This is a genomic window from Phycicoccus sp. Root101, from assembly GCF_001426245.1.
GTDB lineage: Bacteria > Actinomycetota > Actinomycetes > Actinomycetales > Dermatophilaceae > Pedococcus.
The window spans coordinates 169667-280797 of sequence record NZ_LMCM01000007.1 but is presented as its reverse complement, the minus strand read 5'-3'; the positions used below and the strand labels follow the sequence as shown (position 1 = coordinate 280797).

At 71.9% G+C, this 111131-nt stretch carries 109 protein-coding genes and 1 pseudogene (2 of these 110 running past the window's edge); 57 read left to right on the top strand and 53 right to left on the bottom strand.

What is annotated here, in order from left to right; genetic code table 11:
• Together ASC58_RS12025 and ASC58_RS12020 are read right to left on the bottom strand one after the other, a co-directional pair.
• On the bottom strand, positions 1-775 hold the 5' portion of the coding sequence (locus ASC58_RS12025) for an inositol-3-phosphate synthase (RefSeq protein ID WP_056916125.1). The gene continues 305 nt to the left of window position 1, outside the view; the window shows 775 of its 1080 coding nt (coding positions 1-775); the start codon lies at positions 773-775; the stop codon falls past the left edge of the window.
• 3 nt (positions 776-778) lie between these two features.
• Positions 779-1441 (bottom strand): PadR family transcriptional regulator, encoded by a 663-nt coding sequence (locus ASC58_RS12020; protein WP_056919443.1) that lies wholly within the window; start codon positions 1439-1441, stop codon positions 779-781.
• 299 nt (positions 1442-1740) lie between these two features.
• Between ASC58_RS12020 and ASC58_RS12015 the strand changes: the two genes are divergently transcribed.
• The 7 genes from ASC58_RS12015 (at position 1741) to ASC58_RS11985 (ending at position 9309) form a co-directional block, all read left to right on the top strand.
• A complete protein-coding gene (locus ASC58_RS12015; RefSeq protein WP_056916127.1) occupies positions 1741-3975 on the top strand; it encodes a transglycosylase domain-containing protein in 2235 nt (744 codons plus the stop codon).
• Positions 3972-5432, top strand: coding sequence for a glycosyltransferase 87 family protein (locus ASC58_RS12010; protein ID WP_082553236.1), 1461 nt, complete (start codon positions 3972-3974; stop codon positions 5430-5432). Before ASC58_RS12015 ends, ASC58_RS12010 begins: the two co-directional genes overlap by 4 nt.
• 276 nt (positions 5433-5708) lie before the next feature.
• On the top strand, positions 5709-5996 hold the full coding sequence (gene rpsF, locus ASC58_RS12005) for a 30S ribosomal protein S6 (protein ID WP_056884208.1): 288 nt from the start codon (positions 5709-5711) through the stop codon (positions 5994-5996).
• Between the two features lie 69 nt (positions 5997-6065).
• Positions 6066-6620, top strand: coding sequence for a single-stranded DNA-binding protein (locus ASC58_RS12000; protein ID WP_056916128.1), 555 nt, complete (start codon positions 6066-6068; stop codon positions 6618-6620).
• Positions 6621-6816: 196 nt separating this feature from the next.
• Entirely contained in the window at positions 6817-7053 is a 237-nt protein-coding gene (rpsR, locus tag ASC58_RS11995) for a 30S ribosomal protein S18 (RefSeq protein ID WP_056884210.1), read from the top strand.
• Between the two features lie 28 nt (positions 7054-7081).
• The gene (gene rplI, locus ASC58_RS11990) at positions 7082-7528 is read left to right on the top strand and encodes a 50S ribosomal protein L9 (RefSeq protein ID WP_056916129.1); all 447 of its coding nucleotides are present in this window, start codon (positions 7082-7084) and stop codon (positions 7526-7528) included.
• Positions 7529-7725: 197 nt separating this feature from the next.
• Positions 7726-9309 carry a DUF3352 domain-containing protein gene (locus tag ASC58_RS11985; RefSeq protein WP_157598470.1) on the top strand — a complete coding sequence of 528 codons (1584 nt, stop codon included), beginning with the start codon at positions 7726-7728 and terminating at the stop codon, positions 9307-9309.
• Between the two features lie 34 nt (positions 9310-9343).
• Here the strand turns inward: ASC58_RS11985 and ASC58_RS11980 are convergent, their stop codons facing one another.
• Entirely contained in the window at positions 9344-10081 is a 738-nt protein-coding gene (locus ASC58_RS11980) for a GntR family transcriptional regulator (protein ID WP_056919441.1), read from the bottom strand.
• A 132-nt stretch (positions 10082-10213) separates the two neighbouring features.
• Between ASC58_RS11980 and ASC58_RS11975 the strand changes: the two genes are divergently transcribed.
• From ASC58_RS11975 to iolD, 6 genes are read left to right on the top strand one after another with little or no spacing between them, the layout of a single operon-like run.
• Positions 10214-11218, top strand: a complete 1005-nt coding sequence (locus ASC58_RS11975) for a Gfo/Idh/MocA family oxidoreductase (protein WP_056919440.1) — start codon at positions 10214-10216, stop codon at positions 11216-11218.
• Positions 11215-12147: a TIM barrel protein gene (locus ASC58_RS11970; protein ID WP_235529207.1), complete on the top strand. Its 933-nt coding sequence runs from the start codon at positions 11215-11217 to the stop codon at positions 12145-12147. Before ASC58_RS11975 ends, ASC58_RS11970 begins: the two co-directional genes overlap by 4 nt.
• A gap of 1 nt (position 12148) precedes the next feature.
• Positions 12149-13204, top strand: a complete 1056-nt coding sequence (gene iolC, locus ASC58_RS11965) for a 5-dehydro-2-deoxygluconokinase (RefSeq protein WP_056919439.1) — start codon at positions 12149-12151, stop codon at positions 13202-13204.
• Positions 13201-14094, top strand: a complete 894-nt coding sequence (locus ASC58_RS11960; RefSeq protein WP_056916134.1) for a class I fructose-bisphosphate aldolase — start codon at positions 13201-13203, stop codon at positions 14092-14094. Before iolC ends, ASC58_RS11960 begins: the two co-directional genes overlap by 4 nt.
• Complete coding sequence (gene iolB / locus ASC58_RS11955; RefSeq protein WP_056919438.1) at positions 14091-14996, top strand: 5-deoxy-glucuronate isomerase; 906 nt, start codon at positions 14091-14093, stop codon at positions 14994-14996. Before ASC58_RS11960 ends, iolB begins: the two co-directional genes overlap by 4 nt.
• The gene (gene iolD / locus ASC58_RS11950; protein WP_056919437.1) at positions 14993-16933 is read left to right on the top strand and encodes a 3D-(3,5/4)-trihydroxycyclohexane-1,2-dione acylhydrolase (decyclizing); all 1941 of its coding nucleotides are present in this window, start codon (positions 14993-14995) and stop codon (positions 16931-16933) included. Before iolB ends, iolD begins: the two co-directional genes overlap by 4 nt.
• A 3-nt stretch (positions 16934-16936) precedes the next feature.
• Here iolD and ASC58_RS11945 read toward each other — a convergent pair whose 3' ends face one another.
• Positions 16937-17665: a sulfite exporter TauE/SafE family protein gene (locus tag ASC58_RS11945; RefSeq protein WP_056919436.1), complete on the bottom strand. Its 729-nt coding sequence runs from the start codon at positions 17663-17665 to the stop codon at positions 16937-16939.
• A gap of 111 nt (positions 17666-17776) precedes the next feature.
• Between ASC58_RS11945 and ASC58_RS11940 the strand changes: the two genes are divergently transcribed.
• On the top strand, positions 17777-19300 hold the full coding sequence (locus ASC58_RS11940; protein ID WP_056919435.1) for a gamma-glutamyltransferase: 1524 nt from the start codon (positions 17777-17779) through the stop codon (positions 19298-19300).
• A 116-nt stretch (positions 19301-19416) separates the two neighbouring features.
• Here the strand turns inward: ASC58_RS11940 and ASC58_RS11935 are convergent, their stop codons facing one another.
• Genes ASC58_RS11935 through ASC58_RS11920 form a run of 4 tightly spaced genes read right to left on the bottom strand, consistent with a single transcriptional unit; the run spans position 19417 to position 23822 of the window.
• Complete coding sequence (locus ASC58_RS11935; RefSeq protein WP_235529206.1) at positions 19417-20787, bottom strand: MATE family efflux transporter; 1371 nt, start codon at positions 20785-20787, stop codon at positions 19417-19419.
• Between the two features lie 5 nt (positions 20788-20792).
• Positions 20793-21215 (bottom strand): SgcJ/EcaC family oxidoreductase, encoded by a 423-nt coding sequence (locus ASC58_RS11930; RefSeq protein ID WP_056916139.1) that lies wholly within the window; start codon positions 21213-21215, stop codon positions 20793-20795.
• The gene (gene speB / locus ASC58_RS11925; protein ID WP_056916140.1) at positions 21212-22234 is read right to left on the bottom strand and encodes an agmatinase; all 1023 of its coding nucleotides are present in this window, start codon (positions 22232-22234) and stop codon (positions 21212-21214) included. The genes ASC58_RS11930 and speB overlap by 4 nt, the downstream gene beginning before the upstream one ends.
• On the bottom strand, positions 22227-23822 hold the full coding sequence (locus tag ASC58_RS11920; protein WP_082553235.1) for a cytosine permease: 1596 nt from the start codon (positions 23820-23822) through the stop codon (positions 22227-22229). The genes speB and ASC58_RS11920 overlap by 8 nt, the downstream gene beginning before the upstream one ends.
• Before the next feature lie 98 nt (positions 23823-23920).
• Here ASC58_RS11920 and ASC58_RS11915 point away from each other — a divergent pair, with 98 nt between their 5' ends.
• Both ASC58_RS11915 and ASC58_RS11910 read left to right on the top strand, forming a co-directional pair.
• Positions 23921-24589 (top strand): cyclase family protein, encoded by a 669-nt coding sequence (locus ASC58_RS11915; protein ID WP_056919434.1) that lies wholly within the window; start codon positions 23921-23923, stop codon positions 24587-24589.
• Positions 24586-25176, top strand: a complete 591-nt coding sequence (locus tag ASC58_RS11910; protein ID WP_056919433.1) for a helix-turn-helix domain-containing protein — start codon at positions 24586-24588, stop codon at positions 25174-25176. Before ASC58_RS11915 ends, ASC58_RS11910 begins: the two co-directional genes overlap by 4 nt.
• On the opposite strand, the gene ASC58_RS11905 is transcribed toward ASC58_RS11910, so the two are convergent.
• Both ASC58_RS11905 and ASC58_RS11900 read right to left on the bottom strand, forming a co-directional pair.
• Positions 25173-25814 carry a TetR/AcrR family transcriptional regulator gene (locus tag ASC58_RS11905; protein WP_056919432.1) on the bottom strand — a complete coding sequence of 214 codons (642 nt, stop codon included), beginning with the start codon at positions 25812-25814 and terminating at the stop codon, positions 25173-25175. The genes ASC58_RS11910 and ASC58_RS11905 overlap by 4 nt on opposite strands.
• 140 nt (positions 25815-25954) lie before the next feature.
• The gene (locus ASC58_RS11900) at positions 25955-28489 is read right to left on the bottom strand and encodes a beta-glucosidase (protein ID WP_056919431.1); all 2535 of its coding nucleotides are present in this window, start codon (positions 28487-28489) and stop codon (positions 25955-25957) included.
• A gap of 126 nt (positions 28490-28615) precedes the next feature.
• On the opposite strand from ASC58_RS11900, the gene ASC58_RS11895 reads away from it, so the two are divergent.
• Positions 28616-29416 (top strand): PIG-L family deacetylase, encoded by an 801-nt coding sequence (locus ASC58_RS11895; RefSeq protein WP_056916145.1) that lies wholly within the window; start codon positions 28616-28618, stop codon positions 29414-29416.
• The gene (locus ASC58_RS11890; protein WP_056919430.1) at positions 29409-30638 is read left to right on the top strand and encodes an MFS transporter; all 1230 of its coding nucleotides are present in this window, start codon (positions 29409-29411) and stop codon (positions 30636-30638) included. The genes ASC58_RS11895 and ASC58_RS11890 overlap by 8 nt, the downstream gene beginning before the upstream one ends.
• On the opposite strand, the gene ASC58_RS11885 is transcribed toward ASC58_RS11890, so the two are convergent.
• From ASC58_RS11885 to ASC58_RS11875, 3 genes are all read right to left on the bottom strand, one after another.
• Positions 30607-31299 carry a DNA alkylation repair protein gene (locus ASC58_RS11885; RefSeq protein ID WP_056919429.1) on the bottom strand — a complete coding sequence of 231 codons (693 nt, stop codon included), beginning with the start codon at positions 31297-31299 and terminating at the stop codon, positions 30607-30609. The genes ASC58_RS11890 and ASC58_RS11885 overlap by 32 nt on opposite strands.
• The gene (locus ASC58_RS11880; protein ID WP_082553234.1) at positions 31296-32813 is read right to left on the bottom strand and encodes a DHA2 family efflux MFS transporter permease subunit; all 1518 of its coding nucleotides are present in this window, start codon (positions 32811-32813) and stop codon (positions 31296-31298) included. Before ASC58_RS11880 ends, ASC58_RS11885 begins: the two co-directional genes overlap by 4 nt.
• Positions 32814-33006: 193 nt before the next feature.
• Positions 33007-33279, bottom strand: a complete 273-nt coding sequence (locus ASC58_RS11875; RefSeq protein WP_056916148.1) for a DUF2277 domain-containing protein — start codon at positions 33277-33279, stop codon at positions 33007-33009.
• 430 nt (positions 33280-33709) lie between these two features.
• Here ASC58_RS11875 and dnaB point away from each other — a divergent pair, with 430 nt between their 5' ends.
• Both dnaB and ASC58_RS11865 read left to right on the top strand, forming a co-directional pair.
• Positions 33710-35074, top strand: a complete 1365-nt coding sequence (gene dnaB / locus ASC58_RS11870) for a replicative DNA helicase (RefSeq protein WP_056917350.1) — start codon at positions 33710-33712, stop codon at positions 35072-35074.
• Between the two features lie 93 nt (positions 35075-35167).
• A complete protein-coding gene (locus tag ASC58_RS11865; protein WP_056919428.1) occupies positions 35168-35776 on the top strand; it encodes a YceI family protein in 609 nt (202 codons plus the stop codon).
• Positions 35777-35926: 150 nt separating this feature from the next.
• Here the strand turns inward: ASC58_RS11865 and ASC58_RS11860 are convergent, their stop codons facing one another.
• From ASC58_RS11860 to ASC58_RS11845, 3 genes are all read right to left on the bottom strand, one after another.
• Positions 35927-36403, bottom strand: coding sequence for a hypothetical protein (locus ASC58_RS11860; RefSeq protein ID WP_157598469.1), 477 nt, complete (start codon positions 36401-36403; stop codon positions 35927-35929).
• Positions 36404-36500: 97 nt separating this feature from the next.
• Positions 36501-38006: a von Willebrand factor type A domain-containing protein gene (locus ASC58_RS11850; protein ID WP_056919425.1), complete on the bottom strand. Its 1506-nt coding sequence runs from the start codon at positions 38004-38006 to the stop codon at positions 36501-36503.
• Positions 38007-38204: 198 nt separating this feature from the next.
• Entirely contained in the window at positions 38205-38684 is a 480-nt protein-coding gene (locus tag ASC58_RS11845) for a hypothetical protein (protein WP_157598468.1), read from the bottom strand.
• A gap of 248 nt (positions 38685-38932) precedes the next feature.
• Between ASC58_RS11845 and ASC58_RS11840 the strand changes: the two genes are divergently transcribed.
• Positions 38933-39352: a DUF805 domain-containing protein gene (locus ASC58_RS11840; RefSeq protein ID WP_056919423.1), complete on the top strand. Its 420-nt coding sequence runs from the start codon at positions 38933-38935 to the stop codon at positions 39350-39352.
• A gap of 76 nt (positions 39353-39428) precedes the next feature.
• Here ASC58_RS11840 and ASC58_RS11835 read toward each other — a convergent pair whose 3' ends face one another.
• From ASC58_RS11835 to ASC58_RS11780, 12 genes are all read right to left on the bottom strand, one after another.
• Positions 39429-40193: a MerR family transcriptional regulator gene (locus ASC58_RS11835; protein ID WP_056919422.1), complete on the bottom strand. Its 765-nt coding sequence runs from the start codon at positions 40191-40193 to the stop codon at positions 39429-39431.
• Positions 40194-40254: 61 nt separating this feature from the next.
• Positions 40255-41013 (bottom strand): ABC transporter permease, encoded by a 759-nt coding sequence (locus tag ASC58_RS11830; protein ID WP_056916155.1) that lies wholly within the window; start codon positions 41011-41013, stop codon positions 40255-40257.
• Positions 41010-41792 (bottom strand): ABC transporter ATP-binding protein, encoded by a 783-nt coding sequence (locus tag ASC58_RS11825; protein ID WP_056919421.1) that lies wholly within the window; start codon positions 41790-41792, stop codon positions 41010-41012. Before ASC58_RS11825 ends, ASC58_RS11830 begins: the two co-directional genes overlap by 4 nt.
• A gap of 84 nt (positions 41793-41876) precedes the next feature.
• Positions 41877-42803, bottom strand: a complete 927-nt coding sequence (locus tag ASC58_RS11820) for a DUF429 domain-containing protein (protein ID WP_056919420.1) — start codon at positions 42801-42803, stop codon at positions 41877-41879.
• Positions 42800-43891, bottom strand: a complete 1092-nt coding sequence (locus ASC58_RS11815; protein ID WP_235529205.1) for a DNA glycosylase AlkZ-like family protein — start codon at positions 43889-43891, stop codon at positions 42800-42802. The genes ASC58_RS11820 and ASC58_RS11815 overlap by 4 nt, the downstream gene beginning before the upstream one ends.
• Positions 43892-43937: 46 nt before the next feature.
• On the bottom strand, positions 43938-44585 hold the full coding sequence (locus ASC58_RS11810; RefSeq protein ID WP_200947813.1) for a DedA family protein: 648 nt from the start codon (positions 44583-44585) through the stop codon (positions 43938-43940).
• Complete coding sequence (gene egtD, locus ASC58_RS11805; RefSeq protein WP_056919419.1) at positions 44582-45592, bottom strand: L-histidine N(alpha)-methyltransferase; 1011 nt, start codon at positions 45590-45592, stop codon at positions 44582-44584. The genes ASC58_RS11810 and egtD overlap by 4 nt, the downstream gene beginning before the upstream one ends.
• A 266-nt stretch (positions 45593-45858) precedes the next feature.
• A complete protein-coding gene (locus ASC58_RS11800) occupies positions 45859-46773 on the bottom strand; it encodes an oxidoreductase (protein WP_056916159.1) in 915 nt (304 codons plus the stop codon).
• A 97-nt stretch (positions 46774-46870) separates the two neighbouring features.
• Positions 46871-48850, bottom strand: coding sequence for a VWA domain-containing protein (locus ASC58_RS11795; protein WP_056919418.1), 1980 nt, complete (start codon positions 48848-48850; stop codon positions 46871-46873).
• A gap of 2 nt (positions 48851-48852) precedes the next feature.
• On the bottom strand, positions 48853-50244 hold the full coding sequence (locus ASC58_RS11790; RefSeq protein ID WP_056916161.1) for a sigma 54-interacting transcriptional regulator: 1392 nt from the start codon (positions 50242-50244) through the stop codon (positions 48853-48855).
• A gap of 53 nt (positions 50245-50297) precedes the next feature.
• Positions 50298-51026 (bottom strand): VOC family protein, encoded by a 729-nt coding sequence (locus ASC58_RS11785; protein ID WP_056919417.1) that lies wholly within the window; start codon positions 51024-51026, stop codon positions 50298-50300.
• A gap of 141 nt (positions 51027-51167) precedes the next feature.
• Complete coding sequence (locus tag ASC58_RS11780; RefSeq protein WP_056919416.1) at positions 51168-52235, bottom strand: alkene reductase; 1068 nt, start codon at positions 52233-52235, stop codon at positions 51168-51170.
• 153 nt (positions 52236-52388) lie between these two features.
• Here ASC58_RS11780 and ASC58_RS11775 point away from each other — a divergent pair, with 153 nt between their 5' ends.
• Together ASC58_RS11775 and ASC58_RS11770 are read left to right on the top strand one after the other, a co-directional pair.
• Positions 52389-52910, top strand: a complete 522-nt coding sequence (locus tag ASC58_RS11775; protein WP_056919415.1) for a 2'-5' RNA ligase family protein — start codon at positions 52389-52391, stop codon at positions 52908-52910.
• A 38-nt stretch (positions 52911-52948) separates the two neighbouring features.
• Positions 52949-54193 (top strand): cysteine desulfurase-like protein, encoded by a 1245-nt coding sequence (locus tag ASC58_RS11770; RefSeq protein ID WP_056919414.1) that lies wholly within the window; start codon positions 52949-52951, stop codon positions 54191-54193.
• Between the two features lie 36 nt (positions 54194-54229).
• Here ASC58_RS11770 and ASC58_RS11765 read toward each other — a convergent pair whose 3' ends face one another.
• Together ASC58_RS11765 and ASC58_RS11760 are read right to left on the bottom strand one after the other, a co-directional pair.
• Positions 54230-55210 (bottom strand): hypothetical protein, encoded by a 981-nt coding sequence (locus tag ASC58_RS11765; protein WP_157598467.1) that lies wholly within the window; start codon positions 55208-55210, stop codon positions 54230-54232.
• A gap of 40 nt (positions 55211-55250) precedes the next feature.
• Positions 55251-55970 (bottom strand): annotated as a pseudogene (locus ASC58_RS11760) (NADPH-dependent F420 reductase); the annotation flags it as partial.
• A gap of 26 nt (positions 55971-55996) precedes the next feature.
• Between ASC58_RS11760 and ASC58_RS11755 the strand changes: the two are divergent.
• The 3 genes from ASC58_RS11755 (at position 55997) to ASC58_RS11745 (ending at position 58154) form a co-directional block, all read left to right on the top strand.
• Complete coding sequence (locus ASC58_RS11755) at positions 55997-56515, top strand: DinB family protein (protein ID WP_082553258.1); 519 nt, start codon at positions 55997-55999, stop codon at positions 56513-56515.
• Positions 56516-56551: 36 nt separating this feature from the next.
• The gene (locus tag ASC58_RS11750) at positions 56552-57553 is read left to right on the top strand and encodes a GTP pyrophosphokinase family protein (RefSeq protein WP_056919410.1); all 1002 of its coding nucleotides are present in this window, start codon (positions 56552-56554) and stop codon (positions 57551-57553) included.
• 145 nt (positions 57554-57698) lie between these two features.
• A complete protein-coding gene (locus ASC58_RS11745; RefSeq protein ID WP_056919409.1) occupies positions 57699-58154 on the top strand; it encodes a VOC family protein in 456 nt (151 codons plus the stop codon).
• Here ASC58_RS11745 and ASC58_RS11740 read toward each other — a convergent pair.
• Positions 58143-58667, bottom strand: coding sequence for a MarR family winged helix-turn-helix transcriptional regulator (locus ASC58_RS11740; protein ID WP_056919408.1), 525 nt, complete (start codon positions 58665-58667; stop codon positions 58143-58145). The genes ASC58_RS11745 and ASC58_RS11740 overlap by 12 nt on opposite strands.
• 56 nt (positions 58668-58723) lie before the next feature.
• On the opposite strand from ASC58_RS11740, the gene ASC58_RS11735 reads away from it, so the two are divergent.
• Entirely contained in the window at positions 58724-59935 is a 1212-nt protein-coding gene (locus ASC58_RS11735) for an NAD(P)/FAD-dependent oxidoreductase (protein WP_056919407.1), read from the top strand.
• Here the strand turns inward: ASC58_RS11735 and ASC58_RS11730 are convergent.
• Positions 59898-60266 (bottom strand): iron chaperone, encoded by a 369-nt coding sequence (locus ASC58_RS11730; protein ID WP_056916173.1) that lies wholly within the window; start codon positions 60264-60266, stop codon positions 59898-59900. The two genes, ASC58_RS11735 and ASC58_RS11730, sit on opposite strands and share 38 nt — an antisense overlap.
• 38 nt (positions 60267-60304) lie before the next feature.
• Between ASC58_RS11730 and ASC58_RS21970 the strand changes: the two genes are divergently transcribed.
• Both ASC58_RS21970 and ASC58_RS11720 read left to right on the top strand, forming a co-directional pair.
• A complete protein-coding gene (locus ASC58_RS21970) occupies positions 60305-61783 on the top strand; it encodes an ABC transporter substrate-binding protein/permease (protein WP_369796223.1) in 1479 nt (492 codons plus the stop codon).
• Positions 61780-62577: an amino acid ABC transporter ATP-binding protein gene (locus tag ASC58_RS11720; RefSeq protein WP_056916174.1), complete on the top strand. Its 798-nt coding sequence runs from the start codon at positions 61780-61782 to the stop codon at positions 62575-62577. Before ASC58_RS21970 ends, ASC58_RS11720 begins: the two co-directional genes overlap by 4 nt.
• 10 nt (positions 62578-62587) lie before the next feature.
• Here ASC58_RS11720 and ASC58_RS11715 read toward each other — a convergent pair whose 3' ends face one another.
• A complete protein-coding gene (locus tag ASC58_RS11715) occupies positions 62588-63448 on the bottom strand; it encodes a UbiA family prenyltransferase (RefSeq protein WP_082553232.1) in 861 nt (286 codons plus the stop codon).
• A 76-nt stretch (positions 63449-63524) separates the two neighbouring features.
• Here ASC58_RS11715 and ASC58_RS11710 point away from each other — a divergent pair, with 76 nt between their 5' ends.
• Genes ASC58_RS11710 through ASC58_RS11690 form a run of 5 tightly spaced genes read left to right on the top strand, consistent with a single transcriptional unit; the run spans position 63525 to position 67715 of the window.
• Positions 63525-64589, top strand: a complete 1065-nt coding sequence (locus ASC58_RS11710) for a type III polyketide synthase (RefSeq protein ID WP_056917355.1) — start codon at positions 63525-63527, stop codon at positions 64587-64589.
• Between the two features lie 3 nt (positions 64590-64592).
• Positions 64593-65126, top strand: a complete 534-nt coding sequence (locus ASC58_RS11705) for an isoprenylcysteine carboxyl methyltransferase family protein (protein ID WP_056916175.1) — start codon at positions 64593-64595, stop codon at positions 65124-65126.
• Positions 65123-66187: an NAD(P)/FAD-dependent oxidoreductase gene (locus ASC58_RS11700; RefSeq protein WP_056916176.1), complete on the top strand. Its 1065-nt coding sequence runs from the start codon at positions 65123-65125 to the stop codon at positions 66185-66187. Before ASC58_RS11705 ends, ASC58_RS11700 begins: the two co-directional genes overlap by 4 nt.
• A complete protein-coding gene (gene idi, locus ASC58_RS11695) occupies positions 66184-66819 on the top strand; it encodes an isopentenyl-diphosphate Delta-isomerase (RefSeq protein ID WP_235529204.1) in 636 nt (211 codons plus the stop codon). Before ASC58_RS11700 ends, idi begins: the two co-directional genes overlap by 4 nt.
• Entirely contained in the window at positions 66816-67715 is a 900-nt protein-coding gene (locus ASC58_RS11690; RefSeq protein ID WP_056916177.1) for an amidohydrolase family protein, read from the top strand. Before idi ends, ASC58_RS11690 begins: the two co-directional genes overlap by 4 nt.
• A gap of 34 nt (positions 67716-67749) precedes the next feature.
• Here ASC58_RS11690 and ASC58_RS11685 read toward each other — a convergent pair whose 3' ends face one another.
• Positions 67750-68781, bottom strand: a complete 1032-nt coding sequence (locus ASC58_RS11685) for a GNAT family N-acetyltransferase (RefSeq protein ID WP_056916178.1) — start codon at positions 68779-68781, stop codon at positions 67750-67752.
• Between the two features lie 61 nt (positions 68782-68842).
• A complete protein-coding gene (locus ASC58_RS11680) occupies positions 68843-69883 on the bottom strand; it encodes a phosphotransferase (RefSeq protein WP_056919406.1) in 1041 nt (346 codons plus the stop codon).
• A 65-nt stretch (positions 69884-69948) separates the two neighbouring features.
• Here ASC58_RS11680 and ASC58_RS11675 point away from each other — a divergent pair, with 65 nt between their 5' ends.
• Positions 69949-70389 (top strand): SRPBCC family protein, encoded by a 441-nt coding sequence (locus ASC58_RS11675; protein ID WP_056916180.1) that lies wholly within the window; start codon positions 69949-69951, stop codon positions 70387-70389.
• Positions 70390-70433: 44 nt separating this feature from the next.
• Here the strand turns inward: ASC58_RS11675 and ASC58_RS11670 are convergent, their stop codons facing one another.
• On the bottom strand, positions 70434-71051 hold the full coding sequence (locus ASC58_RS11670; protein WP_056916181.1) for an NADPH-dependent F420 reductase: 618 nt from the start codon (positions 71049-71051) through the stop codon (positions 70434-70436).
• Positions 71052-71173: 122 nt separating this feature from the next.
• Between ASC58_RS11670 and ASC58_RS11665 the strand changes: the two genes are divergently transcribed.
• Positions 71174-71836: a TetR/AcrR family transcriptional regulator gene (locus ASC58_RS11665; protein ID WP_056916182.1), complete on the top strand. Its 663-nt coding sequence runs from the start codon at positions 71174-71176 to the stop codon at positions 71834-71836.
• An 80-nt stretch (positions 71837-71916) separates the two neighbouring features.
• On the opposite strand, the gene ASC58_RS11660 is transcribed toward ASC58_RS11665, so the two are convergent.
• On the bottom strand, positions 71917-72387 hold the full coding sequence (locus tag ASC58_RS11660; protein WP_056916183.1) for a VOC family protein: 471 nt from the start codon (positions 72385-72387) through the stop codon (positions 71917-71919).
• Positions 72388-72492: 105 nt separating this feature from the next.
• Between ASC58_RS11660 and ASC58_RS11655 the strand changes: the two genes are divergently transcribed.
• Complete coding sequence (locus ASC58_RS11655) at positions 72493-73545, top strand: hypothetical protein (protein ID WP_056916184.1); 1053 nt, start codon at positions 72493-72495, stop codon at positions 73543-73545.
• Positions 73546-73570: 25 nt separating this feature from the next.
• Here the strand turns inward: ASC58_RS11655 and ASC58_RS11650 are convergent, their stop codons facing one another.
• Positions 73571-74080, bottom strand: a complete 510-nt coding sequence (locus ASC58_RS11650) for a DUF427 domain-containing protein (RefSeq protein ID WP_056916185.1) — start codon at positions 74078-74080, stop codon at positions 73571-73573.
• Between the two features lie 114 nt (positions 74081-74194).
• On the opposite strand from ASC58_RS11650, the gene ASC58_RS11645 reads away from it, so the two are divergent.
• From ASC58_RS11645 to ASC58_RS11635, 3 genes are all read left to right on the top strand, one after another.
• The gene (locus tag ASC58_RS11645) at positions 74195-74575 is read left to right on the top strand and encodes a UBP-type zinc finger domain-containing protein (protein WP_056916186.1); all 381 of its coding nucleotides are present in this window, start codon (positions 74195-74197) and stop codon (positions 74573-74575) included.
• Between the two features lie 116 nt (positions 74576-74691).
• Complete coding sequence (locus ASC58_RS11640) at positions 74692-75801, top strand: lysylphosphatidylglycerol synthase transmembrane domain-containing protein (RefSeq protein WP_056919405.1); 1110 nt, start codon at positions 74692-74694, stop codon at positions 75799-75801.
• Between the two features lie 107 nt (positions 75802-75908).
• A complete protein-coding gene (locus ASC58_RS11635; RefSeq protein WP_056916188.1) occupies positions 75909-76268 on the top strand; it encodes a TraR/DksA C4-type zinc finger protein in 360 nt (119 codons plus the stop codon).
• A 4-nt stretch (positions 76269-76272) separates the two neighbouring features.
• Here ASC58_RS11635 and ASC58_RS11630 read toward each other — a convergent pair whose 3' ends face one another.
• The 5 genes from ASC58_RS11630 to ASC58_RS11610 all read right to left on the bottom strand — a co-directional run bounded on the left by ASC58_RS11630 (position 76273) and on the right by ASC58_RS11610 (position 81469).
• Positions 76273-78489: a cation-translocating P-type ATPase gene (locus ASC58_RS11630; RefSeq protein WP_157598488.1), complete on the bottom strand. Its 2217-nt coding sequence runs from the start codon at positions 78487-78489 to the stop codon at positions 76273-76275.
• A 50-nt stretch (positions 78490-78539) separates the two neighbouring features.
• Positions 78540-79451, bottom strand: coding sequence for a hypothetical protein (locus tag ASC58_RS11625; RefSeq protein ID WP_056919403.1), 912 nt, complete (start codon positions 79449-79451; stop codon positions 78540-78542).
• A complete protein-coding gene (locus ASC58_RS11620; protein WP_056916191.1) occupies positions 79448-79666 on the bottom strand; it encodes a heavy-metal-associated domain-containing protein in 219 nt (72 codons plus the stop codon). The genes ASC58_RS11625 and ASC58_RS11620 overlap by 4 nt, the downstream gene beginning before the upstream one ends.
• A 58-nt stretch (positions 79667-79724) precedes the next feature.
• On the bottom strand, positions 79725-80018 hold the full coding sequence (locus tag ASC58_RS11615; RefSeq protein ID WP_304438306.1) for a metal-sensitive transcriptional regulator: 294 nt from the start codon (positions 80016-80018) through the stop codon (positions 79725-79727).
• A 173-nt stretch (positions 80019-80191) separates the two neighbouring features.
• The gene (locus tag ASC58_RS11610) at positions 80192-81469 is read right to left on the bottom strand and encodes an FAD-binding oxidoreductase (RefSeq protein ID WP_056916193.1); all 1278 of its coding nucleotides are present in this window, start codon (positions 81467-81469) and stop codon (positions 80192-80194) included.
• Positions 81470-81572: 103 nt separating this feature from the next.
• Between ASC58_RS11610 and ASC58_RS11605 the strand changes: the two genes are divergently transcribed.
• Positions 81573-83123, top strand: a complete 1551-nt coding sequence (locus tag ASC58_RS11605) for a CdaR family transcriptional regulator (protein ID WP_056919402.1) — start codon at positions 81573-81575, stop codon at positions 83121-83123.
• A gap of 9 nt (positions 83124-83132) precedes the next feature.
• Here ASC58_RS11605 and ASC58_RS11600 read toward each other — a convergent pair whose 3' ends face one another.
• Together ASC58_RS11600 and ASC58_RS11595 are read right to left on the bottom strand one after the other, a co-directional pair.
• A complete protein-coding gene (locus ASC58_RS11600; RefSeq protein WP_056919401.1) occupies positions 83133-83627 on the bottom strand; it encodes a cupin domain-containing protein in 495 nt (164 codons plus the stop codon).
• A gap of 50 nt (positions 83628-83677) precedes the next feature.
• On the bottom strand, positions 83678-84133 hold the full coding sequence (locus tag ASC58_RS11595) for a MarR family winged helix-turn-helix transcriptional regulator (protein ID WP_056916196.1): 456 nt from the start codon (positions 84131-84133) through the stop codon (positions 83678-83680).
• Positions 84134-84277: 144 nt separating this feature from the next.
• On the opposite strand from ASC58_RS11595, the gene ASC58_RS11590 reads away from it, so the two are divergent.
• A complete protein-coding gene (locus ASC58_RS11590; RefSeq protein ID WP_082553229.1) occupies positions 84278-85513 on the top strand; it encodes an MFS transporter in 1236 nt (411 codons plus the stop codon).
• Here ASC58_RS11590 and ASC58_RS11585 read toward each other — a convergent pair.
• Genes ASC58_RS11585 through ASC58_RS11560 form a run of 6 tightly spaced genes read right to left on the bottom strand, consistent with a single transcriptional unit; the run spans position 85477 to position 92717 of the window.
• The gene (locus ASC58_RS11585; protein ID WP_056919400.1) at positions 85477-86895 is read right to left on the bottom strand and encodes a xylulokinase; all 1419 of its coding nucleotides are present in this window, start codon (positions 86893-86895) and stop codon (positions 85477-85479) included. The two genes, ASC58_RS11590 and ASC58_RS11585, sit on opposite strands and share 37 nt — an antisense overlap.
• The gene (locus ASC58_RS11580) at positions 86888-87961 is read right to left on the bottom strand and encodes an NAD(P)-dependent alcohol dehydrogenase (RefSeq protein WP_056919399.1); all 1074 of its coding nucleotides are present in this window, start codon (positions 87959-87961) and stop codon (positions 86888-86890) included. The genes ASC58_RS11585 and ASC58_RS11580 overlap by 8 nt, the downstream gene beginning before the upstream one ends.
• A 40-nt stretch (positions 87962-88001) precedes the next feature.
• Positions 88002-89513, bottom strand: coding sequence for a mannitol dehydrogenase family protein (locus tag ASC58_RS11575; RefSeq protein ID WP_056919398.1), 1512 nt, complete (start codon positions 89511-89513; stop codon positions 88002-88004).
• The gene (locus ASC58_RS11570; protein WP_082553228.1) at positions 89513-90409 is read right to left on the bottom strand and encodes a carbohydrate ABC transporter permease; all 897 of its coding nucleotides are present in this window, start codon (positions 90407-90409) and stop codon (positions 89513-89515) included. Before ASC58_RS11570 ends, ASC58_RS11575 begins: the two co-directional genes overlap by 1 nt.
• On the bottom strand, positions 90409-91353 hold the full coding sequence (locus tag ASC58_RS11565; protein ID WP_056916200.1) for a carbohydrate ABC transporter permease: 945 nt from the start codon (positions 91351-91353) through the stop codon (positions 90409-90411). Before ASC58_RS11565 ends, ASC58_RS11570 begins: the two co-directional genes overlap by 1 nt.
• Entirely contained in the window at positions 91353-92717 is a 1365-nt protein-coding gene (locus ASC58_RS11560) for a sugar ABC transporter substrate-binding protein (RefSeq protein WP_056919397.1), read from the bottom strand. The genes ASC58_RS11565 and ASC58_RS11560 overlap by 1 nt, the downstream gene beginning before the upstream one ends.
• 126 nt (positions 92718-92843) lie before the next feature.
• On the opposite strand from ASC58_RS11560, the gene ASC58_RS11555 reads away from it, so the two are divergent.
• The 11 genes from ASC58_RS11555 (at position 92844) to ASC58_RS11505 (ending at position 106652) form a co-directional block, all read left to right on the top strand.
• Positions 92844-93785 carry a sugar-binding transcriptional regulator gene (locus tag ASC58_RS11555; protein WP_162246847.1) on the top strand — a complete coding sequence of 314 codons (942 nt, stop codon included), beginning with the start codon at positions 92844-92846 and terminating at the stop codon, positions 93783-93785.
• Positions 93786-93929: 144 nt separating this feature from the next.
• Entirely contained in the window at positions 93930-94982 is a 1053-nt protein-coding gene (locus ASC58_RS11550; RefSeq protein WP_056916203.1) for a LacI family DNA-binding transcriptional regulator, read from the top strand.
• A gap of 82 nt (positions 94983-95064) precedes the next feature.
• The gene (locus ASC58_RS11545; protein WP_056916204.1) at positions 95065-96342 is read left to right on the top strand and encodes a sugar ABC transporter substrate-binding protein; all 1278 of its coding nucleotides are present in this window, start codon (positions 95065-95067) and stop codon (positions 96340-96342) included.
• A gap of 2 nt (positions 96343-96344) precedes the next feature.
• Complete coding sequence (locus tag ASC58_RS11540; protein WP_082553226.1) at positions 96345-97310, top strand: carbohydrate ABC transporter permease; 966 nt, start codon at positions 96345-96347, stop codon at positions 97308-97310.
• Positions 97311-97315: 5 nt separating this feature from the next.
• Positions 97316-98254: a carbohydrate ABC transporter permease gene (locus ASC58_RS11535; protein ID WP_082553225.1), complete on the top strand. Its 939-nt coding sequence runs from the start codon at positions 97316-97318 to the stop codon at positions 98252-98254.
• Between the two features lie 64 nt (positions 98255-98318).
• Positions 98319-99983, top strand: a complete 1665-nt coding sequence (locus ASC58_RS11530; protein WP_082553224.1) for a glucoamylase family protein — start codon at positions 98319-98321, stop codon at positions 99981-99983.
• Positions 99984-100081: 98 nt separating this feature from the next.
• Complete coding sequence (locus tag ASC58_RS11525; protein WP_056919395.1) at positions 100082-101992, top strand: glycoside hydrolase family 3 protein; 1911 nt, start codon at positions 100082-100084, stop codon at positions 101990-101992.
• 57 nt (positions 101993-102049) lie between these two features.
• Entirely contained in the window at positions 102050-103246 is a 1197-nt protein-coding gene (locus ASC58_RS11520) for an ROK family transcriptional regulator (protein ID WP_056919394.1), read from the top strand.
• Positions 103247-103339: 93 nt separating this feature from the next.
• On the top strand, positions 103340-104428 hold the full coding sequence (locus ASC58_RS11515) for a sugar ABC transporter substrate-binding protein (RefSeq protein WP_056916206.1): 1089 nt from the start codon (positions 103340-103342) through the stop codon (positions 104426-104428).
• A 110-nt stretch (positions 104429-104538) separates the two neighbouring features.
• The gene (locus ASC58_RS11510; protein WP_056916207.1) at positions 104539-105378 is read left to right on the top strand and encodes an ATP-binding cassette domain-containing protein; all 840 of its coding nucleotides are present in this window, start codon (positions 104539-104541) and stop codon (positions 105376-105378) included.
• Positions 105375-106652, top strand: coding sequence for a sugar ABC transporter permease (locus ASC58_RS11505; protein ID WP_056916208.1), 1278 nt, complete (start codon positions 105375-105377; stop codon positions 106650-106652). Before ASC58_RS11510 ends, ASC58_RS11505 begins: the two co-directional genes overlap by 4 nt.
• A gap of 129 nt (positions 106653-106781) precedes the next feature.
• Here ASC58_RS11505 and ASC58_RS11500 read toward each other — a convergent pair whose 3' ends face one another.
• The gene (locus ASC58_RS11500; protein WP_056919393.1) at positions 106782-107831 is read right to left on the bottom strand and encodes an SGNH/GDSL hydrolase family protein; all 1050 of its coding nucleotides are present in this window, start codon (positions 107829-107831) and stop codon (positions 106782-106784) included.
• A 157-nt stretch (positions 107832-107988) separates the two neighbouring features.
• Between ASC58_RS11500 and ASC58_RS11495 the strand changes: the two genes are divergently transcribed.
• The 4 genes from ASC58_RS11495 (at position 107989) to ASC58_RS11480 (ending at position 111002) form a co-directional block, all read left to right on the top strand.
• Positions 107989-108396, top strand: coding sequence for a YkvA family protein (locus ASC58_RS11495; protein WP_056916210.1), 408 nt, complete (start codon positions 107989-107991; stop codon positions 108394-108396).
• A gap of 126 nt (positions 108397-108522) precedes the next feature.
• Positions 108523-108816: a hypothetical protein gene (locus tag ASC58_RS11490; protein ID WP_056919392.1), complete on the top strand. Its 294-nt coding sequence runs from the start codon at positions 108523-108525 to the stop codon at positions 108814-108816.
• Between the two features lie 30 nt (positions 108817-108846).
• Positions 108847-110085 (top strand): JmjC domain-containing protein, encoded by a 1239-nt coding sequence (locus ASC58_RS11485; protein WP_082553222.1) that lies wholly within the window; start codon positions 108847-108849, stop codon positions 110083-110085.
• The gene (locus ASC58_RS11480) at positions 110082-111002 is read left to right on the top strand and encodes a sucrase ferredoxin (RefSeq protein WP_056916212.1); all 921 of its coding nucleotides are present in this window, start codon (positions 110082-110084) and stop codon (positions 111000-111002) included. The genes ASC58_RS11485 and ASC58_RS11480 overlap by 4 nt, the downstream gene beginning before the upstream one ends.
• On the opposite strand, the gene ASC58_RS11475 is transcribed toward ASC58_RS11480, so the two are convergent.
• Positions 110999-111131, bottom strand: the end of a protein-coding gene (locus ASC58_RS11475) for a glyoxalase superfamily protein (protein WP_056919391.1). 203 nt of this gene lie beyond the right edge of the window; 133 of the gene's 336 nt are visible here — the last part of the coding sequence; its start codon lies beyond the right edge, outside the window; it ends in the stop codon at positions 110999-111001. The two genes, ASC58_RS11480 and ASC58_RS11475, sit on opposite strands and share 4 nt — an antisense overlap.

The following is a 111131-nucleotide window of genomic DNA, read 5'->3' as shown; positions in this document are numbered from 1 at the left end:
TGTGGACGTTCTTCGCACCCAGGTCGTGACCCAGGTTGGAGGTGACGGCCTGCGTCTTGGAGATCTTCTTGGACTCGAGGCGGTCACGCTCGAGCATGTTCTTGAAGTCCATGTTGCCGCCGACGTTGAGCTGGTACGTGCGGTCCAGCACGACACCGCGGTCCTCGAACAGCTTGGCCATGACGCGGTGCGTGATGGTGGCGCCGACCTGGCTCTTGATGTCGTCACCGATGATCGGGACACCCGCGGCCTCGAACTTCGCGGCCCACTCGGGGTCGGAGGCGATGAACACCGGGAGGGCGTTGACGAACGCGACGCCCGCGTCGATGGCGCACTGGGCGTAGTACTTGTCCGCGGTCTCGGAGCCCACCGGGAGGTAGGACACGAGCACGTCGACCTTGGCGTCCTTGAGCGTCTGGACGATGTCCACCGGCTCGGCGTCGGACTCCTCGATGGTCATGCGGTAGTACTTGCCGAGGCCGTCGTTGGTGACACCGCGCTGGACGGTGACCCCGGTCGGGGCGACGTCCGCGATCTTGATCGTGTTGTTCTCCGAGGCGTTGATCGCCTCGGACAGGTCGAAGCCGACCTTCTTGGCGTCCACGTCGAAGGCGGCGACGAACTCGACGTCCTTGACGTGGTACTCACCGAACATGACGTGCATCAGGCCGGGGACGGTGTGCGACGGGTCGGCGTCCTTGTAGTACTCGACGCCCTGGACCAGGGAGCTGGCGCAGTTGCCGACGCCAACGATGGCGACGCGAATGGATCCCATGGATTACTCCTTGTGGTTGAACGGGGTGGAGGGTTGGTCGTTCTGGGTGGTGCTGCTGGGGGTGGCCGGCGATGCGGCCGAGGTGGGGGCCGGGGTGGCGGCCGCGGTCGGGGTGTTGCGCTCGGCGGTGATGAGCTCGTTGAGCCAGCGGACCTCGCGCTCGGCGGAGTCCAGGCCGTGCCGCTCGAGCTCGGCGGTGTAGCTGTCGAAGCGCTCGCGGTTCTTGGCCGAGACGGCCCGGATGTTCTCCAGCCGCTCCTCGAGCCGGCTGCGCCGGCCCTCGAGGATGCGCAGCCGGACCTCGGCCTCGGTGCGGGCGAAGAAGGCGAAGTGCACGTCGAAGGTGTCGTCCTCCCACGCGGTCGGGCCGGCCTCGCGCAGCAGGTCCTGGAACCGCTCCTTGCCGTCCGCCGTGAGCTCGTAGACGATCCGGGCGCGCCGGCTGCCCGTAGTGCCGGTCGTCGTGCTCCGGCCCAGGGTCGCCTCGGAGATCCAGCCCTTGTCGAGCAGCGAGCGCAGGCAGGGGTAGAGCGTGCCGTAGGACAGTGCACGGAACGGGCCGAGCGCGGCGTTGAGCCGCTTGCGCAGCTCGTACCCGTGCTGGGGAGCCTCGTGCAGCAGCCCGAGGACAGCGAACTCGAGCAGCTCGGTGCGACGTGCTGCCATGACTGCTCTCCTTCGCGCGTCGGGGATGGGACAGGGTGACAAACTTCGAGTTTGTCACCCCACCATACACACACAGATATATCGAGTCGATACATTGGTGATCGACGCGCGTGCTCGTGCTGCCGTGCACGGCCCTGGTGCGCCCCGGCGCCGGGTCAGGGAGGCGTGGACGCGGCCCGGTCCGGTTCCGATGCGGCATTCCCACCTTCTGAGGTCATACTGGTGCTCAGTTGTCGGGGTGGGGCAGCGCTCGCACGGGCGCGCCCCAGCCCGTGTTGTATGTCGATCCGGAAGGTCCCATGAGCTCCTCACGTCCGAAGACGCGCGCCCAGGCGAAGGCGGGCAAGCCTCGCGCCAAGGCTGACAAGCCAGGGGGCAGTCGGAAGAAGCTGTGGGCCAAGCGGCTCGGGATCGCGGCCCTGGCCGGGTTCGTCCTGCTGCTCGCCGGGTTCTTCACGGCCTACGCCCTGATCAAGACCCCGGAGCCGAACGACCTCGCGAGCGCCCAGGCGTCCGTCATCTACTACGCCGACGGCAAGACGGAGATCGACCGGATCAGCGAGGTCAACCGCGAGTCGGTGAAGCTGCCGCAGATCCCGACCGTCGTGCGCGAGGCGCACCTCGCCGCCGAGGACCGCACGTTCTACAAGAACTCCGGCATCAGCCCGACCGGCATCGCCCGCGCGGTGTGGGTCGGCCTGCGCGGCGGGGCGACGCAGGGTGGTTCGACGATCACCCAGCAGTACGTCAAGAACTACTTCCTCACCCAGGACCAGACCCTGACCCGCAAGGGCAAGGAGATCGTGATCTCGATCAAGATCGCGAAGCAGAAGTCCAAGGACCAGATCCTCGAGGACTACCTCAACACCATCTACTACGGGCGCGGTGCGTACGGCGTCCAGACGGCGTCCAAGGCCTACTTCAACAAGGACGTCTCCGACCTCACGGTCTCCGAGGGCGCACTGCTCGCGTCGGTCATCCGCGGCCCGTCCTTCTACGACCCGGGCCTGGGTGCCACGCAGAAGAAGAACGCGCAGGAGCGCTGGACCTACGTCATGGACGGCATGGTGTCGCAGGGCTACATCACCGCCGCCGAGCGCGCGAAGGCGACCTTCCCCAAGGTCGTCGACTACAAGCCGAACAAGGGCGCCAGCGGCCCCAACGGGTTCATCACCAGCGCCGTCAAGAGCGAGCTCAAGACCAAGCTGAAGCTCACCGACGCCGACATCGACCGGGGCGGCTACAAGATCGTCACGACGATCGACAAGAAGGCCCAGGACGCGGCCATCGCCGCGATCAAGGACCGGATGCCCACCGGCAAGGGCACCAGCACGCTGCGCGTCGGCCTCACCTCGATCAAGCCCGGTGACGGCGCGGTCGTGGCGATGTACGGCGGTGAGGACTACAAGAAGGAACAGTTCAACACCTCGACGCAGGCCACGATGCAGGCCGGCTCGACCTTCAAGATCTTCACGCTGCTGGCGGCCGTGTCCGCGAAGGACCCGATCAGCACGAAGACCCGCTTCGACGGACGGTCGCCCCAGTACTTCAAGGAGTTCGAGGACTCCGGGGCCGGCACCGACTTCCTGCGTCAGGGCGGCGTGCGCAACTTCGGCCCGTTCCCCGGCGAGCAGTTCGGCAACATCGACCTGCGCAGGGCGACCGGCCACTCGGTCAACACCGTCTACGCCCAGCTCAACATCAAGGTCGGCCCCAAGGCGACGCGTGACGCCGCGGTCGCCGCCGGCCTCCCGTCCAAGGGGCTCGGCACCAACTACGCCAACGTGCTCGGCACCTCCCACGTCAAGGTGATGGACATGGCGAACGCCTACGCCACCATCGCGGGCAAGGGCCAGCGCGTCACGCCGTACTTCATCCGCACCGTCAAGGGCGGACCCGGCAACATCAACTACAAGGCCAAGCCGGTGAAGAAGGCGGCGTTCGACGCCGACGTCATGGCCGACGTCACCGACGCCATGGAGCAGCCCATCAAGGACGGCACGGCCGAGTTCGCGCAGAACCTGGGTCGCCCGGCTGCCGGCAAGACCGGCACGACGACGGACAACAAGGCGGCCTGGTTCGACGGGTTCACCCCCCAGCTCGCGACCGCAGTCGGCATCTACAGCACCGGCAAGAACGGCGCCGAGCTGTCGATGAACGAGGTCAACGGCGTCGGTGAGCTCACCGGTGGGACGGTCCCGCTGAGGATCTGGACCGACTACATGACCGCCGCGCTCAAGGGTCAGCCGATCGTCGACTTCCCGCCGCGCGCCGGGGTCGGTGACGACAAGGTCTTCGTGCCCCCGCCCACGACCACGTCCTCGTCGAGCAGCAGCACCACCACGACGACGACGACCACCACGACGACCACGACGACGCAGCCGTCGACGACCACGACGACCCAGCCGCCGTCGCCGACGTCGACGACCAGGACCAGGACGCCGGGGCCGCCGACGACGACAGCGGTCCCGCCGGTCCCCACGACGCTGTTGAACAACCGTCAGCAGAGCTCCCCGACGACCGCCGCGCCGTGACCCAGAGGGGGGACCTGCTTCCGAGTGGCTCGCTGGCTGTTGCCGGTGGGCCGCTCGGTCGCCACGCCTCGGCGCGGGCGACCTCGTGGATCGCGACCGTCCTGCCCCTGCTCGTCGCGGTGTCGGCGACGATGGCGCTCTCGGTGGTGCAGCGCGCCCACTGCGTCCAGAAGGGCTGGGTCGGGTCGGACCAGTTCTGGCACGCCTGCTTCTCGGACTTGCCCGCCCAGTACCAGCTCGGCAACCTCGACCAGGGCCTGGCGGCCTATGTCGGCGGTGACGGTGCCCGGGCCGACCACCCGGTCCTGACCGGTGCGGTGATGGCGTGGCTCGGCGGGTTGGTCCCGGACGGCGCGTTCCTGGACCAGACGCGCTGGTACTTCCTCCTGTGGGCCCTCTTCGGCACCGTCCTCGCGCTCGCGATCGTCGGGCTCACCGCCGCCTCGCGCCCGCGCCACGCGGCGCTCGCGCTGCACATCGCCCTCAGCCCGGTCCTGCTGATGGCCGCGATGGTGTCCTCGGACCTGTTCGGTGTGGCCCTGGTCAGTGCCGGCATCTGGGCGTGGAGCCGGCGCCACCCGGTGGCGGCGGGGGTCTTCCTCGGGCTCGCCGTGACCGCGCGGGTCTACCCCCTGCTGGTGCTGCTGGCCCTGGTGCTGCTCGGCCTGCGGTCCGGTCGGCTGGCCGTCGTCGGCCGCACCCTGGTCGGTGCGGCGGCTGCCGTGGCGGTCGTGCTGCTGCCGTTCCTCGTCGGCCACCCGGCCGCGATCCTGCGCTCGACCCAGGTCTGGTGGGACAGCGCCTCCGGCCTCGGCTCGGTGTGGATCCTGCCCCAGCTGCTCGGCCACCCGCTGCCCACTTCCGCGGTGACCCTGGCGGCGCTCGTCGCCCTGGTCCTGGCCCTGGCCACCGGCGCGGTCTTCGCCCTGAGCGCGGCCCGTCGGCCGACGCTCGCCGAGGTCTCGCTCGTGCTCGTCGGGCTGGCCCTGCTGTCCGGCAAGGCGTTCCCGGTGCAGTCCTCGCTGTGGCTCGTCCCGTTGGTCGCCCTGTGCGGCGTGCGCTGGCGCGACCACCTCGTGTGGGCCACCGCCGAGGCGCTGCACTTCGTGGCCGTCTGGCTCTACGTCGCGGGCCTGTCCACGCCCGACCGTGGCCTGCCGGCCGGCTGGTATGCCGCGTTCCTCGTCATCCGCGTGCTCGCCGTCGCCCACCTCGTCTGGCGGGTCTGGCAGACCGCCGCCGCCCGCCCCGCCGTCGAGGTCGACGACACCGGCGACCTCGAGGACGCTGACAGGGCTGACAGGGCTGACAGGGCAGACGGGGCTGACGGGGCTGACGGGGCTGACAGGGCTGACAGGGCTGACAGGGCTGGCGAGGCTGACAGGGCTGGCGAGGCTGACGAGCTCGAGGGTGAGTTCGCCGGGGCGACCGACCGGTTCCTCGTCCGCCTCGCCTGAGCCGACCCACCCGACCCACCCGCAAAGCGGGGGTTGCACGGCATACAGGGCACAAATAAGTCCCGTGTCGCCGCGACACCCCCGCTTTGCGCCTGGGGGGGTCGGGGGGCGGGGCGGAGGCTGTGGACAAGTGATTCGGCGATGTCGCCGCCTCCCGGTACTCTTGTCCAGTTCCCCCGAGGCTCTCCGACTGGTGAGTCCAAGGGGGATCGCACTGCAACCCTCCTGTCACGGAGAGACCGTGACCGCACAGACCAAAGGAGGCGGGTTATCAGCATGCGTCAGTACGAACTCATGGTCATCCTCGACCCCGAGCTGGACGACCGCACCGTCGCTCCGTCGCTCGACAAGTTCCTCACCGTGATCACCAAGGACAAGGGCACCGTCGACAACGTCGACATCTGGGGCCGTCGTCGTTTGGCGTTCGAGATCAAGAAGAAGGCCGAGGGCATCTACGCCGTCGTCAACTTCACCGCGGAGCCGGCCACGGCCAAGGAGCTGGACCGCCAGCTCGGCCTCAACGAGTCGGTCATGCGCACCAAGCTCCTGCGCCCCGGCGCCTGAGCCGCACCGATCTGTTCCTGCACCACCCGTTCCACCACGACCTGACCTACCGAACAGGGGACCCGCTTCATGGCTGGCGACACGATCATCACCGTCATCGGCAACATCACCGGCGACCCCGAGCTGCGCTTCACCCCCTCGGGTGCTGCCGTCGCGAACTTCACCGTGGCCTCCACGCCGCGGCAGTTCGACCGGCAGTCCAACGAGTGGAAGGACGGCGAGACGCTGTTCATGCGCTGCTCGGTGTGGCGTGACGCCGCGGAGAACGTGGCCGAGTCCCTCCAGCGGGGCACGCGCGTCATCGTCTCCGGCCGCCTGAAGTCTCGTTCGTACGAGACCAAGGAGGGCGAGAAGCGCACCGTCGTCGAGATGGAGGTCGACGAGGTCGGCCCCTCGCTGCGGTACGCCACGGCGAAGGTCAACCGCACCCAGCGCGGCACCGGCGGCGGCGGAGGCTTCTCCGGCGGCGGCGGTCAGGGTGGCGGCGGTCAGCAGGAGGACCCGTGGGCGACCGGCCCGTCCGGTGGCCAGCAGTCCTCCCCGCAGGCGGCGCCCCAGGGCGGCGGCCAGGCCGGTGGCGGGTGGGGCGGCGGCGCGCCGTCCTACGACGAGCCCCCGTTCTGATCCGGCACCGCTGACCGGTTCGGTACAGATCACCCGGGTATGCCGCGCCGGTGCGCTCCGCACGGAGCTCACCACGCGCCATACCCACCACTGCCCGGTCGACTGACCTCGGCCCGGCAGGACCAACTCGAAGAACACCATCCCTGGGAGACCAGGGCTCATCCGCGAAGACACTTCGCAGAAGGAGAGCACCACGATGGCCAAGCCCGTTGTGCGCAAGCCCAAGAAGAAGGCCAACCCGCTGAAGGCGGCGAAGGTCGAGAACATCGACTACAAGGACACCGCGCTGCTGCGCAAGTTCATCTCCGACCGCGGCAAGATCCGCGCTCGCCGGGTGACCGGTGTGTCTGTCCAGGAGCAGCGACTCATCGCCACCGCGGTCAAGAACGCCCGCGAGATGGCGCTCCTGCCCTACTCCAGCTCGTCCCGCTGAGCCGGCGAAACCAGAGGAGAAGTCAGTTATGAAGGTGATTCTCACGCACGAGGTCTCGAGCCTCGGCAACCCTGGCGACGTCGTCGACGTCAAGGACGGCTACGCCCGTAACTTCCTGTTCCGCCGTGGCCTGGCCACCGCGTGGACCAAGGGCGGGCAGAAGCAGGTCGAGGCGATCAGCAAGGGCCGTGAGGTCCGCGCTGTGAAGACCCTCGAGGAGGCCAAGTCGATCAAGGGCAACCTCGAGAACAAGGCCGTCAAGGTCGTCGCCCACGCGGGCGCCGGCGGTCGCCTCTTCGGCGCCGTGTCCACCACCGACATCGCCGCAGCCGTCAAGGCTGCCGGCGGCCCGGAGCTGGACCGTCGCAAGATCGAGATCGGCACCCCGATCAAGCTGGTCGGCACGCACGAGGCGCTCGTGCGTCTGCACCCCGAGGTGCAGGCCACGGTGAAGCTCGACGTCGTCGCCGGCTGATCCACGCCACACCTCGAAGGGCCCGCTCCTGGTGGAGCGGGCCCTTCGTCGCGTCCGGCGGCGGCCTGTCCGGTTCGGCGCTCTCGTCCGTTCGGTTGGTAGCGCCGTGGTTCGCGGCCCAGCCGGTCGATGGGCTTCCTATGCTCCGGCGGAAGGCCCTGCAGGAGGGCCCGTGAAGCACCGTGTGGGGGATCGTCATGTCGAGTTCGATGTCAGGAACGACGTCGCCGTCGTCGGGGTCGTCGGCGACTCCGACCGGTGACGAGCGCCCGGAGCTCCGTGGCGCCGGCACCGAGGAGCTCGTCGCGCTCATGCAGGCCAACGGGCGGGGTCGCCAGCGCGGCCGGATGCTCGCACTCGTCGGTGCCGTCCTGGGCGTCGTGGCGCTCGGGACCGGCGGGTTCTTCGCCTTCAACGCCCTGACCGACCCCGGCCCGCAGCCGGAGTCCGTGCTGCCGTCGAGCACCGTGGCCTTCGTCAAGGTCGACCTCGACCCCTCCGCATCCCAGAAGGTCGACGCCCTGCGGTTCCTGCGCTCCTTCCCCGACGCCGCCAAGCAACTCGGCGCTGGCTCCGACCTGCGCAAGATCGCGTTCGAGGCCGTCCAGAAGCAGGGCAGGCTCGGCAAGGTCGACTACGCCAAGGACGTCGCGCCCTGGCTCGGCCAGCGGCTCGGGGTCGGGTTCGTCCCCGAGGCCGCGGCCGACGAGGGGGCGGCGCCGGTCCTGGTGCTGGCCGTCACCGACGTCGACGCCGCCGAGCGCCACCTGCCCGCGCTGGCTGCTGGGCTCGGGGGTCAGTGCCGCGTCCTGCAGGCCTTCGCGGTCTGCACGGGCGGGACCACCGCCACGAGCCTCGACAAGGTCGTCGCGGACGCGACACGTGCACCGCTGGCCGATGCCGCCACCTTCCGCGAGGACCTCGGCGACCTCGGTGACGACGGTGTCGTGACGGCCTGGGTCGACTCGGCCAAGGCCGGCGAGCTGATCAGCCGGACCTCCGCCCTCACCGGGTCCAGGGTTCCGGTCGTGAAGTCGGCCGACGCCGGCCGGACGGTGATGGCGCTGCGCTTCGACGGCCCCAACCTCGAGCTGGCCGGGCACGTCAACGGGGCCAAGGGACAGGCCACCCCGGCGGGCAACGCCGGCGCGATCGCCACCCTGCCCTGGAACACCCTGGCCGCCGTCAGCGTCGGCGGGGCCGGAGACGGCTTCACGGCCGCGTGGCCCCAGCTGCAGGCGACGATCAAGGCGTCGGTCGGTGACAAGCAGTACGCCGCCGGCCTCGCGGACGTGCAGAAGACCCTCGGCATCTCGGTCCCGAAGGACGTGGCGGCCGCGCTCGGCAGCCAGTTCACGGTCGTCTTCGGCGGAATGGAGCCCGGCAAGGGGCCCCGGCTCGCGATCGTCGGCGACGGTGACGCGGACGTCCTGCGCAAGGTCGTCGGTGCGACGGCGGGCCTGGCCGGCGGCGGCCCGGCGACCGTGCACCCGGCCGGCGGTGGCACCGTCGTCTCGCTCTCCGACGACTACGGCCAGGAGGTCTCCACGACCCACGGCCTCGGTGACATGCCGGCGTTCAAGGACGCGATCGAGCACCCCGAGTCGGCGCAGGTCGCCGTCTACGTCGACATCGCCGGTCTCGCCTCGCAGTTCAAGGACGACCTCGGCACCGCGAAGCCGGCCACCACCTCGGTCGTCGACCACCTGTCGGCGCTCGGGATCACCGCGACGTCGGACGGCTCCGGCGGGGACTTCGCGATCCGCCTGACGACCAAGTAGCCCGCTAACCCACCCGTCGAAACCCCCGGGTGGGTCAGCGTTCGTCGACCATGACGTCGATGCTGTAGCTCGACGCCTTGTAGCAGTGGTCGCCGTACTCGACGGCCTTGCCCGCGGCGTCGAAGGCGCTGCGGGTCATGGTGAGCACGGGCTCGGTGCCCCGGATCCGCAGGTGCCGCCGCTCGGCGGCCGTGGGCATCCGTGCACCGATGTTCTGGTGCGCGACGACCGGCCGTATGCCGCGTTCGCGCAGGACCGCGTAGAGGCCGTGGCTCTCGAGCTGCTCGCGGTCGATCTCGCCGACCGTCGGGGGGAGCCAGTTGCGCATCACGGCCAGGGGAGTCGTGCCCGCGCTGCGCAGTCGCTGGATGCACAGCAGGACGGTGTCGGGCGGCAGGTCCAGTGCGGCGGCCGCGACCTCGTCCTGCACCAGCTCGTGGGACAGCACCGTCGTCGTCGGGGTGTCCCCGGCGCGCGCCAGGTCGTCCCAGAGGCTGGTGAGCTCGGCCCGGCGGTGCACCTTGCGGTTGGCGACGGTCGTGCCGAGGCCGCGACGTCGGACGAGGAGGCCCTGGGACACCAGCTCCTGGAACGCGCGGCGCACCGTGGGGCGGGACAGCCCGAGCCGTTCGCCGAGGGCGACCTCGTTCTCGAAGGGGTCGCCGGGTTGGAGGTCGCCGCTGGTGATCGCGGCGGAGAGCTGTTGGGCGAGCTGGTGGTAGAGCGGCACGGGGGAGGCCCGGTCGATCCGGACGCCGATCTGCTTCACCATGGCCGTCAGCGTAGTGCGTCGGTGACCCGAACAAGAGGACATGAGAATGTCAGGACAATTGCTTGACACTGTGTCGGGCCCTTGTCAGGCTGTGACGTCGCACTTCCCGAGCCCGCCCTGAACGGAGCAGTCATGCGCATCGGCCTTGCCGGCGTCGGACGCATCGGCGCCTTCCACGCCGAGACCCTCACCGCCCTCCCCGTCGTCGACGACCTGGTCGTCACCGACGTCAACGCCGACGCCGCGCGGGCCGTGGCCGACAAGCTCGGTGTGGCCTGGGCCGAGTCGCCCGAGGCGCTGCTCGCCGACGGTGTCGACGGGTTCGTCATCGCCGCCGCGACCAACGCGCACGCGTCCCTGATCCGCGCCGGCATCGAGGCCGGGGTGCCGACGTTCTGCGAGAAGCCGGTGGCCGGCACCCTCGCCGAGAGCCTCGAGCTTGCCAAGCTCGCAGCGAGCGCAGACGTCCCGGTGCACATCGGCTTCCAGCGTCGCTTCGACGCCGGCTACCGGGCGGCGGCCGAGGCGGTCGCCGGCGGTGAGCTGGGCTTCCTGCACACCCTGCGCGCGGTGACCGGCGACCAGGCGCCGCCGCACGCGGCATACATCCCGACCAGCGGTGGGATCTTCCGCGACTGCAACGTGCACGACTTCGACATCATCCGGTTCGTCACCGGGCGCGAGGTGGTCTCGGTCTTCGCGACGGGGTCGAACAAGGGGGAGTCGTTCTTCTCGGAGGCGGGCGACGTCGACACCGCGGCCGCGATCCTCACCCTCGACGACGGCACCATCGCCCAGGTGTCCTCGTCGCGCTACACCGGCCAGGGCCACGACGTCCGCCTCGAGGTCGTCGGCAGCAAGGGCAGCGTCGCGGTCGGACTGGACGACTCGCTGGCCCTGCGGTCGGTCGAGCCCGGCGTCAGCTTCCCGCCGGGTCCGGTGCACGTCTCCTTCATGGACCGGTTCCTGCCGGCGTACCGCGCGGAGCTGACGGCTTTCGCCGAGGTCGCCCGCGGAGCGATCCCGTCGCCCTGCACGGTCGCCGACGCGCTCCAGGCGTTCCGGATCGCGGAGGCCTGCGACCTGTCCCGCCGTGAGGGTCGCGTGGTCCGCCTCGACGAGGTGGAGTCGCTGTGAGCGCCGTGGTGCAGACAGGCAGCGGCGCCCGTCGACCGGTGCGGCAGCGGGTCGCGGGCGCGCCGATCTCGTGGGGGGTGTGCGAGGTGCCGGGCTGGGGCTGGCAGTACGACGCCGACACGGTGCTGACCCAGATGTCCGAGGTGGGCCTGGCGGCGACGGAGTTCGGCCCGGACGGGTTCCTGCCCGAGGACCTCGACGAGCGGACCCGGACGCTGAGCGCCCACGGGTTGCACGCGGTGGGCCAGTTCGTGCCCGTCGTCCTGCACGACCCCTCGCACGACCCGCTGCCCGACGTCGAGCCCGCCATGGAGGCCCTCGTCCGGGCCGGCGCGTCGACCGTGGTCCTCGCGGCCGCGTCCGGCCTGGACGGCTACGACGAGCGACCGGTCCTCGACGACACCGCGTGGACCGCGCTGCTGCGCAACCTCGACCGCATCAGCACCGCCGCGGCTGCGCACGGCCTGACGGCCACCCTGCACCCGCACGTCGGCACGATGATCGAGAGCGGCGAGGAGACCGCACGGGTCCTGGCCGGCAGCACGATCGGGCTCTGCCTCGACACCGGTCACCTGCTCATCGGTGGCGGCGACCCCGTCGCGGTCGCCGTCGAGTCCCCCGACCGCATCGCCCACGTGCACCTCAAGGACGTCCGGCTCGACTGGGCGCGACAGGTCCAGTCCGGGGAGGCCACGTACACCGAGGCGGTCGCCGGTGGGATGTACGTCCCCCTCGGCGAGGGTGACGTCGACATCGCCGCGATCGTCGGCGCGCTCGAGGCCCAGGGGTATGACGGGTGGTACGTCCTCGAGCAGGACACCATCCTGCCTGCCGACCCCGGCCCCGGTGGGCCGGTCGGCGCGGTGCGCACGAGCCTGGCCCACCTGCTCGAGGTGGCTGAGGCGTTCGCCCCCGAGGAAGGAGCCTGAGATGGCGGTGGACGGTCCGGTGACCGGTGGCGGCGGGGCCGACGCCGGTGACCACACGCCATACGACGTCGTGGCGGTGGGCCGCACGGGGGTGGACATCTATCCGCTGCAGCACGGCGTGGGGCTCGAGGACGTCGAGACGTTCCAGAAGTTCCTCGGTGGGAGTGCCACCAACGTCTCGGTGGCCGCGGCGCGGCACGGGCTGCGCACCGCCCTGCTGACCCGCACCGGCAGCGACCCGTTCGGGAGCTACATCCACCGGGCGCTGCGGGAGTTCGGAGTGGACGACAGGTTCGTCTCGGCCGTGAGCGGACCCCCGACCCCGGTGACGTTCTGCGAGGTGCACCCGCCGGACGACTTCCCGCTCTACTTCTACCGTTACCCGACGGCGCCCGACCTGATGATCCAGGCCGACGAGCTGCCCCTGCAGGCGATCCGGGACGCCCGCGTGTTCTGGGCGACGGTGACGGGGTTGTCGCAGGAGCCGAGCCGCGGGGCGCACTTCGCCGCCTGGGCCGCCCGCGGTCGACGCCGGCACACGGTCCTGGACCTCGACTACCGGCCGATGTTCTGGCCGCGGCCGGAGGAGGCCAGCGCCGAGGTGGCGCGCGCCCTCGACCACGTCACCGTGGCCGTCGGCAACCGCGAGGAGTGCGAGGTCGCCGTCGGGGAGACCGACCCGCAGCGCGCGGCGGACGCCCTGCTCGAGCGCGGTGTCGAGCTCGCCGTGGTGAAGCAGGGACCCAAGGGCGTCCTCGCGGCGACACGGGAGGAACGCGTCGAAGTGCCACCGTTCCCCGTCGAGGTGGTCAACGGGCTCGGTGCCGGGGACGCCTTCGGAGGCGCCCTGTGCCTCGGGCTGCTGGAGGGCTGGGACCTGCGACGGGTCCTGGAGTTCGCGAACGTCGCCGGTGCCGTGGTCGCGTCCAAGCTGGAGTGCTCCACGGCCATGCCCACGACGGCCGAGGTCGAGGCGCTCCTCGCGGGTGCGCGCTCCGCACCCGAACGTGCGAACTCCGGGCCCGGCACCCGTGCCGAAGCGGGGAGCCGGTCGTGACCAGGTCCCGGATCAACGTCGCCGACCTCACCGAGGTGAGGGCTCGCGAGCCGCACCGCATCGGTGAGGAGTGGGAGAACCGTCGCCTGCGCCAGGTCGTCCGCCGGGACGGCCGGATGCTGCTCGTCGCCGCCGACCACCCTGCGCGCGCCGCCCTCGGGGTGCGTGACCAGCCCCGGGCCATGGCCAGCCGGACGGACCTGCTCGAACGACTCGTCACCGCGTTGTCGCGACCCGGTGTCGACGGCGTCCTCGGCACGCCCGACATCCTCGACGACCTGCTCCTCCTCGGCGCCCTGGAGGGCAAGGTCGTCGTCGGCTCGATGAATCGCGGTGGCCTGCAAGGCTCCTCCTTCGAGCTGGACGACCGCTTCACCGCCTACCGCGCCAGCGACCTGGCCGCGCTCGGCCTCGACGGCGGCAAGATGCTCACGCGGATCGCGTTCGACGACCCGGGCACGGTGGCGACGCTGGAGTCCAGTGCCCGCGCGGTGACCGAGCTGGCCGAGCTGGGGCTGATGGCCATGGTGGAGCCGTTCCTGTCACAGCGCCGGGACGGTCGCGTCGTCAACCTCCTCGACCCCGACTCGGTGATCACGTCCATCCACGTCGCCTCGGCCCTGGGCGCGTCGAGCGCGCACACCTGGCTCAAGCTCCCGGTCGTCGACGACCTGCCGCGCGTCATGGACGCGACCACCCTGCCGACGCTGCTGCTGGGCGGCGACCCCGTCGGGGACCCCCACGACACGTACGCCGCGTGGGGCAGGGCCCTCGACCTGCCCCCGGTGCGCGGGCTCGTCGTCGGGCGCGCCCTGCTCTACCCCCCGGACGGCGACGTGGCCGCTGCCGTGGACATCGCCGCGGAGCTCGTCCACGGGGTGGGCCAGTGAACGACAACGCCCGCTGGGTGCACCCGCTCGGCACCATCGCGGACCGCGGCTGGGAGGTCGCCGTCGACGAGGCGGTCGACGGCTGGCAGCACACCGGTCTCTATGCCGGGCGGCTGGCTGCAGGGGAACGTCGCGAGTTCGCGCCCGACGAGTGGGAGCACGTGGTGGTCCCCCTGTCGGGAACGGTCACCGTCTCGTCGGAGCAGGACGAGGCGGTCCTCTCCGGCAGGGCCTCGGTCTTCGCCGGCCCCACCGACGTCGCCTACGTCGCCCGCGGCCGGGGCCTGACGGTCCTCGCCCACGACGGTCCCGCCCGGGTGGCGGTCTGTGCTGCGCGCGCGTCGGGAGAGCCGACCTCGTCGTTCCGGCACGTCCCGGCAACCGACGTTCCGGTCGAGCTCCGGGGAGCAGGCGCGGCGAGCCGCGAGGTGCGCAACTTCGGGATCCCCGGCGTCCTCGACGCCGACTCGATCATCGCGTGCGAGGTCATCACCCCGGCAGGCAACTGGAGCTCGTACCCGCCGCACAAGCACGACGAGGAGCGCGAGGGCGCCGAGACCGAGCTCGAGGAGATCTACTACTTCGAGGTGCAGGTGGCCGCCGGCTCCCCAGCTACCGAGAGCGCCGATCCTGTTGGCTACCAACGGGTCTACGGCACCGACGAGCGCCCGATCGACGTGCTCGCCGAGGTCCGGACCGGTGACGTCGTCCTTGTGCCCCACGGCTGGCACGGCCCGGCGATGGCGGCTCCCGGCTACGACCTCTACTACCTGAACGTCATGGCCGGACCCGGCGACGAGCGCGCCTGGCTGATCTGTGACGACCCGGCCCACGGCTGGGTGCGCCAGACCTGGGAAGGTCTGGACGTCGACCCGCGACTACCCCTGGGAGGGACCCGATGAGCGCCACCATCCGGCTGACCGTGGCCCAGGCCGTGGTGCGGTTCCTCGGCCAGCAGTGGAGCGAGCGTGACGGTGAGCGGCAGAAGCTGTTCGCCGGCTGCTTCGGGATCTTCGGGCACGGCAACGTCGCAGGGATCGGGCAGGCGCTCCTGCAGGGCGAGCTCGGGGACGACTCCGCCGAGCACGACCAGCACCTGCCCTACGTCCTGGCCCGCAACGAGCAGGCGATGGTGCACACGGCCGTCGGCTACGCCCGCCAGAAGGACCGGCTCCAGACCTGGGCCTGCACCGCCTCCGTCGGACCTGGCTCGACCAACATGCTCACGGGCGCGGCGCTGGCGACGATCAACCGGATCCCGGTGCTGCTGCTGCCGTCGGGCACCTTCGCGACACGGGTGTCGGCCCCGGTGCTGCAGGAGCTCGAGCAGCCGTATGCCGCGGACGTCACCGTCAACGACGCGTTCCGGCCCCTCTCGGCCTTCTTCGACCGGGTCAACCGTCCCGAACAGCTGCCGTCCGCGCTGCTCGCGGCCATGCGGGTGCTGACCGACCCCGCGGCGACCGGGGCGGTCACGATCGCCCTGCCGCAGGACGTCCAGGCCGAGGCGTTCGACTGGCCCGAGGAGCTCTTCGCCGAACGCGTCTGGCGGGTCGCCCGCCCCCTCCCCGAAGCGGTGGACGTCGCCGACGCGGTCGCGCTGATCCGTTCTGCGGCAAGGCCGTTGGTCGTCGCCGGCGGCGGCGTGCACTACTCGGGAGCGGAGGACGCGCTGCGCGCCTTCTGCGACGCCACCGGCATCCCCGTGGGAGAGACCCAGGCCGGGAAGGGTTCCCTCGTGCACGGGCACCTGCAGCTCATGGGTGCCATCGGGTCCACCGGGACGACGGCGGCCAACGCCCTTGCGGCAGAGGCCGACGTCGTCATCGGGATCGGCACCCGCTGGAGCGACTTCACCACGGCTTCGCGAACGGCGTTCCAGGACGAGGGAGTCCGGTTCGTCAACATCAACGTGGCACGGTTCGACGCCGGCAAGCAGTCCGGACTACCGGTGGTCGCCGACGCGCGTGAGGCCCTGACCGCCCTGACCGCAGCCCTGGACGGGTATGCCGTGGACGCCTCCTACCGCGAACGCCAGGCCACGCTCTGGCAGGCGTGGGACGAGCAGGTCTCCGCCGCATACGCCCCTCCGGCCGAGGTGACCGACGCCCTGGCGCCGGGGCTGCTCACCCAGTCCGAGGTCCTCGGTGTGGTCAACGAGCAGACCGACCCGCGCGACGTGGTGCTGTGCGCGGCCGGGTCCATGCCCGGCGACCTGCACAAGCTGTGGCGGGTGCGTGACCGCAAGGGCTACCACGTCGAGTACGGCTACTCCTGCATGGGCTACGAGGTACCTGCCTCCATCGGTATCCGACTGGCCGACCCGACCCGCGACGTCTTCGCCATGGTCGGCGACGGTGGCTACCTGATGATGCCGACCGAGCTGGTGACCGCGGTCCAGGAGCGCGTCAAGGTGGTCGTCGTGCTCGTGCAGAACCACGGCTTCCACTCCATCGGCTCACTGTCGGAGTCGCTCGGGTCCCAGCGGTACGGCACGAGCTACCGCTACCGGGACGAGGGCTCGGGACGGCTCGACGGTGCCCCGCTGCCCGTGGACCTCGCCGCGAACGCCCGTAGCCTGGGCGCCCACGTCATCGAGGTGCACTCGCGTGCCGAGCTCGAGCAGGCGGTCAAGGAGGCCAAGGCTGCCCCCGCGCACGGTGGCCCGGTCGTGATCCACGTCGAGACCGACCCCACCGTGCACTCACCCAGCAGCGAGAGCTGGTGGGACGTCCCGGTCAGCGCCGAGTCCGAGCTGGCCTCGACGCAGGAGGCCCACGCGGCATACGTGGAGCACAAGAAGCGGCAACGCCCCCTGGTCGGGCCGCAGGGGGAGTGAGGTTCAGCGCACGACGAGGGCGATCGCTGACACGACGGTCGCGGCCAGCACGGCCTGCTCGAACCTCGCCTGGCTGAGTCGTCGGGCGGTGTGCAGCCCCGCCCAGGTCCCGAGCAGGACGAACGGGATGAGCAGCGCCGTCCGCTGCAGCGTGCCGATGCTGAAGAGACCGAGCCCGGCGCTGAACGGGATCTTGCAGAGGTTGACCCCGAAGAAGAACAGCGCCCCCGTCCCGAGGAACCGGCTCTTCTCCACGCCGCGCGCCACGAGGTAGAGCGTCATCACCGAGCCGGCCGCGTTGGCCGTCATCGTCGTGAAGCCGGCCGCCAGGCCGGTGCCGAGCGCCGCGGGTCGCGAACGGGCGATGACGGAGGTGTCGGGCGAACGCCACTGGAGCAGGAGCTGCAGCGCCGCCATCGCGAGCAGCAGGACGCCGATGGACCGTCGCAGCACCGTGTCGTCGACCACCGCGAGGAAGGCCGCCCCGAGGGCCAGGCCCGGCAGCACGCTCGGGACCAGCCGGCGCAGCAGCGCCCAGTCCGCGTGCTGGCGGTACTTCCAGACGGCGACCACATCGCCGGTGATGAGCAGCAGCAGGATGGCGGCCGTCGACTCGCGGGCCGGCATGACGTTCGCGAAGATCGCGATGGCGATGCTCCCCAGGCCGCCGATCGAGGTCTTCGAGTAGCCGACCACGAGGGCCGCGACGACGAGCAGCAGCGCCTCGATCACCCTCGGACCCTAACGGGCGGCGCACGGGTCCCCGTCGACGCGTCCACGACGACCGGGCCGGGCCGTGGTCAGATCGCGCGTGGGGTGCGGCGGCGGGGCAGAATCGGGCGCATGGACAGGCGTGTGGCGGTCGCAGGCACCGGACCGGTGTCGGCCGAGGCGGGGGTGGCCGCCGTCCGCGCCGGCGGCAACGCCGTCGACGCCGCGATCGCCGCGATCGTCGCCGCCATGTCGACCGAGCCGGGGATCGTCTCGATGCTCGGTGGCGCGTTCGTGAGCATCTGGCCGGCCGGTGGCGAGCCCGAGGTCATCGACGGGAACGTCGAGATGCCCGGCCGCGGCCTGCCCACCGAGCGGTTCGGCACCGGCCTGCGCGAGATCTCCACCTCCTACGGCGGTGGCCTCACCCTCTACGCCGGCCACGGTTCCGTGGCGACGCCGGGGGCCTTCGCCGCCCTCGGTATGGCGCACGAGCGCCACGGGCGGGCGTGCTGGGCGGACGTCCTCGCACCGAGCGTGGCCACCGCCCGCGACGGGTACGCCATCGGTGGCGCGGCGGCGAGCTACCTCGCGATCACCGGGGACAGCGTCTTCGGCTGGGACGAGCACACCGCACCCCTGGTCAAGCGGGCTGACGGGTCTCCGTTCGCGGCAGGCGAGATCGTCACCAACCCCGACCTCGCCGCCACGCTGGAGCTGATCGGCGAGCGCGGTCCGTCCGACCTCTACACCGGGGAGCTGGCCGCACGGATCGCCGACGACAGCGCGGCGCGCGGTGGCCTCGTCACGGCAGCCGACCTCGCGGCCTACCGGGCCGTGGTCCGTGCGCCGCTGCGGATGCGGCTGGGTGACTGGGACGTCGCCACGAACCCACCACCGTCCGTCGGTGGCCCGATGCTCGCGGTGATGCTGCGCGAGCTGGGCGCCGACCGTTGGGACTGGGAGCAGGTCATCGACGTGCAGCGCCGGGTGCTCGCCTACCGACACTCGGTGCACGACCTGTCGACGGACCTCGAGGAGGACGGGTACGCGTTGCTCGACCTGGTCGAACGCCATGGGCTCGCCGGCCTGCCCACCTCCTCGTCGACCGCGAACGTCTCGGCCGTCGACAGCGACGGGACCGTCTGCGCGATCACGGCCTCGAGCGGATACGGTTCGGGCGCAACGGTTCCCGGCACGGGGATGATGCTCAACAACTGCCTCGGCGAACCCGAGCTCAACCGCCTGGGCCTGCACGCCCTCACCCCGGGCACGAGGCTCGCGTCCAACATGGCGCCTTCCGTGGCACGCTCGGGGGCCGGCGCGGCGCTGGCGATCGGCAGCCCGGGCGCCGACCGGATCACGACCGCGCTCATGCAGGTGCTCGGCCGGTACTGCCACCACGGCGACTCGCTCCAGGAGGCCATCGACGCCCCGCGCGCGCACGTCCGCATCCTCGACGACGGCAGCACCCGCGTCGACCACGAGGACGACGCCGCCATCAGTGCCGCCGTGCAGGCCATGGGGCTGCCCGCGTTCGCGCACGGTCCGCTCTCGATGTTCTTCGGTGGGGTGGGTGCGGCGGCCCGGGGTGCCGACGGCGACCTCGTCGCGGCCGGCGACCCCCGCCGCGAGGCCGCGACCCGCATCGGCTGACCGCTGCCCATCCGCCGCGGCAGCCCCGGTTCGAGGTATTCGGCGGCCCTATCCGGGTAGCCGAATACCTCGACCGGCGCAGGGGTATGGCGCCGGGCGCGGATCTGCGTCGATCCTCAGCGGGCCGCGCCGGTCACCATCCAGGCGTCGCTGCGGATCCGGTACCTGAAGAACACCGCGCGGATGGCCATGAACCCCGTGAACGCGACCCACAGCGCGCCCAGGGCGAACGGCACACCGCGTTGGAGCAGTCGGTCGCCGCCGAGGTGGACCGCCAGGATCAGCGGCAGGTAGAGCACCAGGGTCGCCACCATCGCCCGGGCCAGCCACCGACCGTCGCCGGCGCCGATGAGGACCCCGTCGATGACGAACACGTACCCGGACAGGGGCTGGCCGATCGCGACGACGACCAGGGCTGCGGCGAGGGCCGAGCGGACCGCAGGGTCCGACGTGAAGGCAGCCGGCACGACGGTGTGCACGCACAGCAGGGCGACCCCGAGGACCACTCCACCCCAGACGCCCCACCGGATCATGGTCGAGGTCGCGGCCCGCGCGCCTCGGACGTCACCCGCTCCGAGGGCCTTCCCCGTCAGCGCCTGTGCGGCGATCGCGAGGGCGTCGAGGGCGAACACGAGGAACGACCAGACGGTCGCAGCGACCTGGTGGGCGGCCAGGGGGACGTCGCCGAGACCGGCTGCCACCCACGTCGTCACGAGCAGGATGGAACGCAGCGCCAGGGTGCGCACCAGCAATGGCACCCCGGTCACGGCGGCCCGCAGCACCCGACCGGGATGGGCGTGCAGCCCGGCCCCGGCACGACGCGCGTGGCGCACCATCACGGTGACCAGGCCCAGCGCCATACCGGTCTGGGCGAGGACGGTGCCCCACGCGGACCCGGCGATGCCCCAGCCGAACCCGTAGACGAACAGCAGGTTGAGCGCGATGTTGACGCTGAATCCCACCGCCGAGGCCACCAGGGGGGTCCTGGTGTCCTGCAGCCCGCGGAGGACACCGGTCGCAGCGAGGGCGACGAGCATCGCCGGGATGCCCAGGGCCGAGATGCGCAGGTACGTGGTGGCGAAACCCACGGCCGCGTCGGAGGCGCCGAAGAGCCGGCACAGGGGTTCGGCCCCCAGCGCCACGGCGACCGACGTCAGCGCACCGAGGCCGACGGCGAGCCAGGTGCCGTCGATCCCGGCCTCCAGCGCGCCCCGCTCGCTGCCCGCACCGAGCTGGCGCGCGACGATCGAGGTGGTGCCGTAGGCGAGGAACACGAACAGGTTCGCCGCGGTCAGCAGGGTCGCGCTGGCGACCCCGAGGCCGGCCAGCTGCGCCGTGCCTAGGTGCCCGATGATCGCCGAGTCGGCGAGCAGGAACATGGGTTCGGCGACGAGCGCGAGGAACGCCGGGACGGCCAGGCGCAGGATCTCGCGGCCCTGGGCGGGGTCGCCGACGCTCCCTCCCGAGGCCGCGCGATCCCTGCTCACCCGGCCTATTGGACCAAAGGCACGGGGGAGAGGTGTTCGTGGACCGCCATCCAGACCTCGTCGCGCCGCGTGAACACGATGGTCTCGCGCTCGGCCAGCTCCTCGCGGCCGCCGCCGACCTCGAGCACGGTGGCCACGTCGTGGGCGAAGACCGCGGCATCGGCGCCCAGCACCTGCACGACCGGGTTCGTCGAGGCGCAGGACACGACCGTGAACCCGTCCTCGGTGACCCACTGCTCCCAGAGGGCCTCGTACGCCGCGCGCGACCCGAGCCGCTGCGGCGTCGTGTGGAAGACGAATGTCGCGTCGGGCGCGAAGCACGCGAAGTATGCGGCGCTGTCGCCGCTGGCGAACGCCCGCACCAGGGCGTCGGCCGCCGCGAGGACCTCGCGCTCGACCTCCTGCGCGAGTCCGGGGGTGGTGCTCATCGGGCGGGCCCTTCGTCGGTGCTTGAGGTGGTGGGTGTCGTCCGGGGAGCCATGGCGCTGAGCAGCTCGTAGGCGACGTGCGACGCGGCGATGCCGGTGACCTCGGCGTGGTCGTAGGCGGGGGCGACCTCGACGACATCGGCACCGACGAGGTTGAGCCCGGAGAAGCTGCGCAGGATGGCGAGCAGCTCGCGCCCGGTGAGGCCACCGGTCTCCGGGGTGCCGGTGCCCGGGGCGAACCCCGGGTCGAGGACGTCGATGTCGATGGAGGCGTAGACGGGCCGGTCCCCGACCCGGTCGCGGATGCGCTCGATGACGCCCCGGGCGCCGAGGTCGTCCATCTCGACGCTGGGCACGATCGCGAAGCCGAGGGTGGCGTCGTCGTCGAGGTCCTGGGCGGAGTACAGCGGCCCTCGTGAGCCCACGTGCAGGCAGGCCTCCTTGTCGAGCAGGCCCTCCTCGGACGCCCGGCGGAACGGTGTCCCGTGGGTGTAGCGGGCGCCGAAGTAGGTGTCCCAGGTGTCGAGGTGGGCGTCGAAGTGCACCACGGCGATCGGGCCGTGGGCTGCCGCGTGCGCACGCAGCAGCGGCAGCGTGATCGTGTGGTCGCCCCCGAGGGTGAGCACCCGTCCGGCCCGCTCCAGGACCGACCTGGCGCCGGCCTCGATCGTGTCGACGGCCTCCTCGATCGAGAACGGGTTGACCCCGAGGTCGCCGGCGTCGACCACCTGCTGGGCCGCGAACGGGGAGACGTCCTGGGCCGGGTTGTAGGGCCGCAGCAGCCGCGAGGACTCACGGATGTGCGCCGGGCCGAAGCGCGCCCCCGGCCGGTAGGACACCCCCGCGTCGAACGGGACACCGAGCACCGCGACGTCGACGTCGGACACCTCGTCGATGCGGGGGAGCCGCGCGAAGGTCGCCGGGCCGGCGAACCGCGGGACCACCGTGGCGTCGACCTGGCCGACCCGGCCGCCGTCGGTGATCCGGGGGAGGGCCTGCTGGTGGGACTGGTCAGCCATCGACGCGGGCCTCCAGCTCGGCCGCGACGGACTCGTCCATGGTGTGGCCGCGACGGGCCTTGCGGTGCTGAGAGGCGGACTCGTCGGCGACCACCGGCGGCTCGGCACCCTCGGCAGCGGGGACCCAGCGCGGACCCTGCGGGCCGAAGACGTAGCGGGGTTCCGGCACGACATACAGGAGGACGACGTAGATCACGGCGGCCACACCGATCGCGACCGGGAGGCTGATGTCGATCCCACCCCCGACGGCGTTGCGGAACGGGCCCTCGATCAGCGGCGGGTAGTTGGCGAACATCAGGCCGGCGACCGCGCCCGGGATCCACGCGACCATGCCACGCCAGTTCACCCCGCCGTGGAACCAGTAGGCGCCACCACGCATGCCGAGGTTGAACACCTGGACGTCGGCGGGCCGGTAGTGGCCACGGCGCACGACGAACCCGATCGTCATGATGACCATCCACGGCGTCGTGCAGATGACGATCGCGCCGATGAAGGCGTTGACGCTGGCGATGAGGTCGAAGGCCAGGCGCCCCACGAGGATGAAGACGAACGCGATCACGCCGATGAACAGCGACGCCTGCACCCGGCTCAGCCGCGGGAAGACCGACGAGAAGTCCAGGCCCGTGCCGTACAGCGAGGTGACGCCGGTCGAGAGCCCACCGAGGAACGCGACCACCATGAGGAGCACGGCGTACCAGATCGGGGAGATCTTGATCAGCGCCACGATGTAGTCGGTCTCGCCGGCCACGAGGGTCGCGGTCGCGACACCGAAGATGAAGGGGATGAGGGTCATCAGCTGCGCGCCGAACGTGGCTCCCAGCAACGACTTGCGTGACGTCGCCGCCGGTATGTAGCGCGACCAGTCCCCGAGGAACGCCCCGAACGACACGGGGTTGCCCATGACGATCAGCGCGGACAGGACGAAGGTCGGCCAGAACGAGCCGAGGGCGTAGGCGCTCGGGCCGGGGTCGAACGACGGGTCGAACACCGAGGCGTACGCAAAGACCGCCAGGAGGATCAGCACCGTGTTGCCGACGACCACGATCTTGTTGACCAGCAACATGAACTGGAACCCGTAGACGACGACCACGATGACGATCGCGCCGAGGATCGCGTAGACCGTGCCGCGCAGGAGGTCCGAGTCGGGGACGCCGAAGAGCCGTCCCAGGGCGCCGACGAGCGCGTCGCCGCTGACCCACACCGAGATCGAGTAGAACGCGATGGCGGTGAGCAGCGACAGGAACGAGCCGACGATCCGGCCGCGCACGCCGAAGTGGGCGCCGGAGGAGACGGCGTTGTTCGTGCCGGTCAGCGGCCCGAACAGGCCCATCGGCATGAGGAACAGGGCGCCGACCACGACGCCGGCGAGAGTGGCTGCGACCGCCTGCCAGAAGGACAGGCCGAGGGCGATCGGGAAGGTGCCGAGCAGGACGGTGGCGAAGGTGTTGGCACCGCCGAACTGGATCCGGAACAGGTCGAGCGGGCGCGAGGTGCGGTCGGCGTCGGGGATCGTGTCGATCCCGTGCTGCTCGACGTCGGTGACCTTCGGACGCGGTGTGGGTGCGGTGGGGGCGTTCGTGGTGCTCATGCGGCGATCCCTTCCAGGACTCCGGGGTGCTCCCGAGGGGTGGGGCATCGGCGGGAACGCTAGCGCCGGGGTTTACTGCAATGCAATAGTTGTTCACCATGAGAGTTCTCCGGATCGTCGACCTGTCGGTGCCCGTCGGTCCCGGGACGGTGATCTACCCCGGTGACCCGGAGCCGGCCCTGACCGTGCACAGCACGATCGAGCGCGACGGCTTCAACCTGCTCGACGTCCACCTCGGGTCGCAGACCGGCACCCACGTCGACGCGCCGTACCACTTCGAGGAGAAGGGCCTGCGCATCGACGAGCTCGACCTCACCCTCTTCGCCGGCCCCGGGGTCGTCGTCGACGCCACCGGTGTCGGTCCGCGCGGGGTCGTGACGTGGGACCACGTCGCGCCGGTGGCCGACCTCATCCGACCGGGCTCGATCGTGCTCCTGCACACGGGCTGGGACGAGCACTACGGCACGCCGCAGTACTTCGAGAACCCCTACCTCGACGCCGACGCCTGCCGCCGGCTGCTCGACCTCGGGGTGCGCACCATCGGGCTCGACGCCCTCAACCTCGACGAGACCCCGGACGACGAGCACCCGGGCGTGGGGTTCCCCTGCCACCACCTCATCGCCGACCTCGGCGGCGTGATCATCGAGAACCTCCGCGGCCTCGGCGACATCGACTTCGACGACCCGTTCGTCTCCGTGCTGCCGATCCGGCTCGAGGCAGCCGACGGGGCACCGGTCAGGGCGGTTGCTGTAGAACTGGCGCCATGACGACTCGGACGCCGGTGTCCCGCGCTCCCCGCGAGCGACCGGACACCCAGGTCCGCATCGGCGCGCGGCTGCGCGCGGCCCGTCAGGCGCGCAGCCTCACCATCGCCCAGGTCGCCGAGTCGGCCGGGCTGACCAAGGGGTTCGTCAGCCGGTTGGAACGCGACGACGTCTCGCCGTCGGTCGCGTCCCTCGTCACCGTGTGCGACGTCCTGGGCCTGCGCGTCGGCGAGCTGTTCGACCCGCCGGAGTCCGCGGTGATCCGGGCGGGGCAGGGGCGCCCGATCAACTTCGGTGGCACCGGTGCCCACGAGGAGCTCATCACACCCGGCACCCAGCAGGCGCTCGAGATCATCCACGCCCGGATCGACCCCGGCGGCAACGGTGGCGCCGACCTCTACACGCTCGACTGCGAGGTCGAGTGCGCGTACGTCGTCGCCGGCCACCTCACCGTCGTCCTCGAGACCGGCGAGGAGGACCTCGGCCCGGGCGACACGATGACCTTCCCGGGCAGGGCGCCGCACACCTGGCGCAACGCCTCGGCCGAGGATGCCTGCGAGGTCCTCTGGGTCCTCGCCCCTGCGCCCTAGCGGGCCCAGCGGTGCCGGACGGTCTCGACCCAGCCCGCGAAGTCGGCGGCCATGTCCACCTCGTCCGGGCGCATCAACCACTGCAGCTGCAGGCCGTCCATCAGGGCCACCGCCTGACGGGCGAGCTGCTCCGCAGGGATGTCCTCGTCGGCCGCGCCGTCGTGCGCCGCTTCGCGCAGGGCGTGGGCGAGCGCCTCGACCGCGGCGCCGTGGTGCGCGCCGAGCCAGCCGTGACCGGGGTGCGCGGGGTCCACCGCCTCGCCGGCCAGGCTGGTGAACAACCGCACGAACCCCTCGCGCTCGCTGTTCAGCCCGACGAGGGTGACCATGTCGTCCCACACCTGCCAGCCGCGCGGCGGACGGTCGTGCGTAGCGGCGAGCGTCTCCAGGTCGCGCAGGTCGCGCTGCTCCAGGACCGCTGCGAGCAGCTCCTCCTTCGCGGGGAAGTGGTGCAGCAGCCCGGTCTGGCTCAACCCGGCTGCTTCGGCGATGCTCGTCATCGGCGTCGCGTGGAACCCGCGCTCGGCGAACAGCTCTGCCGCTGCCGCCACGATGCGCTCGCGGGTCTGCCCGGTGTCGGTGCCCCGCGGACGGCCCCGGCCGCGGCGGGGGGCGGCCCGGTCCGACGTGGCTGACATGCCCCCGACTGTATGCCGTGTGCTCACCCGCTCCTCCTCCTTCCCTTGCTCCTGAGCACCGCCCACCACCCACCGCCGGGTCGATGTGTCCGCGCCGGGGAATCCCGGCGTGTCCACATCGACCCGGCGGCTGGCGGCCGTCAGGCCAGGGGCAGCTCGGCCTGCACGTCGCCGAGACCGCGCGCGACGAGGAGGGTGCCGCCGCTGAGCGGCTCGCCCCAGGCGTTCGTCGACTCGTCCCAGCGGCGCCACAGCCGGGCGTCGGTGCCGACCGTGACGGTGGCCTCCGCCCCGGCGGCGACCTGCACCGGCGCGAACCCGACGAGGCGCACCGGCTGGTCGTCGGTGTCGGGACGCAGGTAGACCTGAACCACCTCGCGGGAGTCGTGGACCGAGCCGTTCGCCACCGTCACCTCGACGGAGGGAGCGGCCCCGGACCCGCCGTCGACCAGGCGGGCGGACGGGTAGGTCCACGCGCCATACCCGTCGCCGGCGCCGAGCCAGTGGGCCGGGGCAGGGGCGTGGCCGGCGGCGAACCCGCGGTAGCCGACGAAGGTGCCGTCGGTGTACTCCAGGGTCAGTCCGTCGGGGACGACCTCCCACGCCGGGGCCGCCTCGTCGGCGGCCGGCCAGGAGGTGACCAGGCGACCGGCGGGCTCGCGCACCCCGAGCAGGGCGTCGGCGACCGCGTGACCACCCTCCTGCCCGGGCAGGCCGACGACCAGCACGGCGTCGACCTCGTCGAACCACGGCATGAGGACCGGCGTGGAGGCGTTGACGACGACGACGGTCCGCCGGGCGGCAGCGGCGACGGCGGAGACCATCGCGTCCTGCTCGCCGGGCAGGGCGAGGGTCGACTTGTCGGTCGCCTCGGTCTCCTGCTCCTCGGTGAGGCCGACGACCACGACGGCCAGGTCGGCATCGGCTGCCGCGGTGGTGGCGGACTCGAGCACCTCGGACGCGTCGGCCGGGACCGGCGAGACGACCAGGCCCTTCATCCCCATGCCCGAGGCGATGATGTGGGACAGGGTGCTGAGCTTGCCGTCCGGGCCGGGCTGCGGCTCGGACCGCACGACCGTCACCGTGGCCGTGACGAGCGCGCCCTCGCGCGAACCCTCGTCATCCACGGTCGTGGTCGCGTCGGTGTCGACGGTCCACACCGGCGGCTTGAGCATCGACTCGCCGGGGTCGAACCCCTCGGCGACCAGGTCCACGGAGCCGACCCGCTCACCGTCGAGGTCGACCGTCCAGGTGCCGCTGCCGAGGACCCCGAGGCGCACCGGACCCGAACCCGTCAGCCGGGCTGTCAGCACGACCTTGTCGGTGGGGCGGGGCAGGACGTCGTCCCAGCCCGTGACGACGGACGAGACGCTGCTGTGCTCGCTCGACATGACGACCCCGTCGGCGTCGAGGTAGGCGACCCGCAGACCGGGCTGGCCGGTCTCGGGGTCGGTGATGGCGTTCGCCTCGGCGACCACGGCGCGGTCGCGCACCTCGACCCCGTCGACGACCGTCAGGCGGTCGCCGATCGCGGCCTCGAGGCCGTCGGCGATGGACACCTGGTACGGCGGGTTGACCGTCGCCGAACCGCCGCCCATGCAGATGGTGTCGACGCCGTGCCGGCCGATGAGGGCGACGGATCCCGTTGCTGCGAGCGGCAGGACGCCGTCCTCGTTGCGCAGCACGACCATGCCGTCGGTCGCCAGCCGGCGTAGCTGCTCACGCCGTGCGGGCGCGTCCGGGGCCAGGGACTCGGCCGGCCACACCCGCCGCTCGTCCGGCGACCCGAGGGCTCCGACGCGCTCGGCGAGGCGCAGCAGGCGCACGACGTGCGCGTCGATGACGGACTCGTCGACGGCGCCGGACTCGACGTCGGCGACCAGCGCCTCGCCCCAGGGGCCGTCGGGACCGGGCATGACGAGGTCGAGCCCGCCCAGCGCCGCAGGCGCGGAGGTCTTCGTGGCGAACCAGTCGGACATGAGCAGCCCGTCCCAGCCCCACTCGCCCTTGACGACGGCGTTGTTGACGTGGTCCTGCTCGGTGGCGGCGACTCCGTTGACGTCGTTGTAGGCCGCCATGATCGACCAGGCGTCGGCGTCCTGGACCGCGATCTCGAACGGCAGCAGGTAGACCTCGCGCAGGGCCGTCTCGCTGACGACGGAGTTCATGTAGTTGCGCAGGGTCTCGGACTCGTTGGCCACGAGGTGCTTGAGGCACGCGCCGATCCCACGCCCCTGCATACCGCGCACGTAGGCGGCCGCGAGCCTGCCGGTGAGCAGCGGGTCCTCGGAGTAGGCCTCGAAGAGGCGTCCGCCGAGCGGGGTCCGGTGCAGGTTGATCGTCGGCCCGAGGACGACGTGGATCTGCTGGCGCTCCGCCTCCTCGGCGAGCATCTCGCCCACCTCGTGCGCCGTCTCCTCGCTCCACGCACTGGCGAGGACCGTGGCGCTCGGGAAGAGGGCGACGTGGTCGCCACCGGTGAACTTCAGCCCGCGCACCCCGGTCGGCCCGTCGGAGAACGCCATCGGGGCCAGCCCGATCGACTCCTCACCGTGCAGGGTGAACGACGTGGCGCCGGTGAGCAGGCGCACCTTGGTGGCCAGGTCGAGCCGGCCCACGAGCTCGAGGTATGCCGCGTCGTCGCGGCCCGTGCTGGGGGCGGAGGTGGTGGTCATGGGTGGTCACTCTTCCTTGAGCGCTCGGCCAAATAGTTGCATTTAACTATTTCACGGGATCGGCGCGCTGTCGAGAGGTGGTCGCGAACGTCCGTGGATGTCGGTCCCGGAGGGCAGGATGGTCCCGTGCCGACGATCGTGTTCCTCCACGCCCACCCCGACGACGAGGCGTCCCAGACCTCGGGAGCCATGGCCCGTGCGAGCGCGGAGGGCAGTCGCGTCGTCGCGGTCTTCGCGACCGGGGGTGAGCACGGCGAGCTGCCGAAGGCGGGACTGCCCGACGGCGAGACGCTCACCGACTGGCGCCGCCGCGAGGCCGAGGCGTCGGCTGCGGTCCTCGGCGTGCAGCGGGTCGCCTGGCTGGGCTACCGCGACTCCGGCATGACCGGCTGGGAGCAGAACACCCACGACGGTGCGTTCCACTCCGCCGACCTCGACGAGGCTGCCGGACGGCTGGCCGCCATCCTCGACGAGGAGGGCGCCGACATCCTCGTCGGCTACGACTGGCACGGCGGCTACGGCCACCCCGACCACGTCCGCGTCCACGCCGTCGTCCACCGCGCCGCCGAGCTCGCGGCCAGCAGGCCGCGTCTGCTCGAGTCCACGATGAACCGTGACCAGATGCGCTCCTTCCACCAGGCCGCCGTCGCCGCCGGTCAGGGCGACAAGAGCTTCGACCCGGACAGCGACATGGACGACGGCAACCCGCTCGGCACCCCCGAGGCCGAGATCCACTGGCGCGTCGACGTGACCGACTTCCTCGCCGAGCGGCGGGCCGCGCTCGAGGCGCACGCCAGCCAGGCGACCGACATCGAGGGCATGCTCGGCATGCCCGAGGAGTACTTCCTGGCCTTCTTCGGGTTCGAGCACTACATCGAGCCGGGGCGTGAGCCCGGTATGCAGCCGGGCTGGCCCTTCGGTGGCTGACCCGCGCCACCGCGTGGGTCCGGCCCAGCTGCTCGCCCGCCCGCACGTCTCGCGCCTGCTCTTCTCCGCCCTGGCCGGACGGCTGCCCACCGGCATGGTGCCGCTGGCCCTCGTCCTGTTCACCCGCGAGAGCGGCGCCGACTTCGCCCGGGCTGGGCTGCTCACCGCCGCCTACTCGCTCGGCGCCTGCGTCGGAGGTCCCGTGCTGTCGCGCGTGATGGACGTGCGAGGGCAGCGCGGCACCCTCGTGCTCGGCGGCGTCCTCTCGTCGGTGGCGCTTGCGGCGGTGCCGTTCGCTCCAGGCTCGCTCGGCCTCCTGGTCGCCCTCGCGGCCGGCCTGACGACCCCGCCGCTCGAACCGGCGCTGCGCACCCTGTGGCCCTCGGTGCTCCCCGCCCGTGAGGTGCCGGCGGCCTTCGCCGTCGATGCCGCCGCCCAGGAGCTCGTGTTCGTCCTGGGCCCGCTCGTCGTCCTGCTCGCCCAGGGGTTCGGTGCCGGCGGTGGGTTGCTCGCCGCGGCCGTGGTCGGTGTCGCCGGCACCGTGTGGTTCACCGCGTCCCGGGTCTCCCGCGAGTGGGTCCCGGTCCGCGAGGAGCGGCACTGGCTGGGGCCGCTGCGGTCGCCACGGTTGTGCGTCCTCTACGTCGCGGTGCTCCTCGTCGGTCTCACCATCGGTGTCCCCGCCGTCGCGCTCGTCGCCTACGCCGAGTCGGTCTCGGCGCCCGGCTGGGCGTCGTGGCTGGTCGCGGCGAACGCCCTCGGCGCCCTCGCCGGCGGCCTCGCCTACAGCGGCCAGGCCCCGCGCCGAGATCCGTTGCGGGACCTCCCGCTCGGGCTGCTCACCCTCGTCGTGACGTATGCCGCCCTGGCCTGGACGCCCGGGGAGCCGCCGGTGATGGCGGTGCTCGCCGTCCTCAGCGGACTGGGTCTGCCCCTCACCCTCACCTGCGTCTTCCAGGTCGTCGACCGGCTCGCCCCGGCCGGTACGACGACCGAGGCGTTCGCGTGGTTGATCAGTGCGTTCCTGGCGGGCAGCTCGGTCGGTGCGTTCGCCGCCGGAGCGCTCTCGGACGGCGGATCGATCGGCGCCGCCTTCCTCGTCGCGGCCGCCGCGTCCCTGGCCGCCCTCGCGGTGGCGGTCCCGCTCCTGCGGGGTGTGGCCGCAGACCCGGGAGCCCGGGCCGCGTCGGTCAGAGGTGCTTCAGGGCCTCACGACGGCTGAGACCGGACAGGCGCGCGCCGTACTCGTCGACCACGGTCCGCACCCAGTCCGGGTCCGTGCGCGCGTGCTGGCGCAGTGCCCAGCCGATCGCCTTGCGGAGCCAGAAGCTGGTGTCGTCGAGGTTGGCCTCGATCACCGCACGCAGCAGGCCGAGGTCGGTCTTCTCCCGGAACGTCAACTGGCTGATGACCGCGGTGCGGCGCAGCCACAGGTCGTCGTCCTGCGACCAGTCCAGGACCACCGGGGTGACCTCCTCGCGGTGGGACAGCAGGATCGGCCCGACCCGCTGGCTGGCGACCTCGTCGACGTGGTCCCACCAGGCGCCCGTGGTGACGAGGTGGCGGTAGAGCTCGAGGGTGTCCGGGTCCTGCCACCGGCGATAGGCGCGGTGCCCGGTGAGGGCCGTCGCGGCATACCGCTCCTCGCGGTGGGTGGCGCCGTCCCAGAGCTCGCGGACCGCGGCCTCCCAATCCCTCCGGTCGGGGAGCTGGAGGGCCGGGTCGGCGAGCAGGGGACGCAGCAGGGCCTTGAGCTCCGGCGCGGTGATGCCGCGGTAGGGCATCGCCGACTTCATGTAGGCCTGCTGCGCGGCGGCGCGGTCGGGGTCACCCGCCCGGGCGAGCTCCGACCGCACCGCCGCAACGACGGGGGCGGTGGTCACCGCTCCACGGTAGGGGCGACCTCGGACAGCTCGGGGGAGTGGGCGTCGCCGCCCCCGTGGACCTCGGTGGCGGGGGTGCGGACGAAGAACGCGATGACGACCGCGACCACCGCGAGCACGGCCCCGACACCGAACCCCCACTGCGCGCCGGTGGCCAGGGCCGTCGTCCCGGAGGCGCCGTCGGCAGCCGCGGCGGCGGTGCGGCCGGCCATCACGCTGATGACCACCGCGGTGCCGGCAGCCGCGGCGACCTGCTGGAGCGAGCCCAGCACCGCGCTGCCGTGGGCGTACAGGTGCGGCGGGAGGACCGACAGCCCCGAGGTGAACACCGGCGTGAAGATCATCGCCAGGGCCGCGCTCAGCACCACGTGGTCCGCGAGCACGAGGACGGCGGGGGTGTCGACACCGACCTGCGTCAACGCCACGAGGCAGAGCGCCATGACGACGGTGCCGGGGACGACGAGACGCGTTGCGCCGTAACGGTCGTAGGCCCGACCGACCACCGGACCGAGCAGGCCCATCGTCAGCCCGCCGGGCATGAGGAGCAGGCCGGTGGTCAGCGTCGAGAGGCCCTTGACGTCCTGGAGGTAGAGCGGCAGCAGGATCATCGCGCCCATGAGGGCCATGAAGGACACGCACATCAGGCCGAGGGCGATGGCGAACGGGGCGAAGGTCAGTGTGCGCAGGTCGAGCAGCGGCCCCGGGCCCCGCTGCAGGCGGACCTGGCGTCGGGCGAACGCGGCCAGGGAGACGACGCCGATCGCCGTGGTGAGCGCGGGCGGGATCGCCGCGGTGCTGTGCGACCCCTCGCCGAGGCCACTCAGGCCGTAGACCAGGGCGCCGAAGCCCACCGCGGACAGGGCCACGCTCAGGCCGTCGATGCGGGACGGCTGCGGCTCGGCGATGTTGACGAGCTCGCGCAGCCCGAGGACGGTGATGAGGCCGGCGACCGGCAGGACGACGGCGAAGATGAGCCGCCACGACCCGAGCTGCAGCAGGACGCCCGACACGGCCGGGCCGAGGGCCGGCGCGACCGACATGACGAGGGTGACGTTGCCCATGACCTTGCCGCGGTCCTGGGGGGCCACGAGGGTCAGCATCGTCGTCATGAGCAGCGGCATCATCACGGCGGTGCCGCTGGCCTGGATCACCCTGGCGCCCAACAGGATCGAGAACGTCGGTGCCACCGTGGCGAGCGCGGTCCCGGTGAGGAACAGGCCCATCGCCAGCGTGTAGGCGCTGCGCGTGGTGACCCGCTGGAGGAACCAGCCGGTGACCGGGATGACGACGGCCATGGTCAGCATGAACGCCGTGGACAACCACTGCGCGCTCGTCGCCGGGACCGCGAAGTCGCGCATCAGGCGGGGGATCGCGTTGACCATGATCGTCTCGTTGAGGATGACGATGAACGTCGCGAGCACGAGGATCCGCAGGACCGCGGTGGTGTTGACGGCTGGTCGGCCGCCGGGCTCGACGGTGGTGTCCGGGCCGCTCAGGGCGGTGGCTTCAGTCATGGGAGGTCCTTCGTGTTCCGTCGTGGTCGCTGGGTTCGTGGGGGTAGACCGGAGTGCTCCCCAGAACTCATCGCGCCACGATAGGACGGCGGTTGCTCGGCGCCCCAGTGGTTATTCCTGCCGGGTGTGCCGGGCAGACCCCCCGTGTCGCCACCGGGTCAGTCAGGGCGTGGACAGGCCCTTACTCAGGCGGTCAGGCCGCGCCATACCTCGCCTGGGCCCGGGCCCGCGCCTTGACGGCCTCGGTCTCGCGGTCCTTGGGCGGCGCCGTCGTGGTGAGGTGCTGGAGCAGGTGCGCGGTGGCGTGCGCGATCTCCTCCACGGCCTCGTCGAACGCGGCCTGGTTGGCCTGGCTGGGCTTGGTGCTGCCGCTCACCTTGCGGACGTACTGGAGGGCCGCGGCGCGGACCTCGTCGGACGTCGCCGGGGGCTCGAAGTTGTGCAGCTGGCGGATGTTTCGGCACATGGCGGCAGGCTACGTCCGGTATGCCGCGGAGCGCAGCCCCCGGACGGGTCCGGGGGCGTGGAAGTCAAGCCCTGTGCACCTGCCGGACATCTGACGGACACGCCCGGAAGTTTCTGCGGTCCACACCCCGTGGACGACGTCCGTGCAGGTCAGGGGCGTGTGCGAAACGCTACGTCGCGGAAATCCACAGGGTTATCCCCCGACTGTGCACAAGCACCCCGGGAGTTGCGCACACGTTGTCCACACCCTCTCCACAGGGCCGGTTTGAGTGTGCGGTGAACGCCACCCTACGGTGAGGCGGTCGCGGTCCGGAAGGGTCCGTCGAGCGCGTCGGCAGGTGTTGTCGGCGGCCCGTGGTCTACTCGAACCACACCGGTGTTCTTCGTTCTCGTTCGTGGTTCAGGGAGTTGGCAGAGTGTCTCTTGCGGAGCTGAGCACCAGCGCCTTCAGCGCAGGCGGCGACGGGCCACCGCAGTCCGACGACCGGGTGCCCCCGCAGGACCTGCACGCCGAGCAGTCGGTCCTCGGCGGCATGCTCCTGTCCAAGGACGCGATCGCCGACTGCGTCGAGGGGCTCCGCGGCACGGACTTCTACCGTCCCGCCCACGAGCTGATCTACGACGCGATCCTCGACCTCTACGGCCGGGGTGAGCCGGCCGACGCCATCACCGTCTCCGACGAGCTGACCAAGCGCGGCGACCTGCAGCGGATCGGCGGGCAGGCCTACCTGCACACCCTGATCCAGGCCGTCCCCACCGCCGCCAACGCCGGCTACTACGCCGAGATCGTCAGCGAGCGGGCGGTGCTGCGCCGGCTGGTCGAAGCGGGCACGCGGATCGTGCAGCTCGGGTACCAGCAGGGCAACGGCGACGTCGAGGACATCGTCAACGCCGCGCAGGCCGAGGTCTACGCCGTGGCCGACAAGCGTGGCGGCGAGGACTACGTCGCCCTCGGTGACGTCCTCGAGGACACCCTCAACGAGATCGAGGTCGCCGCCGGGCGCGACGCCAGCGAGATGATCGGTGTGCCGACCGGGTTCATCGAGCTCGACGAGCTGACCCACGGCCTGCACCCGGGCCAGATGATCGTCCTGGCCGCCCGACCCGCCGTCGGAAAGTCGACGATGGGCCTGGACATCGCGCGCTCGGCTGCCATCAAGCACAAGCAGGCCACCGCCATCTTCTCCCTGGAGATGAGCCGCAGCGAGATCACCATGCGCTGCCTGTCGGCCGAGGCGCAGATCCAGCTGCAGGACCTGCGCAAGGGCACCATCGGCGACGCCGGTTGGAAGAAGCTGGCGCGCATCATGGGTCAGATCTCCGACTCGCCGCTGTTCATCGACGACTCACCCAACATGTCCCTCATGGAGATCCGCGCGAAGTGCCGCCGGCTCAAGCAGCAGCACAACCTCAAGCTCGTCGTGATCGACTACCTCCAGCTGATGAGCTCGGGCAAGAAGGTCGAGTCGCGTCAGCAGGAGGTGTCCGAGTTCTCCCGTGCGCTCAAGCTGCTCGCGAAGGAGCTCGAGGTCCCGGTGATCGCGATCTCGCAGCTGAACCGTGGTTCGGAGCAGCGCGCCGACAAGCGGCCCGCGATGTCCGACCTTCGTGAGTCCGGCTCCATCGAGCAGGACGCCGACATGGTCATCCTGCTGCACCGCGAGCCCAAGCTCGAGGGCCGTGAGGGCGAGGTCGACGTGATCGTGGCCAAGCACCGAAACGGTCCGACCAAGGACATGGTGCTGGCGTTCCAGGGTCACTACGCCCGGTTCGCCAACATGGCCCAGAACTTCTAGCCCTCGGCGGGACCGGGGGCGGCGGGAATGAACCGCGGTATGGTGTGGTTGAACATTCAACAACCTACATCACCACCCCCGAAGGAACCTCCCATGGCCCTGTTCTCCCGCAAGTCCTCCACCGCCGTCATCGACGCCCCCGCCGCCTCCACCCCCGACTCGCAGCTGCTCGACGACATCTCCGGCGCGTACGCCCTGGACCCCACCCACAGCCGGATCGGCTTCTCCGCCCGCCACGCCATGGTCACCAAGGTCCGCGGCCAGTTCGACCAGTTCGAGGGCACTGCGGTCATCGACACCGCAGTCCCGGCCAACTCCAAGGTCGACGTCACGATCAAGGCCGACAGCGTCACCACCGGCCAGGAGCAGCGCGACGGTCACCTCAAGACGGCCGACTTCTTCGACGTCGAGAAGCACGAGAACCTCACGTTCACCAGCACCGACGTCGCCCGTGACGGCGCCGAGTGGTCCATCACCGGCGACCTCACGATCAACGACGTGACGCGCCCCGTCACCATCGTCTTCGAGGAGACCGGCTCGGCCAAGGACCCCTACGGCAACGTGCGCGTGGGCTTCGAGGGCTCGACCACGATCAACCGCTCCGACTGGGGCCTGTCCTTCAACGCCGCCCTCGAGACCGGTGGCGTCCTCGTCTCGGAGAAGGTCGCGCTGGAGTTCGACATCTCCGCGATCGCTGCCTGACCTCTCCACCCAGAACCCACCTCGAACCCATGACGGGCTCGGACGCACCGCTTCCTGTGGCGTGCGTCCGGGCCCGTCGCGGTATGGCGCCACGGGTCACCCGCGTGCGGCGCCGCTCGTCCGCGGCTCCGCGGCCGACGGTGGGTGGACTCAGCTCCCGTGGAAGCCGTGTTCCGTCGCATAGCTCTCGAGCTCGGGCAGCAACCGGGACGGGATCTGCGTCATGACCTTCCTGCCGCTGGTGGTGCGGAGGGTCACGATCTCGGGCGACGCCAGCCCGCCGGTCGTGCTGCCGAACGAGTCGATCTCTCCCCAGTCGATCTGGCGCCACCGCCACCCGGAGCGGATCCTGATCCCCGACGCCCCGACGATGGTCCGCGAGTGAAGCAACGAGGCGAAGAGGAGCACCCAGGTCAGGAACGCCAGCACCTCGGCCATCAGCGACCAGGGGTAGCCACCCCGGTGAACACCCCACGCGGCACCGGCCGCGAGGACGACGACCGAGACGCAGACCAGGGTCAGGGCGATCTGCAGCACGCGTCGAGGCAGCTGGTGCGTCCCGACGACGTCGCGGCGTTCGGCCGAGCTCACGCTGACGCCGACGAGCGCTTGACGGCCTTCTCGCACGTGCTCACGTCGATCCCCCTGTCCCGTCCCCGGGACCAGCGAACCGGATCGGCCTCGTCGGCGCATCTCGGGCACGGCGACCGCGGACTGGTGCCGATCAGGTGGTGACCTTGTCGACCAGGCGCGCCAGCTCGGCGACGTCACGGTCCTCGTCCACCGCGGCGGGCAGCGTCGCCGCGAGCTCACGCAGGTCGGAGGCGGAGGTCCACTGCGACCACGGGCCCTCCATGAGCCGGTCCGTCAGCAGCGCGACGACGAGGTCCTGCCGCAGCCGGGGAGAAGCCTGGTCGACGGTGTCGGCGCACTCGCTGTCGCGCAGGGACCCGGTGCGCTCGACAGGTCGCTCGCTCGCGTCGAGGTGCCGGACCGTCGCCTTGACGAACGCCGCGTTCCGCACGCCGCCGCGCAGCTCCACGTCGTACAACGCCGTGGTGGTGTGGCCGGCGAACACCTCGCCGCCGTCGACCGCGTCGTTGCGGAAGTTCTCGTCAGCGACGGCGCGGTTCTCGTATCCCAGCAGCCGGTACCCCTTGACCGCCTGCGGGTCGAACTCGACCTGGGCCTTCGCGTTCTTGGCCGCGACCACGAGCGATCCCGTCAGGCCGGTGGCGAACACCCGTTGCGCCTCGGCGGCCGTGTCCACGTAGACGTGCCAGCCGTCACCGCGATCGGCGAGCTGCTCGAGCAGCTGGTCGTTGTAGTCCTGGATGCCGACCCCGACCGAGATGAGGTTGGTGCCGGCGCGTGCCTGCGTGCTGATCCGCTCGAGGATCCCGCCGGCGCTGGTGTCGCCGACGTTGGCCACGCCGTCACTGACGAGGACGACGCGGGACATGCGGCCCTCGGTGTGCATCGAGCGGGCGAGGTCGTACCCCAGCGTGAGCCCGGCCGCCGCGTTGGTGCTGGCGTCGGGGTACAGCCCATCGATGGCCCGGTCGATGGCGTCCCGGTTGGAGGCGGGTGTCGGAGCGAGGGCAACGGCAGCCCGGGTCGAATAGCACACCATGGCAACGCGATCCGTGGCTCCCAGTGCCGCGGTGGCGGTCCTCAGGACGACCTTCGTCGTCTCCATCTTGCCCGCCTCGTCCATCGATCCGGAGCAGTCCACGACGAGGACGAGGTCCACGTCCGGGCGTGATTCGGGGCGAGGGCTGCTGATCCCGACCCGGACGAGGCGGTGGCCGTCGCGGAACGGCAGCGCGGCGGCGTCGATGCTGACGCCGAGTCCGTCGCGAGGTGCTTCGTAGCCCTGCTGGAAGTAGTTCACGAACTCCTCGGTGCGCACCTCGCTGGGGACCACCCGGCTTCCTTGGTTCACCGCGTCGCGGAAGCGGGTGTACGACCCGGTGTCGATGTCGAGCGCGAACGTGGACAGCGCGTCGGTCGCCGGGTCGGTCATCCGGAAGTCGTGGCTGGGCGCCATGTCCGGGAGGGGGAGCGGCTGCCCCGACTGGGACTCGCGGGCTCCGTTCGGGCCGGGTTGGACCGACTGGACGCCGCTCCGGTCGCTCCCGCCGCCGCCCCCGCAGGCGGTCACGGTCAGCGCGACCAGTGCCGCCGCGGCGGCATACGAGTAGTGCCTGCGGTGCTTCGTTGCTCCCATGGTGTTCCCCCTGCGTCGTCCCCGGATGTGCGTGGGACCGAAGGTAGGAGGGCAGGGTCCGCGCGGCAGTGGTGGTTATCGGGACGTGACCGGACCGATGACGGTTCGTGTCCGCTGAGATCCTCACGTGACCGGCGGGAGACCGGTGCGTGACCATCCGGTCGTGGCACGACCGTCGTCGACGCGTTCGCGGCGAGGTCAGCCGGCGGTCGGCGGCTGCTCCGCGGGCGGGGCGCCGAGGCTGTCCGGGTCCCGAGGTGAGTCGACGACGGTTCGGTGCGCCTGGCCGTACGCCTTGACGGCCTCCCAGCGAAGCGCAGGGACCTGGGTGGCGACGTCCTTGCCGCCGATCGTCCGGAGGGTGAGGTCGGCAGGGCGCAGGTAGGCGGACGGGGCGCTGGTCGTGAAGTTCACCTCGTCCCAGCGCGTGTGGCGCCAGCGGCGGACATCCCGTGTGTGCACCCCCTCGTCGTCGAGGACCGTCCGGGCCCGGCCCAGGACGACGGTGGATCCCAGCCAGAAGAGACCCAGGGCGGCCCACGCCCACGCCGTGCGCGGGTGGTCGCTGTCACGGATGTTGAGACCGGCGACGACGAGGAACCCCAGACCCACCGCGTACCGCAGGATCGTCAGCGGTCCCACCCGCGCTCGGTACTCGCCCGCCACCTCGTCCAGCACCGGACCCCCTCTGGTCGACGCCCAGTAGAGCACCGCGTCCCGTCCCCGGCCTCCGCAGAAAGGACGAGACGGCAGAAGTCGGGCGCGGGAGCGCCGGCTCCCCGCATGGGCGAGTGCCGCCCACGGACGCCTTCGACGCGCCATACTGACCGCTCTCACGTGGTCGAGCGCCACGGGAGCCGGATGCTCCGGACCGTGCAGGGGCCGGCCCCGCCAGGGGCCGGGCACACGTCACCAGTGGGGGAACCATGGACTTCAAGACCTCTGTCAGCACCGTGCTTCGCAAGTACGTGGTGTTCAGCGGACGCGCCCGTCGCAGCGAGTACTGGTGGTACGTCCTGTTCGAGGTGATCGTCTCGGCGGTAGCCCGGCTGCTCGACTCGGGGCTGTTCGACACCAAGAGCGGGTCGACCGGACCGATCGCCCTCATCGTGGCCCTCGGCCTGTTCCTGCCGTCGCTGGCCGTGACCGTCCGTCGCCTGCACGACGGCGGCCGCAGCGGTTGGTGGATCCTCATCGGCCTGATCCCGCTCATCGGTGCCATCGTCCTGATCGTCTTCCTCGTCAAGGACAGCGTCCCGGACAACGAGTACGGGCCGTCGCCGAAGGGTTCCACCCCGGCCGGCTTCTACGGCGCGGGTCCCGAGGCTCCGCGGCCCGCCGTCTGACCTGACCGCCGGCGGAGGTCGTCCTCCGCGGTGGGCCCTGCGTGTTCACGCAGGGACCACCGCTCGGCGGTGGGCGTCAGTCCAGCGGTTCGATGCGGTGGATGTTGGTCCAGCCGGTCCACCCGTGGTGCTCGAGCCGGTCGAGGATCCGCCGGGCGCCGGGGACGGAGGACAGGAAGACCGCGTCCAGCAGGCTGGCCAGGTCGGCGGGCAGGGCCTCCTCGTCCCAGCTGGTCGCCGGCACCGCCTCGAACTGGGCGGCGAGGCGGTCCCCGACGGTGTCCAGCCGTGGGTCGTCGGCGGGCCACTGCACGATCTCGGCGAGCTCGCGGTACAGCTGGGTGACGTTCGGGTCCTCGAGCTGCTGGCTCTTGACGTCCATGTAGTAAGGCATTCGGTCCGGCAGCTGGGCAGCCACGAGGATCCAGGCGTCCCGCTCGGCCTCCACCATGAGCTCGGAGACGCCCACGCCGCGGAGCCGGTCCAGGTACGCGACGACCTCCGGCGGGAGCGCCAGGCTGTCGCCGGCCGCGAGCTTGGCGATCCGCTCGCGGTGGTGCTGGCGCTCGCGGATCTCGGCGCGCAGGCGGCGGTCGATGTCCTCGACCGCCGCCGCGAACTCCGACTCCCCGGCGTCGAGCAGCTCCTGCACCCGTGACAGCGGTACCCCGGCCTCGGCGAGCGTGCGGATCCGCACGAGCTCGACGACCGCCGCCGCGTCGTACCGGCGGTAGCCGGAGTGGTCGCGCTCGGGCTCGGGGAGCAGCCCCTTGGCGTGGTAGTGACGGACCGTGCGCACGGACACCCCGGCGTACGACGCGATCTGGCTGATGGTCAGCATGGGTTCATTGTGCGAGGTTCGCAGGTGCTCACGCGGGTTTCCCTCCCGGTATGGCGCGTGGTCAGGCGACCTTGGCGCGGTAGGTGCGCATGGCGAGCAGGTACGCGACGACGAGCAGCCCGACGCACCAGGCCAGCGCGACCCACACGTCGCTGCCCACCGGCTGCTCGGCGAACAGGCGGCGGATCGTGTCCACGATCGAGGTGACGGGCTGGTGCTCGGCGAACCAGCGCACCGGTCCCGGCATCCCCGCGGTGGGGACGAAGGCGGAGCTGATGAAGGGCAGGAAGATCAGCGGGTAGGAGAACCCGCTCACCCCGTCGACCGACCTGGCCGTGAGGCCGGGGATCACGGCCAGCCAGGTCAGGGCCAGGGTGAACAGGACCATGATGGCGAGCACGCCGAGCCAGGCGAGAACCCCTGCGCCGGAACGGAATCCCATCACGAGGGCGACGGCGACGACGAGCACGAGCGAGGTCAGGTTCGCCACCACGGAGGTGAGCACGTGGCTCCACAGCACGGCCGACCGCGCGATCGGCATGGACTGGAAGCGCTCGACGATCCCGCCCGACACGTCGGTGAACAGGCGGAACGCGGTGTACGCGATCCCTGACGCGACGGTGACGAGCAGGATGCCCGGCAGGAGGTAGTCGACGTAGCTCTGGTCGCCGACGTCGATCGCACCGCCGAAGACGTAGACGAACAGCAGCAGCATCGCGATCGGGGTGATCGCCGTCGTGATGATGGTGTCTGGGCTGCGCAGGACGTGGCGCAGGGACCGCTTGAGCAGCACGGTCGTGTCGTGGCCGACGGTGGTCATCGGGTGGCTCCTTCGTGGTGGGCGCCGCCGTGGCCGACGATCGCGAGGAAGATGTCTTCGAGGGTGGGCTGCTTCTCGACGTACTCGACCGTGGTCGGCGGGAGCAGCTGCTTGAGGTCGGCGAGCGTGCCGTCGGCGATGATGCGGCCCTCGTGCAGCACCGCGATGCGGTCCGCGAGCTGCTCGGCCTCGTCCAGGTACTGGGTGGTCAGCAGCACGGTCGTGCCCCGCCCTGCGAGCTCGCGGACGGTCGCCCAGACCTCGAGCCGCGACTGGGGGTCGAGGCCGGTGGTCGGTTCGTCGAGGAACAGCACCGCCGGGTCACCGATGAGGCTCATCGCCATGTCAAGGCGTCGCCGCATGCCGCCCGAGTACGTGGCCACCCGCTTCCCGCCCGCGGCGGTCAGGTCGAACCTCGCGAGCAGGCCGTCGGCGACGGCGCCCGGTGCAGGCTGCCGCCGCAGCTCGGCGATGAGGACGAGGTTCTCCCGACCGGTGAGGACCTCGTCGACGGCCGCGAACTGCCCGGTGAGGCTGATCGAGGCGCGGACCTCCTGGGGCTGCGCTGCCACGTCGTACCCGTTGACGGTGGCGGTCCCGCCGTCCGGGCGCAGGAGGGTGGAGAGGATCTTCACCGCGGTGGTCTTCCCGGCCCCGTTGGAACCGAGGAGGGCGTGGATGCTCCCGGCACCGACCCGGAGGTCGACGCCCTTGAGCACGTCGTGGTCGCCGTAGGACTTGGTGAGCCCCACGATCTCGATGGCGTGTGTCGTGGTCATGCCACGAGGGTGCAACCCTGACGCTGCGTCAAGGTCAAGCCCCCGTTCTGGGGAGGCCTTGCGGCGCCCGGTCCGGGCGCCGGGTCAGGCCCAGATCGCTGCCGGTATGCCGTCGCTGAAGACCTCGGGCGGGTCCGGGAGCGGGGTGGCCAGGCCCGCGGCCCTGCGCGCTGCGGTCCACGCGACGGCGCAGGCGTCGAGGACGTCGTCGGCGGCATACCCGGGTCCGGACAGGACCGAGGGCGAGGCGAGCCCGGCCGCGGACAGGGCGGCGAGCCGGGCCCGGCGTCCCTCGTCGGTCTTCTTGTTGTCGAGCAGGGGGGCTCCCGCCATCGTCGCGTAGGACAGCTCCGGATGGACCTCGAGCACCATGACGGTGGGTCGGCTGCGGAGCCAGGTGTCGACCTCGAGGATCTTGGGCCGCAGCGCGAAGGCCTGCGCGCCCACACCCTGGCCGGACAGCGACCGGTTCACCGTGTCGGCCTCGGATCGCGACCCGGCCGCGTAGGCGGCCCTGGTCAGCGTGGTGAACACCGAGGAGGCCTTGCCCTTCAACACCTTGCGGGCCAACGCATCAGCCTGACGGGTGCTGTCGTCGGGCAACCCGATGGGGATGTCGATGCCGACGACCTGGATGCCCAGCGACTGGCGCACCGTCTCGACGAGACCACCGATCGTCCCGGCGACCGCGATGCGGGGTCGGGGCGCGCCCGGCTCGAGGATCGCGCCGACCCACCCGGCCGTGCAGGCGTCGACGCCCAGGACCGGGACGGTGATCTCCAGTGGTGGCAACGGGATCGGCCCCGTGGGTGGTGCGACCGGGGCAGCATCGTCTGCGGGAGGAGCGAGCTCCACGCCCAGGTGTCGAGCGAGGCGCTGCAACGAGGACCCCGTGGCGGCGAGGGCGGCGGCCACCCGGGACTCGTCGCCGATGGCGACGCTGTCCCGTAGCGCCCCGGCCTGCTCGAGCAGCTGGTCGGCCAGGCGGCGCGCCTCGTCCCGGTTCGTCATCGCAGCCTCGCCAGCCCGAGCCAGTCGGCGAGGGCGTCGATCTCGGCCTCCACCGCCGTCGTCATCTCGTCGGTGAACGTCACGTCCTGGTGGACCGCGTGCACCTCGAGGATGCCTTCCTTGCGTTCGGCCTTGGCGTCGAGCTTGCCGATCAGCCTGTCCCCGAACAGGATCGGCAGCGCGTAGTAGCCCCAACGCCGCTTCGAGGCCGGCTTGTAGACCTCGAGGACGTACTCGAAGCCGAACAGGTCCTGCGCCCTCGACCGGTCGTAGACCAGTCGGTCGTACGGCGACAGCAGGGCCGCCCGTCCACGGAACGGCGTCGTCTCGTCGCGTTCCAGCGCCACGGGGTCGACCCGCCACCGTCCGTCGACTCCGTCGACCGTCACGGCCAGACCCGCCTCACCGACGTCGACCGGCTCGCTGGGCATCTTCGTCCCCTTGGCCCTCGCGATGCCGAGGGAGGTCAGGCGGCGCTCGTCTCGATGGCGCCTCGCCTCGTCCACGGTCATCGCCGGCTGGTCCGGGTAGACGCGCTCGGCGAGGTCGAAGACCCGCTGCCGTCCCCTCCGGCCGCTGACCGCCACCTCGGCCCGCATGACGAGGAACTCCAGCATCTGCGTCACGTTGCGGTCGTTGGTCCACCCCGACGACGGCCACGACACCAGGCTCGTGTCGGGGATCTCCTTGGACAGCAGGGGCCCGTGGTCCTCGAGCCGGTTGAGCACGTCCTGCCGGAACGGGTCGTTGGCCCGCAGCCATCCCCGGGCCTGTTCCCAGTCCCGTGGCCAGTCCTCGGCGCCGGCGAGGTGCGCGGGCAGGTCCTCGACAGGGCGGACCATGCCGTTGAACTCCACCAGCGTCCGCGTCTCGAGCGCCTGCTGCAGGTCCGCCGAGCGGTAGGCCGCCCCGAGCCGGCTCCAGAGCACGAGCTCGGCACTCGGGGCGATCGGTGCGGCGGGGTCGATCTGCAGGAGGCTCAGCTGCTGCACGACCTCGACGAGGTCACCGGGTCGGGGGAGGTCGAGCATCTGGGCGCGCACGGCGATCCGCCGCGCCTGCGCCCGGTCGATCTGGAGGTCCCCCACACCGGCGAGGGTAGCGACCCCTGCCGAGCGCGCGGTGCCCGTCGTCTCAGCCGGCCTCGCGGGAGCCGGCACCCACGGTCTCGCGCGCACGCGCCATACGGCGCTCGCGCAGGCGACGGGCCACGAGCCAGACCAGGACGACGAGGACGATCGCGACGACGGCCTTGCTCACGGGGGCGAGGTAGCGCTCCACGGCCGCGTAGTCGTCGCCGAGGCGATAGCCCGCGTAGATGAAGACGGCGTTCCAGACCCCGCTGCCGAGGGCGGTGAGCAGGCTGAACCGCAGGAACGACATCCGCGTGAGCCCGGCCGGCACCGAGACCACCGAGCGGACGAACGGGATGCAGCGGCCCACGAGCATGACGACCTCGCCGCGTGCCTCGAAGAACCGTTGACCGCGGTCGAGGTCGCGCTGGCCGAAGAGGAGGAACCACGGCCTGCCCGCGAGGTGGTGCAGGCGTTCGTAGCTCAGGGCTACGCCGAGCCAGTAGAGGACGTAGGCGCCGAGCAGCGACCCGACGGTGGCGGCAGCCCACGCGAGGTAGGGGTTGAGATGACCCGCCGCGGCGGCGAAGCCGGCGAACGGCAGCACGACCTCGGACGGGATCGGGGGGATGACGGTCTCGAGCAGGATCAGCAGGCCGACCCCCAGCTCACCGATCTGGTTGATGAGCTCGACGATGCGGTCGGTCACGTCAGCGCCCGCGCCGCGACCGTCCAGAGCGAGACGCTGAACAGGCCGGCGTCATCCGTCCACCACCCGGCGGCGTCGAACCCGGCCGCCTCGAACTCCGCAGCCAGGCGCTCGCGGGTGAACTTGGCCGAGATCTCGGTGCGCAGCTGCTCGCCTGCCGCGAAGTCCACCTCGAGGTCGAGGTCGGCGGTGCGCACGTGCACGTCGCGCACGGCCTCGAGCCGCATCTCGATCCAGGCGTTCTCGGCGTCCCACACGGCGACGTGGCGGAAGTCCCGGGGGTCGAAGTCGGCGCCGAGGCGACCGTTGACCACCTCGAGGACGTTGAGGTTGAACGCCGCCGTCACCCCGGCGGCGTCGTCGTACGCCGGCACGAGCACATCGGGCGACTTCACCAGGTCGGCACCGAGCAGGAACGCGTCGCCCGGCTCCAGCGCCCCGTGCAGGGTGGCGAGGAACCGTTGCCGCTGCTGCGGGTCCTGGTTACCGATGGTGCCACCCAGGAAGATCACCAAGCGGCCACCGGTGCGGTCGCCCTCGTCGACGGCCAGGGCCTCGGCCAGGCCGTGCTCGAAGTCGGCCCTCACCGACTCGAGCTCGAGCGCGGGGTACCGCAGGGCCAGGTCCTCGGCAGCGGCGCGCAGGGCGCTCTCGCTGACGTCGATCGCCCGGTATGCCGCCTGCTCACCGTCAGGGGTCGAGGCCAGCACGGCGTCGATGAGGGCCCGCGTCTTCTCCGAGGAGCCGGACCCCAGCTCGATGAGGTGGTGGCTCCCGGCGGCGGCGACGATCTCGGAGGCGCGGGCCATGAGGATCTCCCGCTCCGCGGCGAACGGGTAGTACTCCGGCAGCCGGGTGATCTCCTCGTAGAGCTCGCTGCCGACCTTGTCGTAGAACCACTTCGGCGGCAGCGTCTTGGGGCTGCTGGTCAACCCGGAGCGCACGTCCTCGCTCAGGCTGCGCTCGCTGAAGTCCTCGGGCAGGTGGTCGCGGTGTCGCTGGGCCATCGGCTCGCTCTCGTCGTCAGCCCCGGTGGTGGGGTCGGCTGGGCCGTCCCGACGCTACCCACGGGCGGCGACATCGGCCTCTCGACAGCCAACGCCCGCCCACCGCGACGGGTTCCGATGCGGGCGCCATACCTGAGTGAGCGCGAACTGTCGGAACAGACGGAGCATTCCGACACTTCGCGCTCATCGAGAGTGGAGCGTGGGTGTGGGCGCGGGGACGTGCCCGGTCCGAGCCGCCGGGCCGAGCTGCCGAGCCGCCGAGCCGCTCAGAAGGTGAACCGCACGCCCGTGAGCTCCTCGCTGCGCCCCCACAGCAGGCCGGACAGCGTCTCGTCGCGCGCCCACTGGCTGCGCCGGGCCTCACCCACCGGGCCGCGGGTCTCGCGGAACCCGGTCGGGCCCGAGTAGGACCCTGGCCCGGCCACGGTCGCCGCGTAGAGGATCCCTTCGGCGCCCTTGTCCGGACCGGGGAACGCGAGCTTCACGCCCCACTGGGCGATCGTGCCGACCACCGGTATGGCGCCCATGCCGTCCTTGCTGGCCACGAGGTTGGTGGCGGAGACGCCGGGGTGCGCAGCCGTGGAGGTGAGCGTCGACCCGGCCGCCGTGGCGCGCCGCTGCAGCTCGGTCGCGAAGAGCAGGTTGGCGAGCTTGGAGCGGCCGTACGACGACTGCGGGTCGTAGCCCTCGCTGGGGTTGCCCTCGCAGACCATGCCGTCGCCGGCGTGGTGCGCGATCGACGAGACCGTCGTGACCCGCGGGGCCGAGGACTCGAGGAGGTGCGGCAGGAGCAGGCCGGTCAGGGCGAAGTGGCCCAGGTGGTTGGTGCCGAACTGCAGCTCGAAGCCGTCCTCGGTCTCCCGTCGCCGCGGCGGGGCCATGACTCCGGCGTTGTTGACGAGCAGGTCGAGCGGCCCGTCGAACCGGTCGGCGAACGCGTGGACCGACGCCTGGGAGGCCAGGTCGAGCGACTCGACGGTGACGCGCCCCCTCGCCCCGGTGGCGCGGATCCGTCGGGCGCCCTCCTCGCCGGAGGACGTGTTGCGGACTGCCATGACGACGTCGGCGCCGTGGCGGGCCAGCTCGCGCGCCTCGACCAGCCCGATCCCGGAGTTGGCGCCGGTGACGAGGGCGCGCCGTCCGGTGAGGTCGGGCATCTGGTCAGCGGTCCAGCGGCTCATGCGTGGCCTCTCGTGTGGGTCGGGCGGGGGGGGCGGGTGGGGCGGGGTGCTGCTCACCGTGCCAGCGCACGGCGAGGTGTGGTTGTTCCCGGGCCAGTCAGCCGGCAGCGCGACGCCCCTTGCGGGCCTGGAGGTAGTCGCTGACGACGTACTCGCCGAGCCGGTCGACGCTGGGGGTGAACACCCGCCCGCCGGCTCGCCGCGCGATGGCGTCGACGAACCGCGCCAGCCCCGGGTCCTCGCCGAGCATGAACACGTTGAGCGCGGCCCCGGCCCGCCGCAGCTCGTCGACCTGGGCGACCGTGGCGCGCAGGGTCGCGCTCGTCGTCGGCCACTGGAACTCCGGTATGCCGCCGTCCCCGAGGTGCGCCGTCGGCTCGCCGTCGGTGACGACGAGCACCACCGGTTGCGCCTGCGGGTGCCGGCGCAGGTGACGGGAGGCGAGCATGAGTGCGTGCTGGAGGTTGGTGCCCTGCACCCACTCCGGCTCGGCATCGGCGAGCTGAACGGGGGTGAGGCGCCTGGCGGCGATGTTGAACCCGATGATCTGCAGCGCGTCCTGCCGGAACCGCGTCTGCACCAGGTGCGACAACGCCAGCGCCGTTTGCTTCATCGGCCCCCAACGGCCTTCGTTGACCATCGAGAACGACATGTCCACGCAGAGGGCGACCGCCGCCGTGGTGCGGCGCTCGGTCTCGACCACCTCGAAGTCGGCCACGTCGAGGCTCACCTGGCCCGGCTGGATACCGGTGCGGCGCAAGGCGTTCGCGACCGTGCGCGGGACGTCGAGCGGCTGCTCGTCGCCGAACTCCCAGGCCCTCGTCAGGCCGGTGGGTTCGTCGGCGTGGCCGGTGCGGCGGTCGTCGTGGTCGCCGTGGCCGTCGGCGGACAGCCCCTCGAACACCTTCTTCAACGCCGTCTCCCCGAGCCGACGCACGGCGCGCGGGGTGAGCCGCAGACCGTCGTCGCCCTGGCTGACGTACCCCTGGCGCTCGAGCTCGCGCTCCAGCTGCCGCAACGCCTCGAGGTCGCGGGCGGCATCGGCGCCGAGGTGCTGCTCGAGGCGTTCGACGTCGATGTCGTCCAGGCTCGACCCGCCGTAGCCCTGGCCGATCTGCTCCATGAGTGACTCGAGGTCGGCGAGCTCGGCGACCGCCTCGACGGCCGCGCTGTAGCCCAGGGGCTCACCACCGGGGCGCATCCCGACGGGGCTGCCGCGGTCGAGCCCGGGTCGCAGGGCGCGCAGGTTGTCGCCCAGCTGTGCCATCTCCGAGGCCAGGTCGGCGTCGGCGAGGGCGTCGCTCATGAGCTGGCCGAGCTGCTCGCGCTGCTCCGGGGTGAGCGAGGCCATCATCCGGGCCGCAGCGGCCTGTCGCCGGGCGAGGGCGTCGATCAGCTCGTCGACGTCCTTCGGGTCCTCGGGGAACAGCTCGCCGTGCTTGTCCATGAACTGCCGGAACGCGTCGGTCGTGTCCTCGCCCCGGGCGTGCGAGGCGAGCAGCCGGTTGAGGTCGGCGAGCATGTCCCGGACCGCCGCCATCGCCTCCGGGTCCGGGTCGGACAGCGCCCGCGCCATCCCGGCGAACTGCGCGTCCATCACCTCGCGCTGCAGCATCTGGGCGATCGAGTCGTAGATCGCCTTCGCCTCGGGGGAGTGCCACTCGTGCGAGGCGAGCGCCCGCACCTGACCGGCCGCGTCGTCGGGCAGCGTGGCGAGGTCCATCTCGGCGAGGCGCGCGTCGTCGGTGTCCTCTCCGGCGAGGGCGTCGCGCTCGGCAGCGAGGGCCTGGTCGAGGGCCGCCCGGACCTGGTCGAGCGAGCCCGACAGGTCACCCTTGCGCCGGGCCGCGTCCCGAGCCCGCCGTATGCGGTCGGCGAGCTCGTCGAGCCCGCGTCGCCCGTCCATCCCGCGCCGCAGCAGGTCGCGCAGGGCCTCTCGGGCGGAGCCCCCCGCGAGGACGTCGCGGCCGATCTCGTCGAGGGCCTCCCGCACGTCGAACGGCGGGGCCAGCGGATCGGCCCCACCCTGCCACGGGCCGTAGCGGAACCGGTCGCCGTGGTGACCGCTGCCGGGCACGATCAGGCCCCGTAGACCGTGCGGCCGGCCACGGTGTCCTTGTCGAGGCGCCGGGTGAGGTGCAGGCCCTCGAGGACGAACTCGACAGCGGCAGCGACCTGGCCCGGGCCGGCGTCGTCGCCGTGGCCGAGCCGGTCGAGCACCTTGGACAGGCCCGGGGTGGTCCCGATCTGGGCGAGCAGGTCGGCCGCGGGGACGAGCTCGCCGGTCTCGACGACCTCGCCCTCGGCGAACCGCTCGGTGAACCCCGACAGGTCCAGGCCCTGCAGCCGTGCCCGGAACGTCTCGGCTGTCGCCAGCCGCAGGAGGTGGTCGAGCACGTCGCGCTCGCGTCCCTCCTCGCCCATCTCGAACTCCACCTTGCCGAGCAGCGTCGGCACCACGGTGGGCACGTCGCAGATCCGGGCCACGGCCTCGGACTCGCCGGAGCGAGCCGCGCGCCGCAGGGCCGAGGCGCTCACGCTCTCGGCCGCCGCGATCGAGAAGCGCGCCGAGACGCCCGACCGCTGGTCGACCGCCGAGGACTCACGCAACCCGCGGGTGAACCGCGCCAGCACCTCGACGAGGTGCTCGGGCACGTCGGCGACGGTCTCGGCCTCCTGCTGGATCAGGCGGACCTCGTCGGCGACCTCCTCCTGGTAGTGCGTGCGGATCTCGGCCCCGAAGCGGTCCTTGAGCGGGGTGATGATGCGTCCGCGGTTCGTGTAGTCCTCGGGGTTGGCGGTGGCCACGAGCAGCAGGTCGAGGGGCAGGCGCAGGGAGTACCCGCGGATCTGGATGTCCCGCTCCTCGAGGACGTTGAACATGGCCACCTGGATGCGTTCGGCGAGGTCGGGCAGCTCGTTGAGGCCGAAGATGCCGCGGTTGGCACGGGGGACGAGGCCGTAGTGGACCGTCTCGGGGTCACCGAGGGTGCGGCCCTGGGCGACCTTGACCGGGTCGACGTCGCCGACGAGGTCCCCGACGCTGGTGTCGGGCGTGGCCAGCTTCTCGGTGTAGCGCTCGTCCCGGTGCCGCCACACCACCGGGAGGTCGTCCCCGAGGTCGGCCTTGAGGTTGAGGCAGCGGGTGCACACCGGAACGGTCGGGTCGTCGTGGATCTCGCAGCCCGCGACCTCGGGGGCCCACTCGTCGAGCAGCTGGCCGAGGGTGCGCATCAGCCGGGTCTTGCCCTGGCCGCGCTCGCCGAGCAGGACGAGGTCGTGGCCGGCCAGCAGGGCGCTCTCCAGCTCGGGCAGGACGGTGTCGTCGAAGCCGACGATGCCCGGGAACGCAGTCTCCCCGGAACGCAGTCGCTCCAGCAGGTTCTCGCGGAGCTCCGCCTTCACGCTGCGGTGGGTGTAGCCGGTGGCGACGAGCTCGCCGAGGGTGCCGGGGCGTTCGGTCTGGGTCATTGCTCCACGCTACGTCCGGCCCTGCGCGACCGACACCCGTGGGGGCGTCCTGCTCAGGGACTGGTGACCCGTGGCCCGCGGCCGCCCGACGCGTTCGGCGGCGGCTCGACGAACGCGCAGAACACGTTTCCCTCGGGGTCGGCCAGGACCGTCCAGTCGGGACGCTCCTCGAGGACCCGCGCCCCGGCGGCGACGAGGGCCTCGATGCTGGGGGTGTCGACGTCCCAGTGCACGCGGTTCTTGCCCGTCCGCGGCTCGGGCACCGGCACGAACACCAGGCTCTCGAACGGCAGGGCGGCGTCCGGCCCCGCGTCGAGCCACCACCAGTCGTGCTCCTGGTCGCTGCCGACGGGGAGCCCGAGGACCTCACCCCACCAGCGCGCCATCCGGCCGGGATCCGCGCAGTCCACTACGACCTCGTACAGGCGGTAGCCGCTCAGCCGCTCCGGGGTCCGGACGAACGCGCAGAACTCACCACCCTCCGGGTCGGCCATGATCGTCCAGCCCTGCTCCCGGGTGGCCGGGACCAGGACGGTCGCACCCAGGGCCTCGAGCGCGGCCACGGACTCGGTGTCGACGTCGAGGTGCACGCGGTTCTTGACGGTCTTCGGCTCGGGCACGGTGTTGAGCCACAGGCTGTGGTGCGCCGTCTCGCCGAGCAGGACCGTCGGGTCCGTCCGGTCGGCCCGGCGCCGCAGGCCGAGGGCCGCCGTCCAGAACGGGACCTGCCGGGCCTCGTCCTGCACGTCGAGGCAGAGGTCCTTGAACCGTGCGAGCGCCATCCGCCCACCCTAGGGATCCACTGCGCCCATGAAAGTGCGCCCTGCCCATGGAACGTCATGGGCAGGGCGCACTCCGGTGGGCACAGCTCGCTGGACGGCGGAGCAGGCCCTGGTCCGGCGCCGGGTCGGTGGCGCCGGAGGTCAGGCGGCCGGGTAGTCGGTGTAGCCCTCGGCGCCGCCGCCGTAGAAGGTGTCGGGGTTCGGCTCGTTGAGCTCGATGCCCTCGCGCCAGCGCTTGGGCAGGTCGGGGTTGGCCAGGAACGGGCGGCCCACGGCGACGAGGTCACCGAGGTCGCGCTCCAGCAGGCCCTCGACGGAGTCCAGCGTCGTCACGTCACCGAAACCGGTGTTGATCATGACCGGGCCGTCGAACCGCTTGCGCAGGTCACGCAGCAGGTCGGAGTCGGGGGCGGCCAGGATGCTCAGGTAGGCCAGACCCAGGTCGGCGATGCCCGAGACGAGCGCGTCGTACGTCTCCGTGGTGTCGGCCGCGTCCTCCTCGAGGACACCCTGGATGTTGTGCGCCGGGGAGATCCGGATCCCGACGCGCTCGGCGCCGATCGCCTCGGCGACGGCGCGGGTGACCTCGATCGACAGGCGCGCACGGTTCTCGGGGGAGCCGCCGTACCCGTCGGTGCGGGTGTTGCTGCTCGGCGCGAGGAACTGGTGGAGCAGGTAGCCGTTGGCCGAGTGGACCTCGACACCGTCGGCGCCGGCGGCCACGGCCTGGCGGGCCGCGTGCACGAAGTCGGCGACGATCCCGGGGATCTCGTCGGTCTCCAGGGCCCGAGGCGTCGGCTGGTCGACCTGGCCGGTGGCCGTGACCATCTTCCCGGGCGCCGCGATCGCGCTCGGGGCCACGGACTCGAGGCCACCCTTGTTGTCGGGGTGGGCGATGCGTCCGACGTGCATGAGCTGGATGAAGATGCGACCACCCTCGGCGTGCACGGCCTCGGTCACCTTGGCCCAGCCGGCGACCTGCTCGTCGCTGTGGATGCCGGGGGTGTCGAGGTAGCCCTGGCCGACGGCGGAGGGCTGGGTGCCCTCGGTGATGATGAGGCCGGCACTGGCGCGCTGGCGGTAGTACTCGACGTTGAGGTCGGTGGGAACGCCACCCTCACCGGCACGGTTGCGGGTGAGCGGAGCCATCACGAAGCGCTGCGGCAGCGTCCACGGGCCGACCTGGGCGTTCTCGAATGCCTTGGACATGCAATCTCCTCGAAGTCGATCGTCAAAAGTTCAACAAGGACGGCAACCGTGGTGACCGGCGACTGATTCCCGGTTCCCGGTCAACTCGCGGCGACAGGCGCCAGTCCGTGCTGCGGGCGTGCCGTACGTCACCCCGGCGGCGAGGATGGGGTCGTGCAGTCCGTCGAGCTCCTCCTGGACGCGGCCACCGATGCCACGGTCCGCGCCGAGTGGGCCGCCCTGTCCACGGCGGGGCTGCCCAGCCAGGCCGACCACCGCGGCGAGACCAACGCGCCGCACGTCTCCGTCGCCGTCGCCGGCGCGTTCCCCGGTGCGGCGGAGGAGCTCCTGGCCGCAGTGGCGGCGGGGATCCCGGTCCCCGTGCGGCTCGGCGCGCCGGTGCTGTTCGGTGGCCGCCGCGTCGTGGTGGCCCGCCTCGTCGTCACCGACCGCGCCCTGCTGGACCTCCACACCGCCGTCTGGTCCGCGGTCGCCGGTGCCGCCGACCCCTCGCCCCACACCGTCCCGGGAAGGTGGGTGCCGCACGTGACGCTCGCCCGCGGCATACCCGCCGAGGAGGTGGCGACGGCGCTGGGGACGTTGGGTCGCGAGCGTGGTGGGGTGCCGGAGATGGTGGGCGAGGCCGTGTCACTGCGGCGCTGGGACTCCGACGCCCGGCGCGCGTGGACGGTCTGACGCGACCCTGCCCGCGCGGGGATGGCACAGTGCTGGGTATGCCGCCGACCGCACCCGCCGTTGCCCCCGCCGTCCTCGACGTCGTCGCCCTCCGCGCCCAGTTCCCGGCCCTGGACGGTGGCGCCGCGCACTTCGACGGCCCCGGTGGCTCTCAGATCCCGACGGTCGTGGCCGAAGCCGTGGCGTCGACGATGACCGCCCCGATGTCGACCCGCGGCAGCGTCACGAGGGCGGAGCAGAACTCCGACTCCCACGTGCTCGCCGCCCGCTCCGCGCTCGCGGACCTGCTGGGGGCCCAGCCCGGTGGGGTGGTGTTCGGGCGGAGCATGACGGCACTGACGTTCGACCTGTCGCGCACGCTGGCCAAGGACTGGGGTCCGGGCGACGAGGTCGTCGTCAGCCGGCTCGACCACGACGCGAACATCCGTCCGTGGGTGCTTGCCGCCCAGGCCGTCGGCGCCACGGTCCGGTGGGCGGAGTTCGACCCGGAGACCGGCGAGCTGGACCCGCAGGCGTTCGCGGACGTGGTGACGGACCGGACCAGGCTGGTCGCGGTGACCGGTGCCTCCAACCTCATCGGCACCCGCCCGGACCTGCCCGCCATCGCCGGGATCGCCCACGACCACGGTGCGCTGCTGTTCGTCGACGCCGTCCATCTCGCCGCCCACGCGAGCGTCGACCTCGTCGGGTCCGGCGCCGACGTCGTGGCCTGCTCGCCCTACAAGTTCTTCGGGCCGCACTGCGGGGCGTTCGCGGCCGATCCGGCGTTCCTCGAGACCCTGCAGCCCGACAAGCTCGCGCCGTCGTCCGACGCGGTGCCCGAACGGTTCGAGCTGGGGACGCTGCCCTACGAGCTCATGGCCGGCACCGCCGCTGCGATCGACTTCATGGCCGACCTGGTGCCGGGCACCGGGTCCGACGCCTCCCGCCGGGAACGGCTGGTGCGCTCCCTGGCCGCGGTCGAGGCGCACGAGCTCGAGCTGCGCGGGCGCATCGAGGCCGCCCTGGCCGAGCTGCCCGGAGCCACCCTCTACTCCCGTGCCGCCCACCGCACCCCGACCCTGCTGGTGGGGTTCGACGGGCACGACAGCTCGGCGATCTATCGCTTCCTCGCCGACCGCGGGGTGAACGTCCCGGCCAGCAACTTCTACGCCCTCGAGGCGTCCCGGGCCCTGGGCCTCGGGGACGCGGGTGCGCTGCGGATCGGGTTGGCGTCGTACACGGACGACGACGACGTCGCCCGCCTGCTCGACGGCCTCGACGCCTGGTTCGCGCAGGCCTGACGTCGCGCCGGCCGCGGTCGCCGGCGCCAGCTCTCGCTACTCCCGGGCGAGACGGGCCTTGAGGATGGTCGCCAGCCGGTTCATCTGCTGCACGTGCGCGGAGTCGCCATCGGTCTGGACCACCGCCGGGCCCACGTGGTCGGTGATGATCGCGACGGCATACCCGTCGTAGATCCCCATCTGGCGGGTCACGGTGTCGGGGCGGAGCCAGCCACCCTTGAACGCCCCCGCGCCGATGGTGCCCAGCCCCCACCGGTGCGCGCTGATCGGACGCATGGACGAGAGCAGGTAGCTGCTCGAGGCGCGGGACACCACACGGCCGTTCGCCAGCGCGGCCATGAACCGCACCTGCTCACGGATCGTCCACTGCATCCCGCCCTGCGAGGTGTCCGGGGCGACGGTGCGGGTGTCGCCGACCGAGCGCAGGACGCGGGTGATCGCGGCGCCGGGGCTGCCGGGGATCTCGTTGCGCAGCGCCACGACCGCGTCGGCGTCGGAGGCGGTCAGGGCGGCAGAGATCCATCGGCGCTGCTGGGCGGTGGCCCTGCCGGGGTCGCCGTCGCAGACCGTGTCGAGGAAGGCCGCGACGACCAGCACCTTGGACGTCGACCAGGCCTTCCAGCTCGGGACCGAGCCCTCGACGGTGACGTCGCCCGGATCGGACAGCGGGGCGAACGCCAGGGCGTTGCGGGTGTCGCCCACCAGGCCCGCGGGTCTGGCGGGGCCGCCGGCCGTGGAACGCGACGGCGTCGGCGTGGGGGCCTCGGGGGTCGAGGGGGTGGACCGCGCGGTCTTCGTGGCCGTGGCGGTCGAGGGTCGCTTCGTCGCGGCGGTCGTGGTCGCGGCGGTCGTGGACGTGGTCGATCTCGCCGCGGTCGTGGCGGTGGTCCCCGGTGACGTGGCGGTGGCGGCCCCCGAGGAGGCGGCGGAGCCCGTGCCGGCCGCGCGGCCGGGTGGCGGCGAGGAGCAGGCAGCCAGCAGCAGGCCGGCGACGACGATCGCGAGGGTGGGGCGCACGCTCACCGAGGGTAGCCGCCGGCCCGTCGGCCGGACCGGGTCAGCTGTCGCGGTACCGCTTCGCCGCGGCTGCACGATCGGCGAGCACGGAGGCGTCCACGGGCGCCGGCCCCTTCGACCAGTCGGTGGGGTCCGCGGCATACATCACGGCGTAGGCCGCGGTGTCGCGCTGCGTGCGCCAGCCCTCGGCGAGGGGGCCGAGGTCCAGGGTGTCGTAGCCGATCTCGTCGAACAGCCGCGTCACGGTGGCCTTGGCGTCGGCGTCGTCCCCGGCGATCGCGAGGGCGCTGCGCTCAGGGGAGCCGGCGGGGCGGGCCAGGGCCCGGAGGTGCTCGAAGTAGATGTTGTTGAAGCCCTTGACCACGTGGGACGTGGGCAGGTGCGCCTGGACCAGCTCGGACGTCGTGGTCGACTCGTCATCGAGCTCGGCGACCTGCCCGTCACGCTGCGGGTAGTAGTTGAGGGTGTCGATGACGACCTTGCCGGCGAGCTCGTCGACCGGGATGTCGCGGTAGTTCTTGAGGGGGATGGTCACGACGACCACGTCCCCGGCCTTCGCAGCCTCTGCCGCCGTCGCGGCCCGTGCACCCGGGCCGAGCTCGGTGACGAGGTCGGCGAGCGTCTCCGGCCCGCGGCTGTTGCTCATCACGACCTCGTGGCCGGCCGCGAGGGCCAGCCGTGCGACGGTGCTGCCGATGTTGCCACTGCCGATGAAACCCCATGTCGTCATGCCCGCGTCAACCGTCTGGCGACCCCGTTGATTCCGGCTTTGGCATGCTCTGCGCCATGACCTCCCCGTCGAACGACTCCCAGAGCCCCGCGCCCGCCAGTGAGCGGGAGGTGCTCGTGGAGTACCTCGGCCACTTCCGGCTCACCTTCGCGCGACTGTGCGAAGACCTGACGGCGGAGCAGCTGGCGACGCGTTCGGTCGAACCGTCCTCCTTGTCGCTCCTCGGTCTGCTGCGGCACCTCGCGAAGGTCGAGCACATCTGGTTCCGGATCACCATGGAGGGCAACGAGATCCCGCGTCTCTACGGCACCAGCGAGGTCGTCGACGCCGACTTCGACGGCGCGGTCGCCGATCCCGAGGTCGTGGCCGAGGCGTGGGAGTCCTGGCGGCGGGAGGTCGCCCACGCCGAGGAGTTCGTCGCGCAGGCCGCCTCGCTCGAGCTCATGAGCACCCACCCGACCCGCGACCCCATCTCCCTGCGGGAGCTGCTCGTGCACCTCATCGAGGAGTACGCGCGGCACTGCGGCCACGCCGACCTGCTGCGTGAGCGGATCGACGGCCGCACCGGTCACTGAGCCCGCCGCAGCGCGGCATACGGCAGGGTGGGGTCCGTGAGTGAGGACCAGGAGCGCATCCGTGCCGCCGTGCAGCGGTATGCCGCCGTGCACGGTCAGGTGCAGGAGGCCAGTGACGGGTACGTCGCCATGGTGACGGCGCTGCTCGACGACGCCGGCATCAACTACGTGTCGGTGACCGGCCGGGCCAAGAGCGTCGCCTCGTTCGCGGGCAAGGCGGCCCGCACGGGCCCCGACGGCGACCCGCTCTACGGGGACCCGTTCGAGCAGATCACCGACCAGGTGGGGGTCCGGGTGGTGACCTACCTGCGTGACGACGTCACCGCCGTCGCCGACCTGCTCTCCGACCAGCTCAGCGTCCTCGACGACCGCGACCTCGGGCAGGAGACGGCGCGACAGGGACGGTTCGGCTACGCGAGCCGCCACCTGCTCGTGGCGATCGACCGGATCAAGGGTGCTCCGGCGCAGTACGACTCGCTGAAGGGGTTCAGCGCGTCCGTGCAGGTGCGGACGATCCTCCAGCACGCCTGGGCCGAGTTCGAGCACGACATCCGCTACAAGGGCACCATCCCCGAGGAGCACGTCAGCGACCTCGACCGACGGTTCACCCTGGCCGCAGGCCTGCTCGAGCTCGCCGACCGTGAGTTCTCCGAGATCCGGCACCGGTTGCAGGCGACCATGGGTGAGCACGCCCTCCCGGCCGACGACAGCGACCCGCGCATCAGCGCCTCCGACCTCGCGACCTTCCTCGGCGGCCAGTTCACCGATGCCGGCTGGTCACGCACCGACCACTACGCCTGGATCTCCGGGTTGCTGCTCGAGCTCGGGATCACCTCGCTCGAGGAGCTCGCCGGGCTGCTCCAGTCGATCGACGCACCGGCCATCGACGCGCGGATGGGCTACCGCTACCCGGCCGGGGCCGTGCGTCGGCTGGACGACGCCCTGCTCGCGGTGTTCGGCGCCCGTTACCTCGGGCTGCACGGCAACGCCCACCGGGAGGCGTCGCTGCGGGCTCGTCTGGACAAGCTGCGCGCCTGAGTCGGGGGCGCGCGGGAGGCCCGCAGAAAGGGTGCGGGAGGCCCGCAGAAAGGGTGATGACGCTGTCGGCGCCCGGGTCTATCGTCCGGGGCATCACCCTCGGCCGCGCCGGTCGGCCGGTCCCGACCACCCCTGGGAGCACCTGATGGCCTCGACGCTCAACCCCTACCTCGGCTTCGACAACCGCGCCCGTGAGGCGATGGAGTTCTACCACGACGCCTTCGGGGGCACCCTGACGATGAACACCTTCGGCGAGTACGGCGCGGGGGACGGCCCCGACAAGGACAAGATCATGCACGCCCAGCTCGTGACCGACGCCGGCTTCACGCTGATGGCCAGCGACGTGCCCGAGGGGATGGAGCGCGACTCGGGCTCGTCGATCACGGTCAGCATCAGCGGCGACGACGCCGACGAGCTGCGTGGCTACTGGGACAAGCTCAGCGACGGCGGCACCGTGACGATGCCGCTCGCGAAGCAGATGTGGGGCGACGAGTTCGGCATGCTCACCGACCGCTTCGGGACGGCGTGGATGGTCAACATCGCCGGCTCGGCCGGTGGCGAGGACCCGGGCGCCGCGGGTGGCGAGGACTCAGGCGCCTGACCGGGGTCCGCTCGCCGATGCGGACGGCGTGCGCGCTGTGGCTCCCGCGGGCGGTGCGGTCGCAGCGACCCGCTCCCGGTGGCGGTCGGTCACCTCGGTGAAGCCGTCGAGCAGGGCGCGCAGCCGCTCCAGCTCGGCCACCGTGAAGCTCGCCAACCCCTGCTGACCCTCCTCGACCATGGGCCCGTAGGCCGCCCAGGTGCGACGCATCCCTTCCTCGGTCATCGTCACGAGGATCTTGCGTCGGTCGGTCGGGCTCGGCTCTCGCTGCACGTACCCCTTGGCGGCCAGCCGGTCGAGCAGCGCCGTGGTGGCCGCCGGCTTGAGCCCTGTCGCCACGCTGAGCTCGCCCGCGGTCCGAGGTCCCTCCACGAGCACGTCGAGGCAGCGCAGGTCGGCCGGGCCGAGCCCGAGCTGCCGCCCGACGGCGTCGTCGAAGGCCGCGACGCTGCGCTGGTAGTGCTGCATCGCCCGACCGAGGTCGTCCACGACCTGTTGACGTCGTCGTGCCATGCGTGCAATCCTTTCGATTATCGAACTATCTGATTGTCGTAAGAAAGGCTATCACCGTGAAGGCTCTCGTCGTCGGTGGCGGCATCGCCGGACCCGCCACCGCCCTGGCCCTGCAGCAGGTCGGCATCGACGCGCTCGTCCTGGAGTCCCACCTGGAGTCCCGCGGGGCGGGCGACCAGGTGGGTTCGTACTTCACGGTCGCTCCCAACGGACTCAGCGCCCTGGAGGCGATCGGCACCCTGGAGCTCGCGCGGGGCATCGGCAGCAGCACCCGCACCAACCTCATGTTCGGCGCGACGGGGAAGCTGCTGGGCCGCGTCACCGCCGGCACGCCGCTGGCCGACGGCACGCCCGCCCTGACCATGAAGCGTTCGCACCTCGGCCGGCTGCTGGGTGACGAGGCCCGGTCGCGGGGGATCGAGGTACGTCAGGGCGCCAGGGTCGTCTCCGTGGCCACGGATGCAGGCGCCGCGGTCGCCACCCTGGCCGACGGGAGCGAGCTGTCGGCCGACCTCGTGGTCGGCGCCGACGGCGTGCACTCCACCGTGCGCCGAGCCGTCGACCCAGGGGCGCCGGGCGCACGGTACGTCGGACTCACCAACTTCGGGGGCATCACCCGCGGCACCGCGCTCGCGTCCGAGCTGGCTCCGGAGTCGTGGCACTTCGTGTTCGGGCGGCGGTCGTTCTTCGGGGCGCACCCGACACCGGCGGGCGACGTCGTGTGGTTCGTCAACGTGCCCCGGCGGGAGATCGCGCCCGCCGAGCGGGCCGCCACCACCCCCGAGGAGTGGCGGGACCGGCTGGCCCGGCTCGCGGAGGACGACGCAGGCCCGGCGCGGGCCCTGATCGAGGCAGGAGAGCTGGAGCTCGCCGGGGACAACACCTACGACCTGCCGCACGTGCCCACGTGGCACCGCGGACGGATCGCCCTGGTGGGGGACGCCCTGCACGCGCCGTCGCCCAGCTCCGGTCAGGGTGCCTCGATGGCCCTGGAGGATGCCGTCGAGCTCGCCGCATCGTTGCGGGATGCCGGTTCGGTGCCGGAGGGGTTCGCCCGCTTCGAGGCCCGGCGCAGGGCCCGCGTCGAGAAGATCGTCAAGGTCGGGGCGCGGTCCAGCAGCGCGAAGATCCCCGGTCGGGTGGGTCGCGTGCCCCTCGAGGCGATGATGCGGGTCGTCTTCAGGTACGCGGTCACCGACAGGTCCCAGGAGTGGATGACCGGCCACCGCGTCACCCTGCAGGCTGCCCCGTCCCTCGGACGCGGTTGAGGTGCAGCCGGGCCGTCCGTGCGACGAGCTCGAGCGGCAGCGGGGCCGACAACGGGAACTTCAGCGTGCCCCGCCCCGCGACGTAGGGGGCGGTCTCGGCGGCATACGCCTCGTCACCCTCGGGGATCGGGTAGACGCTCACGTGTCCCTTCCACCCGGCGACGTACATCGCGACCCGACCGTCCACGAAGAAGGCGGGGATGCCGTAGCTGATCCTCTCCTCGGCACCCGGGAGCTCCGCCAGGATCGTGGCGCGCAGCCGCTCCACCGCGTCTCGGCTCGGCCCGGACAGCGCGGACAGGTAGGCCTCGACCGTCTCGAACGGCGCCATGGCGCGACGCTACTCCGGTGCGTGGATACGGTGACAGGGTGAAACGCGCCGCCTCCGCCCTGTTCGTGGTCCTGCTGGGACTGCTCTGCGTGGCGGTGCCGTCGTCCGCAGCCCCGGCCTCGAGCACCAGCACGGGTGGCGAGATGGACCCACTCGGTGCCGCCCGGGCGGCTGGGCTCCCGCCGACCATCAAGGTCGGGACGGAGGGCGTCTACCCACCGTTCAGCTACCACGGCGGGACGGGCAGCGGCCTGACCGGCTACGACGTCGACGTCATGAACGCCATCGGCAAGCACCTCGGGGTGAAGGTCGAGTACGTCGAGACACCCTTCGACTCGATGTTCGCGGCCCTGGAGGCCGGCCGGTTCGACGTCGTCGCCAACCAGATCACCTTCAACGAGGAACGCAACGCGCGGTACGACCTCAGCGACCCCTACGTCGAGACCACCGGCGTCCTGGTCGTCCGCAAGGACGAGACCCGGATCAAGACCATCGCCGACCTCAAGGGGAAGCGGTCGGCGCAGAACATCACGAGCAACTGGGCCGAGGTCGCCAAGAAGGCCGGGGCGACGGTCGTGCCGGTCGACGACATGGCGCTCGCGATCGACAACCTCGAGCAGGGGCGCGTCGATGCCCTGGTCAACGACAAGCTGGCCATCCGCAACTACCTCGCCACCAAGAAGGACGCGGGGGTGAAGGTCGTCGCCGAGACCGACGACGTCAGCAGGTCGGTCCTCGCGGCGAGGAAGGGCTCGGGCTACCTTCCCCAGCTCAACAAGGCCATCGCCGACCTCAAGGCCGACGGCACGCTCGACAAGATCTACGCCAAGTACTTCGGTGCCGAGCGCAAGCAGACCAGCACCCTGCAGGTGATGAAGGACAACGCCTGGCCGATGGCGCGCGCGGCCCTCACCAAGACCATCCCGCTCACCGCGATCAGCTTCGCCATCGGCATGGTGATCGCGCTGGCGGTCGGCCTGATGCGGATGTCCAAGCAGCCCGTGGTGTCGGGGATCGCCCGGCTCTACATCTCGTTCATCCGCGGGACGCCGCTGCTGGTGCAGCTCTTCCTCATCTTCTACGCCCTGCCCCAGCTCGGGGTGAAGATCGAGCCGTTCCTCGCAGCGGTGATCGCCTTCAGCGTCAACGTCGGTGGGTATGCCGCGGAGATCGTCCGCTCCTCCGTCGAGAGCCTGCCCAAGGGGCAGTGGGAGGCTGCGTCCACCGTCGGCATGGACTACGCCACCACCCTGCGGCGGATCATCCTGCCGCAGGCTGCGAGGACTGCGGTCCCGCCGTTGTCCAACACCCTGATCTCGTTGGTCAAGGACACCTCGCTCGCCGCGGTCATCCTCGTGACCGAGCTGTTCCAGCAGGCCCGGCTCGCGGCGGCCCCGAGCTTCGAGTTCCTCGCACTGTTCGGCATGGCGGCTGTCTACTACTGGGTCATCTGCCTCGTGCTGTCCTTCGTCCAGTCCCGCACCGAGACCCGACTGAACAGGTTCGTGGCCGCATGAGCACCTCTCCCAGCACCCACCTCGTCGAGGTCGAGCACCTGCGCAAGTCCTTCGGCGACAACGTCGTCATCGAGGACGTGTCGTTCACCGTCGACCCGGGCACCGTCACCTGCGTCATCGGACCGTCCGGCTCCGGCAAGACCACGCTGCTGCGCGCCCTGAACGCCCTCGAGGTGCCCGACAAGGGGATCGTCCGGATCGGCGACACCACCGTCGACTTCGCCGGCATCAACCCCGGTGCCCGCGGCCGCCTGCCCCGAGCGCAGCGGGCCGAGCTCATGGCGCTGCGTCGCCACAGCGGCATGGTCTTCCAGGCCCACCACCTCTTCCCGCACAAGACCGCGCTCGAGAACGTCACCGAGGGCCCGGTCGTCGTCCAGCACGAACCCGGCGCCGAGGCGACGGAGCGGGCTCGCCGGCTCCTCGACAAGGTGGGCTTGGCCGACCACGCCGACAAGTACCCCTTCCAGCTCTCGGGCGGTCAGCAGCAGCGCGTCGGGATCGCCCGGGCACTGGCGATGCGGCCCGACCTCGTGCTCTTCGACGAACCCACCTCCGCGCTCGACCCCGAGCTCGTCGGCGACGTCCTCGGCGTGATGAAGGCCCTCGCCGGAGAGGGCCTGACCATGGTGGTGGTGACGCACGAGCTGAGGTTCGCGCAGCAGGTCGCCGACCAGGTGCTCTTCATCGACGGCGGCCTGATCGTGGAGCAGGGTCCGCCGCAGGACGTCATCGCGAACCCCCAGCACCCCCGGACCAAGACCTTCCTCCAGCGGCTGCTCGAACCCATCTGAGGCCGCGCCGTCAGGCGCGCAGGACGAGGCTGACGACGTCGACGAGCGCGATGGCGATCGAGGCGAGGAACGGGACCCGTCCCCGTCCGCCCACTGCGACCGCGGCCAGCGCGACGCAGAGCCCTCCGGCGACGGCTGCGGACAGTGGCACCGGACCCGGCGGGCCGAGCACGGCGACCGCGGAGCCTGCGAGCAGCACCAGCGGTGCCACGACCCGCACGACGCCTGCCCCCAGCCGCTGGGGGAGCCCTCGCACACCGGTCGCCGCGTCGTCCGCGAGGTCGGGGAGGGCGTTGAGCAGGTGCGCGCCCACCCCCAGGACTGCGCCGGTGGCGACCATCCAGGCCGGTGGCCAGGACGGGGTTGGGAGGGCGAGGCTGACGACCGCGGGCAGCGCGCCGAAGGCGACCGCATACGGGACCGCCGACCAGGCCGTGCGCTTGAGGCCGAGGTTGTAGGCCCACCCGGAGGCGACCCCGAGCGCCAGGTGCACCGACCCCGAACGCCAGCCGCACGCGAGGGAGAGCACCACGCACGCGACGAGGGACACCGCGATGGCGCTGCGAACCACGGCCTCCGACGCGGCGCCGGTGGCGACGGGCTTGTCCGTCCGGCCGACCCGGCGGTCGCGGTCGGCGTCGATGAGGTCGTTGGACCACCCGATCCCGAGCTGCCCGGTCGCGACCGCGGCCACGACGAGGAGGCCGGAGCCGAAGGAGTGCCCGGCAGCCACGGCGAGCAGGGCGGTCAGGACGGTGACCGCGAGGGCGGGTGCGGGGTGGGCCGCCGCGAGGATCGCGAGCAGGCGGTGCGGGCCCGGTCGGGGCCGCGCGGCGGACGGTGCCGCCGGTCCGTCGGTGCCCTCACCCATACCCCGCAGCGTAGGTGCGAGGAACGGTATGGCGCCGAGGGCGCGCTCCCGGGCCGGCCGTGCCTAGGCTGTGGAGGTGAGCCACCTCCTCTCCGTCCGCGGCACGCTCCCGGAGCACCGCTACCCCCAGAGCGAGGTCACCGAGGTCTTCGCCGAGGTCCTTGCTCCCCACAAGCCGAACCTGCCTCTCCTGCAACGGGTCCACGGCAACGCAGGCGTCGAGTTCCGGCACCTGGCCCTCCCGCTGGAGCGCTACCCCGAGCTCAAGGACTTCGGCGCCTCCAACGACGAGTTCATCCGCGTCGCCGTCGACCTGGGTTCGGAGGCGGTCGAGGAGGCGCTGGCGGCGGCGGGTCTCACCGTGCGGGACGTCGACCTGGTGGTCTCCGCGACCATCACCGGGTTGGCCGTCCCCTCGGTCGAGGCGCGGATCGCCGCGCGCATCGGGCTGCGGGCCGACGTCAAGCGCGTCCCCCTGGTGGGTTTGGGCTGCGTCGCCGGGGCTGCCGGGGTCGCACGGGTCCACGACTACCTGCTGGGCCACCCCGGCGAGGTGGCCGTCCTCGTGTCCACGGAGCTCTGCAGCCTCACCGTCCAGCGCGACGACACCTCGATGGCCAACCTCGTGGCGAGCGGCCTGTTCGGCGACGGGGCCGCGGCCGTGGTCATGGTGGGCGCCGACCACGGGTCCGCGTCCGGACCGCGGGTGCTCGCCACCCGCAGCCGGATGTATGCCGACACCGAGCGCGCCATGGGGTGGGACGTCGGGGCCAGCGGTCTGCGCATCGTCCTGGGTGTCGAGGTGCCCGACCTCGTCAGGGAGAACCTGCGCGAGGACGTCGACGGGTTCCTCGCCGACCAGGGGTTGACCCGTGCGGACATCGGCTGGTGGGTGGCCCACCCGGGTGGGCCCAAGGTGCTCGAGGCGATGCAGGAGGCCCTGGAGGTCGACCGCGACGCGCTCGGGATGACGTGGGACAGCCTGGCCCGCATCGGCAACCTCTCGTCGGCGTCGGTCCTGCACGTGCTCGCCGACACGCTGCGCGACCGTCCGCCCGCGCCCGGCACCCATGGGCTGCTGCTCGCGATGGGCCCGGGGTTCTGCCTCGAGATGGTCCTCCTGCACGCCCCGGGGGCCTGACCGGTGTCCGTCGCCCTCTTCGTCGCACTCGTCCTCGTCGTCAGCCTCGAGCGGCTCGCCGAGCTGGTCGTCTCCAAGCGGAACGCCGCCTGGGCCTTCGCCCGCGGCGGGCGGGAGACCGGGTTCGGCCACTACCCGGTCATGGTGGTGCTGCACTCGGCGCTGCTCGTGGGGGCCCTGGTCGAGGTGCTCGTCGCGGACCGCCCGTTCCACGCCGCCCTGGGCTGGCCGATGCTCGTGGTGGTCGCCGCCTGCCAGGCGTTGCGGTGGTGGTGCATCCGGACCCTCGGCCACCAGTGGAACACCCGCGTCATCGTCGTGCCGGGCGCCGGGCGGGTGACGGGCGGTCCGTACCGCTTCTTCTCCCACCCCAACTACGTCGCCGTCGTCGTCGAGGGAGTCGCGCTGCCGCTGGTCCACACGGCCTGGGTCACGGCAGTCGTGTTCACGATCGCCAACGCAGCGTTGCTGACCGTGCGGTTGCGCGCCGAGGAGCGCGCCCTCGCGGACCTCGACGTGGCGGTGGGCACGCCATGACGGCCGAGGTCGACGTCGCCGTCATCGGGGGCGGCCCCGTGGGGCTCGCGGCAGCCCTCCAGGCGGCTCGTCACGGACGGTCCGTCATGGTGCTGGAGCCCCGTTGCGGACCCATCGACAAGGCCTGCGGCGAGGGGCTGATGCCGGGTGCGGTCGCCGCGCTCGCCTCGCTCGGGGTGGACCCGCAGGGGCTGCCGCTCACGGGGATCCGCTACCTCGCAGGTAAACGCCAGGCCCAGGCCGACTTCCGTGACGGCGCGGGTCGTGGCGTCCGCCGGACGACGCTCCACGCCGCCCTCGACGACGCCGTGCACGAGGCCGGGGTCGAGGTCCGACGGGTGGCCGCTGGCGACCTCGCCCAGGACGGCGACGCGGTCACCGTCGCCACCCGCGAGGGGGGCCGTGCGGGGGAGCCGGTCCGGGCGGCATACGTCCTCGCGGCGGACGGGCTGCACTCACCGGTGCGTCGCGCCCTCGGTCTCGACGCCCCGGCACGTGGACCGGCGAGGTTCGGGCTGCGCCGCCACCACGCCATCGCCCCGTGGTCCGACCACGTCGAGGTGCACTGGGGGCCGACGGCCGAGGCGTACGTCACCCCGGTGGCGCCGGACCTGGTCGGGGTCGCGCTGCTGACCCGCAGCCGAGCCGGGTACGACGCGCTCCTCGAGCAGTTCCCCGCCCTCTTGGAACGCCTCGGCGGCGCCACCGGCTACGGCAGCGACCTGCGCGGTGCCGGCCCCCTGCGCCAGCGGTCCCGCCGACGCGTCGCGGGCCGCGTGCTCCTCGTGGGGGACGCGAGCGGCTACGTGGACGCCCTGACGGGAGAAGGGATCTCGTTGGGCATCGCCCAGGCGGCCGAAGCGGTGGCCGCCGTCTGCGCGAGGGACCCGCAGCAGTACGAACGCGGCTGGCGACGAGCGAGCTGGCGCTACACGGTGCTCACGCAGGGACTCGTCCAGGCGACGCGTCCGGCCTGGGTGCGGCGGGCGATCGTCCCTGCCGCCGCGGCGCTGCGGCCGGTCTTCGTCGGGGCCGTGCACGAGCTCGGGAGGGTGCGATGACCACGGGCGCGTCCCGACCGACGTCGACCACGGACTCGACGATGGAGGAGCTCGTCGTCCTGCTGGACGACGAGGGCCGGGCCGTCGGGACCGCCCCGAAGGCCACCGTCCACACCGCCGACACGCCCCTGCACCTGGCCTTCTCCGCCTACGTCTTCGGCAGCGACGGGCACCTCCTGCTGACCCGGCGCGCCCTCGACAAGCCCACCTTCCCCGGCATCTGGACGAACTCCGTCTGCGGTCACCCGGCGCCCGGCGAGGACCTCGCCGAAGCGGTGCGCCGTCGCGCGCTCCAGGAGCTCGGTGCCATCGTCACCGGTGTCCGTCTCGTGCTGCCCGGGTTCGGCTACCGCGCGGAGATGGATGGTGTCGTCGAGCACGAGCTCTGCCCCGTGTATGCCGCGTGGCTGGCACCCGGAGAGCGGTTGCGGCTCGATGCGAGCGAGGTGCACGAGGCCACGTGGGTGGGGTGGCACGAGGTCTGCGAGGAGGTGCGGTTCGGCCTGCGCGCCGTGTCGCCGTGGTGTGCTCGGCAGCTGCGCCTGCTCGAGGCGCTCGGCCCCGACCCCCGGCGCTGGTCCGAGGGGGACGCCGCGCTGCTGCCGCCGGCGGCTCGTACGGTGGGCGGGTGACCGAGGCCCCCACCGCGCCCACCCGTGACGAGGACGTCCCTGCCTACTGGCGCGCGCTGGGCCTGCCCGGTCTGGCCGACATCCACGTGCACTTCATGCCGGACCCCATGCTGCGCAAGGTCTGGGACTACTTCGACCACGCCGAGGAGCACTACGGCACGCCGTGGCCGATCACCTACCGCCAGGACGAGCCGGGCCGACTGCAGGCCCTGCGTTCCCTGGGGCTGAAGGGGATCCCGGCCCTCAACTATGCCCACAGGACCGGGATGGCGGCGTGGCTCAACGCGTGGGGCACGGAGTTCGCCGAGCGGGTCCCGGACGCCGTCCACAGCGCGACCTTCTTCCCCGAGCCGGGTGCGGCGGACGAGGTGCGGTCTGCCCTGGCGGCCGGTGCGAGGCTGTTCAAGCTGCACGTGCAGGTCGGCCGGTTCAGCCCGCTCGACCCGCTCCTCGACGACGCCTGGGGCGTGCTCGCCGAGGCGGGTGTCCCGATCGTGCTCCACGCCGGGTCGGCCCCCCTGGCAGGGGAGTTCACCGGTCCGGGGGCCGTGGCCGAGCTCCTGCGCAGGCACCCGGACCTCGCGCTGGTCATCGCGCACCTGGGCATGTCGGAGTACCACGCGTTCGCCGACCTCGCCGAGAACCACGACCGGGTCCACCTCGACACGACGATGGTCGGCACAGACTTCACCAACCGCTTCGCCCCGATGCCGGACGACTACCTGCCCCGCCTTGCCGCCCTGGGCGACAAGGTCGTCCTGGGCTCGGACTTCCCCCAGATCCCGTACCCGTACGCGCACCAGATCGAGGCGTTGGACCGTCTCGGGTTCGGGGACGACTGGATGCGCAAGGTGTTGTGGCACAACGGGGCCCGTCTCATGGGGCTGGCTGCCTGACTGCGCGCCTCCCTCCGACCTCGTCGACGGTGGGTCAGTCGGCAAGCGTGACGTCGCGGTGCCAGGACTCCGTGCGGTAGCTCGTCTCCCAGCCCATCGAGACGTAGAGCCCGTCGGCCCCGGTGGGGGAGTCCGCATCCACCTCGAGGTTGACGCGGTTGCGCCCACGTTCGGCAGCATCGCGGATCACGGTGTGCAGCAACGCCTTCGCCACCCCGCGCCCTCGGGACCGACGATGCACCCCGATGTAGTCGATGTAGCTCCCCTCCACGCCACTCGCGTCGGCCGACAGCACCGAGCTGACGATCGCCCCACCGGGCAGGACGACCCCGTCCGTCTCCACCTCCGCGATCCACCAGTGGTCCCAGCGGTGCCCGGGGTCCTCGCGGAGCCGCTGGACGAACTCGGGGAAGCTCTCGCGGTAGGAGTTGAAGTGGTCGGCGAACGACTCCTCGAGCATCTGGTGCACCGTCTGCAGGTCCCCTGCCACGGGCAGGCCGTTCTCGTGGGTGGCGACGCGTCGCACCGTCACCCCCTCCTTCGGCGCGGACAGGACGCCCTCCCCGGCCTCCGCCGCCGCGACGGGCCGCGACATCTGCAGCCAGGTCCGGACCTTCGTGTATGCCGCCGCGGCCAGCCAGCGTGCCTGGTCGTCGTCGCCGACGTGGCGGCCGGAGTCCAGCTGCGTGCCGGCGAGGCCCCGTTGGCCGGCGATGTCGAGGGCCGTCTGCTCCGACCACGCGAACAATGCGGCCGCCACCGCGTGGCGTTCCTCGACCCCTGGGTCCACCGTGAGGTCGACGACGGTGCGTCCGGCAGCCCGGTCGTGCACCCGGACCCAGGCGCGCACCTCGCCCTGCTCGTCGACGACCAGCAGCTGGCGCCGGGTCCACGAGGCGTGACCGGCGACCTCGAGGGCCACGGTGGTCTCGTCCACCGAGCTGGCCCCCCGTGTCGCCTCGTGGTGGCGGGCGACGAGGCGCACCAGTGCAGGGACGTCGGTGGAGGAGGGCACCCGCGTCGACCAGTCCGGCGGGAGGTCGGTGAGCTGGTCGTGGGATTTCACCCGCCCATCGTCCCAGAGCGGCAGGGTCGTCCCTCGCGCGGCGACCCCGGCCGCTCCGGAGTCAGCCCAGGGCGAGCGGCAGGAGTCCGCCCGGCCCGAGGGTTCCCCGGGCGTACCGGACGGACTCCTGCCGATCAGGCACGGGATGGGTGCCGACGGCCAGGGCGTGCTCGAGCAGGTCGAGGACGTCGACCAGGCTGCGCACGCAGCGCAGGTAGGTCAACAGGTCACCGTCCAGGTCGCCGGGTACGGTCCCCGTCACGGGTGAGTACCCCTGGAAGAACCACCGGACCTGTTCGTCGGTGATGGGCGCGTGGGAGAAGACGCCGCCCACGACGAACATCAGGTCCGCCTCCCTCGGCGCGAGCACCGCGTCGTCCCAGTCGACCAGGTGGACCTGGCCGCTCCCGTCGACGAGCAGGTTGCCGTGGTGCGGGTCGCCGTGGCAGAGGACGCGGAGGGCGTTGGTCCACGCGGGGGAGGCGGCCAGCTCGGTGGCCCTGTGGGCGACGGCCAGGACCCGCGGACCGTGGGTGTCCCAGAGCTCGACAACCTCGACGACGACCGGGTCGCCGGGACCGTCGAGCGCAGCGCGGCGGACCACTTCGCCGAAGCCCGTGGCCTGCGCCACCACCCGACGCGGGTCATGGTCCTCGACCGGCACGCTGGCGAGCGCCGACCCGGGTCCTGGTGCGCTCGGGGACAGGGGGACGGTGTGCAGCCGGCCGAGGAGCTCGCCGAGGAGCACCCACTCGCGCGGCGCCATACCGGTGTCGAGGACCCGGCGGCCGTGCACCCAGGGCACGAGGCTGAGCCTCGATCCGTCGTCGTGCGCGACCGAGACCAGGGTGCCGTCCCGGGTGGGCACCGGGCCCGGGACGCCGGGCACGCCGCGACCCGCGAGGAGGGCCGCGACCGCGAGCCCGGGCTGGGGGCCGCGACTGGTCTTCGCCGCGTACTCGCTGCCGTCGGTGGCCACCACGCGCACGAGGTCGGCGCCGGTGTCGCCGCCCAGACCGACGGGCACCAGCCGGTCCACGTCCACGCCGAACTCGCGGCGGATCCGCTCGGCCAGGTAGGTCGACCGGGGCGCTGCGTCCATCTTCGCCACCGTAGCGGCGGGGCTTCGACAGGGCACCGGGGTTTCATCCGGGTTAGCGTCGAACCATGGTCGATGTCATCCGCATGTTCTCCGTCCCCCGTTCTCCCCAGGAGGTCGTGGCCTACCTCAGCGACTTCTCCAACGCCGTCGCCTGGGACCCCGGGACGGTGCGGTGCGAGCGGGTCGGCAGCGGGCCGGTGCAGGTCGGGTCGACGTGGAAGAACACCTCGAAGGTCCTGGGCCGCGAGACCGAGCTCGACTACGTGCTGACCACCCTCGAGCCCGACCACGTGGTCCTCAAGGGGACGAACAAGACGGCAACCTCCACCGACGACATCACCGTCGAGCCCGACGGGTCAGGCTCCAAGGTCACCTACCACGCCCACATCGTCTTCAACGGCATCGCCAAGCTGGCCGAGCCCTTGATGCAGCGGGTGTTCGAGAAGCTCGGCGACGAGACGGTCGAGGGCATCACCCGCGAGCTAGGCGCCGGCCGCGCCGCCTAGGACTCCCTCTGCGGGGAGGTCGAGGCGGCGCGTCCGCGAGGAGCTCAGGGCGTGCCGGCCCCGAGGGCGATGTCGAAGCCGCCACCGTTGCGGGCGACTCCCACCAGCATGAGGCCGGCCCACTCGAGGGCGTGCGCCATGTCGAGCTCCCCTGCATCGCGGGGTCGCAGTCCCAGGCTCTCGAGGAAGGCGGCGACGGCGCTCCTGGCCTCGGCGCCGTCCCCGGCGAACAGCAGGTCCACCGGCTCGTCGGCGGCCAGGACCCCGCCGAAGATGGTGTTGAAGGCCTTGACCACGTGCGCGCCCTCGGGGGCGACGGCGGCCATCTGCTCGGACACCGAGTGGCCGGCCGTGGTCGCCAGCCCGCTCGCGTCGGCGTTGAAGGGGTTCGTGATGTCTACGAGGACCTTGCCGGCCAGCGCCTCGCCGTAGTGCCGGACCACGTCCACCGCTCCGGCGAAGAGGACGGCGACGACGACGATGTCACCGGCCGGTCGTGCGCCATACGAGCCGACGGTGGCCCCGTTGCCGATCTGCTCTGCGAGGGCCTGTGCCCTGGCGCTGTCGCGGGCCATGATCTCGACGGTGTGTCCGTGCCTCGCCGCGCGCGTGCCGATCGCGGCGGCCATGTTGCCCGAGCCGATGATGCTGATGCTGGTCATGTCGTGGTGCTCCTTGGTGGGTCCGGATCCGTGGTCCGTCGGAGCGCCAAGCTGAGGCACCCCTCCGGTTATGGGCTACAACCGGAGGGGTGCCTCAGGTTATTCCGGGGTACGTTGGCCACGTGAGCTCCACCGACGTCGACCAGGCGCGTCCGGCCCGACGTCGCGACGCCCAGGAGAGTCACGACCGCCTCATCGCCGCCGCCCGTCGCGAGTTCGCCGAGCGTGGCGTGGACGCCTCCCTGGAACAGATCGCCCGGGACGCCGGCGTCGCCATCGGCACGCTGTACCGCCACTTCCCCACGCGGCTGGACCTGCTCATGGCGGCGCTCGAGCCCCGGCTCCGGGAGTTCCTCGACGGTGCCACCGCGGCCCTGGAGATCGACGACCCCTGGGACGGGTTCGCCTACTACCTGGAGAACCTGTTCCGGGTGCAGGCCGGTGACCGGGGGTTCAACGACTTCCTCTCGCGCCGCTTCCCCGGCAACGCCGAGACCGAGCGCATCCACGACGAGATGTGCCAGCACATCGAGGACGTGCTCACCCGCGCCCAGGACGCGGGTGAGGCGCGCCCCGACATCACGCAGGCCGACATCGTCAACCTGATCTGGTCGAACGGCCGGATGATCGACGCCACGCGGACGACCGCTCCGCAGGCGTGGCGACGACACCTCCACCTCATGCTCGACGCCTACCGCGCCGATCGCGCCCACCCCCTGCCCGAACCGCCGATGACGGACGCGCAGCTCTACGACGCCATGGTCCACCTGAGCACGGCCGACTAGCGCCGTCCGCCGTCCGCCATCCGCCGTCCGCCATCCGCGGTCCGCTGGTGGCGTGGGTCGCGGGGGTGCGCGCGCCGGGATCAGCTGTTGCCGGCCGCCTCGAGCGCGGCGATGTCCAGCCGCTTCATCGTCATCATCGCGCCGAACACCTTGCCGGCGCGCTCGGGGTCACCGCTGGCGATCTCGTCCCAGTTCTCCGGGACCACCTGCCACGACAACCCGAACCTGTCCTTGAGCCAGCCGCACATGCTCTCCTCGCCACCGTCGGCGAGCAACGCCTCCCAGTAGCGGTCGAGCTCCTGCTGGTCCTTGACCTCGATGGTGATCGAGATGGCCTCGCTGAACGTGAACTCGGGGCCGCCGTTGAGGGCGAGGTAGGGGACGCCGTCGAGCTCGAAGGCGACGGTGAGCACCTGTCCCTCGCGCTCGCCGGAGCCGGCCGGGTAGCGGGCGATGGTGCCGACCCGCGAGTTCGGGAAGACCGAGGTGTAGAACTCGGCGGCGGCTTCGGCGTCGGTGTCGAACCACAGGCACGGGTACTGGCGAGGCATGGCTGGCTCCTGGTGTCCCGGCAGGCCCGGTGCCCGCCCTCGACCATTGGACCGGCGAGGGCGGCGGAAGTCATCGGTCCGCCGCGGGCGATCTGCCTCGACGTCGTGCCCGCCGGCGTCGTCGTGCCCGCCGGCGTCGTCGTGCCCGGCCGGCGTCCGGAGGTATGGCGTAGCGTCACCGTCGTGCCCGACTCGCACTCCTCCGACGACCTCACCGAGGACGCCTCCGCGCACCTCGCGGCGGCCTTGCGCTCGGTCTACGCCGCCAGCCCCACGGACTTCATGGCCGTCCGGAAAGAGCTCACCGCCGCGGCCAGGGCCGACGGGGACACCGTGGGGGCCAAGGCGATCGGCGCGCTGCGCAAGCCGAGCATGGCTGCGTGGGCGGTCAACCTGCTCGCCCGGGAGGACCCCGACCTCGTCGAGGAGCTCGTCGACCTCGGGGTCCGCATGAGGGGGGCGCAGGCCCGCCTCGACACCGCGACCCTGACCTCCCTGCGACCCGAGCGCGACCGTGTCGTCACCGGCTTCGTCGCGGCGGCGGCCGCCCTCGTGTCGGACGCCGGACGGACGTTGTCGGCAGCGGCCCAGGACGACGTCCGTGGCACGGTCATCGCCGCCCTCGCGGACGAGGAGGCCTCCGCTGCCGTGACGTCGGGGCAGCTCACGAGGGCGTTGTCCTACAGCGGGTTCGGCGAGGTCGACCTGTCCGAGGCGGTCGTGCGCACCTCCTCCGGATCGATCTTGTCGGTGGTGCGCAACGCCCCCGGCGCCGGTGCCACCGCCGGGCGTGGAACCGGCCCGGACGGCGAGGACACCACCGCCGCCGGGGACACCGATGCGAGCGGCGAGGCCGACGACGAGACCGAGGACGGTGCCGGCGCGGCCGAGTCGTTGGCGCGGGCCGAGGCAGAGCTGGAGGCGGCCGGTGCGGCCCACGCCGCGGCCGAGGACGCGGTGGCACGCGCCCGCGAGCACGCCGACGACACGAGGGACCGCATCGCCGTCGTCGAACGCCAGCTGGCCAAGGCGCGAGAGGCCGACGAGCGCGCGCTCGAGGCCGTGACCGACGCGGTGCGGGCCCGCAAGGCGGCCGAGGCGGCGCGCCATACGGCTCAGGAGGCGGTCGACCGGCTCCGGGCGAGGATCGACGGCTGAGGCAGCACCCGCGCTGGTCGCGTGGTCACCAGCCCCAGCTGCCCGGCCGTCCCTTGAACGGACCGACGACACGGTCGGTGATCCAACCGCCGTAGAAGCCCCCCTCCTGGGGGCGGACGACCTCGTCGTCGACGACGCAGCGGTCGACCGCCCCGGGCATCACGGCCACCGCCCCCGCGAGCACCTCGAACCCCCGGGTCGGGGTCGGGTAGAACCACCCCGCGCGGGGCGCGACCCGGCCACCGCCGAGGAGGTCCAGGTAGGACGCCATGCCCTTCCACTCGCAGTACGACGACCCCTCGGCCGGACGCAGGGCGCCGTCGACGAAGGCCTCGCGCGGCAGGTAGTACGTCGGTGGATGGCTCGTCTCCAGGACCCGCCACGACCGCGTCGCGAGCGCGATGCGCTCGCCACCGACCCACACCTCGACCGACTCGGAGGACGGCTCGACGCGCGGCGGACGGGGGTAGGCCCAGACGGACTCCTGGCCGGGGCCGACCGGATCGGGCTCGGGGTGGCCGCTGAACGGGGACATGCCCTCAACGGTAGGTCGTCGGCGACCCCACCACCCTGCCGAGTGCGGCGGGCCGCAGTAGCGTGACGGACGGGCCGTGACCGCGACCCACCCGGCCCGGCCAGGAGGTCTTCGATGGCACCCACCCCCGACGAGACGTCCCCCGACGGTTCCGCGCCCGACGGGATCGATCCCGCTGCCACCCCGAGCGGCACCGGCTGTGTCGAGTGCCTGGCCGCCGGCGGTTGGTGGGTGCACCTGCGTCGCTGTGCCGGGTGCGGCCACATCGGGTGCTGCGACAGCTCACCGAGCCAGCACGCCAGCCACCACTTCGCGGCCACCGGCCACCCGGTGATCCGGTCGTTCGAACCGGGCGAGGACTGGTTCTGGGACTTCCGCTCCGAGGCAGGGTTCACCGGCCCGCAGCTCGCGGACCCCCAGCACCACCCGCTCGAGCAGCCCGTGCCCGGACCGGCCGGCGCCGTCCCCCCCGACTGGATGGACCACGTGCACTAGCCCGACCGGGCCTGTCGTCGACTCGGGGTCGACCCTGAGTGGGCTGGTCACAGTGGGGGTCGATCTGGGTACGAGCCCCGATGCGGCGCCACCCCCCGGACCGCCAGAGTCCAGCCATGGCCCTCCACCTCGGACTGCTCCCGCCGCCGGCGACGACCGCCCCCGTGCGGCGTGCGACCCCGCGGGACCAGACCGCCCGCCGTGCGCCGGGGGGCGGTCGCGGCGGGGGGAGGGCCGCCAAGCTGCTCCTCTCCGGTGCGCTCGCGACCGGGATCCTCGCGCTGGCGCTCCCCAAGGTGGCCGGTGCCGAGTGGGCCGACATCGCCCACGCGCTCGCGTCGCTGTCCCTGGCCCACCTGCTGCTCCTCACCGTGGTCTGGCTGGTCGGCCTCTGGGTGCACACGCCCGCCCTCACGGCGGCCATGCCGGGCCTCTCGCACCGCCGGGCCCTGCTGCTCAACCTCACCGGCAGCTTCGTCTCCAACCTCCTGCCCCTGGGCGGGGCCGCCGGCACCGTCGCCAACTGGCGGATGGCCCGCTCGTGGGGGTTCGCCTCCCCGGTGTTCGCCCGCTGGGCCCTGGTCACCAATCTCTTCGACACGGCCCTCAAGCTCGCCCTCCCCGGCGTCGCCCTCCTCTGGCTCGCCGCCGCAGGCGTGGAGACCGGCGGGGCGGTGGGCACAGCGGCCTACGTGGGCCTCGGGCTGCTCACCGCCGTCGTCGTCGCCCTCTGGCTGCTGGCGCGGGACGACCGTGCCGTGACGTTCCTCGGGCGGCTGGCCGACCGGGTGAGCGCCCGGGTCCGGTTCCTCACCCCTCCGACCGAGGGGTATGCCGTCCGGGCCGCCGCCTTCCGCCGTGACAGTGCCGCACTCGTCGCCTCGGGATGGTGGCGGATGGCGCTGGGCAAGGTCGGTTATGCGGTGCTGCAGGCCGGGTTGCTGTGGCTGTCCCTGCGGGTGCTCGGCACGGCGGTGAGCCCGGCCGTGGTGCTGGCGGCGTTCGCGGTCGAGCGGATCCTGTCTATGGTCGTCATCACTCCCGGCGCCACCGGGGTGGTCGAGATCGGGATGACCGGGGTGCTCGTGACGCTCGGGGTCGACCCGACGATGTCCGCCGCGGGCGTGCTGCTCTACCGGGCGTTCACGTTCGGCATGGAGATCCCCGTGGGCGGGCTGTCGATGCTGGCCTGGTCGCTGCGTCGCCGGTCCGCCCTCGCCGCCTGACCGGCCGCCGCGCCCAGCCCACGAAGGTGCACCCTGCCCACGCCGTTCCACGGGCAGGGTGCACCGTCGTGGGCAGGGTTGTCGGACGGGGTTCCTAGGCTGGGGCGATGACCTCCGACGCTCGCGCCGCGACGACGCGCATGCTGCTCGCCGCCGACCGGGAGTCGACGCTCGCCCGGCTCGGCGACCTCGAGGCCGACGTCGCCCTCATCGTCGAGGCCTCGGAGGGGTCGAACGCCGACGACGAGCACGACCCCGAGGGGGCGACCATCGCGTTCGAACGGGCCCAGACCAGTGCCCTCGCCGCGTCCGCGGTGGCGCACCTGCGCGAGATCGCTGCAGCCGAGGCCCGCCTCGACGACGGGACGTACGGCATCTGCGAGCGGTGCGGCGACGCCATACCGCAGGCCCGGCTCGAGGCGCGCCCGACGGCCCGCACCTGCGTCGCCCACGCCACCACGCGGTGACCGGTCAGCGGAAGGTGCGCAGGCGCAGGCTGTTCGTGACGACGAAGACCGACGACAGCGCCATCGCCCCACCCGCGAACATCGGGCTGAGCAGTCCGGCAGCCGCCAACGGGATCGCGGCGACGTTGTAGGCGAACGCCCAGAAGAGGTTGCCGCGGATCGTCGACAACGTCCGCCGGGCCAGGCGGATCGCGTCGGCGGCGACCCGCAGGTCTCCCCGCACGAGGGTGAGGTCGCTCGCCTCGATCGCCACGTCGGTACCGGTACCCATCGCCAGCCCGAGGTCGGCCTGGGCCAGGGCAGCCGCGTCGTTGACGCCGTCGCCGACCATGGCCACGACGCGACCCTGGTCCTGCAACCCCCTGACGACCTCGACCTTGTCCTGGGGCAGGACCTCGGCGTGCACGTCGTCGATGCCGACCAGCTCGGCGACGTGCCTGGCCGCGCCCTCGTTGTCGCCGGTGAGCAGGACCGGGGTGAGCCCGAGCCGGCGCAGCTCGGCCACCGCTTCGACCGAACCCTCCTTGACGGTGTCGGCGACCGTGACCACTCCCCGGGCCCGGCCGTCCCAGGCGACGACGACCGCCGTCGCCCCCCGGGCGTGGGCCGCGGCCAGGGCGTCGGTGAGCTCGGTGGGCACCGCCACCGACCAGTCGGCCAGCAGCCGCGGACGGCCCACGAGGACCACCCGGCCCTCGACCTGGCCCCGGACCCCGAGCCCCTGCTCGTTGGCGAAGTCCTCGACGCCGGGCAACGCCCCGCCCGTCGCGTCGAGGACCTGCCGGGCCGCGGCGGCCACGGCTCGTGCCACCGGGTGCTCGGAGGCGTCCTCGAGCGCGCCGGCCAGGCGCAGCACCTCGGCTGCGTCCTCGCCGGTCGCGGGAACGACCTCGTCGAGCGTCATGCGCCCGGTGGTCACGGTGCCCGTCTTGTCGAGCACGACCGTGTCGACGCGACGGGTGGACTCCAGCACCTCGGGTCCCTTGATGAGGATGCCGAGCTGGGCGCCGCGGCCCGTGCCGACCATGAGGGCGGTCGGCGTCGCCAGCCCGAGGGCGCACGGGCAGGCGATGATGAGGACGGCGACCGCGGCCGTGAAGGCAGCGCTCCACCCCGCCCCGGTCCCCACCCAGAAACCCAGTGTCGCGACGGCCAGCACGATGACGACCGGGACGAACACCCCGGACACCCGGTCGGCGAGCCGCTGCACCTGGGCCTTGCCGTTCTGGGCGTCCTCGACGAGACGAGCCATCTGGGCCAGCTGGGTGTCGGCACCGACGCGGGTCGCCCGGACGACGAGCCGTCCGCCGGCGTTGACGGTGGCGCCGACCACGCGGCTGCCCGGCCCGACCTCCACGGGTACGGACTCGCCGGTGACCATCGACGCGTCGACGGCGGAGGTGCCCTCCTCGACCTCGCCGTCGGTGGCGACCTTCTCGCCGGGGCGCACGACGAACCGCGTCCCGACCACGAGCTCCGACACCGGGACCCGCACCTCGGTGGCCGCCTGGCCCTGACCGCGGAGCACCGAGACGTCCTTGGCGCCCATCTCCAGCAGCGCCCGCAGGGCAGCGCCGGAGCGACGCTTGGCGCGCGCCTCCGCATACCGTCCGGCGAGGAGGAACGCGGTCACACCCGCCGCCGCCTCGAGGTAGATGTTGCCCGCGCCGTCGGTGCGTTCGATGGCGAAGCTGAACGGGTGCGTCATGCCCGGCTCGCCCGCGGTCCCGAGGAACAACGCGTACAGCGACCACCCGAACGCGGCCATCGTCCCGACCGAGACGAGGGTGTCCATCGTGGTCGCGCCGTGACGCAGGTTGGTCCAGGCCGCGCGGTGGAAGGGGAGCCCGCCCCACACGACGACGGGGGCAGCGAGCACGAGGGAGGCCCACTGCCAGTAGCGGAACTGCCACGCCGGCACCATCGCCAGCGCGACGACCGGCACCGCCAGGAGCACCGACACGAGCAGGCGTTGCCTCAGCGCCGCGGTCGGATCGACGTCGGGGTGTGGCGGGTCGCCCGCCTCGGCCCCGACCGTCGGCTCCGGGGGGAGCTCGGCGGTGTAGCCGGTCTTCTCGACGGTGGCGACGAGGTCGGCCGCGGTGACGGTGTCGGGGAAGGTGACCCTGGCCTTCTCGGTGCTGTAGTTGACGGTGGCCGTGACGCCGTCGATCTTGTTGAGCTTCTTCTCGATCCGCGTCGCGCAGGAGGCGCACGTCATACCGCCGATGACGAGGTCGACGGCGCTCGTGGGGGCGTTGGTCGTGTCGGTCACGGTGTCGCTCCTGCGGCGTCGAGGGTGAAGGCGGCGGTGTGGACGGCGCCAGCGACCTTGAAGTCAAGGAACATCCGGTAGCGGCCCGGCCCGGGTGCCTCGACCTGGAAGCCGAGCGCGGCAGCGCCACCGGCCACCGGGGTGGGGTCGGTGGACGCGTGGGCGTGCGCGTAGGCGAGGTCGCCCTCGCGCAGCACCACGAGGTGCCCACAGGCACCCAGGTACGGCTCGAGCGCGAGCGTCCCACCGGCGGTCCGCGCGATCGTGAAGGCCACCGGCTGGCTCCTGCCCGGGGAGAGGTTGCCCACGGTCCGCAGCGTGAAGTCGCCCACCGAGGTCGTCGGGGCCGGCTCGGGGAGGGCCACCGGTGCGTAGCGGCCGGGGACGGCGAGGTCGGTGCCCAGCACGAGGCCGGGGGTGACGCCCGCGGGGTCGAAGTCGGCGAGCAGGCGCCACTGTCCCGGCCGGCTCAGGTCGACGGTGACCGACCAGGTGCCGTCGGCCGCCATCGTCGGGTGCACGTGCTGGAACCCGGACAGGTCGCGGCGCACGACGATGAGGTGGAGCTGCTTCTCGTGCGCGGTGGTGAAGTGGGTGACCGGCTGCCCATCGGGGCCGAGGATCCGGAAGGTCACCCGGGCGTTCGTGGTGGGCGCGACGGTCGTGGCATCCGGGACGAGGCGGTACCCCCGGTCGGTGGCGCTCAACCCGACCGGCGTCACCGCGGTCGTCGACGAGCCGTGTTCGCTGCCATGGTCGTCGGTCCCGTGGTCGCCCGCCATGTCGGCGTGGGCCGCCGGCGCGGTGGCGGTGTCGAACGGGCCGACGAGGCGACCGGTGCCCAGTGCCGCCGCGAACACGATCGCGAGTCCCGCGCCGAACGCGCCGACCCGGGTCGCCGTGTTCACTGCGCCAGGCTGTAGTCGCCCGCCTCGTCGAGGGCGGACGTCACCTCAGCCGGGGTGAGCTCGCGGTCGGCCGCGACCGTCACTGCGGACGTCCCGCCGGCGACGAGGGCGACCTGCACGTCGTTGACCCCGTCGAGGGCCTTGAGCTCCTCGGTGACGGCGCTGGCGCAGTGGCCGCAGGTCATGCCGACGACGTCGAAGGTCTGGGTGCTCATGGGGTTCTCCTCGGGATCGGGATGGGGTGGGGATGGGCGGCGCGGGGCCGCGCTGGGGTCAGGAGCGGACGAGGCGGGCGATGGCGTCGGACGCCTCGCGCACCTTCTCCTGCGCCTCCGGCCCGCCCTTCCTGGCGGCGTCGACGACGCAGTGCGACAGGTGCTCCTCGAGCAGCTCGAGCGAGAACGACTGCAGCGCCTTCGTGGCCGCCGACACCTGGGTGAGGATGTCGATGCAGTACTGGTCCTCCTCGACCATGCGCTGGAGCCCTCGGACCTGTCCCTCGATGCGGCGCAACCGCTTGAGGTGGTTCGCCTTCTCGGAGTGGTAGCCCGGGTGACCGTCGCTCATGCTCATGCCCCACACCATACCCCCCTATGGTATCTCTGCAACGGGCCACATGCTCCCACGGGCTCGGTCCGACACGACGAAACGCCGGTTGCGGGGCAATCCGCGGGACGACAACCCGAGGTGTGCCGCGCAACCGGCGTTTCGCGGAAGCGTGGGTGGTGCGTGGCCGGGACTCAGCGCATGGGGTCGAACGGGCGGAGCTGGTCGACCTGCTTGCCGGTGACCATGGCCTGGGCGAGCAGGCGGCCGGTGACCGGGCCCAGGGTGATGCCCCACATGCCGTGGCCGCCGGCGGCGAAGACGCGCGGCGACTTGGTGGCGCCGATGAGCGGCAGGCCGTCGACGGTGCAGGGGCGCGAGCCGACCCACTCGTCCTGGCGGTCGTCGAGGTTGGCGCCGCGCAGCAGCGGGCGGGCAGCGTCGGCGATGGCCTGGATGCGGCGCTGGTCGAGGGCGGCCTCGGGCTTGCGGAACTCCATCATCCCCGCGACGCGCAGGCGGTCGCCGATGGGCGTGCAGGCGACGCGCTGGGCCGGGAAGTAGACCGGGCCGTTGGGAACGTGGTCGATCTCGACGGAGAAGGAGTACCCGCGGCCGGCCTGGACGACGTTCTTGACGCCGAACTTGCGGGCGAGCTTGCCGAGCCACGCGCCGGTCGCCAGGACCGCTGCGTCGAACTCCTCGACCGAGCCCTCGGCCGTCGTCACGACGACGCCGTTGCCCGTGTCGCGGATGTCGGCGACCGTGGCGGCGTCCATGATCTTGCCGCCGCGGGCCCGCACCGAGTCGGCGAGCGCGTGGACGTAGGAACCGGGGTCGACGAAGCGCTGGCCCTTGAGCAGGATGGCCGCGCCGATCTCGTCGGAGAGGCTTGGCTCGATGGCACGGGCCTGGTCGCCGGTGAGCGCCTCGAACTCGATGGCCTGACCCGCTGCGTGGATGTGCTCGATCTCCTCGAGCAGGGTCACCCGCTCGGCCTCGGTGCGGTACGACGCGAGGAAGGACTTCGCCTCGCGGGTGTCGGCCTGCACGCCGCCGGCCTTGAGCAGGTCGAAGCTCTCCAGCGACAGGTCGTTGACAGGCACGAGCGAGCCCATGGCCTTCTTCCAGGCCTTCATCGTCGAGTTCTTCGTGAAGCCGGTGACGAACTTGAGGAACTTGGGGTCGGCGCTCGGCGGCACGTAGACCGGCGAGGACGGCGACAGGACGGCGCGGATGCCGTACTTGAGGACCGCGGGCTCGGGCAGCGGCGTCGCGATGCCCGGCGTCAGCCAGCCGGCGTTGCCCCACGACGACCCGGCGGCAACACCCTCGCGGTCGAGGACGGTCACCTCCACGCCGTGCTCCTGGAGGAACCAGGCGGTGGACAGGCCGACCATGCCCGCGCCGACGACGGCGACGCGCTGGGGGACGGGGAGACCGGCTGCGGTGACGGGGCGAGAGGAGGCCATGCATCGATGCTCGTGCCGGCGGGGTGCCCTCGCACTGGGTGGGCGGCACAGATCCTTGGGCCGATCTTGTGCTGCGGGTACAACGGCATGGGACAGTGGAGGCGTGCTCAGCATCGCCGACCTCACCGCCACGCTGGCCGGTCTCCTCACCCTGGGGGTCGACCCCTCCCATGGCGAGGTGGACGACCTCACCATCGCCGAGCCCGGGCACGGGGTCGTCGGCCAGCCCGGCGACCTGGTGCTCGGCGTGGGGGTCGAGACGGTGGAGGCGGCGGTCGCGCTGGTCGACGCCGCGTCGGCGGCCGGGGCGGGCGGCCTCGTCCTGCGCCGCAACCTCGCCGCCCGCCGTCAGGTCCGTGACCGGGCGCGGCGTGCCGGCCTGGCGCTCGTGGGGCTGGCCGAGCAGGCGTCGTGGGCGCACGTCGTGTGGTTGCTCCGGGGCGTCATCGACCGGGCCTCGACCACTGCGGGCGACCGCCGCGGGGACGCGCCGGTGCAGGACGACCTCTTCGCACTCGCCGACGCCGCCGCGGCCCTGGTCGACGCCCCCGTGACCATCGAGGACGCCCAGTCCCGGGTCCTGGCCTACTCCTCGCGCCAGGACATGACCGACCCCGCCCGCGTCTCCACGATCGTCGGGCGCCGGGTGCCCGACGAGGTGCTGGCGAGCCTGCGGGCCCGCGGTGTCTTCCGCCGGCTCGCCCGCTCGGACGAGCCCGTCTTCGTGCCTGCCGACCCGAACGGACTGCTGCCCCGGCTCGTCGTGCCCGTCCGTGCCGGTGGTGAGTGGTTGGGGTCGATCTGGGCCGTGGTCGAGGAGCGCCCCCCGGCCGACCTCGTCGCCGAGCTGGTCCAGACGTCGTCGGTGGTCGCCCTCCACCTCCTGCGCCTGCGGGCGCAGGCGGACCTCTCCCGTCGGGTCGCGGCCGACCGCCTGCGCGGCGTCCTGTCCGGCAGCACCGTGGGCGCCGACTCGTGGCTGCCTCCGGGTCCGTGGCGGGTGGTCTGCCTCGGCGGTGAGGGCGGCGCTGCGCGCCTGCTCGACCTCTGGGAGTCGGTGTCCCGTCGGCACGCCTGGAACCAGCCGCTGCTCGCCGACCTCGACGGCCGGGCGTATGCCGTGGTGCGCGACAGCGAGGACCCCCTGCTGCCGGGGACCTGGGGGTGGCTCACGGCCGTGGTCGACCGGGCCCGGGGGGAGTCCCTGGAGCTGACGGCCCGAGCGGGTAGGGCGGCGCATGCCGTCGCGGAGCTCGAGCGCTCCAAGGCCGAGGCCCTGGAGGTCGAGCGAGTCGTCGGTTCCTCGACCGACGCGGCCACGGCGTCGACGGTCCACGAGGACGTCTGGGCCCGGGTGACCGTGGCCCGGGCCTGCGCGTCGCTGAGGGACGGCGACGTCCTCGGGCCGCTCGCGATGCTCGCGGACCATGACCGTGAGCACTCCAGCGACCACCTGCTGACGCTCGCCGCCTGGCTGGACCACCCGGGGGCGCCGGGACGCGCCGCCCGGTCGATCCACGTGCACCCCAACACGCTGCGCTACCGGATGAACCGCATCGCCGACCTCGCCGGGCTCGACCTCGACGACCCGGTCGTGCGGCTGGCCCTGCGGCTGCAGCTGTCCGCCCTGCTCGAGGCGCCTTCGTCGGCCTGACCGGGTCGGTCAGTCCTCGACCCAGTGGTTGTCGTGGTGGCGCATGAACTCGTCCCGCTCGGCCTCGGTCATCGTCTCGCCGGCCGCGACCCGGGCCAGGCCCTCGAAGTAGGCCTCGCGCGGGGCTCCGGGCGCGAAGTGCAGCAGCATCGACGCCTCGGCGCCGGACTCGTTCCGGAAGCCGTGCAACCCACCCGCCCGGACGTGGAGGTAGTCGCCGGGGCGGGTGACCCGCCAGGCGGTCCCGTCGTAGATCGTCACCTCGCCGGAGAGGATGTAGAAGGACTCGGTCAGGGTGCGGTGGAAGTGGGCGCCGGGTCCGCTGCGCCCGGGCGCGAACTCCCAGCGGTACAGCCCGAAGAGCCCGCCGGTCGACGCCCCCGTCGAGAGGTAGTGCACGCGGTTGCCGTTGGGGTAGGTCAGCTCCGGCCCGGAGTCCGTCGCGCGCACGGTCGCACTGACCTCACCGGTCTCGCCGTCGTAGAGCGGGGGTGGGTAGCTCATGCCCGCCATCCTCACCGCGTGCCGCGCGACGCGGCAAGGGGTTTCGCTGCTCAGGCGCCGACGGTGCTGGGCAGGCGGTGGAGCGAGTCGACGAGCGGAGCGAGCTCGGGCACCTCGGCGGCCGACTCCAGGGCCTGCTCGAGCACCCGGTGGTGCGTCGGCCGGGCGTCGTCCAACAGGGCGGACCCGGCCGGGGTGAGCTCGGTGTAGATCCCCCGTCGGTCGTCGGCGCACAGAATGCGCGTGATCAGCCCGCGGTCCTCGAGGCGGTTGACGAGGCGGGTGGTGGCGCTGTTGGACAGTGCTGCGGCTCGGGCCAGCTGCGACATCCGCATGTGCCACCCGTCCTGGCGCGACAGCGCGTCGAGCACGGTGAACTCCACGACGGACAGCGCGTGCGTCGTGGTCAGCTCCCGCTCCAGGGCGCCCTCGATGTGGCCGTGCAGGGCGGCCAGCGTGCGCCAGCCCTGGGCGCGGACCTCGACGGCGTCGTCGGCGATTCCCATGCGTCCATCGTAACCCGCTTTTGCAATAACGCGCGTGTGCAACTAACTTGGTGCATGCGCTGGTAGTTGCACACGCGGCATACCAGTCCGCGATGTCAGCACCGCCATGGCTCGCTCCCTCCCCGACCCGAAGGACCCGCACCCATGCCCATCGCCCTCCTGGCCCTCGCCCTCGGCGGCTTCGGCATCGGACTCACCGAGTTCGTCATCGCCGGGCTGCTCCCGCAGGTGGCAACCGACTTCGCCGTCGACGAGGCCACCGCCGGCTGGCTCATCTCCGGCTACGCCCTGTCCGTCGCGGTCGGCGCGATCGGCCTCACCGCCGCCGTCACCCGCTTCAACCGCAAGCACGTGCTCACCGCCCTGATGGTGCTGTTCATCGCCGGCAACCTCGTCTCCGCGCTCGCGGGAACCTACGAGGTGATGCTGCTCGGCCGCATCCTGGCCGCCCTGACCCACGGCGCCTTCTTCGGCATCGGTGCGGTCGTCGCCGCCGGTCTCGTCGTGCCGGAGAAGAAGGCCGGTGCGATCGCGATGATGTTCGCGGGGCTGACGACCGCCAACGTCCTGGGCGTCCCGCTCGGCACCCTGCTCGGACAGCAGCTGGGGTGGCGCTCGACGTTCTGGGCCATCACCGTGATCGGTGTCATCGCCCTGGTCGGCATGGCGACGCTGGTCCCGTCCCAGCCGGTCTCCGCCGACGAGCCCGGCCTGCGCCACGAGCTCGGGGCATTCCGGTCCGGGCAGGTCTGGCTGTCGCTGCTCGTGACCGTCCTCGGGTTCGGTGGGATGTTCGGGGCGTTCACCTACATCGCCTACACGCTCACGCAGGTCAGCGGGTTCGCCTCGGCGACCGTGCCGTGGTTGCTGGTCCTGTTCGGGCTGGGGCTGTTCGCCGGCAACTGGGCCGGTGGCCGCGCGGCCGACAGGTCGGTCCCGGTCACCCTCACCGTGGTGCTCGGGGCGCTCGCCCTCGTCATGGGCGTGTTCGCCGCGACCGCGTCGTCCCCGGTCATGGCCGTGGTCAGCCTGGTGCTCATGGGCACGTTCGGGTTCGCCACCGTCCCGGGGCTGCAGATGCGGATCATGACGTATGCCGGCTCGGCACCGACCCTGGCCAGCGGGGCCAACATCGCGGCCTTCAACGTGGGGAACGCCGCCGGTGCCTGGCTGGGCGGCGTGACCATCACCGCAGGGCTGGGCTACACCTCCACCCTCTGGGACGGGGCGGCCCTGACCGTCGGAGCGCTCGTGGTGCTCGTCGCTGCCGAGCACCTGGCGCGCAGGACCCGTCGCCGCGGTGCCGGCCTGCACCGCGGGACCGGCGAGCAGGGCGCGACGGCTCAGGCGCCGTGCACCGTCGCCAGCAGCGCGGCGTAACGCTCCAGGACCGCGGCTCCTTCGTCACCGGCCGGCGGCTCGAGCGTCGTCTCGTACCGGACCTCCCAGGCGGGGGGACGCTCCCCACCCGCGAGCACCCACGCAGCCTGACAGGCGGCGCCGAGGCCGACGTACTCGCCCGGCTCGGGGATGGCCACCGGCACCCCGAACAGGCCGGGGGCCACCGCCCGGACGGCGCCGGAGGCCGAGGCGCCACCGATCAGCACGATGCGCTCGACCGGCAGGCCGAGCCTGCGCACGTCGGACACCCCGGCGACGAGGTTGGCGAGCATGCCCTCGACAGCGGCCCGGGCGAGGTTCTCGGGGGTGGCGTTCGAGCGGGTCAGACCGGCCAGGGTGCCGGTGGCGTCCGGGAGGCTCGGGCTGCGCTCGCCGTCGAGGTACGGCAGCAGGGTCAGGCCCCCCGCCCCCGGCTCGGCGGCGAGGGCAAGCCGATCCAGGCCCTGCAGGTCGGTGTCGAGCAGCTGGGCGGCGGCCGTGAGCACCCGGGCCGCGTTGAGCGTGGCCATCAGGGGCAGGTGGCCGCCCGAGGCGCTCGCGAAGGAGGCGATGAGCCCGTTGGGGTCGGCCACCGGCCGGTCGGCGTCCGCGAAGACCGCTCCGCTCGTGCCGAGCGACACCACGACGTCACCCGTGCGCAGGCCCAGGCCCAGGGCCGCGCCGGCGTTGTCGCCCGTGCCGGGACCGACCACCATCCCGCTGTCGGTGCGACCCGCGACCTCGTGCGGACCCAGCACCGCCGGGACACCGAAGACCCGTCCGAGGGCGAGCTCCTGCAGGTCGGACAGGTACGAGTCGGAGGTGCTGGAGAAGTAGCCGGTGCCGGACGCGTCCCCGCGGTCGGTGGTGTAGCGCTCGAAACCGTTGCCCTGCTTGAGGATCTGGGCGGTCAGCCAGTCGTGCGGGAGGACGACGTCGTGGACGCGTGCGGCGTTCTCCGGTTCGTTGTCGGCCAGCCAGCGGACCTTGGTCACGGTGAAGCTGGGCACCAGGGCCAAGCCGGTGCGTCGCACCCACTCCTGCGCCCCGCCCAGCTCGTCGGTGAGGTCTCGAGCAGCCTGGGCCGAGCGGGTGTCGTTCCACAGCAACGCATCTCGCACCACTGCCCCCGACTCGTCGAGTGCGCACATGCCGTGCTGCTGACCCCCGACGGCGATCGCCGCCACGTCGTCCAGCAGCCCGTCGGCCGTGGCGGCCGTGAAGGCCTCCCACCACCGGTCGGGGTGGATGGAGGTCCCGTCCGGGTGGGGTGCACGCCCGGAGCGGACGATTTCCCCGGTCGCGGCGTCGCAGACGACGACCTTGGTGGACTGCGTCGAGGAGTCGACCCCGGCGACGAGGGTGCGTCCGCCGTCAGCCACGCGGGCCACCTGCGGCCTCGGCGGGGTCGGCGGCGGACCGGGCCGTCGGCCGCGGGTCGATGACCGACTTGATGGCACCCGCGGTGTCGCGGGCGGCGGTCAGGGCGGCAGCGGTGTCCTCGAGCGCGAACCTGCCGGTGACGAGGCGTTCGAGGTCCACCTGCCCGGAGGCTGCCAAGGCGATGGCGGTCGGCCAGGTGCCGGCGTAGCGGAACGTCCCGGTCACGACGAGCTCGCGCTCCTGGATCGTCGACAGCGGCAGGGTGATCTCGTCGCCGCCCATGCCGACGAGGACCGCACGGCCCGCGGGGGCCAGGGCGCGGATGCCGTCCGCCGTGGCGCCGGGGTGCCCCGAGCACTCGAGCAGGACCTCGGGAGCCGGCCCCGCGGCATACCCGTCGGCGACGGACTCCGACCCCGAGCTGATGGTGCGGGTGGCACCCAGCTGCCTCGCGACCGCGAGGCGGTCCGGGTTGAGGTCGGCGACGACGATCTCGCTCGCGCCGGACGCCCTGGCCACCTGGACGCAGACCAGGCCGATCGGGCCGGCCCCGGTGACCAGGACGCGGGAACCCGGACCGACCCCGCCCTTGTGGCAGGCCCAGACGCCGACGGACAGCGGTTCGAGCAGGGCGGCGGCCTCGTCGCTCACGCTGTCCGGGACAGGGTGGGCGAAGGCGTGGTGGATCGCCACCAGCTCCGCCAGCGACCCGTCGACCGGGGGAGTGGCGTGGAAGACCATGTCGGGGCACAGGTTGTAGCGCCCGGCGAGGCACTGCTCGCACGCCCGGCACGGCACCCCGGGCTCGAGGGAGACCCGCTGGCCGACCCGTGAGGGGTCCACGTCGGCACCGACCGCCTCGACCACACCGGACGTCTCGTGGCCGAGGACGAGCGGTGACTCCACGACGAACCGCCCGATCCGGCCGTGGTCGAAGTAGTGGGTGTCGGACCCGCAGACGCCGACCGCGTGGACGCGCACCAGGACCTCGTCCGCCGCAGGGGTCGGGTCGGGTCGCTGCACCACCTCGACCACGCCGGGACGGTTGAGGACGGCAGCACGCATCAGGAGTTCTCCAACGTCGGTTCGAGGGTGTCGAGACAGGTCACGCGGTGGGAACCGGTCGGGCGTCGTCGCCCGCTCGGGCCTCCAGCGTTGCCCGTGCGCCGACGTCGTGCAAGCGTTCCAGCGCAGCGGTGTACGCCGTGGCGAAGCGTTCGTCCTCGGCGAGGTCCCCGAACAGGTCGCGGTCCCGGATGAACGCCAGCGGGTCCTCGCCCTGTCTCGCGGCCGCGGCCATGACGCGGTCCTTGAGCCGGTCCACGACCTCGATCGGCTTCCCCTGCTCGTCGCGCCCCTCGGCGTACCTCGCCCACGACGCCACCACGAGCGCGGACCTCTCGATTACGCCGCCGTCGCGCAGGTTCGCCCGGATGACCGGCACGAGCCACTTCGGTATGCGGTCGGAGGACTCCGCGCAGAGCCTCGCCAGCGTGTCGCGCACCTCGGGGTTGGCGAACCGCGCGACGAGCTCGTGGCGGTAGGCGTCGAGGTCGACGTCGGGCACCGGCGGCAGGGTCGGGCTGCCCTCGCGCTCCATGTAGGCGAGCAGGAAGCCGGCGAACAACGGGTCCTGGCAGACCTCGTGGGCGTAGCGGTAGCCGGCGAGGTGGCCGAGGTAGCACAGCGCCTGGTGGCTGGCGTTGAGCAGCCGCAGCTTCATCAGCTCGTACGGCACGACGTCCTCGACCATCTGCACGCCGGCGTCCTCGAACGGGGGACGCCCCTGCCCGAACCGGTCCTCGAGCGCCCACTGGGTGAAGGGCTCGCACACGACGGGCCAGTCGTCCTGGACGCCGAACTCCTCGCGCAGCCGCTCGATGTCCTCGGGAGCGGTGACCGGCGTGATCCGGTCGACCATGCAGTTGGGGAAAGCGACCTCGGTCTCCATCCAGTCGGCGAGGCCCGGGTCCTTGAGCCGCGCGAACGCGCAGATCATCCGCCGGGCCACGTCGCCGTTGTCGGGGAGGTTGTCGCAGCTCATCACGGTGAACGGCGCGCGCCCCTCGTCCCGGCGCCGGGCGAGGGCAGCCGTGAGGTAGCCGAAGACCGTGCTGGGGACGGCGCCGTCGACCAGGTCGGCCTGGATCGACGGGTCATCGGCGTCGAACTCCCCCGTCACCTGGTTGACGAGGTAGCCGCCCTCCGTGATGGTCAGCGACACGATGCGGGTGCGTTCGTCGACGAGCCGGTCGACCACGGCCTGCGGGTCGTCGGGGGCGAACAGGAGCTCCACCACCGACCCGATGACCCGGGGCTCGCGCCGACCGTCCGGGTGCTTGACGACGAGCGTGTAGAGGCCGTCCTGGGCCTTGAGCGTGTCGATGATGCGGCGGTCGTGGGGGAGCGCCCCAACCCCGCACAACCCCCAGTCCAGGGCCTCGCCGTCGTTCATCAGGGCGTCGAGGTACATCGCCTGGTGGGCGCGGTGGAACCCGCCCACGCCGAAGTGGACGATGCCCGCCGTCACCTGCGACCGGTCGTAGGCCGGGCGGGCCACCCGGGGGTCCAGCTCGCCGAGGTGGGCCTCGGCGAGCCGGACGGGCGTGGTCCCCATTACTTGACGGCCCCCATCGACAGGCCCTGCACGAGCTTGTCCTGCGCGGCGAACCCGGCGGCCAGCACCGGGAGCGACACCACGAACGACGCTGCGCAGACCTTGGCGAGGAACAGGCCCTGACTGGTCACGAACCCAGTCAAGAACACCGGCGCCGTTCCCGCCACCGTGCTGGTCAGCACGCGGGCCAGGAGCAGCTCGTTCCAGCTGAAGATGAAGCAGATCAGTGCTGCCGAGGCGATCCCCGGCATGACCACCGGGGCGACGATGTCCTTGAGCGTCCGGGTGAGGGACGCCCCGTCGACCGAGGCCGCCTCGAGCATCTCCACCGGCACCTCGGCGAGGAACGAGCGCAGCATCCAGATCGCGATCGGCAGGTTCATCGAGGTGTAGAGCAGGATCAGCCACCAGATGTTGTCGAGCAGGCCCACCTTCTGCGCGAAGAGGTAGAGCGGGAGGATGCCGGCCACGATCGGCAGCATCTTGGTGGAGAGGAAGAAGAACAGCACGTCCGTCCACTTCTTCACCGGACGGATCGACAGGGCGTAGGCCGCCGGGAAGGCGAGCAGGAGCACCAGCGCCGTCGACAGGATGCTCGCCGTGAGGGAGTTGAGCAGGGGCGGCCAGGGTCCTGCGTCGAAGAAGGAGCGGTAACCGTCGAGGGACAACGGCGCGAACACGTCAGGGGGGTTCTTGGCGGCGTCGTTCTCGTTGTGGAACGACGTGAGGATCATCCACAGGACGGGGAGGGCGAACAGGAACCCGATCACCCAGGCTGCGCCGGACAGCAGGATCCCGGAGCGTGGCGGCTTCGCGTGCCGGACCTCGGTATGGCGCGGAGTGCCGGAGGACGTCCCCGCGTCCGAGGTCCCGGTGCTCGAGGTGGTGGTGCTCATCAGGACTCCTCCTTGAACAGGCTGAACGCGGTGCGCAGGGCTGCGGTCGCGATGAGGATCGTGCCGATCACCACGACGACGCCGGCCGCGGAGGCCCGTCCGTAGTCCTGGGCGGTGTAGAAGGTCTGGTAGATGAAGTACGGCAGGTTGGCCGTGCCCAGACCACCGCTGGTGATGGTGAAGACGTGGTCGAAGTTCTGCACCACGTAGATGGCGCCGAGCAGACCCGACAGCTCGATGTACTGGCGCAGGTGCGGCAGGGTCATCGAGCGGAAGATCTGCCAGGCTCCCGCGCCGTCGATGCGGGCGGCCTCGACGACGTCCAGCGGCCGGCTCTGCAGGCCGGCGAGCAGGATGAGCATCATGAACGGCGTCCACTGCCAGACGAGCGCCGCGATGATCGCGATGAGCGGGTTGTTGGTGATCCAGTCCGGCTGGGGGGCGTTGTCCCCGAACACCGTCTTGAGCAGCCCGTTGAACAGTCCGTACTCCGGGTTGTAGAGCGCGTGCTTCCACAGCAGTGCCGCGGCCACGGGGACGATGAGGAACGGCGTGATCATCATCGTGCGGACGATGCCCTGGCCCCGGAACTTGCGGTCCAGCAGGAGCGCGATGCCGAGTCCCAGCACCAGGCTGACCAGTACGACGGAGACGGTGAGCAGGATCGTGACGAACACGGCCTGGCGCGTGTTGGTGTCGGTGAAGACGCGGGCGAAGTTGTCGAACCCGGTGAAGCCGCGCTCGTCCGGGTAGTAGGCGTTCCAGTTCATGAACGAGATGACCAGGGTCGCCACGAAGGGCAGCTGCGTCATGACGATCACGAAGATCAGGGCCGGCAGCAGGGGCGCCCTGCGCGCCCAGTCGCCCGAACGGCGCAGGGCCTTGCTGGGCTCGGGGTTGCGGACCTGCTCGGTCGGCGGTCTCGTTGCGGTGCTCGACGACATCACTGCCCCCTCGACTGGTAGCGCTCGGCGACGTCCTCGGCGAGCTGTTGGCCCTTGTCGAGGGCCTCGTTGACGGTGGTCTTTCCGGCGATCGCCGAGCTCACGTCCTGGCTGACCTGCGTGCCGAGGTCCGGGAACTCGGGGATGTCGACGAACTGGATCCCGATCGCCGGTCGCGGCTGGGCTCCCGGGTTCTCCGGGTCGGCGGCCTCGATGGCGGACCTGGTCGGCTCGGCGAAGGCCGACGCGACCTTGAGGTAGTCGGCGTTCTCGTAGGTGGAGGCCCGCTTGCCGGCAGGCACCTTGGTCCAGCCGAGCTGGGAGCCCACGAGCTCCTCGTACTCCTTGCTGCTCGCCCAGGAGATGAACTTCCAGGCGTTGTCCTTCTTGGTGCTGGCCTGCTGGATGGACCACGACCAGGCGTAGAGCCACCCGGCGCTGTCGGTCTTGACCACGGGGGCGGGGGCGTAGCCGAACTTGCCCTTGGTGGGCGAGTCGTCCGCCTCGAGTGAGCCGGCGGCCGAGGTGGCGTCGTACCACATGGCCACGTTGCCCTGGACGAGGTTGTTGAGGCACTCGGTGAAGCCCGCCTGCGGCGCGCCCTTCTCCCCATGGGCGCGGACGAGGTCGACGTAGAACTGGACGGCCTGCTTGAACTCGGGGGAGCTCACACCGGGGGTCCAGTTCTTCTCGAACCACGTCCCGCCGAAGGTGTTGACCACCGTGGTCAGGGGAGCGAAGATCTGGCCCCAGCCGGGCTGCCCGCGCAGGCAGATGCCCTTCATGCCGGGCTCGGCGCCGTCGACCTTGGCGGCGATGTCGGCGACCTCCTGCCAGGTCGGTTTCGCCGGCATGGTGATGCCCTTCTTCTCCAGCACGTCCTTGCGGTACATGAGGAAGGACGACTCGCCGTAGAAGGGCTCGCCGTAGACCTTGCCGTCGCTGGACAACGAGGTGGTCATCGGCTTGAGGATGTCGCCCTGGTCGAAGGCCGTGTCCTTGGCGAGGTACTCGTCCAGGGGCGCGATCCACTTGGCCTTGGCGTAGATCGGGATCTCGAAGTTGCTCAGGGAGGCGACGTCGTACTGGCCGGCCTGGCTGGAGAACTCCTGGCTGATCTTGTCGCGGACGTCGTTCTCGGGGAGCACGGTGTAGTTGACCCGGATCCCGGTCTTCTTCGTGAAGTTCTCGGCGGTGAGCTTCTGCAGGTCGACCATCTGCGGGTTGTTGACCATCAGCACGTTGATGCTGTCCGCCCCACCGCCGCCGACTCCGCCGCCGCCCCACCCGGCACACGCCGAGAGGCTGAGGGCCAGGCCGATCGCTGATGCGACCAGCGCGGCCCGGGAGTTTCGACTACGCACGCGTCCTCCTCCGTCGCCTTTGACGGCTCTCGTTTGACTCGCGCTCATATGAGCGCGATGATGCCCAAACGAGTACCTTGAGTAAATCGACGCACCCGGTACCTGTCAACGGTGAGGATGGGCGACATGGCGCAGGACGGACCCGCCGAGCTGGTGCTGCTCGCTGCCGTGGCCCGCCGCCACTACCTGCACCACCGGTCGAAGGTGGAGATCGCCGACGAGCTCGGGATCAGTCGCTTCAAGGTCGCCCGGCTGCTCGAGTCGGCCCGCGACCGCGGCCTGGTGCGGATCGAGATCGTCCGCCAGGGCTCGCTCGACGTGGATGCCTCCGCCCGCCTGCAGGAGCGCTTCGGCCTCGCCCACGCCGTCGTCGTGGACACCGCCGACGCCGACCCGGGCGCGGTCCGGCAGCAGCTGGGAAAGGCCGCGGCCGACCTCCTGTCGGAGGTGCTCGTCGAGGACGACGTCCTGGGGCTGCCGTGGTCGCGCAACGTGCACGCCATGGTGGGCGCCCTGACGTCCCTGCCGCGGGTCGAGGTGGTGCAGCTGACGGGGGCGATCGCGCTGCCGGACTTCGACAGCAGCGCCGTCGACATCGTGCGGCGGGCGGCTCGTCTCGGGGGTGGGAAAGCCCGTGTCTTCTACGCGCCGTTCGTCCTCGACACCAAGGCCAGCGCCGACGCCCTGCGCCGCCAACCCGCCGTCGCGGAGGGTTTGGCGCGGGCCTCGGCGGTGACCAAGGCGGTCGTCGGGATCGGGCACTGGAGCGCTGGCGGGTCCACCATTCACGACCTGCTCGACGCGGCCGAGCAGCTCGACCTCGCGAGTCGCGGGGTGGTCGGCGAGCTGGCCGGCGTCTTCTTCGATGCAGACGGAAAACCCTTGCGCCCCAAGGTCGCTGCGCGCCTGATCACCATCGACGCGGAAGCCCTGAGCGGCATACCGGAGGTCATCGCGGTGGCCTCCGGCCGGGCCAAGGGCGCCGCGGTCCGGGCGGCCCTCGAGGGCCGCCTCGTCCAGGGCCTCGTCGTCGACCACGAGCTCGCCGACAGCCTCCTGGCCGACTGACCTCCGCGTCCCCAGCTGCTCAGGAGGCGAGGTCGGCGCCGGGCCGTCAGGGCGTCCCGACACGCCCGGGGCCTTGCGCAGTCGCCTGTCCTCTGGCATGGTCGAAACAGATTTGTAAGCGCTTTCAACGAGGAAGGCAGCCTGATGGCCACCAGTTCGGGACACCCGACGAGACACCCCGCGGGGGCGACGATCTACTCCGTCGCCGAGCGCGCCGGCGTCTCGATCGCCTCGGTGTCCCGCGTGCTGCAGGGCTCCCAGGCCGTCTCCGAGAAGACCCGCAAGCGGGTGCTCGAGGCCGCCGAGGAGCTGCGCTACGTGCCACTGGCTGCCGCCCGGAGCCTCGCCGTGCGGCACCACGAGGCCCATGGCCTCGTCCTCCCCGAGCTCTCCGGTCCCTACTACTCCGAGCTCCTCATGGGCTTCGAGTACCGTGCCGCCGAGCTCGGGCAGAGCGTCGTCCTGATGCTCGCCGAGGGCAAGGCCGACCTGCCCCGAGCCGTGCGGAAGCTGGCGACCCGCGTCGACGGCCTCGCGATGCTCGGCTCGTCCGCGATCCCCGACGAGACGGTGACGGCCCTCGGTGGCAGCAAGCCGGTCGTCCTCATCGCCGGTGACGAGAGCGCCGACGTCGACACGGTCCGCTCGGAGAACACCTCCAGCGCCCGCGAGATCACCGAGCACGTCCTGCGCCACGGTCGCCGTCGCGTCCTGTTCGTCGGTGACCCCGCGTCCGGTCCCGACATCCGCGACCGGTATGCCGGGTTCGTCGCCGCCCACGCCGCGGCCGGGATCGTGGCGGCGGAGGCCGTGCCCGTGGCGCTGCGCGAGGACGACGGCACCGCCCTCGCCGACCGCCTGCTGCGCGGTGACCTCGAGGCCGATGCCCTCGTCTGTGCCAACGACGAGCTCGCCCTCGCCGTCATGGTGCGGCTGCGCGGCAGCGTGCTGCGCGTCCCCGAGGACGTCGCGGTCGTGGGCTGGGACGACGTGATGACCGCTCGCTACGTCGAGCCCGGGCTCACGACGGTCCGCCAGCCGGTGCGCGAGCTCGGCGCCCGCGCCTCCGACCTCCTCCACGAGCGCATCACCGGCTCGGCCGCCCCCCGCGGCGCCCAGATCATCCCGACCCACCTGGTCATCCGCGCCTCCTGCGGCTGCCCGCCGCCTCCGGTGGCCGTCCGCGCCCAGCCCTAGGGCGCCCCGCGTGACGCCCCATCGGCGCACGCCACTGCCTTCCCGTCCGTCCCCCTCACCCCGATGAAAGAGAGACACCCCGATGAGACGCACCTCTGCGATCGCGGTCGCCACCATGACCGCCGCCGCCCTCACGCTGACCGCGTGCGGCCGTGACAGCGGCGGCAGCGCCGCCGCCGAGACCGGCAAGGACATCAGCTCCGGCAAGGCCACGGGCACGATCACGGTCTGGGCCATGGGCGCCGAGGGCGAGAAGCTCCCGGCCCTGGCCAAGGACTTCGAGGCCGCCAACCCGGGCGCCAAGGTCAACGTCACCGCCATCCCGTGGGACGCGGCGCACGACAAGTTCACCACCGCCATCACGGCGGGCAAGACGCCCGACGCAGCCATGGTCGGCACCACGTGGATGGGTGAGTTCGCCGGTCTCGGGGCGCTCGACCCGACGCCCAAGTCGATCGACACCTCGCAGTTCTTCGAGGGTGCCCAGAACACCACCAAGGTGGGCGACACCTCGTACGGCATCCCGTGGTACGTCGAGACGCGCCTGGTCTACTACCGCACCGACCTCGCCAAGAAGGCCGGCTTCACCGAGGCCCCCAAGACCTGGGAAGAGCTCAAGGCGATGGCCAAGGGCATGCAGACCAAGGCCGGCGCCAAGTGGGGCATCGGCCTGCAGGCCGGCGGCACCGGCTCCTGGCAGACCGTGATGCCGTTCGCCTGGTCCAACGGCGCCGACCTCACCAAGGACGGCGGCAAGGGCTACAACTTCGACTCCCCGGAGATCAAGGAAGCCGTCGACTACTACAAGAGCTACTTCGACGAGGGCATCTCGGACAAGGCCGCCCCGGCGACCCCGACCACCGAGCCCGACTTCGCCAGCGGCAAGGTCCCGATGTTCATCTCCGGCCCGTGGATGATGTCCGCGGTCGAGAAGGTCGGCGGCGCCGGCTTCAAGGACAAGTACGCCGTGGCCCCCATGCCCACGAAGAAGACCTCCTCGTCCTTCGTCGGCGGCTCGGACTTCGTCGTCTTCAAGAACTCCAAGCAGCGCGACACCGCCTGGAAGTTCACCCAGTTCCTGGCCGACCCGAAGACCCAGGCCAAGTGGTACACCCAGTCGACCGACCTGCCGTCCGTGCAGAGCGCGTGGCAGGACCCGTCCATCGCCGCCGACAAGAAGCTGGCCGTCTTCGGTGAGCAGCTCAAGACCGCCCAGGCCCCGCCGTCGTTCGCGACGTGGGAGCAGGTCGTCGCACAGTTCGACACCGAGCTTGAGAAGATCACCAAGCAGGACGCCGACACCAGCGCCTCGCTGAAGTCCGTCCAGTCGCAGGCTGAGTCCATCGGGACCGGTCAGTAGTCATGGCCGCCACATCAGAGGTCACCACTCGCGGGGAGGCCGACCCGACCGGTCGGCCGCCCCGCGGGGGGACCGCGAAGTCGCGCAGGGGTGGCGCGTTCGGTGAGGGCCGGGCCGCCTGGATCCTCGCCCTGCCGTTCTGCCTCCTGTTCCTCACCTTCACGGTGTGGCCGGTCATCCAGTCCCTGTTCATGAGCATCACGGACACGCGGGCCCGGGACCTCAAGACCCCGTTCGCCGTCGACATCGTGGGCCTGGACAACTTCACCAAGGCGCTCTCGGACGACCAGTTCCTCCAGGCCGCCCGCAACACCGCCTACTTCGTCCTCGTCGGGGTCCCCCTGACCCTGACGATGGCGCTGGCCGCCGCCGTGGTCCTCGACCGCGGGATCACCAAGCTGCGCTCGGTCTTCCGCCTCGGCTTCTACCTCCCGGTCATCACCTCGATCGTCGCCGTGGCCGTGGTCTGGCGCTTCCTGCTGCAGGAGGACTCCGGGCTGATCAACACCGTGCTCGGCTGGTTCGGCATCAACGGCCCGAACTGGCTCGGTGACCCGAACTGGTCGATGCCCGCCCTGATCCTCATGGCGTCGTGGCGCAACTTCGGCACCGCGATGATCATCTTCCTGGCCGGCCTCCAGGCCGTGCCGTGGATGCTGCACGAGGCAGCCGCGATCGACGGCGCCGGTGCGTGGCAGCGGTTCCGGCACATCACGCTCCCGATGCTTCGACCCACCATCCTGTTCGTCTCCGTCACCACGGGCATCGGCTACCTCCAGTTCTTCGAGGAGCCCTTCGTGATGACCAACGGTGGCCCGCTGAACAGCACGATCTCGATGTCGATGTACACCTACAAGCAGTTCGGCTTCGGCAACTACGGGTATGCCGCGTCGCTGAGCTACATCATCTTCATCGTCATCGCGGTCGTCACCGCCATCCAGTTCCGACTGCTGCGCGAGAAGGACTGATCGCCATGACCACGACCACGGACAAGGCCACGACGCCGGTCCCCGCCCCGAAGTCCACCCGCGGCCGGTTCGGCCGTACCCCGCGGCCCACCGAACCCGTCGGCACCAACGCGACGATGGCGGGCAGCAAGCAGTCCAGCCGCTGGTGGCTCTACGGCATCCTCAGCCTCTGCCTCGTCGCCGTCGTCGCACCGTTCGCCTGGATGGTGCTCGGCAGCTTCAAGAGCGAGGGTGAGCTGCGCCAGACGCCCCCGACCTGGTGGCCGCACTCCGCGTCCCTGGACAACTACACGCAGCTGTTCTCCCGACTCGACTTCGGCACGTACTTCACCAACTCCATCGTCGTGGCCGTGGCGGTCACCGCCGGCAACCTGCTGTTCTGCTCGATGCTCGGCTACGCCCTCGCCATGCTCGACTTCAAGGGCAAGAAGGCGCTGTTCAGCATCGTCATGGCGACGCTGATGATCCCCGGCGTCGTGACGTTCGTGCCGTTGTTCGTCCTCGTGGCGAACGCCGGCCTCATCGACACGCTGCCCGGCCTGATCCTGCCCTTCCTCGTCAGCCCGTTCGGCGTGTTCCTCATGCGGCAGTTCATCTCGGGGCTCCCGCGTGACCTGCTCGACGCCGGGCGCGTGGACGGTGCCGGTGAGCTGCGCATCTTCGCGCGGATCATCCTGCCCCTGTGCGGACCGGCCCTCGCGACCCTCGGGATCCTCACCTTCCTCGGCAGCTGGAACAACTTCCTGTGGCCGCTGGTGGTGGCGCAGTCCGAGAAGACCTACACCCTTCCCGTCGCGCTGGCGCTCTACTCCAAGGGCCAGAACAGCACGAACTACGGCCTGCTCCTCGCCGGCGCGACCGTGGTCGTCATCCCCGTCCTCGCGGTGTTCCTCGCCTTCCAGCGCAAGTTCATCGAGGGCATCGCCACCACCGGCATCAAGTGATCCCGGCGCCACCGCGCCACCAGCACGGCACCACGTGACCGATCCCGACAAAGGAGTCTCACCCATGCCCCAGCTCCACGTACCCACCCAGTCACCGCTCGTCATACCGGACTCGGCGGCCTCCGCCCTCTCCGCCGCCGGCCGCGTCGCACCCAGCCGTCGCCAGCTGCTCGTCGGCGCGACCGCCGCCGCGGCCGTGGGCCTGACCACCCAGCGCGCCTCGGCCGCTCCGGCTGCTGCAGCCGCCGCACCCGTGGTGCTCGGTGGCGCTGCCGGCGCCGGCGTGCAGAAGGACCGCGTCCGGCGCTGGGCCAAGGACACCTGGCACAGCCTCGTGGCCATGACCGACCCGAAGACCGGCCTCCCGGCCGACAACATCAACGAGGGCCTCACCGCCGCTGACCGCTCCGGCTACACGTCGCCGACGAACATCGGTGGCTACCTGTGGTCGGCCGTCGTGGCCCGCGACCTCGGCATCATCTCGCGCGGCGAGTGCACCCGTCGGCTGCGCCAGACGCTGTCGACCCTGCTCCGCATGGAGCACCACGAGCCGAGTGGCATGTACTACAACTGGTACGACGAGGCGACCGGCGCCAAGCTGACGTCCTGGCCCGGCACGGGCGACCGGGTGGACCCGTTCCTCTCGAGCGTCGACAACGGCTGGCTCGGTGCCGCGCTCAAGGTCGTCATGACCGCCGACCCCGGCTCCGCGCCCCTGGCGAAGAAGCTCTTCGGTCGGATGCGCTGGGACAGCTTCTACGACACCAACGCCTCACGGAAGCCGGGCCTGATGCACGGCGGGTTCTTCGTCGTGCAGCCCCCGAACCGGACCGACGGCTTCTACGGCAACCACATCGGCGTCGGCCCCGACGTCTGGCTGACGAACCACCACTACGACACGACCGTGTCCGAGACCCGCATCACGAGCTACCTCGGCATCCTCACGGGGCAGGTCCCGGCCAACCACTACTTCGCGATGTGGCGCACCTTCCCGGCGACCTGCGACTGGGCCTGGCCCGAGTCGCAGCCGGTCGGCGAGAACCGCACCTACCTCGGTGTCGACGTCTACGAGGGCGCCTACACCTACCGCGGGATGCACATCGTCCCCGGCTGGGGTGGCTCGATGTTCGAGGAGCTCATGCCCGACGTCTTCGTCCCCGAGGCGAGCTGGGCCCCGCGCAGCTGGGGCCTCAACCACCCGTTGCACGTGCGCGCCCAGCGCGAGCACGGCCTCGACGAGGCCGGCTACGGCTACTGGGGCTTCTCGCCCGCCAGCGACCCCTTCGCCGGGTACCGCGAGTACGGCGTCGACCGGCTCGGCATGAACCCCGAGGGCTACTTCTCCGACAAGGAGAAGACCAACGTCGACGTCGGCTTCGGCGAGTGCCGCGCCGGGACCAACCCCACGCCGAAGTTCGGCGACGGTGTCGTCACGCCGCACGCCTCGTTCCTCGCGATGATGCACGAGCCCCGGCAGGCGTTCACCAACCTCGCCAAGATCGAGGACGAGCTCAAGGCCTACGGCAAGGGCGGCTTCTTCGACGCCGTCGCCGTGCACTCCGGCACGATCGCCCGCCGGTACCTCTCGCTCGACCAGGCGATGATCATGGGTGCCATCGGCAACGTGTTGGCGGACAACGTGATCCGTCGTGCGTTCAGCACCCGTGACGTCGAGCGCCGACTGCGCCCGGTCATCGGCGCGGAGGAGTTCGGCGCCGGCATCGCCTGACCGGCACCACCCCAGAGACGTGCGTGGTCGGGGTTCCCCCCGCCCCGGCCACGCACCCCCTCCACGAACACGACGCAGACCCCTCGAGAGGACCCTCCATGCAGCCGGCCCGCCAGACCTCACCCGATGGTGTCGAGTACCGCGACCTCAACGGCAACGGCCGGATGGACCCCTTCGAGGACCCCCGTCTCCCCGTCGAGCGGCGGGTGGAGGACCTGCTCGGCAGGCTGTCCCTGCAGGAGAAGGTGGGCCTGATGTTCCAGACGGTGATCGAGGCCGGTGCCGACGGCACGGTCCTCGAATCGCCCGGGGCGATCAGCAAGTCCCCCACGAGCGAGGTCGTGCTGACCAAGCACCTCACGCACTTCAACGTGCACCACCTCGAGGACGCGCGCCTGGCGGCCCGGTGGCACAACGCACTCCAGGCCCTGGCCGAGCAGACGCCGCACGGCATACCCGTGACGGTCTCCACGGACCCGCGCCACGCCTTCATCGAGAACTCCGGGGTCTCCTTCAGCGCCAAGGCGTTCTCCCAGTGGCCGGAGCCGCTCGGGCTCGCGGCGCTGCGCGACGTCGACGCCGTGCGCGAGTTCGGCGACGTCGCCCGGCAGGAGTACCGCGCGGTCGGGATCAGGGCCGCCCTGCACCCGACGCTCGACCTCGCGACCGAGCCGCGCTGGGCCCGGCAGGCCGGCACGTTCGGCCAGGACCCTGACCTGGTGACCGAGCTGGGCGTCGCGTACCTCCTTGGCTTTCAAGGGGATTCGTTGGGTCCCGACAGCATCGCCTGCACCAGCAAGCACTTCCCCGGCGGCGGCCCGCAGAAGGACGGCGAGGACGCGCACTTCCCCTACGGCCGCGAGCAGGTCTACCCGGGCGGTCGCTTCGCCGACCACCTCAAGCCGTTCCCGCCGATGATCGAGGCGGGCACCGCCGGGATCATGCCCTACTACGGCATGCCCGTCGGGCTCGAGATCGACGGCGAGCAGATCGAGGAGGTCGGCTTCGGCTACAACCGCCAGATCGTCACCGGCCTGCTGCGCGAGAAGCTCGGTTACGACGGCGTCGTCGTCACCGACTGGGAGCTCGTCAACGACAACCACGTCGGTGACCAGGTCCTGCCGGCGCGCGCCTGGGGTGTCGAGCACCTCGACCCCCACGGCCGGATGGAGCTCATCCTCCACGCGGGGGCGGACCAGTTCGGTGGCGAGGAGTGCGTCGACCTCCTCCTCGACCTCGTCAAGGAGGGCCGGGTGACCGAGGAGCGCATCGACGAGTCGGCCCGCCGCCTGCTCGCCGTGAAGTTCCGGCTCGGCCTGTTCGACGACCCCTACGTCGACGAGGAGCTGGCTGCCCGCACCGTGGGCCGAGCCGACTTCCGGGCCGCCGGGCACGCCGCCCAGGCGCGGTCGGTCACCGTCCTCCAGAACGGCACGGACGCCCTCGAGGCACCGCTCCCGCTGGCCACCGGCGCGCGCATCTACGCCGAGAACGTGTCCACCACGGCCATCGAGGCCGTCGGGGTGCCCGCGGCCAGTCCTGAGGGCGCCGACGTCGCGGTCGTGCGGCTGCACGCGCCGTTCGACGCGCGCAGCGACCTGTTCCTGGAGTCGTGGTTCCACCAGGGCTCGCTGGAGTTCCCGCCCGGTCTGGTCGCCCGGCTGGCGCGCATCGCGGCCCACTGCCCGCTGGTCGTGGACGTCATCCTGGACCGGCCGGCCATCGTCACGCCGCTGCTGCCGTTCGCGGCGGCGGTGGTCGGCAGCTATGGCTCGAGCGACACCGCCCTGCTCGACGCCCTGACCGGGGCCGTGGCCCCGCAGGGCCGGCTCCCGTTCGACCTCCCGCGCTCGATGGAGGACGTCCGCCGGCACGGCGAGGACGTGCCCGGGTTCGAGGACCCGCTCTTCGCGTTCGGCCACGGCCTCACGGTCGGCGCCGCCGCCGGTGTCGGCGATGGTGTCACCGACACGACCGATGCTGTCGACGACACCGTCAGGACCGCCTGAACCCCGGGGTCGGTTCGGGTCTACCCATTCGAGCATCTGTCCCTTTATGTTTAAGCCGTGAATCCATCACAGGCGGCTCCCGGCTCGCAGGCGTCCCTGCGTGAAGCCAACCGTCTGCGTGTCCTCGAAGCGCTGCGCGACCAGGGGGCGATGACGCAGGTCGAGATCGCGGGGTTCACCGGCCTCAGCCCGGCCACCGTGTCCAACCTCGTGCGGGACCTCGACACGGCCGGGGCGGTCGAGCTCGAGCCGAGCATCCGCAACGGCCGGCGGGCGGTCCTCGTGTCGCTGGCCACCGGCAACACCCTGCTCGCCGCGATCGCCTTCGGCGACCGTGACGTGCGGGTGGCGATCGGCACCGGGCCGCGCGACATCGTGGGCCGCCAGCGCATGCCGCTGCCCGCCGACCACGCCGCGGACGAGGGTATGGAGCGGGCCTCCCGCCTGCTGCTCGACCTGGTCGAGAAGGCCGGCAAGACGATGGCCGACGTGCGCGCCGTCGGGATCGGGATCCCTGCTCCGGTCGACCGCATCTCCGGCCAGGTGGGCAGCGAGAGCATCCTGCCCGGGTGGCGCGGGGTGGCCGTCGCCGACGAGATGGCGGGTCGCCTCCACGCCCCGGTGATCGTCGACAACACCTCCAACCTCGCTGCCCTCGGTGAGCTGAGGTGTGGTGTGCTGCAAGGGATTCAGCACGCGGTCTACATCAAGCTCTCGCACGGCGTCGGCGCGGGGCTCATCCTCGACGGTGAGATCTTCCGCGGGGCTGCCGGCACGGCGGGCGAGATCGGCCACATGACCATCGACGAGAACGGCCCGGTGTGCCGCTGCGGCAACCGTGGCTGCTTGGAGACCTATATCGGTTCGCGGGGCCTGCTCGAGGTGCTGGCCGCCTCGCACGGCCCGCTCAGCCTGCGCGACGTCATCCACCGGGCGCTCGACGGCGACCCCGGCTGCCGGCGCGTCCTCGAGGACGCCGGACGCCACCTGGGGGTGGCCGTGGCTGGCGTCGTCAACCTCGTCAACCCCGAGGTCGTCGTGCTCGGCGGGCAGCTGGCGAAGGTGGGGACGATCATCACCGGACCCCTGCGCGCCTCCCTCGAGCGGTGCGCCATACCGAGTGCCGCAGCGTCCGTCGAGGTCGTGCTCGGCGAGCTCGACACGGACGCCGACGTGGTCGGTGCCCTGGTCTCGGCCGCCGCCCTGCTGCCGGCCAACGAGGGTGTCCTCGTCGGTGCCGCGTCTATTTCTTGAATTCAACTCTTGACGCCAAGCGGGTGACGGCGCTTAACTCGACCCAAGCCCGCACCAGAGTGGATGCCGGTGTCTTACCAAGGGAGTTCAGCTATGCCCACCCGTTCCGTTCGTCTCGCCGGGGCCGCTCTCGTGGCTGGCCTCGGCCTCGCAACGATCGCTGCCTGTGGCAGCGGTGACGACTCCTCCGGCGGCTCGTCCTCGAGCGGCGGTGGCGCCAAGGCCAAGAAGATCGCCTTCCTGCTGCCCGAGTCCAAGACCACGCGCTACGAGACCTTCGACCGTCCCCTGTTCGAGGCAGCCGTCAAGAAGGACTGCGCCGACTGCTCGATCATCTACAGCAACGCCGACCAGGACGCGAGCAAGCAGCAGCAGCAGGCCGAGGCCGCGCTGACGCAGGGCGCCAACGTCCTCGTGCTCGACCCGGTGGACGGCAAGGCCGCAGCGGCCATCGCCGCCAGCGCCAAGGGCCAGGGTGTCCCGGTCGTGGCCTACGACCGCTTCATCTCCGGCGTCGACTACTACGTCTCCTTCGACAACGAGAGCGTCGGCAAGCTCCAGGCCCAGACCCTGGTCGACATCCTCAAGAAGGACGGCAAGACCTCCGGCGACCTGGTCATGATCAACGGCTCGCCGACCGACCCGAACGCCGCCAGCTTCAAGAAGGGCGCCCACAGCGTCATCGACTCCAGCGGCTACAAGGTCGCGGCCGAGTACGACACCCCGGACTGGAGCCCCGACAAGGCGCAGGCGTGGATGGAGGGCCAGATCTCCGCGGTCAAGGGCAACCTCGTCGGCGTGTACGCGGCCAACGACGGCACCGGCGGTGGCGCCATCGCCGCCCTCAAGGCCGGCGGCGTGAAGCCCCTGCCGCCCGTGACCGGTCAGGACTCCGAGATCGCCGCCATCCAGCGGATCCTCGCTGGTGACCAGGCCATGACCATCTACAAGCCGATCCCGCCGGAGGCCGAGGCTGCCGCCAAGGCCGCGATCGCCCTGGCCAACAAGCAGAAGCCGGCCTCGACGACCGACACCGAGGGCGTGCCCTCGACGATCCTCGACCCGATCGCCGTCACCAAGGACACGATCAAGGACACCATCGTCAAGGACAACGTCTACAAGGTCGCCGACATCTGCGCCGGTTCGTTCGCCGCGGCGTGCACCGCTGCCGGCATCAGCTGACGAGCTCCGTCCACGGGTGGGAACGCGCCGACCGGCGCGTTCCCACCCGCAGGCACACCCGGCCCCCCAGACTCGGGCCGTGACCCCTCGAGAACCACCGGAGGACTGACATGACCGCGACTCTCTCCCCGGCGACGACAGCAGTGCTGTCGCTGACCGGTGTCAGCAAGCGCTTCGGTGCCGTGCAGGCGCTGAAGGACATCGACTTCGACGTCCACGCCGGAGAGGTGGTCGCCCTCGTGGGTGACAACGGCGCCGGCAAGTCCACCCTCGTCAAGACCATCGCCGGGGTGTACACCCCGGACGGCGGCACGATGACGTTCGACGGGAAGCAGGCCACGGTCAGCAGCCCGGCGGAGGCCCAGCACCTCGGCATCGCCACGGTGTTCCAGGACCTCGCGCTCTGCGACAACCTCGACGTCGTGGCCAACCTCTTCCTCGGCCGCGAGCTCTACACGGGCCGCGCCCTCGACGAGGTGACCATGGAGCAGGAGTCCTGGCGGCTGCTGCGCCAGCTCAGCGCGAAGATCCCGTCGGTCCGCATCCCCGTCGCGAGCCTCTCCGGTGGCCAACGACAGACCGTGGCCATCGCGCGGTCGCTGCTCGGTGCGCCGAAGGTGGTCATGCTCGACGAGCCGACGGCCGCGCTCGGTGTCGCCCAGACCGCAGAGGTGCTGAACCTCGTGGAACGGCTGCGCGAGAACGGTCTCGGCGTCATCCTCATCAGCCACAACATGTCCGACGTCATGGCCGTCGCCGACCGCGTCAGCGTGCTGCGCCTCGGCCGGAACAACGGCACCTTCGCCGTGAGCCAGACGACCAGCCAGGAGATCATCGCCGCGATCACCGGCGCGACGACCAACGCCGTCTCCCAGCGGGCCGCCCGCCGCGAGTCCAGCCCGGCCACCACCCCGGACGGCACCCCGTCCACCTCGGAGGAGCAGTCATGAGCGCGCCCACCCCCACGCCCGAGGCGCAGTCCGCCGACACGACCGCGGCCCTTCCCGCGGACCTGCAGGACGAGCGCCTCATCGCCTCGCAGGGGGTGTCCGGATTCCTCCGGGCGTTCCTGTCCCGGCTGCGCAGCGGTGACCTCGGGTCGCTGCCCGTCGTCGTCGGCCTCATCGTCATCTGGGGCGTGTTCCAGCTGGCCAACGACGCCTTCCTCTCCAGCCGCAACCTGGTCAACCTCACGCAGCAGAGTGCAGCCACCGGGACCATCGCGCTCGGCATCGTGCTCGTGCTGCTGCTCGGCGAGATCGACCTGTCCGTCGGCTCGATGAGCGGCCTGTCCGCGGCGATCCTCGCGGTCGGCTTCGTCGGCCACGGCTGGTCGCTGCCCCTGGCCATCCTCGCCGCCCTGGCCTCCGGCGCCGTCATCGGTGCGGTGTACGGACTGCTGTACACCCGGTTCGGTGTGCCCAGCTTCGTCATCACCCTGGCCGGCCTGCTCGCCTTCCTCGGCCTGCAGCTCAAGGTGCTGGGCAAGGAGGGGTCGATCAACATCCCGTTCGACTCCGGGCTCGTGAAGTTCGCGCAGGCGAGCTTCCTGTCGGACGCCGTCGCCTACGTCCTCGTCCTCGTCGTGGTCGCCGTGTACGTCGCGACGCGGCTGCGCGCCAACCAGCGCCGGACCGCTGCCGGCCTGTCCACGACCCCGGTGGTCGCCCTGGCCGTCCGCGCCGTCGCCCTGCTCGTGCTGCTCGGCATCCCGGTGTACGTGCTCAACCGCGACCGCGGCGTCTCCTACATGTTCCTGCTGTTCGTCGCGCTGGTCGTCGTCTTCGACTTCGTCATCCGCCGAACCCGTTGGGGCCGTTCGGTGCTCGCCATCGGCGGCAACGTCGAGGCTGCTCGGCGGGCCGGCATCAACGTGCGCCGGATCTACGTGACGGTGTTCGTGTTCTGCTCGACGCTGGCCGCGCTGGGTGGCCTCCTGGCCGCCGGTCGACTCGCCTCGGCCAACCAGGGCAGCGGTGGTGTGGACACCAACCTCAACGCCATCGCCGCAGCCGTCATCGGTGGCACGAGCCTCTTCGGTGGTCGTGGCACGGCCTACTCGGCGCTGCTGGGGATCCTCGTGATCCAGTCGATCTCGAACGGCCTCAGCCTGGTCAACCTCGGTTCGCCGGAGCGCTACATGATCACCGGTGGCGTCCTGCTGCTCGCCGTGATCGTCGACTCCCTGAGCCGTCGCAGCCGCGCCGCCCACGGTCGCGCCTGAACCTCGCCTTCACGCCAGACGCCGGTTGCGCGGCATACCTCGGGTCGTCGTCCCGCGGGATGCCGCACAACCGGCGTCTTGCCGTGTCGGGTCGGGTCGGTTGTGTCGGGTCGGGGCGGCGTGGGTCGGTCAGCGGGCGGCGAACGCCTTCGCCTGGTGCGCGGACCAGGCGCGGTCCGCTGCGTCGATGCTGGCCCGGCTCGACAGGTCGACCCCGGCGCGCTGCGCTGCAGCCCTGATCGCCGGCGAGCCCAGGTCGGGGATGCGGACGACCTCGGGCGCGATCGTGGAATCGGCTGCGGCGTAACGGCGCTGCTGGTCGGCCAGGCGGCTGCTGCTCGCCCGGGCAGTGCGCAGGTCTGCCGCAGAGACCTTGAGGCCACCCCCTGTCAGAGGAGTGCTGACGAGCGGGGCGTACCCGTCGCGGTGGCCGGCGACGTTCGGGTGGTAGCTGTCGCTGATGGGGTTGGACAGGCCGTTCAGCCACTCGACCGAGTCGCAGACGGCGTGGCCCGTGAAGCGGCTCGTGGGGTTGACGAAGCTGAACCCCCGGGCCGACGCGGCGGACGAGATCTTGCTGTTGAGCAGGTCGGCGGTGGAGTTGAGCCGTGACTCCTCGGCCGGCGAGAACCACGTGAACGCGTTGCAGTCCTCGCCCATGAAGATGCGCGGGTACCCGACCACGACGACCTTGGCGTTCGGCGCCTTGGACCGGATCGAGGAGTAGAGCGTCGCCAGCCGGCTGGGGATGGTGCCGTTGATGATCGACTGCGCGCCGTCGATCGCGCCGTTGCAGTCGCTGGCCCACCCGGGCTGGGCGCACTCGGTCAGGACGTCGGCGAACCCGGCGTCGTTGCCGCCCACCGAGATGCTCACCTGGGTCGTGGACGCGGAGAGTGCACTGAGCTGGGTGCTGGTGACGTCGGCGACCGTGGCCCCCGAGCAGGCGCGGAAGTTCAGCGTCAGGCCCTTGCTGGCCGAGACCAGCGACGGGTAGGCGTAGACCGACCGCTGGCACGAGGTCCCGTCGTTGATGTAGGTGCGGGTCCCCGTGCCCGAGGAGTACGAGTCGCCTAGTGCGACATAGGATCCCGCGGCATTCGCGGGTGCTGCTGACAACGTGAGCGCCGTGCCGGCCACGAGGGCCGTGATCGCGCCGAACGTCCGGGTCATCGCCATTGACACTCCCTGGTCCACTGGAACGGTGCTCCGCACAGTAGGCCGGGTGGGTGCTTTGTGGCGGTTCGGCGCTGAACCCTTGCCAACTCCTTAACGCTCTCTGACCGAGACAAAGGCCCCTCGGCGCAGGGGGAGCGGCCCTGACAGACTCGTCGACGTGTGGCGCGAACTGCTGGTCGGAGTCGCGGCGGGCCTGGTCGTCACCTGGCTCGCCCTGCTCGTCGCGCTCGTCGCGGTCCGCCCTCGGGGGTCGTTGCTGGGCGAGTCGGTGCGACTGCTGCCCGACCTCCTGCGCCTGGTGCGTGACGTCGCCGCCGACCCGGTCCAGCCGCGTGGCGTCCGGGTGCGCCTCGGGCTGCTGCTCGCCTACCTCGCGATGCCGTTCGACCTCGTGCCCGACTTCCTCCCCGTCATCGGGTATGCCGATGACGTGGTCGTGGTCGTGTGGACCCTGCGCTCGGTGGTCCGGACCGTGGGTCTGGACGAGCTGCGACGTCACTGGCGCGGAACGTCCGACGGTTTCGCCGCCCTGTGCCGGGTGGCCGGACTGCGAACCACCCCCTGACCTGCGCGGATGTCGCTCCAGCAGTGGCGCCGACCCGCGAAGTGCAATAGGAAGGTGAGGGCGGCGAGTGTCGCCGACCGCGCGGCCTGGCCCCAGGCCGGCCCCGACAGACAAGGGAGAACAGCGATGAGCGAGACCCCTCTCGACCCCACGGAGACCAATGGCCCGGCTGACGGCGGTGCGAACGCCGGAGGCCACGACGGCGGTGCCGATGGCGGCGCGGACGGCGGCGCGGGCGAGGGCCCGGCCGACGGTGGCGCGAACGCGGGCGGCCACGACGGTGGCGCCGACGGTGGCGCTGATGGCGGTGCCGACGGTGGCGCTGACGGTGGTGCCGATGGCGGCGCTGGCGAGGGCCCGGCCGACGGTGGCGCCAACGCCGGTGGCCACGACGGTGGTGCCGACGGCGGCGCGAGCTAGGCGGCCCGGTCCACCGAGCCACTTCGACCTGTGACAGCGACGACCAGCAGCAGGGTGCCCGCTCCGCCGAGCGGGCACCCTGCCCTGCGCCGAATCGTCGCGATCGACGCGGACACCTTCGCCGCTGAGCACTGGGGGGCCGAGCCCCTCCTCACTCGGGCCCGAGACCTGCCGCTGCCGTTCGACGACCTCTTCTCCGAGGCTGCGGTCGACGAGCTCATCTCCACACGCGGTCTGCGGACGCCGTTCCTGCGGATGGCCAAGGAGGGCTCGACCCTGAACGACCGCGCCTTCACCCGGGGCGGCGGCACCGGCGCCGCGATCGCCGACCAGTCCAGCGACGACCTCGTGCTGCGGCAGTTCGCAGACGGCGCGACCCTCGTGCTGCAGGGGTTGCACCGGACGTGGGGGCCGGTCGTCGAGTTCGCCCAGCAGCTGGCTGCCGACCTGGGCCACCCGACCCAGGTCAACGCCTACGTCACCCCGCCGCAGAACACCGGGTTCAGCGACCACTACGACGTCCACGACGTGTTCGTCCTGCAGGTCTCCGGCACCAAGCGGTGGCGGATCCGCCGGCCCGTCCTCGACAGCCCCCTGCGCCACCAGCCGTGGACCGACCGCCGAGCCGCCGTCGAGGAGGCTGCGCGCGAGGTCCCCATGATCGAGACCACGCTCGAACCCGGTGACTGCCTCTACCTCCCGCGCGGCTACCTCCACTCGGCCACTGCCCTGGGTGGGGTGAGCACCCACCTGACCGTCGGGGTGCACTCCTGGACCCGTCACCACCTCGCCGACGAGATGCTCAAGGCCGCCCTGGCCAGGGCGGCGCAGGACCCGGCCGTCCGCGCCTCGCTTCCGCTCGGCACCCCTCTCGCCGACCCCGCCGCGCGGGCCGCCGACGTGGAGATCGTGCGAGCCGCCATACAGCGGGCCGTCGCGGAGCTGGACGCCACGGACCTGTCCGCCGCGCTGTCGGCCACCCTGCGAGGCGCCCAGCGGGCGGCGCCCCTCGGCCCGCTGGCCCAGCACGCGCTGGCCCAGGACCTCGACGAGCAGACCGCCCTGCGGATGCGGCCCCACCTCGAGGCCGACCTCACCCTCCATGAGGGGTATGCCGTGCTGACCAGTCGCGCGGGCACGCTGCGGTTCGAGCCGGGCGAGGTCGACCGGGTGCGGGCGTTCCTCGACGAGGGTGGGGCGACGGCGTCGCTGCTCGGCGTGGGCCTGGCCCGCCGGCTGGTCATCGCCGGCATCGCCGTCCCGGCGTGACGACGCCCCCGCACTGCGCCACCGAGGCCCGGGTCAGGGGCGACTCCCTGTCGGCGTCCGCGGCACCGGCACTGCGGTGGCTGCTCGTCGAGCACGACGGGCCGTGGCTCCCGGCGGCCTTCAGCAGCCCGGGGCTCGAGGGGCCGGTCGGCCGCGCCCTGCACGATGCCGCCCTCGCGGTCCGGGGGCGGGCGCTGCTCATCCGTCGCCCCGGCCGGCGGCCGCACCGGGAGGTGCGTTCCTGGGTCGTCGTCGACCGGGACGGCACCCAGCAGTGGGGCAGCTGGCGCCATCCGGAGGACCTCCTCGGCGCGGCCGAGGTGATGCGCTCCGGTCCCGAGCCGCCGCCGACCGCCCGGGCGGGCTCGACGCCGCCCCTGGTCCTCGTCTGCACCCACGGGCGACACGACCTGTGCTGCGCGGTCCGTGGGCGACCCGTCGTCGCCGCCCTGGCGCAACGGTGGGCCGACCGCACCTGGGAGTGCTCGCACATCGGCGGGGACCGCTTCGCGCCGAACGTGCTCCTGCTGCCGGACGGGGCGTACTACGGCAACCTCGACGCCACGTCGGCCCTGCGGGTCGTGGAGGCGCACCTGCGGGGAACCGTGACCCCGCACCACTTCCGCGGGGTGTCCACCCACCCACCCGCGGTGCAGGCCGCCCTCGGAGCGGTCCTCACCGACTACGGACCCGCAGGGTTGGGTGACGTCCGCGACGCCCTCTGCGAGGAGCTCGGCGACGAGTCGTTCCGCGTCACCGTCCTCGGCACCGGCCGGCTGCCGGTGCTGGTGCAGGCCGACGTCGCCCGGACCGTCAGCCCACCGGAGCGGTTGACCTGCCGCGCGTCGGCACCGTCGTCGGCCTACGCCTACACCGTGGGGGCCCTGCGCATCCCCGGCGTGGACGACGCACCCTAGGCGCGCTGCCCCACGCGGACCCGGTTGCCGTCCGGGTCGACGACCTCGGTGTCACGTCCCCACGGGTTGTCCTCGACTTGCGTGCCGAACTCCCGTGCCACCGCGTCGACGTCCGTGACCCACAGGTAG

What these genes read in the sequence shown, in the direction of transcription:
- ASC58_RS12020 (WP_056919443.1), bottom strand. Translation starts at nt 1,441, where the DNA reads ATGGCAGCACGTCGCACCGAGCTGCTCGAGTTCGCTGTCCTCGGGCTG.
- ASC58_RS12015 (WP_056916127.1), top strand. Translation starts at nt 1,741, where the DNA reads ATGAGCTCCTCACGTCCGAAGACGCGCGCCCAGGCGAAGGCGGGCAAG.
- rpsF (WP_056884208.1), top strand. Translation starts at nt 5,709, where the DNA reads ATGCGTCAGTACGAACTCATGGTCATCCTCGACCCCGAGCTGGACGAC.
- ASC58_RS12000 (WP_056916128.1), top strand. Translation starts at nt 6,066, where the DNA reads ATGGCTGGCGACACGATCATCACCGTCATCGGCAACATCACCGGCGAC.
- rpsR (WP_056884210.1), top strand. Translation starts at nt 6,817, where the DNA reads ATGGCCAAGCCCGTTGTGCGCAAGCCCAAGAAGAAGGCCAACCCGCTG.
- rplI (WP_056916129.1), top strand. Translation starts at nt 7,082, where the DNA reads ATGAAGGTGATTCTCACGCACGAGGTCTCGAGCCTCGGCAACCCTGGC.
- ASC58_RS11985 (WP_157598470.1), top strand. Translation starts at nt 7,726, where the DNA reads ATGTCGAGTTCGATGTCAGGAACGACGTCGCCGTCGTCGGGGTCGTCG.
- ASC58_RS11980 (WP_056919441.1), bottom strand. Translation starts at nt 10,081, where the DNA reads ATGGTGAAGCAGATCGGCGTCCGGATCGACCGGGCCTCCCCCGTGCCG.
- ASC58_RS11975 (WP_056919440.1), top strand. Translation starts at nt 10,214, where the DNA reads ATGCGCATCGGCCTTGCCGGCGTCGGACGCATCGGCGCCTTCCACGCC.
- iolC (WP_056919439.1), top strand. Translation starts at nt 12,149, where the DNA reads ATGGCGGTGGACGGTCCGGTGACCGGTGGCGGCGGGGCCGACGCCGGT.
- iolD (WP_056919437.1), top strand. Translation starts at nt 14,993, where the DNA reads ATGAGCGCCACCATCCGGCTGACCGTGGCCCAGGCCGTGGTGCGGTTC.
- ASC58_RS11940 (WP_056919435.1), top strand. Translation starts at nt 17,777, where the DNA reads ATGGACAGGCGTGTGGCGGTCGCAGGCACCGGACCGGTGTCGGCCGAG.
- ASC58_RS11930 (WP_056916139.1), bottom strand. Translation starts at nt 21,215, where the DNA reads ATGAGCACCACCCCCGGACTCGCGCAGGAGGTCGAGCGCGAGGTCCTC.
- speB (WP_056916140.1), bottom strand. Translation starts at nt 22,234, where the DNA reads ATGGCTGACCAGTCCCACCAGCAGGCCCTCCCCCGGATCACCGACGGC.
- ASC58_RS11920 (WP_082553235.1), bottom strand. Translation starts at nt 23,822, where the DNA reads ATGAGCACCACGAACGCCCCCACCGCACCCACACCGCGTCCGAAGGTC.
- ASC58_RS11915 (WP_056919434.1), top strand. Translation starts at nt 23,921, where the DNA reads ATGAGAGTTCTCCGGATCGTCGACCTGTCGGTGCCCGTCGGTCCCGGG.
- ASC58_RS11910 (WP_056919433.1), top strand. Translation starts at nt 24,586, where the DNA reads ATGACGACTCGGACGCCGGTGTCCCGCGCTCCCCGCGAGCGACCGGAC.
- ASC58_RS11905 (WP_056919432.1), bottom strand. Translation starts at nt 25,814, where the DNA reads ATGTCAGCCACGTCGGACCGGGCCGCCCCCCGCCGCGGCCGGGGCCGT.
- ASC58_RS11900 (WP_056919431.1), bottom strand. Translation starts at nt 28,489, where the DNA reads ATGACCACCACCTCCGCCCCCAGCACGGGCCGCGACGACGCGGCATAC.
- ASC58_RS11880 (WP_082553234.1), bottom strand. Translation starts at nt 32,813, where the DNA reads ATGACTGAAGCCACCGCCCTGAGCGGCCCGGACACCACCGTCGAGCCC.
- ASC58_RS11875 (WP_056916148.1), bottom strand. Translation starts at nt 33,279, where the DNA reads ATGTGCCGAAACATCCGCCAGCTGCACAACTTCGAGCCCCCGGCGACG.
- ASC58_RS11865 (WP_056919428.1), top strand. Translation starts at nt 35,168, where the DNA reads ATGGCCCTGTTCTCCCGCAAGTCCTCCACCGCCGTCATCGACGCCCCC.
- ASC58_RS11850 (WP_056919425.1), bottom strand. Translation starts at nt 38,006, where the DNA reads ATGGGAGCAACGAAGCACCGCAGGCACTACTCGTATGCCGCCGCGGCG.
- ASC58_RS11840 (WP_056919423.1), top strand. Translation starts at nt 38,933, where the DNA reads ATGGACTTCAAGACCTCTGTCAGCACCGTGCTTCGCAAGTACGTGGTG.
- ASC58_RS11835 (WP_056919422.1), bottom strand. Translation starts at nt 40,193, where the DNA reads ATGCTGACCATCAGCCAGATCGCGTCGTACGCCGGGGTGTCCGTGCGC.
- ASC58_RS11830 (WP_056916155.1), bottom strand. Translation starts at nt 41,013, where the DNA reads ATGACCACCGTCGGCCACGACACGACCGTGCTGCTCAAGCGGTCCCTG.
- ASC58_RS11825 (WP_056919421.1), bottom strand. Translation starts at nt 41,792, where the DNA reads ATGACCACGACACACGCCATCGAGATCGTGGGGCTCACCAAGTCCTAC.
- ASC58_RS11820 (WP_056919420.1), bottom strand. Translation starts at nt 42,803, where the DNA reads ATGACGAACCGGGACGAGGCGCGCCGCCTGGCCGACCAGCTGCTCGAG.
- egtD (WP_056919419.1), bottom strand. Translation starts at nt 45,592, where the DNA reads ATGGCCCAGCGACACCGCGACCACCTGCCCGAGGACTTCAGCGAGCGC.
- ASC58_RS11800 (WP_056916159.1), bottom strand. Translation starts at nt 46,773, where the DNA reads ATGAGCCGCTGGACCGCTGACCAGATGCCCGACCTCACCGGACGGCGC.
- ASC58_RS11790 (WP_056916161.1), bottom strand. Translation starts at nt 50,244, where the DNA reads ATGACCCAGACCGAACGCCCCGGCACCCTCGGCGAGCTCGTCGCCACC.
- ASC58_RS11785 (WP_056919417.1), bottom strand. Translation starts at nt 51,026, where the DNA reads ATGGCGCTCGCACGGTTCAAGGACCTCTGCCTCGACGTGCAGGACGAG.
- ASC58_RS11780 (WP_056919416.1), bottom strand. Translation starts at nt 52,235, where the DNA reads ATGTCCAAGGCATTCGAGAACGCCCAGGTCGGCCCGTGGACGCTGCCG.
- ASC58_RS11770 (WP_056919414.1), top strand. Translation starts at nt 52,949, where the DNA reads ATGCCGCCGACCGCACCCGCCGTTGCCCCCGCCGTCCTCGACGTCGTC.
- ASC58_RS11755 (WP_082553258.1), top strand. Translation starts at nt 55,997, where the DNA reads ATGACCTCCCCGTCGAACGACTCCCAGAGCCCCGCGCCCGCCAGTGAG.
- ASC58_RS11745 (WP_056919409.1), top strand. Translation starts at nt 57,699, where the DNA reads ATGGCCTCGACGCTCAACCCCTACCTCGGCTTCGACAACCGCGCCCGT.
- ASC58_RS11740 (WP_056919408.1), bottom strand. Translation starts at nt 58,667, where the DNA reads ATGGCACGACGACGTCAACAGGTCGTGGACGACCTCGGTCGGGCGATG.
- ASC58_RS11730 (WP_056916173.1), bottom strand. Translation starts at nt 60,266, where the DNA reads ATGGCGCCGTTCGAGACGGTCGAGGCCTACCTGTCCGCGCTGTCCGGG.
- ASC58_RS11720 (WP_056916174.1), top strand. Translation starts at nt 61,780, where the DNA reads ATGAGCACCTCTCCCAGCACCCACCTCGTCGAGGTCGAGCACCTGCGC.
- ASC58_RS11715 (WP_082553232.1), bottom strand. Translation starts at nt 63,448, where the DNA reads ATGGGTGAGGGCACCGACGGACCGGCGGCACCGTCCGCCGCGCGGCCC.
- ASC58_RS11700 (WP_056916176.1), top strand. Translation starts at nt 65,123, where the DNA reads ATGACGGCCGAGGTCGACGTCGCCGTCATCGGGGGCGGCCCCGTGGGG.
- idi (WP_235529204.1), top strand. Translation starts at nt 66,184, where the DNA reads ATGACCACGGGCGCGTCCCGACCGACGTCGACCACGGACTCGACGATG.
- ASC58_RS11680 (WP_056919406.1), bottom strand. Translation starts at nt 69,883, where the DNA reads ATGGACGCAGCGCCCCGGTCGACCTACCTGGCCGAGCGGATCCGCCGC.
- ASC58_RS11675 (WP_056916180.1), top strand. Translation starts at nt 69,949, where the DNA reads ATGGTCGATGTCATCCGCATGTTCTCCGTCCCCCGTTCTCCCCAGGAG.
- ASC58_RS11670 (WP_056916181.1), bottom strand. Translation starts at nt 71,051, where the DNA reads ATGACCAGCATCAGCATCATCGGCTCGGGCAACATGGCCGCCGCGATC.
- ASC58_RS11660 (WP_056916183.1), bottom strand. Translation starts at nt 72,387, where the DNA reads ATGCCTCGCCAGTACCCGTGCCTGTGGTTCGACACCGACGCCGAAGCC.
- ASC58_RS11650 (WP_056916185.1), bottom strand. Translation starts at nt 74,080, where the DNA reads ATGTCCCCGTTCAGCGGCCACCCCGAGCCCGATCCGGTCGGCCCCGGC.
- ASC58_RS11645 (WP_056916186.1), top strand. Translation starts at nt 74,195, where the DNA reads ATGGCACCCACCCCCGACGAGACGTCCCCCGACGGTTCCGCGCCCGAC.
- ASC58_RS11640 (WP_056919405.1), top strand. Translation starts at nt 74,692, where the DNA reads ATGGCCCTCCACCTCGGACTGCTCCCGCCGCCGGCGACGACCGCCCCC.
- ASC58_RS11635 (WP_056916188.1), top strand. Translation starts at nt 75,909, where the DNA reads ATGACCTCCGACGCTCGCGCCGCGACGACGCGCATGCTGCTCGCCGCC.
- ASC58_RS11630 (WP_157598488.1), bottom strand. Translation starts at nt 78,489, where the DNA reads ATGACGTGCGCCTCCTGCGCGACGCGGATCGAGAAGAAGCTCAACAAG.
- ASC58_RS11620 (WP_056916191.1), bottom strand. Translation starts at nt 79,666, where the DNA reads ATGAGCACCCAGACCTTCGACGTCGTCGGCATGACCTGCGGCCACTGC.
- ASC58_RS11615 (WP_304438306.1), bottom strand. Translation starts at nt 80,018, where the DNA reads ATGAGCGACGGTCACCCGGGCTACCACTCCGAGAAGGCGAACCACCTC.
- ASC58_RS11610 (WP_056916193.1), bottom strand. Translation starts at nt 81,469, where the DNA reads ATGGCCTCCTCTCGCCCCGTCACCGCAGCCGGTCTCCCCGTCCCCCAG.
- ASC58_RS11600 (WP_056919401.1), bottom strand. Translation starts at nt 83,627, where the DNA reads ATGAGCTACCCACCCCCGCTCTACGACGGCGAGACCGGTGAGGTCAGT.
- ASC58_RS11595 (WP_056916196.1), bottom strand. Translation starts at nt 84,133, where the DNA reads ATGGGAATCGCCGACGACGCCGTCGAGGTCCGCGCCCAGGGCTGGCGC.
- ASC58_RS11590 (WP_082553229.1), top strand. Translation starts at nt 84,278, where the DNA reads ATGCCCATCGCCCTCCTGGCCCTCGCCCTCGGCGGCTTCGGCATCGGA.
- ASC58_RS11580 (WP_056919399.1), bottom strand. Translation starts at nt 87,961, where the DNA reads ATGCGTGCTGCCGTCCTCAACCGTCCCGGCGTGGTCGAGGTGGTGCAG.
- ASC58_RS11575 (WP_056919398.1), bottom strand. Translation starts at nt 89,513, where the DNA reads ATGGGGACCACGCCCGTCCGGCTCGCCGAGGCCCACCTCGGCGAGCTG.
- ASC58_RS11570 (WP_082553228.1), bottom strand. Translation starts at nt 90,409, where the DNA reads ATGAGCACCACCACCTCGAGCACCGGGACCTCGGACGCGGGGACGTCC.
- ASC58_RS11565 (WP_056916200.1), bottom strand. Translation starts at nt 91,353, where the DNA reads ATGTCGTCGAGCACCGCAACGAGACCGCCGACCGAGCAGGTCCGCAAC.
- ASC58_RS11555 (WP_162246847.1), top strand. Translation starts at nt 92,844, where the DNA reads ATGGCGCAGGACGGACCCGCCGAGCTGGTGCTGCTCGCTGCCGTGGCC.
- ASC58_RS11550 (WP_056916203.1), top strand. Translation starts at nt 93,930, where the DNA reads ATGGCCACCAGTTCGGGACACCCGACGAGACACCCCGCGGGGGCGACG.
- ASC58_RS11545 (WP_056916204.1), top strand. Translation starts at nt 95,065, where the DNA reads ATGAGACGCACCTCTGCGATCGCGGTCGCCACCATGACCGCCGCCGCC.
- ASC58_RS11540 (WP_082553226.1), top strand. Translation starts at nt 96,345, where the DNA reads ATGGCCGCCACATCAGAGGTCACCACTCGCGGGGAGGCCGACCCGACC.
- ASC58_RS11535 (WP_082553225.1), top strand. Translation starts at nt 97,316, where the DNA reads ATGACCACGACCACGGACAAGGCCACGACGCCGGTCCCCGCCCCGAAG.
- ASC58_RS11530 (WP_082553224.1), top strand. Translation starts at nt 98,319, where the DNA reads ATGCCCCAGCTCCACGTACCCACCCAGTCACCGCTCGTCATACCGGAC.
- ASC58_RS11525 (WP_056919395.1), top strand. Translation starts at nt 100,082, where the DNA reads ATGCAGCCGGCCCGCCAGACCTCACCCGATGGTGTCGAGTACCGCGAC.
- ASC58_RS11515 (WP_056916206.1), top strand. Translation starts at nt 103,340, where the DNA reads ATGCCCACCCGTTCCGTTCGTCTCGCCGGGGCCGCTCTCGTGGCTGGC.
- ASC58_RS11510 (WP_056916207.1), top strand. Translation starts at nt 104,539, where the DNA reads ATGACCGCGACTCTCTCCCCGGCGACGACAGCAGTGCTGTCGCTGACC.
- ASC58_RS11505 (WP_056916208.1), top strand. Translation starts at nt 105,375, where the DNA reads ATGAGCGCGCCCACCCCCACGCCCGAGGCGCAGTCCGCCGACACGACC.
- ASC58_RS11500 (WP_056919393.1), bottom strand. Translation starts at nt 107,831, where the DNA reads ATGGCGATGACCCGGACGTTCGGCGCGATCACGGCCCTCGTGGCCGGC.
- ASC58_RS11490 (WP_056919392.1), top strand. Translation starts at nt 108,523, where the DNA reads ATGAGCGAGACCCCTCTCGACCCCACGGAGACCAATGGCCCGGCTGAC.